The organism is Mesorhizobium sp. AR10 (assembly GCF_024746795.1).
GTDB lineage: Bacteria > Pseudomonadota > Alphaproteobacteria > Rhizobiales > Rhizobiaceae > Mesorhizobium.
The window spans coordinates 4323708-4434745 of record NZ_CP080524.1 but is presented as its reverse complement, the minus strand read 5'-3'; the positions used below and the strand labels follow the sequence as shown (position 1 = coordinate 4434745).

The following is a 111038-nucleotide window of genomic DNA, read 5'->3' as shown; positions in this document are numbered from 1 at the left end:
ACATAGAACTCCACCGTCCGCTCGATATTCTCGACAAGCAGGCAGACGTCCGAAATCCGGTAAGCGGTGCCGATCGACATGGCTATTTGCCTCCGCCGGTGCGCGACGCTGGCAGCTTGACGCCGACACGGTTGGCGGCGCCGATGATGTGCGCGCGCATCGCCGCCTCGGCGGCTGCCGGGTCGCCGGCCACCAGCGCCTCGTAGATGCGCACATGTTCGCCGACATTGACTTCCACGAGGTCGTGCAAGGGGTTGGTGAGCCGCGCGTAGTGGATCGAGCGGCGGATCTGTTCGCAGACGAAGGAAATGAAGGTGTGGATATAGCTGTTGCCTGTCGCCCGGGCGATTTCGCGGTGAAACAGAAGATCGGCGTCTATGCTGCCGTCCTGCCAGCGCTCCTCGCCACTCATGCGGTCGAGGGCCGCCTTGATTGCGTCGAGGTGCTCCTGCTCGCGCCGTTCGGCGGCGAGTGCCGCCGACTCGGCCTCGAGGATGCAGCGCAGCTCGAAGAGCCGCTCCATGTTCTGCCCTTCCTTCAGCGTCTCGCGGTCGATGCGGATCGTCGCGCGCTGCTCCGGCGCCAGGACGAAGGAACCGATGCCTTGCCGCGCCTCCACCATGCCGTCGGCGCGCAATTGCGCGATCGCCTCGCGCACCACGTTTCGGCTGACGCCGAATTTTTCGGAGAGCTGTTGCTCCGTCGGCAGCAGGCTGCCGGGATTGAGATCGCCGGACTCGATCTCGCGGCTGAGAAACGCGGCGACCCGGTGCGGTAGCGCCTCGACAGTGCCGATGGCAGCCAGTCGTTGTTTCATGAAACGGTCTCCGTCGAAGGAAAGAGGCAGCCGGGATTCATCAATCCATCCGGGTCGATGGCATTTTTCAACGCGCTGACGAGTTTGCGGTGAACCGGGCTCATCCCGGCCCAGTAGGCGCGCTGGCGGGTGCGGCCGATGCCGTGCTCGGCGCTGATCGAGCCGCCAAGTGCGTTGACGATGTCGTACAGCCTGGCCGTAATGTCGACGCCTCTGGCACGGGCGTCTGGCTCGGCAAGATCGAGCGGCGGCAGCACGTTGAAATGGATGTTGCCGTCGCCCGCATGGCCGTAGGCCTGGGGAATCCAGCCGGGGTGCTCCAGCGTGACAAAATCGCGGGCCTGAGCGATCAGGACGGGAATGTCGGAGATGCGCACCGAAAGATCGGTGCGCACGTGGTAGCCGCGTTTGGCCTGGCCCTCGACCAATCCTTCGCGAATGGCCCAGAAAGCCTTGGCCTGTGCGCCGCTCTCGGCCAGAACGGCGTCGGCGACGAGATGCTTTTCCATTGCGCCGGCAAGGAAATCGACCAGCAGGGTGCGCAGGTCGATGGTCGCGCTCGATGACAGCTCGATCAGCACATGAACAGGAGCGGCCACCGGCTCGACGATGTCTGGATCGATCAAACGCGCAAGCTCCATGCATTCCGAGCCGATGATCTCGAAGGCGGATATCAGGTCCGAGCATTCGCGTCGGGCTTCCCTGAACAGCGCTATCGCCGCTTCGAATGAAGGAAGACCCAGATACGCCGTCTCGATCTGGCTCGGTTTTGGAAAGAGTTTGACCTCGACGCCGGTGATGATGCCCAGCGTTCCTTCCGCGCCGATGAAGAGCTGCTTCAGATCGTAGCCGCGGTTGTCCTTGCGCAGGCCGGAAAAGCCGCTCCACAAATCACCGTCCGGCAGCACCACCTCGAGGCCAAGGATGAGGTCGCGCGCCATGCCGTAGCGCAGAACGTTGATGCCGCCGGCGTTGCTGGCCGCATTGCCGCCGATCTGGCAGCTGCCCTGTGCCCCGAGCGCCAGCGGAAACAGGCAATCATGCGCCTCGCTTGCGTCCTTGATGGCCTGCAGGATGCAGCCGGCATCGGCCTGCAGGAGGAAATTGTCGGCGTCGACGAGGCGGATGGCGTTCAGCCGTTCCAGGCTGACGATCACCGCGCCACGGGTCTCGATGTCGATCGCTCCCGCCACCAGGCCAGTGTTGCCGCCTTGCGGGATGATGCCCAGTCGCAGCGCGCCGCACAGGCGCACCACCGCCTGAACCTCGGTGACCGAAGCCGGCTTCAGCACGACAAGGGCGCTGCCATGGTGATCGCCCGACCAGTCGCCAAGGTATTTCGCCATATCGGCGGCATCGATGGCGACACCACCTTGCCCGACAGCGCCTTCCATGGCGCTGAGGATTTTTGGCGAAAGGCGGTGAACGGTCATGTAGGGGCCGGCAACGATGTTTGGATATAGGGTTATACATATCATCCTACAACTTGGCTTGAGTCAACGGCTCGTCAAGGAAAAGCGGGCCAATCACCGACGCCGCTTGGGATGAGATGTCGAGAGCTGTCTATGCCGCCGGCAAAGGGCGGGTCGTGTTGCACGTATCGGGTTCAGGACCTGCTTATGCGCCGCCTTGGCCGATTGCCGCCAAGTCGAAAGCATTTCAATGGTGAGCGGCGGGTCGCCCGCGACCGTTGATCCAGCAAGGCATGGGGACAAGATGATCGAATTGCCGTTTACGCCCGAGGAATACCAGCAGCGGCTTCGAAAGATCCGCGCCGAGATGGCAAAGCGCGGCATCGAACTTCTGATCGTGAACGATGTTGCCAATCAGCATTACATCACCGGCTATGATGGCTGGTCATTCTACACCCCCCAAATGGTGCTCGTTCCGATCGAAGAGGTCGAGCCGGTCTGGATCGGCCGCGCCATGGATGCAGCCGGCGGTCTCCTCACAGCCTGGATGAAACCCGAGAACGTGGTCGGCTTCCCGGAAGATTATGTTCAACGCGCCGATCGCCATCCTATGGACTGGATAGCAGCCTGGATCGTCGCGAAGGGCTGGGGGAATCGTCACATCGGCATCGAGCTCGAAGCCTACTATTTCTCACCGAAAGGGCATGCCCGGCTTGTCGCTGGATTGCCCAATGCCAAACTGCATGACGCCGATCTTCTGGTGAACTGGATACGTGCGATCAAATCGGCACCCGAGATCGATTACTTGCGCAAGGCATCGTCACTGGCTGAAGCGGCGGTCGCGCGGGCCTTCGAGGTCATTGCACCGGGCGTTCGCGAATGTGATGCGATAGCCTCCATCCAGGCGGCGCAAATCGCCGGCAGCCCGGACTTCGCCGGCGATATCACCGCCCTGCCTCCGACAATTCTCGGTGGCGAGAATGCCTCAGCTCCGCACATCATGTGGAGCGACAGGCGGTTCGGGGAGAACGAGACGATTGCCCTGGAACTCGCCGGGGTCTGCCGTCGCTACGCCGCCGGGCTCGCAAGAACGCTGCAGCTCGGCAAAACGCCGACCAATGTATCGGACACGGCAAACGCGGTGATCGAGGGCATGGACGCAGTGCTCGATGCGGTCAGGCCAGGAACGACCGCCGAGGCGGTCGAAGCTGCGTGGCGCAAGGTCATTCAACGCTACGGGCTGAAGAAGGAGTCGCGTATCGGCTATTCCATCGGCGTCGCGTACCCGCCGGATTGGGGCGAGCACACGATCAGCCTCAGGCCGGGCGATAAGACGGTGCTTGCGTCCGGCAACGTCGTGCATTCCATTCTTGGCATGTGGATGGACGGCTGGGGCATCGAGATCAGCGAGACCATCCTGGTGACCGAAACAGGCAATGAGACCCTGACCAAGTTCCCGCGAGACATCCATGTCAAATCCTGACGATCCGACGGCGGTGGGGGGTCCTTCGGCTCCCGTCCCAACCAATATCGAAGCCGGGATTCTCGATCGGATGATCGAGATTCGTCGGCATCTGCATCGCAATCCGGAGCTTTCGAACCAGGAAGTGAACACGCAGCGTTACTTGCGGGACATGCTGGCTGCTCAGGGGATTGCCGACATTCGCGACATCGCAGGCTTCGGTCTGGCCGTCGATATTGTCGGCACCGGAAAGCCTTCAAATCGCAAGCTGGTCATTCGGGCAGACATCGATGCCTTGCCGATCGAGGAGGAGTCCGGTGTCGACTATGCCTCGATAAATCCAGGCGTGATGCACGCATGCGGTCACGATGCCCATGCATCGATGGGCTATGCGGTTGCCGCGCATCTTCATCAGTCGCGGGATGATTTTGGCGGAACCGTCCGCCTCATCTTCCAGCCCGCCGAGGAAGACGAACCGTCGGGCGGGAGACGGGTGGTGGAAGAGGGGCTACTCGACGATGTCGACGCCGCCATCTGCGTTCATGTCGATCCGTACACGCAGTCCGGCAAGATCGCCGTCCGCTCTGGTCCGTACACACTGGCTTGCGATACGTTCGATGTTCTCGTCACAGGCTCCGCCGCACATGCCGCAAAACCGTATGAAGGTGTCGATGCGATAGCCGTGGCATGCTCGATGGTCACGGAACTGCAGAAGATCGTCTCGCGCGAGAGTGACCCGTACGACCCGTTGGTCATATCCGTCACCACCATCAACGGCGGCAGCGCCTACAACGTGATCGCCGGCAAGGTCGCGCTGAAAGGGACCATCCGCAGTGGCAACGACGCCACCCGCGAGCGGGCCTGGCGCCGCGTTCGCGAGATACTCGAGGGGATGGCGACGAGTCACGGAGCAAGTGTTGAGGTCGACATCCACAAGGGTGAGCCGGGGGTCGTCAACGATGTCGAGATGACTGAGCTGGTTGTCGCCAGCGCCAAGGCCTGCATCGGGGCCGACAATGTTCTCAATACGCCCGGATGGACCATCGCCGACGACTTTGGCTACTACAGCGAGAAGCGCCCGTCGGTCTATTTCCGGCTCGGAATCCGCAATGAAGCGGTCGGATCGGTCTTTCCGCTCCACCATGCCAGGTTTCGTGTCGATGAGGCTGCCTTGAAAGTCGGCGCGGCCACTCTGGCTTCGGCAGCGACGATGTTTCTGTCGACGCAGCCGGAAAGTCTCGATGCATAAGTGAAATCGCGGGGCAGGGTGGCCTAGAGGTACTGGGCGACCTTCTTGCCGACTGTCAGGAAGCGCAGCGGGTCGATGGCTTCGCCATTGTGGCGAACTTCGTAATGCAGGTGCGGGCCGGTCGAGCGGCCGCTGCTGCCGGTTTTGCCGATGACGGCGCCGGCATCGAGCTTCTCACCCACGGTCACGTCGATTTCGCTGAGGTGTCCATAGCGTGTCGAAAAGCCATTGCCATGGTCGACCTCGACCATGCGGCCATAGCCGCCGTTCCAGCCGGCCTTGACGACGACGCCTGCTGCCGTGACCTTTGCGGCCATGCCCAGCGGCGCCCGGAAATCCATCCCTGAGTGGAGTGCTGCGGTGCCGAGGATCGGGTCGGTGCGCACGCCGAACGGGCTGGTCACAGAGCGGCCGGGGGCCGGGTTGGCGAGCGGCAGCCGCCGCGCTTCGGTTTTCAGGTGGTCGAGCGCATCCAGCGCTTCGTCGAGTTCCTTGACCTTGCTGTCGAACATCATCGAATTGTCGACCGGTACCAGCGGGCCGCCGGCATCGCTCTTGCCGAAGTCGCTGTCGACCGGCAGGCCGGCCGTCTCGAGCGCTTGTGAAATCGCGTCCGCGCTCTTGTAGGCGTTGTCGGCAAGCGTGGCGATGCGGGTGAGTTGCTGGCTCTCGATGCTCTTGAGCGATTCGTTGATCGAAACGAACAGCTTGTCGGCACGGTCGGCCGCCGTATCGCTCGGCAGCGGATCGGAGCGGGTCGACCACATGGAGAACGGTCTGGTGTCGTCGGCGCCAAGGCTGGCAACGGAATAGGCCATCGGCTGGGAAATGCTGCCGGTCACGTCCGCGCGTTCGTCAGGTTTGACGGCAGCTCCGGCGATAGGCGGCGTCCCGACTTCGCTTTCGGCGCGCTCCAGGATCGGATCGAGGCGGCCATGGCGCTGGCTGAGCTGGCTCTGTCGTTCCAGCAACTCGCTCACCTTGGTTTCCATGACCTGCTGGTCGAGAAGCTGGCGGCTGGTGATGCGGTCGACCTGTGCGCGAAGCGCCGAGATGCGATCCTCGTAGGCCTGCTGCATGCGCGCTTGCCGCGCCGTTGTGGCGCCGATGAGATCGTCGCGCAGCACGAGGTAGGACGTCGCCAGCAGGTAGCCTATGGCGACCGCCGCCAGCGCCGAGCCGAGAAAGGCGGCAACCCAGGGGCGGATGGTGAAATGCCTTATCTGATCGCCCCGGGCGATGATGACCGTGTGGGGCTCTTTGCGTCTGCCGAAGACCGCTGACTGACCGGTTACGTTCACGGGACCAAGCTTTCATTACGACACCACGACAGCCTGATTACACATTATTAGGGTTAACAAAGCTTTGCCGGATCGAACGGCCGTTAAGGGTTGCACGCAAGACGGGTATTAAGGGGGCGTAGGACTACAGAGGGCAAACGTCAAAGCGCGCGCACGGCCTCCAGCACCTCTTCGGCATGCCCCTTGACCCGGACCTTTCGCCAGATTCTGGCGATCCGGCCGTCCTTGCCGATCAGGAACGTTGCGCGCTCGACGCCCATGTAATTGCGGCCATACATCGTCTTCTCGACCCATAGATGATAAGCCTCGATCACCTTGCGCTCCTCGTCGGCAACCAGGTCGATGGTGAGATCGTATTTCGATTTGAACTTGTCGTGCTTCTTCACGCTGTCAGGCGACAGGCCGATCACAACGGCGCCGGCCTTCTCGAATTCCGGTTTCAGCTGCGAAAAGCTGATCGCCTCGGTTGTGCAGCTCGTGGTGTCGTCCTGCGGATAGAAATAAAGTACAACAGGCTTTCCAGGGAATGCGGCGAGGTTGAGCGACCCGCCACCGTCGCGCGGAAGGTCGAATTTCGGCGCAAGATCGCCCACGTCGAGGTCAGCCATATCGATGCCCTTGTTTGAGGTTACGCGCCAGGCCGCATCGATATAGTGTCGGACGGGGATTCGTCCACGATCGAGTTCGTACAACGGAAAATTGCGTGGATCAGGAGCAACCGCAGCACGAGAAGATAAAGTTCAGGCGTGATGAGATCACCGACCTGGGCACGTTCCCGTCTGCGTGCCGCGTACCGCCGCTCGGTCAGGCCAGGATCGGTCGTGGCTTTCGCATTCTTGCGCGGTTGTTTGCAGGTCTCTCTGCGCTCGTGCTGTTGGCCGCCGTCGCCGTGTATGCGATCGGCGCATCCGGCATCGGCACCGAGCGGCTTCGGGCGGAAGCCGAAATTGCCATCGAGAAACTGGTCGGCGTCGATGTCAACGTTGCGGTCGGGCCCGCCCGCCTCACGCTTGACGGGTCGAGCTTCATTGCGCTGCAGGTGAGCGATGTCAGCCTCAAGACCGCCGACGGCAAGCCGATCGCAGACGCCGGGCGGATCCGCTTTGGCATCCGGCTGATACCGCTGCTTTCGGGCGAGGTTCGGCTCACCAGCGCCAGGATTTCCGACGCCCACATCGTGACCGCGTCGCTGCCGTCCAGTGACTGGACGGCAGCGCTGCGCAATGAAGACGGCCTCATCGATCCGGAAAAACTGGCCGCTGCCATGTTCGCCAACGTCAACCGCGCGCTCGATGCCGTGCGCGAGGAGTCGATGCGCCGGATCGACTTGATGAACGTCGAGTTCGAACTGCCCGAGGCCGGATCGGTCAAATTGGTCAGGATCACCGATGCCACCGTTCTGCAGTCGGGGCCGGGCGGCATGGAATTCTCATCCGATGCCGAAGTCGACGGCCGGGCGGTCACCATCGCTGCCTCAGCCACCCGAGATACCACGACACGACGCGTCACCGGCCTGGACGCCAGCGCGGAGATAGCTGGCGCCAACGACACTGCGGCGGCGGGTGGCAAACTGGGCGCAGTTGCGTTGAAGCTGACCGGATCGGAAGGATTTGGCGAGGACAATTCGCGGCTGACGGGCTCATTGTCGCTCACCGGCTCGGTGCTCGATCTTGGCACGCGCGGGCTGCTGCCGGCCGATGTCGACGTCAATGCCACGCTTGTCGCCGGTTCCAACAAGATCCAGGTCGACAGACTGCTCGTGAAGACCGGCCGCTCGACGTTCGACTTCGCCGGTTCGATCGGGCCGAAGCCTGCGGCCGGTGCGGCCGGCGAGGAGCCATCCTATCGCTACGACCTGACCAGCGATGGCTCGTCTCTGGCGCCTTCGGAATCGCCCGAGCCGGCGCTGAATTTCATCGCCCGCATCGCCGGTGTCTACCAGACCAGAAGCCACAAGCTTGTCGCCGAGCAGATCGGCATCAGGTCCGGGTCCGCGAGCGAGGCGCTGGGCACCGCTTCGGTCGCCTTCGTCGAGGGACAGGCGCCGGGGATATCGGTTGCGTTCAATGTCCACGACATGCCGGTCTCGCATGTCAAACAGTTGTGGCCCTGGTTTTCGGCGCGCAACGCGCGCCTGTGGGTGCTGAAGAACCTGTTCGGCGGCCGTGTCGTCGATGCCAATCTTCAGTTCCAGGTCGTGCCGGGGCGTCTCGGCAACGGGGTGCCGCTTTCCGCCGATGAAGTGTTCGGCCGTTTCCAGGTCGAAGGCTCGCGCTTCGATACGGCCGGCCGCATTCCGCCGATACGCGATGCCGTAGGCGTTGTCTCCTTTCACGGCAACGATGTCGACATCGCGCTGTCCTCGGGCAGCGTCTATATGCCGAGCGGCCGCACCGTGGCGGCAAGCAATGGCACGCTGACGGTCAAGGCGGCGAACCGCCCGCCGGTGATCGGCGCGCTCGAGATCGATGTCGCCGGTGAGGCGCCCGCAATCGCCGAACTCGCCTCCTACGAGCCGATCAACGCCATGCGCCATGTCGGCCTGTTGCCGGAAGACCTGTCCGGTACGGTGACCGGCCACGTCAAGGCGGACATTCCGCTGCAATCGGGTGTCGATACCTCTAAACTCGATTGGCTGGTCTCGCTCGACTACAAGGACCTGTCGCTCGCCAAGCAGTTCGAGGACCAGACGGTGACCGAGGCCGACGGTTCGATCACGGTCGGGCCCGATCAGGCGGTGATCTCAGCCAAGGCGCTGCTGAACGGTATTCCGGCCGAACTCGACCTGGTCGAGCCGCTCAATGACGCTGGACCGCCGCGCAGCCGCAAGGTCGCGCTGGTGCTCGACGACAAGACGCGCGCGAGCGCCATGCCTGGCCTGTCGCCGCTGCTTTCCGGAACCATAAAGGTGGCGATCGACAAGAGCGGCGACGGCAATCAGAGTGTCTCGGCCGACCTGACCAATGCCAGGCTGGACATACCCTGGGCGGGGTGGAGCAAGGGACCTGGCATTCCCGCCAACGTCACATTCGTCATGACGAAGTCCGACAGCACCACGACGCTGTCCGATTTCAACCTCGACGGAAAGAGCTTCTCCATCGACGGCGACGTGGTGCTGGTCAACGGTGCCCTGTCGACGGCCCGTTTCAGCAAGGTCACGTTGAACCGCGGCGATGACGTTGCCGTGTCGGTCAAGCGATCGGGCAAGGGCTATGCGGTCGATGTCAGCGGCAACGCTTTGGACGCCCGTTCGCTGATCAAGCAGTTCACCTCCGATGTCGACACCGCCACCAAGACCACCGGGTCCAACGCGATTTCCGTCAGCGCCGATGTCAATTCCCTGACCGGTTTCCACGACGAGGTCCTGTCGAACCTGAAGCTCGACTACAGCGCCGCCGGTTCCAGGGTGAACGGGCTCAAGGTGAACGCCACGGCAAGTTCGGGTGCTGCCATAGCCATCAGCAATACCACCGGCGACGGCAGGCGGGCGCTCAACATGAAGTCGGCCGACGCCGGCGCCGTCCTGCGCTTCCTCAACATCTACGAACACATGGAAGGCGGGTCGATCACGCTGGCCCTGGCGGGAGCGGGCGACGGCCCGATGAAGGGCCAGATCGACACCAGCAACTTCTTTGTCGTCAACGAGCCGAAACTCGCCTCGATCGTATCGACCACCCCGGCTGGTGACAGCCGCAGCCTGAACGAAGCGGTCAAGGCCGACATCGACACGTCACGGGTAAAATTCGAGCGAGGCTTTGCCGAGATCGTCAAGGGCGCCGGTTATCTGAAGCTGGCCAATGGTGTGCTGCGCGGCCCACGCATCGGCACCACCTTCCAGGGCACTCTTTACGATCAGGACAACAATATGGACATGACCGGCACATTCATGCCGGTCTACGGCCTCAACCGCATCTTCGGTGAACTGCCGCTTGTCGGCGTGTTGCTCGGCAATGGCCGCGACCGTGGCCTGATCGGCGTCACCTACCGGCTCAAGGGTAACGCCAACAAGCCAGTGCTGGACGTCAATCCGCTGTCGGTGATCGCACCTGGAATCTTCCGGTCAATCTTCGAATACCGATGAGAAACAAGCTGAAGCGGTCGGATCAGACCGGCCGCACCAGGATGTGTTTTTTCTTGCCCAGCGATAGCTTTACGACATTTTCCGGACTCAAATCCTGAAGTGTCACCACCCGGCGATCGTCGGACACGGTTTGGTCGTTCAGGCGCACGGCGCCGCCCTGGATGTGCCGTCGCGCCTCGCCGTTGGACCCGGCGAGCCCTGCGGTGACGAACAGCGACAATATGCCGACACCCGTTTCCAGCTCGGCCTTGCCCACCTCGACGGTCGGCAGCGTTTCGGCCGTCACGCCTTCCTCGAATGTCTTGCGCGCGGTTTCGCTGGCATTTTCCGCCGCCTCGCGGCCATGCAGCATGGCCGTGATCTCGGTGGCGAGCACTTTCTTGGCGTCGTTGATCTCGGAACCACCCAATGCTGCCAGGCGCGCGACTTCGTCCAAGGCCAGCGTCGTATAGAGCTTGAGGAAGCGGCCGACATCGGCGTCCTCCGTGTTGCGCCAGTACTGCCAGAACTCGTATGGCGACAGCATCTCCGCATCGAGCCAGACCGCGCCTGATGCCGACTTGCCCATCTTGGCGCCGGACGAGGTGGTGAGCAGCGGCGTGGTCAGCGCGTAGAGCTGCGCGCCTTCCATGCGATGGCCAAGATCGATGCCGTTGACGATGTTGCCCCACTGGTCGGAGCCGCCCATCTGCAGCCGGCAGCCCTGACGCTTGTAGAGCTCGACGAAATCGTAGGCCTGCAGGATCATGTAGTTGAATTCGAGGAACGACAGCGATTGCTCGCGATCGAGCCTGAGCTTGACCGAATCGAAGGCGAGCATGCGGTTGACGGAAAAATGCCGGCCGACATCGCGCAGGAAGTTGATGTAGTTGATCTCCATCAGCCAGTCGGCGTTGTTGACCATGATGGCGTCGTTCCGGCCGCTGCCGAATTTGAGGTAGGGCATGAAGTTGCGGCGGATGCCGGCCAGATTGTCCTCGATATCTCCAGGCGTCAGCAGCTTGCGGGCCTCGTCCTTGAAGGACGGATCGCCGATCATCGAGGTGCCGCCGCCCATCAGCGCGATCGGCCGATGGCCGGTCTGTTGCAGCCAGTGCAGCATCATGATCTGGATAAGCGACCCGGCATGCAGGCTCTTGGCGGTTGCGTCGAAGCCGATATAGGCGCTCACCGTTTCCTTGGCGAAAAGCTGGTCGAGGCCGGCATCATCCGAAGTCTGGTGGATGAAACCGCGCTCGCTCATCGTGCGCAGGAAATCGGATTTGAAGGCGGACATTTTATCTTTCCCGAAAGCGCCCGGCCGCTGCGGCTCGGGCGTGCATGAACGCGGGCGTTTAGCATCCGCGCGCGATCAGCAAAAGTGGAATCCGGTTTTGCGTGTGATCGCGCGCCAGATAAAGGTTTTGCGCGATCAGCAAAAAGTGGAATCCGGTTTTGCGAGCGGATGGTGCGGCGCCGCGTATGCTTGCGTCATCGTTTCGGCTGGCGTAATGAGGCGCCGCGCCTCCGGGTCCTTCGATCCGCTGGAACGGCACCGCACGGCATCCATCAAAATGCCATATCCATGACAGAGCCCGACGCGATATGCCGGACGCATTGATATCCATCGTCATTCCTTGCCGCAACGAAGCGGCAAACCTGCCGCTTCTGCTCGACGAGATCGCAGCCGCGATGGCCGGGCGCGACTTCGAGGTGATCGTCGTCAATGACGGCTCGACCGACGAAACACCCGCGGTGCTTGCCGCGCAGGCGGCGCTGCGCCCGTTTCCGCTGCGCCAGCTCCGGCATCAGAAATCGGCGGGTCAGTCTCTCTCGGTGCGTTCGGGCGTATGGGCGGCGCGCGGCGTTATCGTCGCCACGATCGACGGCGACGGCCAGAACGACCCCAAATACATTCCGGTGCTGGTCGACGCGCTGCGCCAGGCCGGTCCCGATGTCGGTGCCGCGCAAGGACAGCGCCTGAAGCGTCGCGACAGCAAGATCAAGCAACTGGCTTCCCGTTTTGCCAACTGGCTGAGAAGCGCCATCCTGCATGACGAAACCCGTGACACCGGCTGCGGCCTGAAGGCTGTCCATACGGATATCTTCAGGAGATTGCCGTTCTTCGACGGCACCCACCGCTTCGTTCCGGCGCTGGTCATCCAGGAGGGGTACCATGTCGTTCACTGCGACGTCGTCGACCGCTCTCGCCGCCACGGCAAGTCGAATTACGGGATTTTCGATCGCGGCCTGCAAGGCGCCCTTGATCTTGGCGGCGTCTGGTGGCTTCGGCGGCGGCGCCGCAGAATGCCAAAAGTAGAGGAAATCAGGCATGGCTAACGTGCTTCAGGAGCTGGCGACCTGGCTTCACCAGGTTTTCGTCAAACAGTTCGATGCGTGGGTTTTGCTCGGCTTCGTAGCCCAGTTTTTTTTCAGCATGCGTTTCGTCGTGCAGTGGCTCGCGTCGGAAAAGGCCAAGCGCAGCGTCGTGCCGGTCGCCTTCTGGTTCTTTTCGCTGTTTGGCGGCGGCCTGCTGCTGCTCTATGCCATTCAGCGGCAGGATCCGGTGTTCATCGCCGGCCAGTCCCTGGGCATGTTCATCTACATCCGCAATCTCTGGCTCATCGCCAATGAGCGCAAAGCGGCAATGACCAAGGTCGATTGAGCAATCTGCCGGATCAATGCAAGCGTCGGAAAGGCTGGTGTGGCGATGAACAGGAACTATCTCTTTCTCTTCCTGTTCAGCGTGCTGATGACGATTTCGGGGCTGGCTTCCATGCCGCCGCTCGACCGCGATGAGCCACGCTTCGTCCAGGCCACCAAGCAGATGGCCGAGACCGGCGACTATGTCGATATCCGCTTCCAGAATGCCTCGCGCTATCAGAAGCCGATCGGCATCTACTGGCTGCAATCGGCGGCCGTCGCGCTGAGCGGCGAGGGAGCGGAAGCGCCGATCTGGGTGTACCGCCTGGTCTCGGCGCTGGGCATCGCCATCGCCGTCGTGGCGATAGCCTGGACAGGAACCAACCTTTTCGGAGCCAATGCCGGTCTGGCCGCCGGTCTGGTAATGGCGGCGATATTCGCGACGGCTTTCGAAGGCCGCGACGCCAAGACCGACGCGATGCTGCTCGCCTGCTGCATCCTGGCGCAAGGCGCGCTGGCGCAGATCTATACGGCGTCGCGCAAGAACGAGGCCGTCGCCGGCCACCTGCCGTGGATTTTCTGGACAGCACAAGGCGCTGCAATCCTCATCAAAGGGCCGATCGCGCCGCTTTTGTCGGCGCTCACGATCGCTGTGCTGTTCGCGTTCGAGCGGGACTGGCGCTGGCTGTCGAAGCTGAAGGCCGCGCGTGGTTTGGCTCTGGTGGTCCTCATCGTGCTGCCCTGGCTTGCCCTCATCACCTGGAAGAGCGGTGGCGCGTTCCTGCAGCAGGCGGTCGGCAAGGATATGCTCAGCAAGGTCGCGCAGGGCGAGGAATCACACGGTCTTCCACCCGGCTTCTATATGTTGACCTATTCGCTGTTCATGTGGCCCTTCGGCCTGATCGCGGTTGGCGCCGGCCTCCAGGCCCTCAATCGCCTGCGCGACGATCCTCGGCTGCGCTTCTGCCTCGCCTGGTACATCCCGTTCTGGCTTTTGTTCGAGCTGATCCCGACGAAGCTGCCGCACTATGTCATGCCGGCCTATCCCGGCATGGCGCTGCTGATCGGCTGGCTCCTGACATTGCAGCCACAGGACGCGAATGCACCGCTCAGGCGCTGGCAGGTGTGGCTGTGGTGGTCGACCGCCTTCGGCCTCGCTGTGGTGACAGTCGGCCTTGTCGTGGTCTGCATCGCCGCGCCGATCTATCTTGCGGCCACCTTCCTGTGGTGGAGCATTCCGGCCGCCGCCGCCGCACTCGCGGCCGGCTATCTGGCCTTTTCGCGTCAGTTGCAGGTGTCCCTTGGCCGTATTGGCGCCATCGCGGTTTGCGCCGGCGTAACCTATGGCCTGCTGTTCGGCGTCATCGCGCCGTCTTTGCAGCCGCTTTGGCTGAGCCCTCGGATCGAGGCTGCGGTTCTTGCGAACCGCCCCTGCGAGACGACGGTGCTTGCCTCGGCGGAGTATCACGAACCGAGCCTGGTGTTCCTGGTGGGCACCAAGACTGTTCTGACGGATGTCGATGGCGTCGCCAGGCATCTGCTGGAAGACCCGGCCTGCGCGCTGGCGCTGGCGCCGGTCGGGGACGAGAAAAAACTGGCTGATCTGTTGGCGGGGCAAGGCAAGGTGGCGAACCGCGTCGCCGAGATCGACGGCATCAACTATTCGTCGGGAGACAAACTGTCGCTCGGCCTTTACCGTGTGGCCCGGTGACGGCTCTTCGATGACAGGGTCGAGTTTCAGATGCTGGTGAAATCGCGCCCTACCGTGTCCGTCGCACTGCTTGCGGTGTTCGGTCGATCCTTCGGCAATTTTCGCGATACGATCCAGATCGCGAGAAGGCGCTTTGGCGCTCGTCCCGCCTTCTATCCGAAACTCCAATGGCAGATCTGGCTGCTGATTTGGGCCTTTCTGACGGCCGCAGCCTTTGTTTGCCTCGACACCCCGGCGGGGATGCTTCGGGGACAATGGTCGCCCGGTTTCGTCCAGCTTGCCGACTTCTTCACCCAGTTCGGCCTTGGCGGCTGGTACCTCATTCCATCAGCGCTTTTGCTTGTCATCGCTAACCTGATCGATTGGCGAAGCCTTTCCAGGCGGTCGCTGATGCTTGTCTACAACTGGACCTGCCTCGCTTTTCTGGTGTTGAGCGCCGTTGGTCTGTCCGGCCTGGCCGTGAATGTGCTGAAGTATGCGATCGGCCGGGCGCGTCCGATGTATTTCAACGATTTCGGTGTGTTGTCGCTGCATCCGTTCGCTTTTGATGCGCGCTTTGCCGGTTTCCCATCCGGCCATGCCACCACGATGGGCGCCGTGTTCGGGGTCGCGCTGCTGCTGTTTCCGAAACGCTGGTACATCGCCCTCCCGATTACCGCGTGCATCGCGTCGACCAGGGTTTTCGTCGGCGCGCACTACCCGAGCGACACGGTCGCCGGCTTCGGCCTTGGATGCGCCTTTGCGTTGGCCTGCGGGCTGATCTTTGCCCGGCTTGGTTTCATGTTCCGTTCGACGCGCTCGGGGTTGCCGGTGCGCAAGGAGACGTTTCGACTGGCATGATACGCAGTCGAGGCGCGTGTCTCAGCTGTTGTCCAGCCCGCCATACGATCTTACCAGCCGGGCCATGTCGGGCGCGCCGGCAGCTTCGTTCTCCAGCCCTTCGGCGACGCCAACGCGGTCGGCGGTGGGGCGGTTCTGGCTGACCTTCCACTTGCCGCTGATGTCGGTGATCTCGATTTCCAGCCCGATGATGCCCTTGATTTGCGACTGGATGAAGGGGGGTGGCGCATCGGTCACCGCCCAGGGCGCCTCGCGACTGCCTTCCTGCGACAGGGTGAGATCGGCAATCTGCTGCGCGATCCAGTCCCGGTCCTCGATCACCTTGACCGTGCCGCGCACCTGGACGATGGCGTAGTTCCAGGTCGGCACGACCTTGCCGGTCTCGCGCTTGGTCTCGTACCAGGACGGCGTCACATAGGCATCGGCGCCCTGGAAGACGACGAGGACGGGGGACGCTGGAGCGTCGGCCAGCAGACGCCATTGCGGATTGGCCTTCGCCAGATGCGCACGCAGCCTGCCGTTCGGCGGCACGTCCGCGTCGATCAGGAAGGGGATCGCGTTCGCGACCGGTCCCTCGGCTCCATTGGAAATCAGCAGGCCAAGCGGATGCGTCCGTATCAGCCCGTGCAGGACGTCCTGCCGCGTTTCCTGGAAATGTGGGGGCTGGTACATCGCCGTTCGACGCTCCGTCTATCTCAGCCGCTTGGGCCGAGGATCGGACAATTCGCCGGCGAGCCGCCGATCGAGATAGTCCGCGCATTCCTCGAGCAACAGGTCGGCGTCATTCGAGAAGAAATGGTTGGCGCCGGGCAAGGTCTTCTGGGTGATGGTGATGCCCTTTTGTGTGTGCAGCTTGTCGACCAGGCCCTGCACGTCCTTGGGCGGCGCCACCTTGTCGGCGTCGCCGTGGATGATCAGGCCGGACGACGGGCAGGGCGCCAGGAACGAGAAATCATAGGTGTTGGGCTGCGGCGCGATCGAAATGAAGCCTTCGATCTCCGGCCGGCGCATCAGAAGCTGCATTCCGATCCAGGAGCCGAACGAATAGCCGGCGACCCAGCAGCTCTTGGAGTCCGGATGCAGCGACTGCACCCAGTCGAGGGCGGCGGCTGCATCCGACAGCTCGCCGGTGCCGTGGTCGAATTCGCCCTGGCTGCGGCCGATGCCGCGGAAATTGAAGCGGAGCGTGGTGAAATCGCGCTTCTGGAACATGTAGAAGAGGTCGTAGACGATCTTGTTGTTCATCGTGCCGCCGAACTGGGGGTGCGGGTGCAGGACGATGGCAATCGGCGCGCTCTTTTCCTTGGAAGGCTGGTAGCGGCCCTCCAGGCGGCCGGCCGGACCGGTGAAAATGACCTCAGGCATAAAATACTCCACTTCGCATATGAGAGCGCGGCGACCGGAACAACTCTTCCTCTGGCCCCAGCCTTCCCCAGGCCTTGACGCAGGGCGAGCGTCTTCTTAGAAGCTAGTTTAGAATTGTTCAAAACTGGGTGGCCAAAACGTAGTGGCTCGGCCGCCCGCGCCGCAAGCCGCGTAAATAGGACGGCTCGCCTTGCAATTTCAAGGAAATAACGCGCTACGTCAGCGGAATGGCTTTTAACGGGACCGATTGAACGAAAATGGCCGCAACACGCGCCTACCTCGACTACAATGCCAGCGCGCCGCTCACTGCTGCGGCGCGTGACGCAATGGTCGCTGCGCTCGATGTCGCCGCCAATCCGTCGTCGGTCCATGCCGAGGGGCGTGCGGCGCGACGCCTGATCGAGGACGCAAGGCGCGATGTGGCCGCTCTGGTCAACGCCAAACCCGAGCATGTGGTTTTCACATCAGGCGCGACGGAAGCCGCCTCGACGCTGCTGACGCCCGACTGGCAGATGGGGCGCGGTGCGGTCCGCATGAGCCGGCTCTATGTATCGGAGGCCGACCACCCTTGCCTGTTGAATGGCGGGCGGTTCCCGGCGGCTCAGGTGACGCGGATCGGCGTCGACGCCAATGGCATCGCCGATCTCGACGCCTTGACGGCGGCACTCGGCCGTCACGACAAGGCAGACGGTCTGCCGCTGGTGGCGATCCATGCCGCCAACAACGAGACCGGCGTCATCCAGCCGGTCGAGGCCATCGCCGCTATCGTCAAGGCGGCGGGCGGCATCCTGGTCGTCGACGCGGTGCAGGCGGCCGGGCGTATTCCGCTCGATATGTCAGCGGGTTACGCCGATTACTTGATTCTGTCTTCGCACAAGATAGGTGGTCCCAAGGGCGTCGGCGCCATCGTCGCCGCCGCGGACCTGATGATGCCGAAGCCCCTGATCAATGGCGGCGGCCAGGAAAAGGGCCGTCGCGGCGGCACCGAAAACCTGGCGGCAATTGCCGGTTTTGGCGCGGCAGCGCGTGATGTCCTGACCGGATTGAAGAGCATCGAGGCGGTCGGTCGCCGTCGCGATGAGGTCGAGACCATCTTGAAAATGCTGGCGCCGGATGCGGAAATCTTCGGAACCGGCGCGCCGAGGCTTGCCAACACGACATTCTTCGCTATTGCGGGCATCAAGGCCGAAACGGCGCAGATCGCCTTCGATCTGGCCGGCGTGGCGCTGTCGGCCGGATCAGCTTGCTCGTCAGGCAAGGTCGGCCCCAGCCATGTGCTGAAGGCCATGGGCTACGGTGACAGCCTTGGCGCTTTGCGCGTGTCCATCGGCCACGCAACGAGTGCTGGGGACATCGAACTGTTCCGCACGGCGCTGGCAGGGATCGCCTCGCGCCGGGCGAACAGGGAAAAAGCCGCCTGAGCGTGGCCTAAATGAATACGGGCCATGTGGCCTGGTAGAGCCGTGCGTTTCATGTTGGCCGGGTGAATTTCCGGTCGGAACGCACTATATGGAACTTACGCCGTCCGGGCTGCCTCAATGGGGGCTCTGGCGATGCCATAGTTTGAAAACTGTCGGGCCTTGACCCCGGCGTGGATGGAGAACGCATATGCCTGCTGTGCAGGATACGATCGATCGGGTTCGAAAGATCGACGTCGACCAGTATAAATACGGATTCCAGACCGAAATCGCGATGGACAAGGCCCCCAAGGGCCTGAGCGAAGACATCATCCGTTTTATTTCGGCCAAGAAGGACGAGCCGTCCTGGATGCTCGAATGGCGTCTGGAAGCCTATCGCCGCTGGCTGACGCTGGACGAGCCGACCTGGGCGCGCGTGCACTACCCGAAGATCGATTTCCAAGAGATCTACTTCTACGCGGCGCCCAAGAGCACGCCCGGACCGACCTCGCTCAGCGACGTCGATCCTGAACTCTTGAAGGTCTACGAGAAGCTCGGCATTCCGCTGAGGGAGCAGGAAATCCTCGCCGGCGTGCAGAAGACCGACGTGGCCGAATTGGAGGAAGCCAGCGACAATGTCTACAAGTCGGGCCGCGTCGCCGTCGATGCGGTGTTCGATTCCGTCTCCGTCGTCACCACTTTCAAGAAGGAGTTGGCGCAGGCCGGCGTCATCTTCTGCTCGATCTCGGAAGCGATCCGCGAGCATCCGGAGCTGGTGAAGAAGTATCTCGGCTCGGTCGTGCCGACCTCCGACAATTACTACGCCACGCTGAACTCCGCCGTGTTCACCGACGGCTCCTTCGTCTTCGTGCCCAAGGGGGTGCGCTGCCCGATGGAACTGTCGACCTATTTCCGCATGAACGAGAAGAACACCGGCCAGTTCGAACGTACGCTGATCATCGCCGAGGAGGGGGCCTACGTCTCCTATCTCGAAGGCTGCACGGCGCCGCAGCGCGACGAGAACCAGCTTCATGCCGCGGTTGTCGAACTGGTGGCGCTCGACGATGCCGAGATCAAATATTCGACGGTGCAGAACTGGTACCCCGGCGACGCCGAGGGCAAGGGCGGCATCTACAACTTCGTCACCAAGCGCGGCGACTGCCGTGGCGACCGTTCGAAGATTTCGTGGACGCAGGTCGAGACCGGCTCGGCCATTACCTGGAAATATCCGAGCTGCATCCTGCGCGGCGACGATTCCAGCGGCGAGTTCTATTCGATCGCGGTGTCGAACGGCTACCAGCAGGTCGACAGCGGCACCAAGATGATCCATCTCGGCAAGAACACGTCGAGCCGCATCATCTCCAAGGGCATCGCCGCCGGCTACTCGCAGAACACCTATCGTGGCCAGGTCTCGGCGCACCGCAAGGCGACCAACGCCCGCAACTTCACCAACTGCGATTCGCTGCTGATCGGCGACCAGTGCGGCGCGCACACCGTGCCCTACATGGAAGCCAAGAACTCGACGGCGCAGTTCGAGCATGAGGCGACGACGTCGAAGATCTCCGAGGACCAGAAATTCTACGTCATGCAGCGTGGGATCCCCGAGGAGGAGGCGATCGCGCTGATCGTCAACGGCTTCGTCAAGGACGTCATCCAGCAACTGCCGATGGAGTTCGCGGTCGAGGCGCAGAAGCTGATCGGCATCTCGCTCGAGGGCTCGGTCGGCTGACCGGACAGATATTCAGGAAACAAAAGAATGCTTGAGATCAAGAATTTGCACGCCCGCATCGTCGATGACGGCACCGAAATCATCCGCGGTCTGAACCTCACGGTGAAAGCCGGCGAGGTCGCCGCCATCATGGGCCCGAACGGCTCGGGCAAATCGACGCTGTCCTACATCCTCGCCGGCCGCGAGGACTATGAGGTCACCGAAGGCGACATCCTCTACAACGGCCATTCGATCCTCGAAATGGATCCGGCCGAGCGCGCCACCGCCGGCATCTTCCTGGCGTTCCAGTATCCGATGGAGATACCGGGCGTGGCGACGATGGAATTCTTGAAAGTGGCGATGAACGAGCAGCGCAAGGCGCGCGGCGAGGAGCCGCTGAAGATCCCGGAATTTTTGAAGCGGGTGAAGGAAGCTGCCGCCTCGCTCAACATGGACATGGCGATGCTGAAGCGCCCGCTCAATGTCGGCTTCTCCGGCGGCGAGAAGAAGCGCGCCGAGATCCTGCAGATGAAGCTGCTGGAGCCGAAGCTTTGCGTGCTCGACGAGACCGATTCGGGTCTCGACATCGATGCGCTGAAGATCGTCTCTGACGGCGTCAATGCGCTGCGTTCGCCCGACCGCGCCATCGTCGTCATCACCCACTACCAGCGCCTGCTCGAACACATCGTGCCGGACAGTGTGCACGTGCTCTACAGGGGCCAGGTCATCAAATCGGGCGACAAATCGCTGGCGCTCGACCTCGAAGCCAATGGCTACGCCGGTGTGATCGGCGAAGCCGCGTGAGATGCCACAAGGCAAGGCGAAACTGATGAATATGCATACACAACCCCAGCGAACCCAAGCCGAAACGGCGCTGATTGACGCCTTTGGCGAGCGGCTGTCGCTGTTGCCCGGCGACGGCGCGGTGATGCTGAAGCGCGATGACGCCATCGAGGCGATCAAGCACGGCCTGCCGACGCGGCGCATCGAATCCTGGCACTACACGGACCTGCGCCGCCTGCTGACCTCGGTGCCGGACTTCGATCCCACAGCCGCCACCAAGGCCATCGCGCCGATTGTGGAAGGCTCTGCCATCCTGCCGGTCTTGAACGGCGTTTCGAGCACCAAGACACCGGCGATCGAGGGCGTCACCGTGCAGCGCCTGTCGGAAAAGCTGACCGACGGCAGCATCGCGCCGGGGCTCGATCCCTATGGCAGCGACGACGCCATCGGTGCGCTGAATACCGCCTTTGTAGCCGACGGCTATTTCGTCGACATCGCCGACGGCGCCCAATTGGAAAAACCAATCGAGTTGCAGAACCTGCAGGCCGGGGGCCAGACCCATGTGCGCCTGGCCGTCCGCGTCGGCACTGGTGCCAAGGCAAGCGTCGTCGAGCGCCAGACCGGCGATGGCGCGGCATTGGCCAGCTCCGTCAGCCAGCTCGTGCTTGGCGAGGGCGCCGACGTTACATGGCTGATAGTGCAGGAGCAGCCGGAAACGGCCACGCATCTTGCCCAGTTCAAGGCGCATCTCGGCAAGAATTCGAAGCTGACGGTGTTCTTCATGAATGCCGGCGGCAAGCTTGTACGCCAGGAGATCGTGGTCAGGACGACAGGCGAAGGCGCCGACTTCACGCTGCGCGGCATCAACCTGCTTGCCGGCGACACTCATACGGACGTCACCATGGTGCTCGACCATGCCGTGCCGCACACGACGTCGACGGAAGTGATCCGCAATGTGGTGACCGGCAAGGCACGTGGCGTTTTCCAGGGTCGCATCAACGTCCACCAATACGCCCAGAAGACCAACGCCAAGATGGCCTGCAACACGCTGCTGCTGTCGGATGATGGCGAGTTCTCGACCAAGCCGGAGCTCGAAATCTTCGCCGACGATGTCGTCTGCGGCCATGGCGCGACCGTCACCGAGATCGACCACAACCATCTGTTCTACCTGATGGCGCGCGGCGTCGACGAGAAGACCGCGCGCGGGCTTCTGGTCAAGGCGTTCGTTGCCGAGGTGATCGAGGAACTGAAGGACGAGGCCATTGTCGATGCGCTGGAAGCACGGCTCGACGGCTGGTTCTTGACGCACGGGTGAACCGATGAACGCACCGGGCAAGATCGGAGATTTCTACGACGTCGAGGCGATCCGCCGCGACTTCCCGATCCTGTCGCGGGAGGTCTACGGCAAGCCGCTGGTCTATCTCGACAATGGCGCTTCCGCACAGAAGCCGCAGGCGGTGCTCGACGCGATCCAGCACGCCTATTCCCAGGAATACGCCAACGTCCATCGCGGCCTGCATTTCCTGTCCAATGCCGCGACCGATGCCTATGAGAAGGCACGTGAGACGGTGCGCCGTTTCCTCAACGCGCCAAGCACCGACAACATCGTTTTCACCTCGAACACCACCGCGGCGATCAACACGGTTGCTTACGGCTACGGCATGCCCAACATCGGCGAGGGCGACGAGATCGTGCTGTCGATCATGGAGCATCACTCCAACATCGTGCCGTGGCATTTCATCCGCGAGCGGCAGGGCGCCAAGCTGGTCTGGGTGCCGGTCGACGATCTCGGCGCCTTCCATATCGAGGAATTCGAAAAGCGGCTGACCGACCGCACCAAGCTGGTCGCCATCACCCAGATGTCGAATGCACTGGGTACGGTGACGCCGATCAAGGAGATCGTACGCATTGCGCATGCACGCGGCATTCCGGTGCTGGTCGACGGCAGCCAGAGCGCCGTGCACATGCCGATCGACGTGCAGGATCTCGACTGCGACTTCTTCGTCTTCACCGGCCACAAGGTCTACGGTCCCTCCGGCATCGGCGTGCTTTACGGCAAGAAGGACATTCTGGGGGGCATGCGCCCCTTCATGGGTGGCGGCGAGATGATCGAGGAGGTGACGGAAGACATCGTCACCTACAACGAGCCACCGCATCGCTTCGAGGCCGGCACGCCGCCGATCGTGCAGGCGATCGGACTGGGTGCGGCGCTCGAGTATATGGAAAAGATCGGCCGCGAGCGCATCGCAGCACACGAGGCCGAGCTGAAGGACTATGCCCACGAGCGGCTGCGCGCCATCAATTCGCTGCGCATCTTCGGCGACGCTCCGGGCAAGGGCGCCATCATCTCCTTCGAGCTGCAAGGCATTCACGCCCATGACGTGTCGATGGTGATCGATCGGCAGGGCGTTGCAGTCCGCGCCGGCACCCATTGCGCCCAGCCGCTGTTGAAACGCTTTGGCGTAACCTCCACATGCAGGGCATCGTTCGGCATGTATAATACCAGGGCTGAAGTCGATGCTTTGGCCGAAGCGCTGGAAAAAGCGCGCAAGTTCTTCGGGTGATGATGATGGAAGACGCTAGCAACACCACCGAGACCGTGCCGGAAACGGCCACCAATCCGCTGGTTTCTGCTTCGGCCATCCCCGCCGACGAACTGGCGAGGCTGACCGACGACATCGTCTCGGCGCTGAAGACGGTCTATGACCCGGAAATCCCGGCCGACATCTACGAGCTCGGCCTCATCTACAAGATCGACATCGAGGACAACCGCGCCGTCAAGATCGACATGACGCTGACCGCGCCGGGCTGCCCGGTGGCCGGCGAAATGCCCGGCTGGGTGGAAAATGCCGTCGGCGCCGTCGAAGGCGTTTCCGGCGTCGAGGTCAACATGACCTTCGATCCGCCCTGGTCGCCCGACCGCATGTCGGAAGAGGCGCAGGTCGCGGTCGGCTGGTATTAGCATCGGTCGGACAAAGGATTGGCGCCCTTGCGTCGGGTAGAAAAGTTCACCATTTTAGGTGAGGAATCATTCGGCAGGCGTTGAACCTGCACGGAATGGAGAGAGAAAAAATGGGACGTTTCGCCGTCATCACGATGACCGAAAAGGCCGCTGACCGGGTGCGCGAGATCGTCGCCACCCGCGACAACGCGCATGGCATCCGCCTCGGCATCAAGAAGGGCGGCTGCGCCGGCATGGAATATACGGTCGACCTGGTCACCGAACCAAACACCCAGGACGACCACATCGAGCGCGATGGCGCCCATGTCTATGTCGCGCCGGAAGCAGCACTCTTCCTGTTCGGAACCGAGATGGATTTCGAGCAGACGACGCTGCGCACCGGCTTCACCTTCCACAACCCGAACCAGAGTTCGGCCTGCGGCTGCGGCGAATCGGTCGAACTGAAGCCGGCCGATTTGAAGGCCTTGGCGGAAGCGCGCGCTTCGGCCTGAGGCCTCTTCCTTCGCCCCGTTTACGGGGAGAAGGACGCTAATCCACCCACATCTTCGTCCGCTTGTGCCAGTCGGCAATCGACTCCTCGGGATAGACCTCGAACGCCTTGTCGCCCTTGTGGATTTCGGGCTCGACCCAGTTCGCCTTGTATTTCAGCATCAGATGGACGCGCTCGGGAGGCTTCGGCAGCTTCGTGTCGATCGCCGAGGCAAAAGGGTGCACCAGTTCCGGCCAGGTTGGATCGTAGAGCCAGAGTGCCGATCCGCATTTCCGGCAGAAATTGCGCTCGCCCGAGGAGATCTCGCACTGCGGATGCTCGTCGTCCTCGATCTCAGCCCGGTAGACGCCGAGATTGCGCTTGCCGGTGATCTTCAGCGTCTCATAGTCGGCGCCGAGATTGATGGCAAAGCCGCCACCGCCTTGCTGCTTGCGGCAGATCGAGCAGTAGCACAGCATGAACGGCACCGGCGTGTGGCTCTCCACCTCGAAGTGCACGGCGTTGCAGCGGCAGGACCCTTTGAGCAGAAGCGGCATGATGGGGACTCCGAGGAATTGTTCTCAACCTGTCAGCATGGTCTTGGTTGCGGCGATGACAAGCCCAGATCACGATGACATGATCGCGGCATGGAAAACGAACGCATTGCCGAACTTTTCGAGGGCCTCGGTCCGGTCAGCATCCGCAGGCTGTTCGGTGGCAAGGGCATCTATTTCGACGGCGTCATCGTTGCGATCGTACTGCGCGGCGAACTGAAGCTGAAGGCCGATGCGGAAAGCGCCCCCGACTTCGAAGCCGCCGGCTGCCAGCAATGGACCTATACTGGCTCGCGGCACGGCAAGCTCGTCTCCATGCCGTACTGGAGCATTCCCGACAGCGCCTTCGACGATCCGGACGAAATGGCGATCTGGGCACGCCGGGCCTACGAGGCCGGGCGGCGAACCGAGAAACAGGCCTAATAGCGACTACAGTGCTTTGGCGATCTTCGCCGCCAGCCGCGCATTGTTCTCCACCAGCGCGATGTTGGTCTTCAGGCTCCGGCCGCCGGTCAGTTCGAGGATTTTCCCCAGCAGGAACGGCGTGACCGCCTTGCCCGTCACGTTCAGCGCCTCGGCGGCTTTTTGCGCGGCGTCGATGTAGCCGGCCATCTCGTCGGCCGGGATTTCGTGGTTCTCGGGCACCGGGTTGGCGATCAGCATGCCGCCCTCCAGGGCGAGCGCCTGCCGGGTCTTGTAGAAATGCGCGATCTCGTCTGGCCCGTGCAAGGTCAGTGGGGCGCGGAAAGGCGAATGCCTGGACCAGAAGGCCGGCATCGTTTCGCAGCCATAGCCGACCACTGGCACGCCGCGTGTTTCCAGCACCTCCAGCGTCTTTTCGATGTCGAGGATCGCCTTGGCGCCGGCCGAGACGACGATGACTGGCGTGCGCGCCAATTCGTCGAGATCGGCGGAAATATCGAAGCTCTTTTCCGCCCCCTTGTGCACGCCGCCGATGCCGCCGGTGGCAAACACCTTTATCCCCACCATATGCGCGGCGATCATCGTGGCGGCGACAGTGGTGCCGCCGGTGCGTTCTTCGGCGACGGCGAAAGCGAAATCGGCGCGCGACAGCTTCATGGCGTCACCCGTCATCGCCAGCGATTCGCGCTCGCCGTCGGAAAGGCCGATCTTGATGCGGCCGGCAACTACGGCGATCGTCGCCGGCACAGCTCCGCCATCGGCGATGATCTTTTCGACATTGGCTGCCATCGCGCCATTGTCGGGATAGGGCATGCCATGGGTGATGATGGTGCTTTCCAGCGCCACCACCGGCAGTCCGGCGGCCAGGGCCTGCGCCACTGGCGGGTGGATGTCGATGAAGGGGCGGGCGGTTTCCGGCGTCATCATGGTCTCCGATCCGGAGCGCCGCGCGTCCACCTGGACTGCGCACTCCAGCAAATGGGATTCGCCGACCTCATGCCATTTCCTGCGCATCCGGCACAAGGGCCAGTGCTTCGGCGAATGTGGCCGCAGTGAAGGCCGGCACCGCATCCGCGCTTTCGATGGCAAGCGTCGCCGCGGCCACGCCTTCCCGCAGAGCTTTGCGCAATGGCAGGCCGCGCAGCAGGGCCGCGAGCGTTGCCCCCGCCAACGCATCGCCGGCGCCGGTGACGTCGGCGACCTTTCTTGGGACAGGCGGCAGGATCGAGAAGGCGCCGGCATTGTCGAAGCCGAGCACCTCGCCACCACCTGCCGTCACCACACCGTTTTTGAGGCCGGTGCACCTCAGCCCGTCGACGATATCTGGTTCCGCGGCATTTGCATTGACGCCGGCCAGCACAATGGCCTCGCGTCGGTTCATGAACACCAGCGCCAGCGCGCCGAGCACCGGTATGAGCCGCACCACCTTGGCCGGCGAGATGGCAATCGCGAACACCGGCTTGCCGGAAGCCAGCGACACCAGCCGTTCGAGTGCCGAAGACGGCAGGTTGGCGTCGCACAGGATAGCATCGACTGAGCCGATGACTTCACGCACCTTGGAGCGGCGGATCTGCTTGGGAAACGCCAGGTCATAGAGCGCCATGTCGGCAAAGCCGACGATCAGTTCGCCGTCGCGGTCGATCAGCGCGGTGTAGCTAGGCGTCGTACGGTCGAGGAACACCGCCGACAGGTCGGTAATGCCGGCCTCGGCTATGGCGCGCGAAACCGTCTCGGCGGCCGCATCGCCGCCGCGCATGGAAAGCAGCGAGGCCGAGACGCCGCGCCGCACGGTGCTGCGCAGCGCGTTGAAGACGCCGCCGCCGACATCCTCGCGCATCGTGCCGGGGTTGGACGCAGCCGGCACGTACGGGCCCGAAACCTGGCCGCGTCGGTCGATATGGGCGCCGCCTACCGCCAGTATGTCAGGGGATTTCACCATGCGGGCGATATGACCTTTGTTAATCGTGCCGCACAAGCGCTAGGCTCTGCGGCGGAGCCTCGCAGGCAAGGCAGCGATTCGGCAGATCGAATCAACCGACCCGTCTGGCCCAATGTGGGATGCGTTGCTGAACGAAATCGTGAAACAAAAAAAGAACAAATCCGGATAATGATTGTTTTTCAGATATTTGCTACCCCTTGCCAAACGAGAACAAAAAAGGTACAAACTAGCAGGGATTACGGATTGTCCGGCCTTCATTGACGACCAAGGGGTGATGTATCATGGCTCAGAATTCTTTGCGGCTTGTAGAGGACAAAGCGGTGGACAAATCAAAGGCTCTGGATGCGGCGCTGTCGCAAATCGAGCGTGCCTTCGGCAAGGGCTCGATCATGCGGCTCGGTGCAAACGAGCAGGTCGTCGAGATCGAAACTGTGCCCACCGGCTCGCTTGGCCTCGATATCGCGCTTGGCGTCGGTGGCCTGCCGCGCGGCCGCATTGTCGAGATCTACGGGCCGGAAAGCTCGGGCAAGACGACGCTGGCGCTGCACACGGTGGCGGAAGCCCAGAAGAAGGGCGGCATCTGCGCCTTCGTCGACGCCGAGCACGCGCTTGATCCGGTCTATGCCCGCAAGCTGGGTGTCGATCTCGAAAACCTTTTGATCTCGCAGCCCGACACCGGCGAGCAGGCATTGGAAATCTGCGACACGCTGGTGCGTTCCGGCGCCATCGACGTGCTGGTGGTCGATTCGGTGGCGGCGTTGACGCCGCGCGCCGAGATCGAGGGTGAGATGGGTGACTCGCTGCCCGGCCTGCAGGCGCGGCTGATGAGCCAGGCGCTGCGCAAGCTGACCGCCTCGATCTCGCGCTCCAACACCATGGTCATCTTCATCAACCAGATCCGCATGAAGATCGGCGTCATGTTCGGTTCGCCCGAAACCACGACCGGCGGCAACGCGCTGAAATTCTATGCCTCGGTTCGACTCGACATCCGCCGCATCGGTTCGGTCAAGGATCGCGACGAGGTCGTCGGCAACCAGACCCGCGTCAAGGTGGTCAAGAACAAGCTGGCGCCGCCCTTCAAGGTGGTGGAATTCGACATCATGTATGGCGAGGGCGTGTCGAAGACCGGCGAGCTGGTCGACCTCGGCGTCAAGGCCGGCGTGGTCGAGAAGTCCGGCGCCTGGTTCTCCTATAATTCGCAGCGTCTCGGCCAGGGCCGCGAGAATGCGAAACTGTTCCTGCGCGACAATCCCGACACGGCCCGCGAGATCGAACTGGCGCTGCGGCAGAATGCCGGGCTGATCGCCGAAAAATTCCTCGAAAATGGCGGCCCCGAGCGCGGCGAGGACGACGGCTTCGAGGAAGAATCCGGCGCCATGTAAGGCAGCGGCCAGAGTTCGGCCATAAATCTTGCCTATAAGCTGATGCTTAAGTAATCGAGTTCTTGGTATCGCGTTCCAAACCGCCGGCCTTCGCGCCGGCGGTTTTCGTTTTTGGGCAGCGTGTAGCGGGCCTGATAGCTCCTTGGTTGGCCCAATTCCGTGTTTCTGGACAGGGTGAAGCGTGCCCGCTAAAAGGCCAAGTCGATCTTCTAAGAAAGCAGAGACCAGTATCCGCCGGCGTGCCGGCGGTTTTCGCGAAAAGGCAGCATTCATGAGTGGCGTGAACGAGATCCGGTCGACTTTTCTCGACTACTTCCGCAAGGAGGGCCACGAGGTCGTCGCGTCGAGCCCACTGGTGCCGCGCAACGACCCGACGCTGATGTTCACCAATGCCGGCATGGTGCAGTTCAAGAACGTCTTCACCGGCCTGGAGAAGCGATCCTATTCGCGCGCCACGACCGCTCAGAAGAGCGTGCGCGCCGGCGGAAAGCACAACGATCTCGACAATGTCGGCTACACCGCACGCCACCTGACCTTCTTCGAGATGCTCGGCAACTTCTCCTTCGGCGACTATTTCAAGGAGCGCGCCATCGAGCTGGCCTGGAACCTGATCATCAAGGAGTTCGGGCTGAACAAGGACAAGCTCCTTGTCACCGTCTATCACACCGATGACGAGGCGGCTGGTTTTTGGAAGAAGATCGCCGGCTTTTCCGACGATCGCATCATCCGCATCCCGACCTCTGACAATTTCTGGGCGATGGGCGACACCGGACCGTGCGGACCATGCTCGGAGATCTTCATCGATCGCGGCGAGCACATCTGGGGCGGTCCTCCCGGCAGCCCCGAGGAGGACGGCGACCGTTTCCTCGAATTCTGGAACCTGGTGTTCATGCAGTATGAACAGGTCACCAAGGACGAGCGGATCGATCTGCCGCGGCCGTCGATCGACACCGGCATGGGCCTGGAGCGCATGGCGTCCATCCTGCAAGGGGTGGAAAGTGTCTTCGAAACCGATCTGTTCCGTCATCTGATCGACGCAGCGTCATCTGCTCTCGGGCAGGGTCCTGACACGGAAACGGTCGCGTCCTACCGCGTCATCGCCGATCATCTGCGTTCGTCCTCGTTCCTGGTGGCTGACGGCGTGCTGCCCTCCAATGAGGGCCGCGGCTACGTGCTGCGCCGTATCATGCGCCGCGCCATGCGCCATGCGCAGTTGCTAGGAGCGAGCGAGCCGCTGATGTGGAAGCTGGTGCCGGCGCTGGTGCGCGAGATGGGCCAGGCCTATCCGGAACTGCAGCGCGGCGAGCAGTTGATCACAGAGACGCTGAAGCTTGAGGAGACCAGGTTTCGCAAGACGCTGGTGCGCGGCCTCGGACTGCTTTCGGAGGCGACGGAAACGCTGCGTGCCGGCGACATGCTGGATGGCGAGACGGCGTTCAAGCTCTACGACACCTACGGCTTCCCGCTCGACCTGACGCAGGACGCCTTGCGCCAGCGCAACATCTCGGTCGATCTTGCCGGCTTCACCAATGCCATGGAGCAGCAGAAGGCCGAGGCGCGCAAGCATTGGACCGGGTCCGGGGACGCTGCCACCGAGACGGTGTGGTTCTCCGTGCGCGAAAAGACCGGTGCCACCGAATTTCTCGGTTACGAGACCGAGCAGGCGGAAGGCCTCATCCAGGCGCTGGTCAGGGACGGCAAGACCGTCGACAGCGCCGGCAAGGGCGACGCCGTTGCCGTGGTCGTCAACCAGACGCCGTTCTATGGCGAGTCCGGCGGCCAGATGGGTGACACCGGCGTCATTTCAGGCGAAGGCTTCTCGATCGAGATCTCCGATACGCAGAAGAAGGCCGACGGGCTGTTCGTTCACCTGGGCAAGGTGGCGAGCGGCACGGTCAAGACGGGCGCTGCTGTCGAGCTGAAGGTCGACCATGCGCGCCGCACCAGGCTGCGTGCCAACCATTCCGCGACGCATCTTATCCATGAGGCCCTGCGCGAGGTGCTGGGCAGCCATGTCGCGCAGAAAGGCTCGCTGGTCGCGCCCGAGCGGCTGCGCTTCGACATCTCGCACAACAAGCCGATTTCTCCCGAAGACCTCGAAGAGGTCGAGCGCATGGCCAACGAGATCGTCGTGCAGAACAGCCCGGTAAGAACGCGGCTGATGTCGGTCGACGACGCCATCGCCGAGGGCGCGATGGCGCTGTTTGGCGAGAAATACGGTGATGAAGTGCGCGTCGTGTCGATGGGCACCGGCTTGCATGGCGCCAAGGCCAACCGGCCCTATTCGGTCGAGCTCTGCGGCGGCACGCATGTCAGGGCGACCGGCGATATCGGTCTGGTGCGTGTCGTGTCGGACAGTGCTGTCGCCGCCGGCGTGCGTCGCATCGAGGCGCTGACCGGCGAGGCCGCGCGCAAGCATCTTGATGAGCAGGATCGCCGGCTGAAGACGGTCGCCGCCACGTTGAAGATTTCGCCGGCCGACGTGCCGGCGCGCGTCGAAGCTCTGCTCGACGAGCGCAAGAAGCTCGAAAAAGAGCTGACCGAGGCGCGCAAGAAACTGGCGCTTGGCGGCGGCGCGGCAGCCGGCGCGCCTGCCGAAAACGAGACCGTCGCCGGTGTCGGCTTCCTCGGCAAGGCTGTGTCGGGCGTCTCGCCGAAGGATTTGAAGCCGCTGGCCGATGCCGGCAAGACGTCGCTCGGCTCCGGCGTCGTGGTCTTCGTCGGTGCTGGCGAGGACAACAAGGCGAGCGTCGTGGTCGCCGTCACCGATGATCTCGTCGGCCGCTTCAGTGCCGTCGATCTGGTGCGCGTGGCCTCCGCCGCATTGGGCGGTCAGGGCGGCGGCGGTCGCCCCGATATGGCCCAAGCCGGCGGTCCCGATGCCTCCAAGGCCGGCGAAGCGATTGCAGCGGTAAGGGCGGCGCTCGAGGCAGCCTGAGGTCTGGGAGGACTGGGCGCCACTCCTGGGATGGCGTGGCGCCACTTACCAAGAAACTAATCTCGATACCCAACGCTATCCCGCGGCAGGTGGGCCGAACCAGGCGGTCAGCGCCTCAGCGGCCTCCTGTCGGGTTGAGCTCCCAACCCAGGCCACATATCCGTCCGGCCGGATCAACACGGCGCTGGGTGCGGCGATCGCGCCAAGGACCGGAAGCTCCCACGCACCGGTATATCGAGCGTCGACCTGCTCGACCCGATCCGCCCACGGCGCGATGTCGAGACTTCCGGGTTTGCCGAGGTTGAGCATGACCGGCCGGGCATTGTGCAGCAGGGTGAAGACCCGCAACGGACCTTTGGCGGTGCGCAGATCGAGATCTGGCATCCGCCGCCCCAGCAAAGGGTGCCCTTCGCCGAGGTTGTAGTGAATGGCAAGTCCGGACATCTCCGCGGCGATTCGCCTGCGCGGCTCGTCCATGCCGAGGAGTTCGGAAACGGTGTCGCCCAGGGCCTTGCTGCGGTCGTCCGTGCGACGAAGCGCCACCTGCGCCATCGTGTTGCGCAAGGTGCGGGCAGCGACCGGATGGCGCTCGGAGTGATAGGTATCGAGGAGGCGATCTGGCGAAGTCCCTTTGACCACTTGAGCCAACTTCCATCCAAGGTTCACTGCATCCTGGACGCCGATGTTGAGGCCCTGTCCACCCACCGGCGGATGCACGTGCGCGGCGTCGCCAGCCAACAGGACGCGTCTGTCGCGGTAAGCGGCAGCCTGACGTGTCATATCGGTGAACCGGGAGATCCATTTGGGATTGTGGATTCCGTAGTCGGTTCCATAGACGGCGATGAGTGCCTCGCTGACATCACTTAGTGTTGGTTCACTTGCGGATTGGAGTTGCTGCTCGGTCAGAACGATCCGCACTGGCCCACCATTCTCCACCTTGCCGATCCCATGGATGCCGCGCGCATCCTGGTGAAAACCCCATTTCGGCTCCTCGGCCATGTCAACCTCGGCGATCAGCCAACTCGTTGTCGGATCCCATCCGGGGAATTCGATGCCCGCGGCTTTGCGAACCAGGCTGCGCCCGCCGTCGCAGCCAACGAGATATTCGGCCCTTAAACGTTGACCGTCGGAGAGCGCGACGTCGACGCCGCTATCGTCCTGCGCAAAGCCTGTCACGTCACGTTGACGATAGATCGTCACCGCCAGCTCTCCGACCCAGTCGGCCAGGATCCGCTCGATATGGTTCTGCCACAGCCCAAGCGTGTGGTTGTGCCGGGTGGGACAGTCGCTGATGTCCAGCGGGATGTGGAAGTGCACGACCGGATGCACCTGTCCCTGCGAGAGGAATCGGTCGGCGATACCGCGCTGATCGAGAACCTCGATGGTGCGTGAGTGCAGGCCCCCGGCGCGCGAGCCGGCGAGCGTCTGGTCAGGGCGCCGCTCGACAATGGCGACATCCACGCCCGCCAGCGCGAGCTCGCCCGCCAACATCAGCCCCGTCGGACCGCCTCCGGCGATCACCACTGCATGATCGGCAATCGGCCTGCCCCGATCCGCGGTTCGACGTTCACGCGCAATCCGTACGTTTGCAACAGCACCCATTTCGCGACTCCCGGTTCCGTGCCTTGGTTTAGGTCGGCGGTTTTACGGCGGGAGCCGGGTCTTGAAGCAAGCCCCTTGTGCGCCATATGTATGAAGTGGAGAGGGTGGGTGCTTTCCCTTCTGATGTCGTCGGCTCCGATCACGGGGCACGTAAAGACCACCACCAAACGGAAATCTATCTTCCCGACTGACGACGCTTCACTCGGCTTTCTCGGTGCGGGTAAAGCTCTGGCGGGCGGCTATGCGCGAATGCCAGTCGCTTAAGTCAGCAAAGCGGGCGAGAAGTTCGCGACCTTCGGCGACCTTGACGAAATAGGCGATGATTGCAGCGGCGTGCAGGTCGGCCAAGGTCAATTCGTCGCCGAGCAGCCACGGCCCTTGCGCCTTCAACGAGGTTAGCGCCGTGAGCACGGTCTCCGCCTGCCGCAGGCCGCCGGCGATCCGGGCTTCGTCGGGCGGCACCTGCTCCAGCCGCTCCACTGCGACATCCCAGACCATGGACCGATAGGCATAGGCATCGAACATGCCGATGATCTGGTTCATCGTTGCGCGCGCACGCGGATCTTTGGGCTGCAGCGCCGGGCCGTCGAACGCCTCGTCGACATAGCGGGCAATCGCACTCGCCTCGAACAGGCGAAACCCGTCATGCTCGAAAGCGGGGATGCGGCCGAACGGGTGATGCTCGAAATACCAGGCGGGAATGCCCTCAGTGGCAAAGACATCGACCGGGACAAGCTCGTAGTCGATGCCTTTTTCCGCGAGCACGAGGCGGACGATGCGCACATAGACGCTGTAGTCCGCCCCGTAGACGATTGGCTTGTTCATGCTGACCGTTTGGTCAGGCCATCGCCTTCTGCAGGTTCTCGTCGATCTTGTCGAGGAAACCGGTGGTCGAAAGCCAGGGCTGGTCGGGGCCGATCAGCAGCGACAGGTCCTTGGTCATGAAACCGGACTCGACCGTCTGGATGCAGACCTTTTCCAGCGTTTCGGAAAACCGCTTCAGTTCGGCATTGTCGTCCAGCTTGGCGCGGTGGGCGAGGCCACGCGTCCAGGCGAAGATCGAGGCGATCGAATTGGTCGAGGTTTCCTCGCCCTTCTGGTGCTGGCGATAGTGGCGGGTGACGGTGCCGTGCGCGGCCTCCGCCTCCACCGTCTTGCCGTCCGGCGTCATCAGCACCGAGGTCATTAGGCCGAGCGACCCAAACCCTTGCGCCACCGTGTCGGACTGCACGTCGCCGTCATAGTTCTTGCAGGCCCAGACATAGCCGCCCGACCATTTCAGGCTGGAGGCCACCATGTCGTCGATAAGGCGGTGCTCGTACCAGAGCTTCTTCGCCTTGAATTCCGCCTCGAATTCCGCCTCGTAGACTTCCTGGAAAATGTCCTTGAAGCGGCCGTCATAGGCCTTGAGGATGGTGTTCTTGGTCGACAAATAGACCGGGTAATTGCGCAGCAGGCCGTAGTTCAGCGAGGCGCGGGCGAATTCGCGGATCGAATCGTCGAGATTGTACATGGCCATGGCGACGCCGGCGCTCGGCGCGTCGTACACGTCGTGCTCGATCACCTTGCCGTCCTCGCCGACGAACTTGATCGTCAGCTTGCCCTTGCCGGGGAAGCGGAAGTCGGTGGCGCGGTACTGGTCGCCGAAGGCGTGACGGCCGACGATGATCGGCTTGGTCCAGCCGGGCACCAGCCGCGGCACGTTCTTCATGATGATCGGCTCGCGGAAGATGGTGCCGCCCAGAATGTTGCGGATGGTGCCGTTCGGCGACTTCCACATCTTCTTCAGCTTGAATTCCTCGACGCGCTGCTCGTCAGGGGTGATCGTCGCGCATTTCACGCCGACGCCATGCTTCTTGATGGCATTGGCCGCATCGATGGTCACCTGGTCGCCGGTGGCGTCGCGATGCTCGACGCCGAGATCGTAATATTCGAGTTTCAGGTCGAGATAGGGGTGGATCAGCTTGTCCTTGATGAACTGCCAGATGATGCGGGTCATCTCGTCGCCGTCGAGTTCGACGACCGGGTTCGCCACCTTGATCTTCGCCATGGAAAGAGTGCCTCGCTTTTGGGGAACGGAACGGCCTTGCCCGCATGGCTTTCGGCCGGGAATGCGGCCCGTATATCAAAGCATTTTTGGCCGCGCAAACGCCGATCTGCCGCGGCTGGCTCGATCGTGGCGCGAGGCGTCCCTTGTGAAAGCTTCATTTTCGCGGCCGAATGTGGCAGGGGACGCTGAAATGCCGCAAACCGCAGTTCATTGACACCATGCCAGCCAACGACGACCCCGACAAAATTCCCGCCGCAGGCCCGGCGATCATCCTGGTCGAGCCGCAGCTTGGCGAGAACATTGGCATGGTCGCCCGCGCCATGGCCAATTTCGGCCTTGCCGAACTGCGTCTCGTCAATCCGCGCGACGGCTGGCCGAGCGAGAAGGCGCGCGCCGCAGCGAGCCGCGCCGACCATGTCATCGATGCCGTCACGGTTTTTGACGATCTGGCCGCGGCGGTCGCCGATCTCAATTTTGTCGTGGCCACGACGGCGCGCGAGCGCGACGGCTTCAAGCCGGTTCGCGGACCGGTCGAGGCGGGCAGGGCGCTGAGGGCACGCCATGCGACGGGCCAGCGCACCGGTATCCTGTTCGGCCGCGAGCGTTTCGGCCTCTACAATGACGAAGTCGGTCTCGCCGACGAGATCGTCACCTTTCCGGTCGATCCCGCCTTCTCCTCGCTGAACATCGCCCAGGCCGCGCTGCTGATGTCGTATGAATGGATGAAATCCGGCCTGGAGGACGAGACGAAAACCAATTTCTCCAGCCCCGACATGCTGCCGGCGACCAAGGAACAGCTGCACGGCCTGTTCGCCTATCTGGAAGGTGCGCTCGAAGCGCGCGGCTATTTCCGCCCGGCGCCGAAGAAGCCGAAGATGGTCGACAATCTGCGCGCGGTGCTGACGCGCGCCGGCTTTGCCGAGCCGGAGTTGAAGGTGCTGCGCGGCATCATCTCGTCGCTGGACAGGTTTTCGCCGGCGATGCCGCGCGGAGACGGGTCGCCTGGAGATGATCCGCGACGGATTCCGGCAGCGGCGGCGCGTGCCGCCAAGGCGGCAGAAAAAGACAAGGCAGACAAAGACTAGGACCAATTCGTCGTACGAATGGCTGCGCTGCGCCAGTAACCGAATGTTATTCGGTATGATCCATGATTTTGAAAACGGTGGATCCTGCGATGTTTACCTCAAAAATCGGTCGCCTTCGCTTCTTCTTCTATTCTGCGGCCCTGCTGGTGGCGGAAATCGTGACGGTTGTGTTGTGCATCGCTTGGACCATCGGCTTCGAGGGCTTGATGAACTCCAGACCTGGTCCGGGCCGGGAGGGGTTGGCCACGGCGATCCTGGTGACGTCTCTGATGCTTGTCCTGTTTCGCGGCAATTTCGCCTGGCGCCGGAGCCGCGACGCGCAAGGATCGATGTGGATCCTGTGGGGCTACATCGTGTTTTCCGCCATCTTCGCGGTTCTGCAAGCCGGCACCATGCTCGTTTATGATTTCGGCGCTGAAGATTTCAATTCCGGCCTGAACTTGCTCGGCTTCGCCCTTCTTGGTCTTTGGGTCACACTTCTGATGGCCAAGCCGGCAGGTGTCGACATAGAGGAGCTGGTGTCGGTTTTTGATTTCGATGAACCTGCCGCGCCGCTCGGCAGCATGAAGTCGAAAATGTATTCGTCGCCGGCCGGCACGACTTCGCAGGCTTCGGCCTCTGCCACAGGGATGGCTCCGGCTCCGTCGAGACCGACAATTCCAGGAAACGGTCGACCCCGGCCAAGCGGCTTCGGCAAACGGGGACTTGCGTGAGCATTTCGCCACTTCAAGACCATGATCGTTCCAGATAGAAGCGCCATTGGCCACATCATCGGCCAGCCCGCCTCTCTTGATCCCCGCCTCTCGTGATCTGACGACGACAATGACCGATCCATCGAACACCCGCCCGATCCTGATGTTCGATTCCGGCATTGGCGGACTGACGGTGCTGCGCGAGGCCCGCGTGCTGATGCCAGACCGCCGCTTCGTCTATGTCGCCGACGACGCTGCCTTCCCTTATGGCGCGTGGGAAGAGCCAGCGCTCAACGCCCACATACTTGGCCTGTTCGGCGCGCTCCTGGAAAGATTCGATCCGGAGATTTCGGTCATTCCATGCAACACCGCTTCGACATTGGTGATCGATGCGCTGCGCGAGAAATTCCCCGGCCATCCCTTTGTCGGCACGGTGCCGGCAATCAAGCCGGCCGCTGAACGGACGCGATCAGGCCTGGTCTCGGTTCTGGCGACGCCGGGCACGGTGAAGCGCCAGTACACGCGCGACCTGATCGGCAAATGGGCGCAGAAATGCCATGTGCGGCTGGTTGGCTCCGACCGCCTGGCGCCGCTGGCTGAAATCTACATGCGCGAGGGATTTGTCGACGAGGAGATCGTCCGCGAGGAGATCGCTCCATGCTTTGTCGAAAGGGATGGCGCGCGCACCGACATCGTCGTGCTGGGCTGCACACATTATCCGTTTCTGGCCAACCGGATGCGCAAGACCGCGCCCTGGCCGGTAGACTGGATCGATCCCGCCGAAGCGATTGCTCGCCGCGCGATGTCGCTGCTCGCGCCGGTCGACGGACCTCTGCCGGTGGGGGAGCCCGACATCGCTGTCTTCACCTCGGGCAAGGTGGATTTCGCCACCAGCCGGCTGATGCAGGGGTTTGGGCTGACGATTCCCTGAAGCAGGGAACATCATCCCGGCCGCTGCGTTTTCTCCCATCGCAAGCGGGAGAACCGATCATGCCAGCCACATCCAAAGCCCAGCAAAAGGCCGCCGGCGCGGCCCTGTCCGCCAAGCGCGGCGAGACGAAGAAGAGCGAGCTTCAAGGCGCGTCTAAGTCGATGTACGAATCCATGAGCGAAAAACAGCTCGAGGAATTTGCCGAGACCAAGCGCAAGGGCCTGCCCGAAAAGAAATCCAAACACTGATGTCTGTTCGCGGCACCGCCTTGCGCGATGCCAGAAGCCACAAGCTTGACACCGGTCAAATCTCCGTTTAACCAGCCCACCAACGCCGGGCCGCAATGCCCGGTGGTTTCTTTTGTATGCGCAAGACACTTGGGTAACTGGTTTGTCGTTCCCTTGTCTTGTTTGAACTGACGTGTCCCGTGGGTTTTCCGCCGCGTTGCGTGGGAAAACCCTGTCAGGTCTCGAAAACGGAGGCCAGAGGAGGGCGCGTTTCCTTCACCCGGACCATGAGGTTCCGGGTGTGTTTGTTTTGAAAGGGAATGCGATGAGCAAGCGCGAATCCGCGAAGTACAAGATCGACCGCCGTCTCGGCGAAAACATCTGGGGCCGCCCGAAGTCCCCGGTCAACAAGCGTGAATATGGTCCCGGCCAGCACGGCCAGCGCCGCAAGGGCAAGCTTTCCGATTTCGGCCTGCAGCTGCGCGCCAAGCAGAAGCTGAAGGGTCACTATGGCGACGTTTCGGAAAAGCAGTTCCGCAAGGTCTATGAAGAGGCCGATCGCCGCAAGGGCGACACCTCGGAGAACCTGATCGGTCTGCTCGAGTCGCGCCTCGACGCGGTCGTCTACCGCGCCAAGTTCGTGCCGACCATCTTCGCTGCCCGTCAGTTCGTCAATCACGGCCACGTCAACGTCAACGGCAAGCGCGTCAACATCGGCTCGTACCGCTGCAAGCCGGGCGACGTCGTCGAAGTGCGCGAGAAGTCGAAGCAGCTGGTCATCGTGCTGGAATCGGTGGGTCTGGCCGAACGCGACGTGCCTGACTACATCGACGCCGATCACAACAAGATGGTCGCGACCTTCGCGCGCATCCCCGGCCTGGCGGACGTCCCCTTCGCCGTGCAGATGGAACCGAACCTGGTCGTCGAATTCTATTCGCGCTGATCGAACGCATTCAGCGACACCATCGAAGGCCGCCCGTCGAGGCGGCCTTTTTCTTTTCCGCGCCGTGCTTTCTGAAATCGATTTGGATTTTCCGGTCGATGCGCTAATGCGGGCGGCAACAGAGACTTCGGGGCCGACGCGCCATGAACATGCTGCCAGACGCCAAATCACTTGAACCGGTCGCCGACGCCGAAGGCGGCTTTCATCCGCTGTTTGCCGATGTGCCGTCCTCCGTCGAGTTCAACAAGCTGCGCAAGCGGCTGCTGCGGCTTACTCGCCAGGCGATCGAGGATTTCGCCATGGTGAGGCCCGGCGACCGCTGGCTGGTAGCCCTGTCCGGCGGCAAGGATTCCTACGGCCTGCTCGCCGTGCTACTCGATCTCAAATGGCGCGGGCTGCTGCCGGTCGAGCTGCTGGCCTGCAATCTCGACCAGGGCCAGCCGAATTTTCCAAAACACATTCTGCCCGATTATCTCGACGGCCACGGCATCCCGCATCGCATCGAATATCAGGACACCTATTCGGTGGTCACCGACAAGCTCCCAGAGGGCAGCACCTATTGTTCGCTGTGCTCGAGGCTCAGGCGCGGCCACCTCTACCGTATCGCGCGCGAGGAAGGTTGCTCGGCACTGGTGCTCGGCCACCACCGCGAGGACATTCTGGAAACCTTCTTCATGAACCTGTTCCATGGCGGCCGACTTGCCGCCATGCCGCCAAAGCTGCTCAACGACGAGGGCGACGTCATGGTGTTGCGGCCACTGGCCTATTGCGCCGAGCCCGATCTCGAAAAATTCGCCGGCGCCATGAAGTTCCCGATCATTCCTTGCGACCTTTGCGGCAGCCAGGAAGGCCTGCAGCGCAATGCCATGAAGGCAATGCTCGACGATTTGGAAAAGCGCATGCCCGGTCGCAAGGACACGATGATCCGCGCCATGGCCAATGTGCGGCCCTCGCATATGCTCGACAGAAAACTGTTCGATTTCGCTGCCCTCAACGAAACCCTCAATGCAAGGCAAGACGCTCCCGATGACATTTGACGACAGCGCGATCGACTGGCTCGCCAACCTTCTGTCCGACGCTGCCGTTGCCGAAATCATGCCGCGCTTTCGCCGGCTGGGTGAGGGCGACATCCGCCAGAAGACCTCTGCCGCCGACCTGGTGACGGAGGCCGACGTCAATGCCGAGCGGCTCATCACCGCCAGGCTGCGTGAGCGCTACCCCTCGGCGATGATCGTCGGCGAGGAAGCCTGCTCCGACAATCCGGCGCTGCTCCACGGCCTCGGCGATGCCGAATTGGCCTTCGTCATCGATCCGGTCGACGGCACGTTCAACTTCGCCTCCGGCGTGCCGCTGTTCGGCGTCATGCTTGGCGTCGTGGTCAAGGGCGAGACCGTCGCCGGCATCATCCACGATCCCGTCGGCAAGGATTGGCTGATCGGCGCCAAGGGGGGCTGGCAGTCACATCAGGCACGCACACGGCAGTCTGGAGAAGGTGCGGGTGACCGAACCCGTGCCGATGTCGCAGATGACCGGTGCCGTGTCCTGGCAGTATATGCCCGAGCCGGAACGGTCGCGGCTGGCGCGTAACCAGACCAAGACCCTGTCGCAATTCGCCTATCGCTGCGCGGCGCACGAATACCGCCTGCTGGCCAGCGGCCACGCTCATTTCGTCGTCTACAACAAGCTGATGCCGTGGGACCATCTGGCCGGTGTGCTGATCCATGCCGAGGCCGGCGGCTACACGCGGCGAATCGACGGCAGCGCCTATCTGCCGTCGCATCTCGACGGCGGCATTCTTGTCGCGCCGGACAAGGAGAGCTGGCAGGAAATCCGCCGCGAACTCTGGGCGGCATAGACCGGCCGGGGATCTGGAGTGGACTAGACCGGCGGGTTGTGCGGCTGGAACAGCTTGCCGCGCTCGGCGATGAAGATCATCAGCAGCGCGGCAACCGAAACGCTGCAGAAGCCGGCGGCCAGCGGCGTCACCGTGCCGTTGAAAGCCTGGCCGATCAGTGTACCGAGTATGCCGCCGAGGAAGGTCTGCATGAAGCCCAGAATGGACGACGCCGTGCCGGCCAGTTGCCCAAGCGGCTCCATGGCGAGTGCGTTGAAGTTCGCACCCAACGCGCCGAACGGCAGCATCGCTAAGGCAAAGAAGGTGATGAAGAGCCAGAGCGGCATCTTCATTTCCAGCGAAACCATCAGCCAGGCAAGGCTGATGGCCAGAAACAACAGCAACGCGCCCTGCGACAGGCGGCGCATGCCGATGCGGCCGACAAGGCGCGCGTTCAAATAGTTGGAGAAGGCGAGCACGCCCGCGACACCCGCGAAGATGACGGGGAACATCTCGCCGACGTTGAACACGTCGACATAGATCTGCTGCGCCGAGGCGATGAAGCCGAACATGGCGCCGAAGACGAAGGTGCTGGCGAAGGCATAGCAGAGCGCAATGCGGTTGGTCAGCACGATGCGGAAACCGCCGACGACGGACGCGACCGTCAGCGGCCGGCGATATTCGGGATGCAGCGTCTCAGGCAGGCGCAGCAGCGACCAGGCCGAGACGACCAGTGCGCCGACGGCCATGGTGATGAAGATCCAATGCCAGGTCGCGAACAGCATGATCAATTGGCCGATGCCGGGGGCAACGACCGGAATTGCCATGAACACCATGAAGATCAGCGACATTACCTCGGCCATGCGCCGGCCGTCGAACGTATCGCGCACGATCGAGACAGCAATCACGCGCGTGGCGGCGGCACCGATACCTTGCACCAGCCTGCACAGGAGAAGCGTGGCGAATGACGGGGCGATTGCCGCCGCACCCGCCGCGGCGACATAGATCACCAGTCCGGCGACCAGCGGCGCGCGGCGCCCAAAACGGTCGGAGATCGGCCCGAAGAAAAGCTGCCCGCCGCCAAAGCCCAGGATGTAGGCGGTGATGACATACTGGCGATGGTTTTCATTTTCCACGCCCAGCGAGGCGCCGATCTGCTGCAGCGCCGGCAGCATGATGTCGATGGCCAGTGAGTTCAGCGCCATCAGCGCTGCGCACAGCGCAATGAATTCCCAGCGCGGAATGGGCAAATTGCTTGCCCGTTGCGGCGCTTCTGATTGCTGGTCCACGGCAAGTCCGATCTTTCAAACGAATATGCGCCGGCAGGCCGGCGCATTTATCCGTCTTGCCCCAAAACTGGGGAGCTAACTGTCTGCCGTGGCGGGGGCTACCCCGGCGTTTTCTTCAGGCGGCGCCTTTGACGCTCACGCCCTTCTCGACGAGGAACGTCTGCAGCTCGCCGGCCTGGAACATCTCGCGGATGATGTCGCAACCGCCAACGAATTCGCCCTTGACGTAGAGCTGCGGGATCGTCGGCCAGTTGGAATATTCCTTGATGCCCTGGCGCAACTCGGCCGAGGTCAGCACGTCGACGCCCTTATAGTCAGCGCCGATGTAATCGAGGATCTGCACGACCTGACCGGAAAATCCGCATTGCGGGAAACCGGGCGTGCCCTTCATGAAAAGGACGACGTCATTGCCCTTCACTTCACTGTCGATGTAGTCGTTGATGCCGCTCATGGAGAATCCTTTCCCGCCTGTGGGAGTCAGGCCTGAAACATAGCCATCAAATAAACCCATAGGTTGACCGAAACAAGATGTTTGCCGCGCCGCCATGCAAATGGCGCAAAGCATGGCGTGATGTTGGGCCAAACGCATTGGCTCCGGGACTGCATGAAAAGACGACATCGTGCGGCAATTGTGATTGGCGTTCTGCTGGTTGCGCTGGCCTTGATCTGGTGGTTCAGGCAGCCGGTTCGCCCACCCATCATCGTCGGTGGCGAACTGCCCGCACCGTGCCGGAGTATCAACTTCGAAGCGGTTCCTTACATCGTCTGCGAGATCGATCTTCGCGCCTATGACATTGGTGTCTTCCACGCCGGCGCCGACGGCAAGGCTTTCGGCTCGTTGGACAAATTCGACAAGGCGCTTGCCAACGAGGGTCGGCCGGTGCTGCTCGCCATGAACGCCGGCATGTATCATCAGGACCTGACGCCGGTCGGTCTTCTCATCGAAGACGGTCACGAAAAGGCGCCACTCAATCGCGCCGACGGCGAAGGCAATTTCTTCCTCAAGCCGAACGGTGAGTTCCTGGTCGGCAAGGACGGCAAGGCCGCGATCCTGGAGACGGACGCCTATGCCGCCGCAAAGCCGGATGCAGCGTTCGCCACGCAGTCCGGCCCGATGCTGGTGATCGACGGCCAGCTTCATCCTCGATTCGAGCCGAACGGCACGTCGCGTTACATCCGCAACGGCGTCGGCGTGCGCGACGAAAACACGGTCGTGCTGGCGATCTCGCGCTCCGAGGTCAGCCTCGGCAGCTTCGCACGCCTGTTCCGCGACGCGCTCAATTGTCCGAACGCGCTTTTCCTCGACGGGGCGGTGTCGGCGTTGTCGAATGGCGAGAGGATGCTCGTCGGTGGCAACTACCCTGCAGGACCGATCATCGCAGTGTCTGCGAAAAGGTGAGGGCGCGTTTAGCTCTGGCGGAAGTTCAGTCCGGCACGCTGGTCTGCAGGGCGAGCGCGTGCAGCACGCCGCCCATATTGCCCTTCAGCGCGTCATAGACCATCTGGTGCTGCTGGACGCGGCTCTTGCCACGAAAGCTTTCGGCCACCACCTCGGCTGCGTAGTGATCGCCGTCGCCGGCCAGATCGCGAATCGTCACCTTGGCGTCTGGAATGCCTTCCTTGATCAGCTTCTCGATGTCGTGGGCATCCATTGCCATGCGTAGTTCCTAACTCAGTTTCCCATGAAGCGAGGAAACCAGGATTCGTGGGCAGCGGTCAATTCACTGACCGGTATCGCACGCGCCTCGCCCAGTTTCAATTCGCGGCCGCCGGTCGAGCCGATCCACGGCGCGAAGATGCCGAGCTTGCTTTGCTGCTCGCGGATGGCGTCCCATTCGTCGCCCTGTGGATCGATCGACAGCGTCAGGAGGTAGCGGCCCTGATCCTCGCCGAACCAGACCGGGATCGGGTCGGCCTCGACGAGGCCGGGGATGGTTGCACCGATGCCGGAGGCCATCGCCATTTCGGCCAGCGCCACCGCGATTCCGCCATCGGAAACGTCATGCGCCGATGTGACGATGCCGGATGCGATCAGCGCGCGCACATGGTCGCCGACGCGTTTTTCATGGTCGAGGTCGACCGGCGGCGGCGGGCCGTCGGTGCGCGCATGGATGTCGCGCATATAGACCGACTGGCCGAGATGCGTTCCCCACATGCGCGGCGCGCCAACCAGCAGGATCATCTGGCCCTCGGCGGCAAAGCCGACCCGCACCATCTTCGACCAGTCGGCAATCAGTCCGACGCCACCGATGGTCGGGGTCGGCAAGATGCCTTGCCCGTTGGTCTCGTTGTAGAGCGAGACGTTGCCGGAGACGATCGGAAAGCCGAGCGTGCGGCAGGCGTCGCCGATGCCTTTTACCGCGCCGACCATCTGGCCCATGATCTCGGGCCGTTCCGGATTGCCGAAATTGAGGTTGTCGGTGGCAGCGAGCGGCAAGGCGCCGGTGGCGGTCAGATTGCGCCAGCATTCGGCCACCGCTTGCTTGCCGCCTTCGTAGGGGTCGGCCTCGCAATAGCGCGGCGTCACGTCGGAGGAGAAGGCCAGCGCCTTGGTCGGATGGCCTTCGATGCGCACCACGCCGGCATCGCCGCCCGGAAGCTGCAGCGAATTGCCCTGGATCAGCGTGTCGTACTGCTCCCACACCCAGCGGCGCGAGGACAGGTCTGGTCCGCCCAGCAGTTTCAACAGCGCATCGGCAACGTCGGCTTGTGGAACGTCGCTTGCAGCGAGCGGCGTCGGCTTCTTCGGCTCGGTCCAGGGGCGGTCATATTCCGGCGCCTTGTCGCCAAGGTCCTTGATCGGCAGATTGGCGACTTCGTCGCCCTGGTGCAGCACGCGAAAGCGCAGATCGTCGGTGGTCTTGCCGACAATGGCGAAGTCGAGGCCCCATTTGTGGAAGATCGCCTCGGCTTCCTTCTCTTTTTCCGGGCGCAGCACCATCAGCATGCGCTCCTGGCTTTCCGACAGCATCATCTCGTAGGCGCTCATGCGCTCCTCGCGCACCGGCACCATGTCGAGATCGAGTTCGATGCCGAGATCGCCCTTGGCGCCCATTTCGACCGCCGAGCAGGTGAGGCCGGCGGCACCCATGTCCTGGATGGCGATGACGGCGCCGGACGCCATCAGTTCGAGGCAGGCCTCCAACAGGCATTTCTCGGTAAAGGGGTCGCCAACCTGGACGGTGGGACGCTTCTCGTCGATCTTGTCGTCGAATTCGGCAGACGCCATGGTAGCGCCGCCGACGCCGTCGCGGCCGGTCTTGGCGCCGAGATAGACGACCGGCAGGCCGACACCCTTGGCTTCCGACAGGAAGATCGCGTCGGTCCTGGCAAGGCCCGCCGCAAAGGCGTTGACCAGGATGTTGCCGTTGTATCGGGCGTCGAAATTGACCTCGCCGCCGACCGTCGGTACGCCGAATGCGTTGCCGTAGCCGCCGACGCCGGAAACGACGCCGGAGACGAGGTGCTTGGTCTTGGGATGGTCAGGCGCGCCGAAGCGCAGCGCGTTCATCGCCGCGATCGGCCGCGCGCCCATGGTGAAGACATCGCGCAGGATGCCGCCGACGCCGGTCGCCGCCCCCTGATAGGGCTCGATGTAGGACGGGTGGTTGTGGCTCTCCATCTTGAAGACGACGCAGTCGCCGTCGCCGATGTCGACCACGCCGGCATTCTCGCCGGGGCCCTGGATGACCTGCGGCCCGGTTGTGGGCAGCGTGCGCAGCCACTTTTTCGAGGATTTGTAGGAACAGTGCTCGTTCCACATCGCCGAGAAGATGCCGAGTTCGGTAAAGCTCGGCTCGCGCCCGACCAGGTCGAGGATGCGCTGGTATTCGTCGGGCTTCAGCCCGTGCGCGGCAATGAGTTCCGGGGTGATCGGCACGGAATTGGAAATGGTCATGGGCAGCGATTTGTATCCGTGGGAGCGGGGATTTTGAGTCCCCTCTTATCGCAAGCTTGACGCGGTTACACCCCATCGATTGGCGAAAAACGCCGGAAAACCACAGGCGGTGCCTGGCTGCCAGGCTTGACGAAGCGCGGGGCTGAAAATCAGGAAAAACTGTCGTAGCCGGCGCGGCCTTCATCGAGCAGCCGCCGGATCACCGCAACGCCGCCGGCGACATCCTTGCTGTGTCTTGGCTGCGAAACGCCGAAACGGACGCCGTGAAAGACCTGCTCGGAACGGCCGGCCTTGAACTCATCCTCGTCGTCGATGAGCACGCCATGTTCGAGGCAGGCATTCTTGAAGGTGCCGGAGAGCCAGGGATCGGGCAGGGTGAGCCAGACGAACGGTACGTTGTCCTGTGCCTTGAAGTCGAAGCCGGCCAGCATCTCGCGCACGATGGCGATGCGGGCGTTGATCTCGACGATGCAGCGCTTGCGGATCTCGCTGGCATGGCCGGACAGCACCAGCCGGGCGTTAACTTCGGCCAGGAGGAAGGGCATGCCGCCGGTCATCATCTTGTGCGCAACGCGGATGCGGTGGCGATAGGCCGGCGGGCAAGAGAGCCAGCCGCCGCGAACGCCCGCCGCGACCGACTTCGACAGCCCGCCGGCAACGATGGTGCGTTCGGGGGCATATTCGGCGAGCAGGGGTGTCGGGTCGTCGGTCAGGTCGCCATAGAGATCGTCCTCGATCAGGACGACATTGTATTCACGCGCGACGCGCGCGATCGCCTCGCGCCGTGCCGCCGACAGCGTCACCAGTGTCGGGTTCTGGGCCGTCGGCATCAGGAACATCATCTTCGGGTGCTTCTGCGCACAGACGCGCTCGAAATCCTGGGGATCGATGCCTTCCTCGTCCGACGCCACCAGCGCCGTCCGCCGGCCGATCAGCCCGGCGCTGCGGGAAATCTGCGAGTAGGTCAGATGCTCGAAGGCGACATAGTCGCCGGGCGTGGTCAGCGCCGCGATGGCTGCCATCACCGCGGCATGGGTGCCCAGCGTCGGAACGATCGCGTCGGCGGTCGGGCGAAAGGAATTTCGCGAAAGCCAGCGCGCGCCGGCCTCGAACCAGTGGCCCGGGAATTCCCTGACATAGCTTGAAATCTCGTGCGGATGATCCTGCACCGTGCGCGACAGCACATCGGCGACAATGGCGCCCTGGCCGATGTCGGGCGCCGCCGTGCTGTCGAAGCGCAGCTTGCCGGGCGGCGCATCGACATAGCGCGTGCCTTGCGTGCCGGGCTCGAGGAATTCGGGCTTTACCGCCTCCGACTGCTGGGCCAGAACATAGGTTCCGCGTCCAACCTCGCCACTGACCAGCCCACGCTCGCGCAGCAACTGATACGCCCTGCCGACCGTGCCTACGGTGGTGCCGATGTCGTAGGCCAGGTCCCGCTGCGGCGGCAGTTTTGCCCCGGCGTCGATCACGCCCCGGTCGATATCTGACTCAATGCTGTCAGCAAGGCGCTGATAGAGGGGACCGGAACCGGCGGTGAGATCGGGAAGCCAATTTGTCATGGTGACAATTCTCTATATTGCACCGAATTGAGAGTCAATACATATCAGCGGTGTACCAAATGGGGTACAATTCCGATTTTGGCAGAAAGACAATGGATACAATCGAGACAATCAGCTATGCCCGGCTTGGAGCCCGCACGTCCGGCCAGCGAACCTATGTCAGCCGCCTTGTGCTTGTGGTCAGCTCACTCGCGAGCCGGATTGGCAACCTGCTGGAGCGCCGGCGCAGCCGTCTGGCCTTGCTGGAGATGACCGACGATCAGCTGAAGGATATCGGCGTCTCGCGTTGCGACGCCCACCGTGAAGGTCTCAGGCCTTTCTGGGACTGAGAGCCAGGGCATGATCCCGAAAAGTGGAGTCCGGTTTTCGAAAAAGATCATGCTCAAACAAAGAGATAGAGCCTCATCCTGATTCCATCGGGATGAAACTGCCTCTAGCGCACGCTCGACGCCCTGATGCGTGAAACGCCGCGGTCCACAAGGACTGCGATGATGCACAGCAGGAGAAAAAGCCCGGTGACGGCCAGCGCTGAGACAGCGACGCTGACCGCGCCGTTCTTGGCGACATCGAGGAACGGGTAGGGCACTTCGCCTGATAGTGGCGCCCGCACCAGCACGTAGATCAGGTAGGCGATCGGATAGATCATCCACCAGGAAATGTCGCGCCACCGCGTTCTGCCGTCGGCGCCGGCCACCAGCCACCACAGCACAAACAGCACCGGCGTCACATAGTGCAGGAGGACGTCGCAAAACAGGAACAGCCCTTGTGGCTGCCAGAGCTGCGCCAGAACCGTGGCATAAACAATGAATACCAGCGCGATTGAAACCGCGACGCCCGCCCGCATTCGTCGCCCGGCAAAGGCCGGCAGCCAGGCATAGCCGCTGGAGGACAGAAGAGAGGTGTGGACCAGCACTGCGCCGATATTGGTCAGGATGGTGAAGAAGCTGAACAGGTAGACGATGGAGCCGAGCAGACTGCGGCCGGCTTCCATCGACGCTGGAACAGTAATGCAGAATTGCAGGACAAGCCCGGCCAGACCGATGACCAGACCCGCAATCTGCAGGAACCGGCCCATCGCGCTATGCCGCCGCGCCGCAGGCCGGATTGCCTGCCTGCCAGCGGGCAATGTCGGAGCCGATGCGCGCGCCGAGCGGGTCGGCCATCAGCGGGCCGAACACGTCGACGCGGCTTGAATTGCCTTGCGCCTGCACGACCAGCAACGGTTTGCCGCCATAATGCTTGGCCGGGACCAGCAGGAAGCGCGGCGTGCCGCTGAACGAATTCAACTCGTTGGCCATCTGATACGGTTTGAAGGCCGGGTCCTTGCTGGCGATCCAGCATTTGTGGGCGGCGATCGCCACCTGTTCCATGGCGAGCAGCGAAGCACTCTTGCCCGCAGGCACCGGCGCGCTCTTCGGGGTCGACTGACAGGAGGCAAGCACAAAACCGGCGGTGACGACGAGACAGAGGCGGGCGATCGTCAAGCCCATGATCACGCTGCACCCATTTCGAGTTCGGAAAGGAAGATTTTCAGTCCGTCCGTCATCTCGCCCCAGACCCGCGAAAGCGCCGGGTGCTGCAGGGCGATCTGCTCATATGCGTCGAACTTCGGATAGGCGTCGAGCAGGTCATGATGCCCGGTCGTAGCCCGGAAATTGTTGAAGATGAAACGAGTCGGCGTCAGCCAGGCGTCGGCGAAGGTGATGTCGTCGCCGAGCGCGAAGGGCCCTTGCGCCATCCGGACCTCGATCGCCGCCAGTCCGTGATGCAGCCGGGCGAATTGTGCCTTGATTTCCGCCTCGTTGCGCTTCGGCACGAAATGCAGTTCGAACAGCTTCATCATCGGGGCGAGCACGTCGAGGTCGGTGATGCGGGCGAACATGCGCACCAGCGCGCGGTCTTTCGAATCTTGCGGCAGCAGCGCCGGCTCGGGAAACCGCTCTTCCAGATATTCCGCGATGACCACCGATTCGACGATCGTTTCACCGGAGCCGGTGATGAGCACCGGAATCCGGTTGAGTGGCGAAACGGCGCGGAATTCTTCGGGAATGGGGAAGCCCGGCGGCGGCGCAATGACCTTGAGCGGCACGTTCTTGATGTAGGCAAGCGCCCGCACGATCGACGAGTAGGGCGACAACGGCCGCGAATAGAGTTTCATGACCGTCTCTCCCTGATGTGGTGGATTTGCCCGCTTTTTGCGGTGCTCGCGTCGAGGAAATTCAAGCGGCGATGCCGAGGGCACCTTCGAACAAAGCCCGGCCATCGCTGCCGCCATGGGCCGCTTCGATCAGGTTTTCTGGATGCGGCATCAGGCCGAGCACATTGCCCTGGCTGTTGATGATACCGGCAATGTCGTTGATCGAGCCGTTGGGATTGGTGTTTTCGGCATAGCGAAACACCACCTGTCCCTCGCCTTCGAGACGGGCGAGCGTTTCAGCATCGGCAAAGTAATTGCCGTCGTGATGCGCCACCGGCGAGCGGATGATCTGGCCCGGCTGGTAGCGGCGGGTGAACATCGTGTTGGCATTGGCGATCTGCAGTTTCACCTCACGGCAGACGAATTTCAGCGAACTGTTGCGCATCAGCGCACCCAGCAGCAGCCCAGCCTCGACCAGGATCTGAAAACCGTTGCAGACGCCGATGACCATGACGCCCTTGGCCGCCTGTTCGGCAACCGCCCGCATCACCGGCATCCGCGCGGCAATCGCGCCGCAGCGCAGATAGTCGCCGAACGAAAAACCGCCGGGAATGGCGATCAGGTCGACGTCAGGGATTTCGGTGTCGGTCTGCCACACCGTGACCGGTGGTTTTCCGGAAATCTTGGTCAGCGCCGCGATCATGTCGCGGTCGCGGTTGAGGCCAGGGAGAAGGACGACTGCTGATTTCATTTTGGTTCGTAAGGCCCTTGGGCTTCGGCGAGTTCGCGCAGGTCGAGGCGGCGTTCTATGCGTTCAAGGCGATCATCCTGGCGAGCCAGCACACCGTAGATATTCTTTACGTCGCTCTCTGTGGCTATGAGGTGGCCGCGGATGGAGCCTAGCTCGGACTTTACCTCTCCGAGCGTCGAATCCATTCTATCCAGTCGCGGCTGAATGGACTTGAGCACTTCAAATATCAAGCTTCCATCAGTCTCGGCCATCTGCCCTCCGGCACAACCTCAGGTAATCGCCACACTATAATTCTCGATGACCGTATTCGCCAGCAGCTTGTCGCACATGGCTTTCAGGTCGGCCTCGGCCTTGGCCTTGTCGGTCTCCGAAAGCTCGACATCGAACACCTTGCCCTGGCGCACCGCGCCGACGCCGCCAAAACCCAGGCCGGACAGAGCATGTTCGATCGCCTTGCCTTGCGGGTCGAGCACGCCGTTCTTGAGGGTGACGGTAACGCGGGCCTTGATCACGCTGGACATGCTCCTGTTCTATGTGTTGAGCGGAAAAAAATCAGTGCGGCTTACCTTTGACGCCATCGGTCGAGGCGACGAGCACCGGTCCGGCGGGACGCGGCGGCTCGTTCTCGTTCATGATGCCGAGGCGGCGGGCAACTTCCTGATAGGCTTCGACCAACCCGCCCATGTCGCGGCGGAAACGGTCCTTGTCGAGCTTGTCCTGCGTCGCCACGTCCCACAGGCGGCAGGAATCCGGCGAGATCTCGTCGGCAACGACGATGCGCATCATGTCGCCCTCGAACAGGCGGCCGCATTCGATCTTGAAGTCGACGAGCTGGATGCCGACGCCCATGAACAGGCCGGAGAGGAAGTCGTTGACGCGGATGGCCAGCGCCATGACGTCGTCGATCTCCTGCGGGCTCGCCCAGCCGAACGCGGTGATGTGCTCTTCCGACACCATCGGGTCGTCGAGCGCGTCGGCCTTGTAATAGAATTCGATGATCGAGCGCGGCAGCACGGTGCCTTCCTCGATACCGAGGCGCTTGGCCAGCGAGCCGGCGGCGACATTGCGCACCACCACTTCGAGCGGGATGATCTCGACTTCCTTGATCAGCTGCTCGCGCATATTGAGCCGGCGGATGAAGTGGGTCGGAATGCCCATCCGGTTGAGATGGTTGAAGATGTGCTCGGAAATGCGGTTGTTGAGCACGCCCTTGCCGTCGATGACTTCGTGTTTTTTCTTGTTGAACGCGGTGGCGTCATCCTTGAAAAACTGGATCAGCGTTCCCGGCTCAGGTCCCTCATAGAGGATCTTGGCCTTGCCTTCATAAATGCGGCGGCGATTTTTCATCTGATTTTTTCTCTGGATTTCCGGGCAGGCGGCAAGCGACCAATTCCTGTCCGTCTGCCTAAATTAGTGCGGCGACGGTGGGGTTCAATGCCGGTGTCTATCCCAATCGCACTGTTTGCTCAATCGGCAAATCCTTTCAATCAACCGCTTTCGGGAATGAAATGCCGCAGCGCAGCAAGTGATGTAGCATATTGACCGACCCGCGACCTTTTGGTTTGTGCTTCGGCAACACATATTCACTGTCAAACGAATCGTATTCCACCGGAGGGATGCCATGAGCAGCATGAAAGACCGCGAAGAGGGCTTCGAGCGCAAATTCGCCTTCGACGAGGAACTTCGGTTCAAGGCCGCGGCGCGCCGCAACAAGACGCTAGGCCTGTGGGCCGCCGAAAAGCTCGGCAAGTCCGGCGCCGATGCCGAGGCCTATGCCAAGCAGGTGGTTGTCTCCGACATCGAGGAAGCCGGCGATCACGACGTTTTCCGCAAGATCCGCAAGGATTTCGATGAGGCCGGCGTCGACCAATCGGACCATCAGATCCGTCGCACCATGGATGAAATGATGGCGCAAGCGATCGAGCAGATCAAGAACACCTGATCCAGCCTGGACCAATCGACCGCCCGGTTAAGCCGCGCGGTTTTTCTTTGCCTTTGCCGCCGTTTCCGGCTGAAACTGCGCCTTGTCAGCAAGGAAAGAGTCGATGTCCCTGAAGTCACGCCTGGCGGCCGATGAAACGCTGTTCACCGCATGGTCCGGCGTGCCGGACGCACTCACGGTGGAAATCATCGCCAAACAGGGTTTCGACGCCGTCACGCTCGACATGCAGCATGGCGGGCACCACGAAGACAGCGTGCTGCGCGGCCTCGTGCCGGTGCTGGCCGCCAACAAGCCGGCGCTTGTGCGCATTCCGGTCGGCCGCTTCGACATGGCCAGCCGCGCGCTTGATTTCGGCGCCGAGGCGGTGATTGCGCCTATGGTCAATTCGGTGGCGGATGCCAAGCTGTTTGCCGCCGCCATGAAATATCCGCCGCTTGGCGAGCGTTCCTGGGGCCCGACTTACGCTTTCCCGCGCCACGGCAAGGGCGATCAGGCCGAATGGCTGCGCGACACCAACCAGCGTACCATGGCTTTCGCCATGGTCGAAACACGCGCCGCGCTGGATGCGCTCGATGGCATCCTCGACACGCCTGGCATTGACGGCATCTTCCTCGGCCCGTCGGATTTCTCGATCGCCTGGTCGAACGGCGCCACCGTCAATTCGACGCTGGAAAGCATGATGGAGACCGTGGCTTTGATCGCCGAGCGGACGCGCAAGGCCGGCAAGCATGCCGCGATCTACGTCATCGAGCCCGCCATTGCCGGTCGCGTCGTCTCGATGGGCTACCGGCTGCTGGCCATGGGCTCGGACCACACCCTGATTTCGCTTGGTGCCAAAACCCTGCTGAAGAGCATGCGGGATTCGATCGGCTCCTAGGCCTCAGCCTGGACCATTTTGACGGATCTATGAGTTCACGCCTTTGAGATCCGTCAGGAACTTGGCGAAGGACATCGATCCCTCGGGCCACGGGCCGAAGCCGGAATCCGCGTTGAGATGACCGGCCTCGCCGGCGTCGATGAACAACGAGCCCCAGGCGCCGGCAATGTCTTCAGCTACATCGAACGCGCAGAACGGGTCGTTGCGGCTGGCGATCACCACCGAGGGAAAGGCCAGCGGCTCGCGCGGGTAGGGGCCGAAGGTCATCAAATGCTTCGGCTTTATCTTGGGATTGGCGACGTCGGGCGGCGCCACGAAGAAGGCGCCGGCGACCGGCCGCTCGAACTGCGGCATGGCCTGGACTGCAGCCGCGACACCAAGCGAATGCGCGACGAGGACGACCGGCCGCTCGGCCTCGTTGACGGCCCTCGCCACGCTCGCCGTCCAGTCGTCGCGCACCGGCTTCGACCATTCCGCCTGCTCGACGCGGCGCGCCGTCGACAGCTTCGACTGCCAGCGGGTCTGCCAGTGGTCGGGGCCGGAATTGGTGTAGCCCGGCACGATCAGAATATCTGCTTCCCTGACTTTCATGGCGCTGAAATAGCGAGCGTCGCTGCGTCGTGCAACCGGGATGAAGAGCCTAATTGATCACAATAGTGAACACCATGTTCGCTTCTTGCCATCTTGTGTGAACGATGGTGATCAACGATCTGTCGTCAGGAAGAAACACGTCGTACAGTGATCGCTGGCGCCGGGCTCCCGGCAATGGGAGCCTCATCGGACAGCGGCCGAACGGAGAATTTGATGAGCGAACTGCCTTTTGCCGCCACAACCCCGGTCAGCGTTGCCCGTGTCGGGTTGAAGGCGCGCGACGCCGAAAATCTCGCCGCCTATTATCGCAGGGTTGTCGGGCTGCAGGAATTGAGCCGCGCCGACGGCGCGATCACGTTGGGCGCCGCTAGTCGCCCGCTGCTCGTCATCGAGCCGGATCCGGCCGCGAAGCCCGACGATCCGCGCAGCGCCGGCCTTTTCCACACCGCTTTCCTGCTGCCGAGCAGGGCCGATCTCGGCCGCTGGATCAACCATGCCATCGCCAGCAAGATCGCCATCGAGGGCGCCTCCGACCATCTGGTCAGCGAAGCGCTCTACCTGACCGACCCCGAGGGCAACGGCATCGAGATCTATGCCGACCGCCGTCCGCAGGACTGGAAGTGGAACGGCGACAAGATCGCGATGGCGACCGAGCGGCTGAACATCCCGTCCGTCGTCGCCGATGTGCCGGCCGGTGATGCCGGCTGGCAGGGCGCGCCGGAAAACAGCATCGTCGGCCACGTCCACCTGCGCGTTGGCAGGCCGGAAGACGCCGAAGCCTGGTGGAACCAAGAGTTCGGCTTCGACACGGTGGCGAAATATGGCGGCCAGGCTGTGTTCCTGTCTTCCGGCGGCTATCACCACCACGTCGGTGCCAATGCCTGGCAGAGTTCCGGTGCTGGTCGTCGCGATCCTGCCCGTTCGGGTCTGGCCTGGGTCGAAATGCGCTCGGACAAGGTGACGAGCGAAACGACCCGCGAAGATCCGTGGGGGACGGTCATTCGCACCGTGCCCGGCGCAGCCGGCTGAAGCTTGATTGCCAGACGCCGTTCGGGTTTTACGGGGACCCGGCGGCGTAACCGGTCATCAACCCGTGTTCCCAACGGGCGAACCCGGCAGCCTTCGCGCGCCCTGCAGCCTCGGCCCAGTCGTAGCCGATCGCATGCAGGCTGAACGACCATTCTCCGTCCTTGCGCGTAGCGATCGCGTAGCGTGCATGTGGGCTGCCTGTCACGGTGAAGCTGGGGAAAGCCTGGACACCAACGCTGCCCGCGTTGAGTGCCACCCGCCCGTCGGAAAGATGCACGACGCGGGGCGTATGTGTGTGACCACACAAGATCAGCCTCGCCTCGGTTCTGCCGAGCTTGCGCCTGATCTGGCTTTCGTTGGACAGAAAGAAGTGGTCACCGCCATCTTCTTCGAGCAGGAACACTTCGTCGTCGCTGGGGCTGCCATGACACAACAGGATTTCGGCTGCGAGGGACAGGGTGAGCGGCAGTGCCGAAAGCCAAGCCAAGGACGCCTGAGAGAGGCATTGCTGGGCAAACGCGTCAACCTCTTCCAACCTGGAAGCCGGGGGCTCGACCAGCACGCGGTCATGGTTGCCGCGCACGGTCGGCCAGTTTTCGGCAATCAGATATTGTGCGGTTTCCTCCGGCCATAACGGACCCGAGACACAGTCACCCAGATTGACGATGATGTCCGGAGAACTTTCCTTGATGCGCGCATGAACCGCCTCCAGCGCGCGGAGATTTCCGTGGATGTCAGAGACGACAGCCAGTCTCATCTTATTCAAACACCCGCTTGAAGATCGTGTCGACATGTTTGGTGTGATAGCCAAGGTCGAACTTTTCGCGGATCTCGGCCTCGGGCAGAGCTGCGGTCACTTCCTTATCGGCCAGAAGTTCCTCAAGGAAATCAGCGCCTTGTTCCCACACCCTCATGGCGTTGCGCTGCACCAGCCGATAGGAATCTTCGCGCGACAGGCCGGCCTGCGTCAGCGCCAGCATCACCCGCTGTGAATGCACGAGGCCGCGGAACTTGTTCATGTTCTTGAGCATGTTGTCGGGGTAGACGAGCAGCTTGTCGACGACACTGGTCAGCCGCGACAGCGCGAAATCGAGCGTCACCGTCGCGTCAGGCCCGATCATGCGCTCGACCGACGAATGCGAAATGTCGCGTTCGTGCCAGAGCGCCACATTCTCCATCGCCGGCAGTGCGAAGGAACGCACCATCCGGGCAAGGCCGGTGAGGTTTTCGGTCAGCACCGGATTGCGCTTGTGCGGCATTGCCGACGAGCCCTTTTGGCCCGGCGAAAAATACTCTTCCGCCTCAAGCACTTCGGTGCGCTGCAGATGGCGGATTTCGATCGACAGTCGCTCGATGGACGAGGCGATGACGCCGAGCGTGGCGAAGAACATGGCGTGCCGGTCGCGCGGGATCACCTGAGTCGACACCGGCTCCGGCTTCAGCCCGAGTTTTTTCGCCACATGTTCTTCGACATAGGGGTCGATGTTGGCGAAGGTGCCGACCGCGCCTGAGATGGCGCAGGTCGCAATGTCCTCGCGCGCATGCACCAGCCGCTCGCGGCAACGCGAGAATTCGGCATAGGCCTGCGCCAGCTTGATGCCGAATGTGGTCGGCTCGGCATGGATGCCGTGGCTGCGGCCGATGGTGACGGTGTCCTTGTGCTCGAAAGCGCGGCGCTTGAGCGCGGCGAGCAGGCCGTCAATGTCGGCGAGAAGGATGTCGCTGGCGCGGGTGAGCTGCACGGCAAAGCAGGTGTCGAGAACATCCGAGGAGGTCATACCCTGGTGGATGAAGCGAGCGTCCGGTCCGACGAATTCGCCAAGATGAGTGAGGAAGGCGATGACGTCGTGCTTAGTGACGCGCTCGATCTCGTCGATCGCCTCGACGTCGAATTTCGCCGCGCTGCCCTTTTCCCAGATGGTTTTCGCCGCTTCCTTGGGGATCACGCCGAGTTCGGCCAGTGCGTCGCACGCATAGGCTTCGATCTCGAACCAGATGCGGAACCGGGTTTCCGGCGACCAGATAGCGACCATTTCCGGCCGGGAATAGCGAGGGATCATCAGTCAGTCCTGACCTTTGGGAGTGTTTGCCCGCGTCCTAACAGAGGCAGACAAAATGCTCAACGCTGCTGCCGCGCAAACCAGACGCTGGCGACAGCCAATGCGATGAAACCGAGCGGAAAATAAAGCCGGATGCCCAGGACGACGAATTGGTAGAGCGCCGTCAAGCTGGTGTACACGAACTCGAAGACCCAGGTGATGGTGAAGGCGGGTGCGTGCCATTCGGCATAGTAGGAGCGGTATTGCAGCGCAAACAGCCCGCCGGTGAAGGCGATGGTCGCGACAAGAAGGCAGATAAAGGCGGCTGCAAGAGCGACTTCCCAGTGTCGCCCGAGCGAGACGAGCCGAGCCGCAAACAGGCCGACCGGAAAGGCGAGCGCACCGCCGGCGGCAAACAGCAACGAAACGAAGCGGACTTTCGCAGGGGTCTCCCAATCACCCAGCAACAGATTGACCAGCGCGCTGGCGCCCATCGCCACACCCCACAGCAAGGCGCCGAAAAGGGCGGTGCCCGGCGATGGCAGAGCGCGGCGGACATAATCCCGGGCGCGGTTGCGCGTGGTGGGTTGAGGAGGCGGCGTCACAGGCGGCCGGTCACCGCGATCCAGCGAAAGTCCGGCCCTTCGAAGCCGTATTGGCGCACCGCGACCAGCACCGCATGAGCGCTGACGCTGTCCATCGAGAACGTCTGCACCGCGCCTAGCCGGTAGCCATTCGGACAGCCACGGCTTTGCGGGATCGATTTGTCCTCATGCAGCAGATGGGTCTGGCCGCCATCCCTGGCCTCGATGCGCAGCAGCCGAAAGCCGTTGATCTCGCCCTGGCTCTGGCAGCGCTCGGTGTCGTTCCTGGCGATCTCGTCGAGCCGGAACTCGAGCGGGGGGTCGACCGGCGAAAAGATCGGGCGCGGATTGACCACCATGCGGAAAGGATCGGCCGAAAGTTCGGTCACCGGGTTGAAGCCGGCGGTGATGCCACGGTTCGCAGCGAGTTCGGCCTGGCTGACGATCGCTTCACCTTTTTGGCGTGCCTGGAGGCGTGCCGCGTCGAGCGTGGCGTTCTCGTCGTCGAGCCGGACCCTGATCGGCGTGCCCTGCAGAAAACTGTCGTTGCTGGTGTCGATGTAATAGCAGTTGGCATAGGGGAAGCCTGAGCCGTCCTGGACGCCATATTCCTCGAAGGCGAACACGCCACCATCCCTGGTAAAGCCAAGGATTTCAAGCTCAGCGACATCGCCCGCATGGGCGGCAAGCGAGGTAGCAAGCTGGGCAAGCAGGGAGATGGCAATCAGGACAAGTATTCGCATCGGGTTTCGCTCCGGCAGCCCATGTTGACCAATCACCTATCACGACGCGGTCAAAACGTCGTGCTGTCTAAAACACAAGTCCGATGCATCCAATCCCGCCGTCATTGGTTGTTGTCGGCAGCCTCAACGGAGACCCACCATGACCGACACCAGCAAAATACGCGAGCATATGGAAGTCATCGGCGCCGACGGCGTCCATGTCGGCACTGTCGACAAGATCGAGGGAGAAAGAATCAAGCTGACCAAACAGGACAGCGGCGCCGGCTCCCACAAGGGGCACCACCACTATATCCCGTCGAGCCTGATCGCCGAGGTCGAGGGCAACAAAGTGCGCCTGTCGGCAAACTCCGATGTCGCCGTCACTTTCGAAGAAGAACGATCCGACCCGGTTTGATCCTATCGTCGCCTTCAGCGCGACGACCAGACCGGAAACAGATCGCCGTCGGCCGGCGACGCGGCATGGACGCCGCGGCTGATGGCGCGCGCCATGGTGGCGCCGGCTGCGGCATAGAGGTCGATGGCAGCGTCGGCCGCGAGCTCAATGCCGCTCTTGCCTGTAGCCAGCGCAAAGACCAGGTCGCCATCGGCCGGCGTGTGCGTCGGCCATATGGCACGAACGAAACCGTCATGCGCCGATATGGCCAGCCGCTTGGCGCCGGCCTTGGTGAGGACGGCGTCGGTGGCGATGACGGCGATCGTGGTGTTGCCGCCGGCCTCCGTTTTTCCCCCGAAGCGCTTGTCGCGGAATTTCAACAGGATCCTTTTCGCATCGTCCGGCATCGGCGAGGGATATCCTAGCCCGCCGAACTCGTCGCCGATTTCGAACGGTGCCGCCCAGAAATGCCGGCTGCGGCCAACCGTCACCGAGCCGGTCGGATTGACGGCGGCAAGGGCGCCGATGGTGACACCACTGTCCAACACGGTCGAGGCTGAGCCGAGGCCACCCTTCAGGCCGGCACTCAGCGCGCCGGTGCCAGCGCCGACCGTGCCAATCGGAAAGTCGATGCCAGCTGTCTGTGCCGCCTCGTAGCCAAGGTCGCGATAGGGCGGATACCGGCCCCAATCCTTGTCGCCACCATTGCGCAGGTCGAACAGGATTGCCGCAGGCACGATCGGCACGCGAAAACCGCCGACTTCGACGCCGATGCCCAGCCCACGCAAAGCCGCCTGCACACCTGAGGCGGCATCGAGGCCAAAGGCCGAGCCGCCCGAAAGCACCACGGCATGGATGGTCTCGATCGAATTGTGCGGCTCGAGCAGGTCGGTTTCGCGGGTGCCTGGCGCACCGCCCAGAATCTGCACACCGGCGACCGCCGGCTCGTCGCACAGCACGGTGGTCACACCGGACTTCAGCCTGGCATCGGTGGCATTGCCGACACGCAGGCCGGCGACGTCGGTGATGAGATTGCGCGGACCCGTGCGAAACATCAATGGCCCTCGAGAGGCACGAAATGCGCGCCATCGTAGCGGTAGGCGCGAAAGGGGTTTTGGCTGAGGTCGCCTTTTTCATCGAAGCGTATCGGCCCGATCGCGGTGGTGAAACCATGCGCGGTGAGCGCCTCGGTGAACGGCGTGCCGGAAGCTACCGTCAGGGCCGAGGCCGCCTTGGCGATCTCGACCGCCGCGTAAGCCGGCAACGTGTAGCCATCCGGCTCGATCTTCTGTGCGGCAAAGGCCTCCAGCACCTTGGGCTCGGCGACACCGGCCCATTCGGGCGGCGCGATCATCAGCGTGCCCGCGGCATAAGGCACATCGCCGGGCGGCGTGCGCAAATTCTCGCCGCCGGCAAAGACCATGCCGGCATCGAGCTGGCCGGAATCGCGGGTCATGATGGCGATGTCATCGCCGTCGCCGCCGGCGAACACATGCGTCGCGCCGGCCTTCTTCAGCCGCCCGATCAGCCCGATCTGGTTGTCGAGCTGCGGCCGGAAAGTATCGACAAACACCGGCTTCAGCGCCGCCTGCTCGGCAGCGGCCCGCAACGTCTCGGCGATTTCGCGGCCATAGATCGTGCCATCGTCGACGATGGCGAACAGCTCGTTCTTCCATAGCTCTGTGAGGATGGCGGCGACGGCGTTGCGCTCATCGTCGCCGCGCGGTCCGAGACGATAGATTGGCCAGCCGGTCTTGGCGCGCCTATCGGTCAGGCTTTCCGTGCGCACGCCCACGGTGATGACCGCTATGTTGGCGTCCTTCAGGATCGGCAGCGCCGCCTCGATCGCGTCGGTGCAGAGAAAACCGACGACGACGCTGACCTTGGCCGCGGCGAATTCCCTGGCGGCGGCAGCACCACCATCGGCAGTGCAGGCGTCGTCGATAGTTCTGAGCTCGACACCGTTCACTTCCGCCGCCAGGCCTGCGCCGGCCTCGATCTGCTTGCCGAGAATCGCCGATGGTCCGGACAAGGGAGCGGCGACGCCGACCAGCAGCGTTTGAGCGCCCGCACTGCCGGCAAGAGACAGCCAGGTCAGCACCACTATTGTCGTTGTCCCGGGTCGCATGCGAGCGAAGAATTCCTCCGTGCCGGTTCGTGGGTTTCCCGGCATCATTCCTGCCAAGACCTAAAGGCTGCCCGGCCTTGGCGCAACACGCTAATTCTGGGATACACTTCAACCACTTCGCTTGTGGCATGCCGTATGCCGCCATATATAACGGTTGGGTTCTGGTTCTGGAAAATCATCAGTGCTGAAGAAGAACGACATTGGGCCGCAGGCCTATCGCGACGCGATGAGCCATTTTGCCGGCCACGTCCATGTGGTCACAACAGACGGGCCTGCCGGCAGGCGCGGCGCAACTGTCATAGCTGCCTGTTCAGTGTCGGACACGCCGCCGACCATCCTGGTCTGCCTCAACCGCGAAAATCCCAAGAACGAACCGTTCGTGAAAAACGGCAAATTCGCCTTGAACGCGCTGGCTTCGGACCAGGAGCCGCTGGCAATCGGTTTTTCCGGCATCACCGGCTTGCCTGTCGAGGAGCGCTTTGCGCTCGGCGAGTGGGATATGATCTCGACCGGCGCGCCGGCGCTGAAAGGCGCGCTCGCCGTCTTCGACTGCGAACTGATCGACACCAAGGATCTGGCCACCCATCGTGTGCTTTTTGGCAAGGTGACAGGCCTGCGCATCGGCGATAATTTGCGGCCGCTGATCTACCATGATCGCGGCTACCACTTTCTGTGAAAAGAGTGGCGGCACTCACGGAGAAAGAATGACCGAGTTGAAACCGCGCCCCGCGCCGCGGACGATCGACGAGACGCTCGATCTCCTGACCGGCGCGGACTATGTTGCGGACCGGTCGCTGGCGACCGTGCTGTTTTTGTCGCTGCGCATGAAACGGCCGCTGTTCCTGGAGGGAGAGGCCGGCGTCGGCAAGACCGAGATCGCCAAGGTGCTCGCCCAGGCACTCGGCCGCCGGCTTATCCGTCTGCAATGCTATGAAGGCCTCGATGTCTCGTCGGCCGTGTATGAGTGGAATTACGCCGCGCAGATGATCGAGATCCGCATGGAGGAGGCGGCCGGCAAGGTCGATCGCTCCGACATGGAGCGTAACGTCTTCTCCGAAAAATACCTGATCCGCCGCCCGGTGCTCGACGCACTGACCGGCAAGGCGGGTGCTGCGCCGGTCTTCCTGATCGACGAGCTTGACCGCACTGACGAGGCGTTCGAGGCGTTCCTGCTCGAAATCCTCTCCGACTTCCAGGTGACGGTGCCCGAACTCGGCACGATCAAGGCCGAGGAGCCGCCGATCGTCATCATCACCACCAACCGAACCCGCGAGATCCACGACGCGCTGAAGCGGCGCTGCCTCTATCATTGGGTCGATTATCCCAATGCCGAGCGCGAACTGGAAATCGTGCGCCGAAAGGTGCCGCAGGCCAACCAGCGGCTTTCGGCGGAAGTGGTTTCGTTCATCCAGAAGCTGCGCCAGATCGAGTTGTTCAAGGTGCCCGGCGTCGCCGAGACCATCGACTGGGCCGGCGCGCTGACCGAACTCGACAAGGTGGCGCTCGATCCCGAAACCGTGTCCGACACGATCGGAGTGTTGTTGAAATACCAGGACGACATTGCCCGCATCGAACAGGGCGAAGGCCGGCGCATCCTCAACGAGGTGAAGGCCGAGCTTTCGGCGGCGGAGTAGGGCGATGGCGCGTCCCGAGCCGAAAGAGGCCACCCCCGACGGGCGCATCGCCGACAACATCGTCTATTTCGCCCGCACCTTGCGCAAGGCCGGCATGCGGGTCGGGCCGGCTTCGGTCAAGGATGCCATCGAGGCGGTGTTGGCCGCCGGCATCGGTTCACGCGACGATTTCTACTGGACGCTGCATGCGGTGCTGGTGTCACGGCACGAGGATCATCCCACCTTCGACGAAGCCTTCCGGCTGTTCTGGAAATCGCACGAACTGATCGAAAAGATGCTGGCGATGTTTTCGCCGGTGGCGCCCGACAACAGAGAGAAGCAGAAGCCGCGCGCGGCCGAAAACCGCGTCAGCCAGGCGATGTTCGAGGGTCACCAGAAGAACCAGCCGGTACAGGAAATTCCCGAGATCGAGGTCGACGCCCGCTTCACCTTCTCCGGCAACGAGGTGCTGCGGGGCAAGGATTTTGCCCAGATGAACGCCGCCGAGATGGCAGACGCCAAGAAGGCGATCGCTCGGTTGCGCCTGCCATTTGACATGGTCAGGACACGGCGCTTCAAAGCCGATGCGCATGGCCGCCGCATCGATCCGCGCGCCATGATGCGCTCGGCCGCGCGCACCGGCGGTGAATTGATCCTGCCGAAATTCCGCTCAGCCCGTGAGGTTCATCCGCCGCTGGTGGTGCTCGCCGACATTTCCGGCTCGATGAGCCAGTACACGCGCATCTTCCTGCATTTCCTGCATGCGCTGACCGAAAAGCGCCGGCGCGTGCATGCCTTCGTCTTCGGCACCAGACTCACCAATCTGACACGGCAGATGCGCCATCGCGACCCAGATGAGGCACTTGCCGACTGCTCGGCAGCGGTGAAGGACTGGTCGGGTGGCACCCGCATCGGCGACACGCTGGCCGAGTTCAATCGGCTGTGGTCGCGGCGTGTGCTGGGGCAGGGCGCAGTGGTGCTGCTGATCACCGACGGGTTGGAGCGCGACGACGTCGCCGGCCTGTCGGAGGAGATGGAGCGCCTGCACAAATCCTGCCGGCGGCTGATCTGGCTGAACCCGTTGCTGCGCTTCGATGGCTTCGAGGCTCGAGCCCGAGGCGTCAAGGCGATGCTGCCGCATGTTGACGAGTTCCGCTCTGTGCACAATCTCGATGCGCTCGCCGATCTCTGCGCCTCGCTGGACAAGAAATCGCTGCGGTCGGTCGATCCGCGCCGGTGGCTGGAAGCTGGCGCGAGGCGCGCCGCATAACCATATGTTTGCCCGGGAAAAACAGACTCTCTGAAAAAAGCAGACGCCAAGAGAAATGGTCATGGAAAATAACATCTATCTCGACGAGGCCCGCGACCCGCTGATCATAGCGGAAGGCTGGATGAAGGAGGGCAAGGATGTCGCCATTGCCACCGTGGTCGAAACCTGGGGCTCGGCACCGCGTCCCGTCGGCAGCCATCTGGTTATCGATGCGGAAGGCAATTTCCACGGCTCCGTTTCGGGCGGCTGCGTCGAGGGCGCTGTCGTCACAGAGGCGATCGATGTAATCGACAGCGGCAAGGCCAAAATGCTGGAGTTCGGCGTCGCCGATGAAACCGCCTGGCAGGTCGGCCTGTCCTGTGGCGGCCGCATCAAGGTCTATGTCGAGCGGCTGGGCTAGAAGCATGACCCCGAAAAGTGGGAACCGGTTTTCGGACAAGATCATGCTCAAACAAGAGATCTTTTGATGGATCCATACGCCTTAAAGACCTTGAACGCCGAACGCCGCTCCCGCCGTGCGGCGATCCTGGTCACCGACCTCGGCGATGGCCGCGATCGCGTCGTGCGCGAGGGCGATCAGGTCGCTGGCGACTTGGGGGCTGCGATCGCCAAGGCGTTTCGCACCGGCAATTCGGGTTCGGTCGAGGCGGAAGGGCGAACCTTCTTCCTCAACGCGCATCTGCCGCAGCCGCGTCTGGTGGTGATCGGCGCCGTCCATATCAGCCAGGCGCTGGCGCCGATGGCCAAAATCGCCGGCTTTCCCGTCGAGATCGTCGACCCACGCACGGCCTTTGCCACGCCGGACCGCTTTCCCGATGTCGCGCTGCATGCCGAATGGCCCGAAGATGTCCTGAAGCGTCAGCCGCTCGACAGCTACACTGCGCTGGCCGCTGTCACCCATGACCCGAAGATCGATGATTTCGCGCTGAAGGCGGCGCTCGACGCCAATTGCTTCTACGTCGGGGCGCTTGGCAGCCGCAAGACCCATGCGAAGCGCATCGAGCGCCTACTGGCATTGGGCGCAACCGCCGACCAGATCGCCCGCATCCACGCGCCGATCGGCCTCGATATCGGCGCTGCCAGCCCGGCCGAGATCGCCGTCGCGGTGCTGGCGCAGGCGATCCACGCTTTTCGCTCGCGCGGCCTGGACGTAAAAGGCGCTGCGGCGTGAAATTCGGTCCGATCCCGATCGATCAGGCTGAGGGGGCGGTGCTGGCGCACGCCACCACGGCCGGAGAGCGACGCTTGCGCAAGGCGCACAGGCTGAGCGCCGACGATGTGTCGCTGCTAAAGGCTTCAGGTATTTCGGAGGTGGTCGCGGCGGTCCTGGCTGCCGATGATCTCAGCGAGGACGCAGCCGCCGAGAAGATCGCCGCGAGCATGGCCCACAGGAACATCGAGACCAAACCGGCTGCAACCGGCCGCGTCAATCTTCATGCAGAGGCCGCCGGCATCTTCACCGTCGATGCGGCAATGATCGACGCCATCAACGCCATCGACCCGACCATCACCATCGCCACGCTGGCGCAGCACGCGCCGGTCGAAAAAGGCCAGATGGTCGCTACGGTGAAGATCATACCGTTCGCGGTCGCCTCGGCTTTGGTCGATGCGGTGACAAAAATCTGCGCCGGCGGCGAGATCTTTGTCGTCAACGCTTATCAGCCGGTGCGTGTCGGCGTCATCCAGACTGTCCTGCCCGGCATCAAGCCGAGTGTGCTCGACAAAACGCTGCGGGTCACCGAAGCGCGGCTGGCGCGTTCCGGCGGCAGGCTGACAGCGGAGCGCCGCACGCCGCACGAAATCACCCCCGTGGCCGAGGCGGTAGCCTCGCTGACGCGCGACAACGACATGGTGGTGATCTTCGGCGCTTCGGCGATGAGCGATTTCGGCGACGTCGTTCCGGCGGCTATCGAGCGCGCAGGAGGTAGCGTCGTCCGCGCGGGCATGCCGGTCGATCCCGGCAATCTGCTGGTGCTCGGCACGCTCGGCGGCAAGCGCGTCATTGGTGCGCCGGGCTGCGCCCGCAGTCCCAAGGAGAATGGCTTCGACTGGGTGCTGGACCGGCTGATCGCTGGTCTCGACGTGACGGCCAAGGACATCGCCGGCATGGGCGTCGGCGGTCTGTTGATGGAAATCCCGACACGGCCGCAGCCGCGCGAGCCGCTGCCGGCCAAGGCGGAGCTGATGATCGATATCGTGCTTTTGGCTGCCGGCCGCTCCAGCCGCATGGGCGGGCCGAACAAGCTGCTGGCGCTGTTCGACGGCAAGCCGCTGGTGCGCCGCACCGCCGAGCGCGCGCTTGCCTCGAAAGCCTCCGATACAATCGTCGTCACCGGCCATCAGCGCGAGCGGGTACGGGAGTCCTTGTCGGGCCTCGACGTCACGTTCGCCGACAATCCGGATTTTGCTGAGGGCCTGTCTTCGTCACTGAAAGCCGGCATTGCTCGGGTTGCCGAAGATGCCGCCGGCGCCATGATCGTTCTCGGCGACATGCCGGGCGTCTCGACGGCCGACCTCGACAGGCTGATCGACGCATTCCGCAAATCCGAAGGCCTGTCTGTCGTACGCGCTTCGCACCAGGGAAAGCGCGGCAATCCGGTGCTTTTGCCACGCGTGCTGTTTCCCGCGATCTCTCATCTGGAAGGCGACACCGGCGCGCGCCATCTGGTCGAAGCCGAGGGGCTCGACGTCATTGACATCGAGATCGGCGAAGGAGCGGCGGTCGATGTCGACACCCGCGAAGCGCTGGAAGGCGCTGGCGGCGTGCTGCAGGATTGACAAACCGAAGCCGAAAAACGCATGCCTTCGGCATGGCTTTCAGATTCCGCTTCGCCCTTTTGGCCTCAGTGCTCGTCCTGTTTCCCGGTGCCGTCGCTGCTCACGCCGACGCCCTGAAACCCTTCAAGGACGATCTCTTCGCTTATCCGGCCACGCTGTCGTCCGCGAACAACGGCGCCTATACGGTGATCGACTATCGCGAGCTGCGCGACATCAACGACCGCGACCAGGTGCCGGAGCGCCGGGTGCACGCGCAGTATGTCGATATCAGCGTGCGCAAGGTGCAGCAGGATCTGCTGCTGAAGACCGATGCCGGCGATATCAGGCACATCGCCGTCGGCAAGACAGAGGGCGCCGGCATTATCGTGCTCTACCTGCACGGGCAGGGCGGCAGCCGCAAGCAGGGCGTCGACGACTTCACCTTCGGTGGCAATTTCAACCGCCTCAAGAACCTGATGGCCGGTAATGGCGGGCTCTATCTTTCGCCGGATTTTACCGATTTCGGTGACACCGGCGCGGCCCAGGTCGCGGCCCTGATCGGCCACTATGTCGAGCAGTCGCCGGCCGCAAAAATCTTCGTCGCTTGCGGCTCGATGGGCGGCGCGCTGTGCTGGAAGCTTGCCGCCCGCAACGACACGGGCCGGCGCATCGACGGGCTGCTGCTGCTCGGCTCGTTGTGGGACGAGAGTTTCTTCTCCAGCCCGGCCTTCAGGCGCCATGTGCCGGTCTTCTTCGGCCAAGGCAGCAAGGACCCGGTATTTCCCGTGGAAAAGCAGGAGGCCTTCTTCCGCTCCATCATCGCCAAATCGAAAGCCTACCCGTATCCGACCCGCTTCGTCCGCTTCGAGACCGGCACGCATGGGACGCCGATACGCATGACCGACTGGCGCGACACGCTCAACTGGATGCTGTCGAAGGCGCCGTAGAATCTTCCGGCTCGCGGCTCTACGGCGCGGTGTTGTAATCCACCACCGTCTGCGGGTTTTCCTCACCGTCATAGGACGCGTCCACATCATATTGAACCAGGGAAAAATCACCGTTGCGGAACAGGTAGGTCCCTGAGTCCGATGCATCGCCGACGCCGCGCCATTTGTTGAACGTGCTGATCGTCCTGGTGTCTTCGTCAAAATCGGAATTGACCGCCCAGCCGCTCGTCTTGAAGCCGATGATGGTCATGCCCAGCAGCTTGCCGTTGCTGTCGCTGTTCTCGTAGCGGATATCCATCTCAGGTTCGGTGAACTGCAACTGCCGGACGCCCGACACCTCGTCGCTCATGTAATAGATGGAGCTTTCGTTGTAGGCCGCGGCCGAGCAGGAAAAATGGAAAAGCCGCGTTTCCCTGTCGGGATCGCCGGCAGCCGCATCCTTGTCCTTGTATTTGATCGAAAAAAGCTCCGGCTCCTGCGCCAGAAGTTCCTTGTCGCACTTGTCGCCATAGGTGGCGGCGAAGGCCTTCTTGGCTTGCTCCAGTGCCGTGTCCTTCTTCGGTGGAAGCGGGCCATCGCCGCAGCTTGCCGGCAGCGCCTCCTCGAAATCGGCTGTCGACGGTTTCAGCGCACCCTTGTCGATGAAGATAGGGCTGAACGGTGGTTCCTGGATCTGGGCGCTGACCTGGCGCAGCGTGTAGCAGCCGGCAAAGACCGCTTGCTTGCCGTCCTTGTCGGTCGCGCGGATGGCGACCGGAACATTGTAGAAAATGCTCCCGGCGGCACCCTCGTCGGACACGGCGCCGGTTTCGACCTCGACCTTGTCGGTGCCGTCGTAGCCCTTGACGAAGGCATCGAAATCCTTGGCTGGCTTGGTGTCGCCGTAGTAGCCCCAGGCACGCGCGAATTCGTGCCGGTTGATGGCGCTGTACAGCGAGCGGACGACCGCGGCGGAGTCCGACCGGTCATCGACATAGGGCGCATCGTCGGCAAATGCTGTTTGGCTGGCGAGGGAGAAAAAAGCGGTCGCAGCGAAAAGGGCGCTTCTCATCGGGAATCTCCAGTCGATGCGGAAATTCTAGCATACCGATTGCGGCGGCGCGGTGACGCTTGAAAAGTCAGCGGCGAAGGCGCTACGTGCCGCCGTCGGCGTTCCGCCGCATGGAGATTTGAAGTGACGATATCGATGTATGAAGCGTCCGTGCCGGTGTTTTCGGCCAGGTTGAAGGCGCTGTCCAATGTGCTGTCGGCAGCCGAACAGAATGCGCTCGACCGCAAGATTGACCCGCAGGTGTTTCTGACCTCAAGGCTGGCGCCCGACATGTATGCGCTGACCAGGCAGGTGCAGATCGCCACCGACCATGCCAAGGGCGCACCGTCGCGGCTTGCCGGTCGCGAGGTGCCGAAATACGAAGACAACGAGGCGAGCTTTGCCGATCTCCAGGCGCGCATCACCAAGACGCTCGACCTTTTGGCGACGTTCTCGGCGGCCGAATTCGATGGCTCTGATGACAAGATGATCGAGCTGAAGTTTGGCCAGCGCGAAGTCTCGCTGGCCGGCATGCAATATCTGCTGCATGTGGCCATGCCGAACTTCTATTTCCACGTCACCACTGCCTACGACATCCTGCGCCACAATGGCGTGCCGCTGAGCAAGGCGATGTTTGTGGGATCTCGTTGACGAGTTGGGCTTGGAGGTTTCCCGGTGCTGCCGGGAAACCTCACGCTCCAATTTCAGCGCAGGGACATTTCTCGGGCGATGCGCGGGAAATCGGCGGGTTTGATGCCGATGTCGGCGCGGTCGGCACTGCTCATCGAATGGAGCAGCGCCAGTGCTGCGCGATAGCGCAGATGTTCCTGCGGACGCGGACGGGCGAACATTTCAGTGAAGAACCCCATGAATCAGGCCCCTTGTTGATCCTCCACATCGAGCAATATAAGCAAATCATGACAATTGTGCACTGCAGCATTTGCATGGCTGCCATGTCGAATCGATTTTTTTGCCAAAAATCGATTTTTTCGTGAAACTTCCGAGGCGGCCCGACCGTTGCTTGAACGCTGGCTCATGGCCGGCTTTTCCTCGCCACTCCTGGCGAAATTCCGGGCTGTATGAAAAGTGCAGTCCGGCTTTTTTTTGCATGGGTGCGCCTTTGGGCTGACGGCCCGGCGAGCGCCCTGAAACAACGGCTAAATTGGTTAAGATCGGTCGCATGCAATTTTAACGAGCCGGTTCTATGTTGGCGCCTGGATAAGTACTTACGATAGGGGAGGCTGAGATCGGCACCGGGAGCAAGCGGGATTTCGCTTCGTTGCTCGACGACCTCTTCGTCGCCCCCGACAAGGGCGAGGAGGCTGGTGCACGGCCGTCGATCCCGTTCGATTATCTCTCGGTGGCAGACGAGCTTCATTCCGGCCGCATAAAGGTTTCCGGTGACACATTTGCCGCCGAATACCGCGAGGGCGCCGATCTGGCGAGCGAGTTCGCCGCTTTGCTCGACCAGGCCAAGATCGCGCTTGCCGGCGAACAGCCACTGGCCGAGGAACCACTGCCACCGATCGATCCCGAATCCATCGCCGTCGAACTTGGCCTCAATCAGCCGAAGGACGTCGCCGACTTCGGCCGCATGCGCCGCAGCTTTGCCTTTGCCAACCACCCCGACCGTGTCGCCCCGCATCTGCGCCAGCGCGCCATGATCCGCATGCAGGTTGCCAACATGCTGATCGATGAAGCTAAGCGGCGCGCTTTGGCCGGCGCGCGGCGTTAGGAACTCTCCTTACTTGCGAAATCCTGCTGCCACCGGGCCTCGATACGGTCCGGGCTTTCCGAGCAGGGATGGTTCAATTCGGCCATCCTTTGCTCTATGCTTGGTCTTCCTCCCCGCGCAACCGCGCAGAAATTCCCGCCGGAGAAAATTCCATGCACAAACGCCGTCTCGGTCGGACCGATCTTCTTGTTACTCAGATCTGCCTGGGCTCGATGACCTGGGGCCAGCAGAACACCGAGGCGGAAGGCCATGCCCAGATGGACCTGGCCTTTGCACGCGGCGTCAATTTCATCGACACCGCCGAGCTCTATCCGATCCCGCCCAAGGCGGAGACACAAGGGCGCACCGAAAAGATCATCGGCAGCTGGATGAAGGCGAAGGGCAACCGCGACCAGGTCATCCTTGCCTCGAAAGTGGTTGGCCGCACCTCCAACACCTGGTTTCGCGGCGACCGTCCATCGAAGCTGGTGCGCGCCGACATCTTCGACGCCATCGAAAAATCGCTGACCAAGCTCGGCACCGATTATCTCGATCTCTATCAGATCCATTGGCCGGAACGTGACATACCGTGGGGTGCCAACCCGAACCGTGTCGGCGCCGTAGCGCCGCGCGCCGATTCCGTCGGCGCTCCGGCCGGCGAAACGCCGATTGCCGAAACACTTGCCGTCTTCGACGAGTTGGTGAAGGCCGGCAAGATCCGCCATTTCGGCCTGTCGAACGAAAATTCCTGGGGCGTCATGCGGTTCATCGCTGAAGCCGACAAGGGTGTCGGTCCGCGCGTCGCCTCGGTCCAGAACGCCTACAATCTCGTCAACCGCACCTTCGAGGTGAACCTGGCCGAAGTCTGCGATCGCGAGCAGGTGTCGCTGCTTGCCTATTCGCCGTTGGCGCAGGGCTATTTGAGCGGAAAGTACGACCATGGCGCGCGACCGCAGGGCTCGCGCTCGCAACTGTTCAACCGCGGCCAGCGCTACGAGACGCCGAATGCGGCAGAGGCGCAGCTCGAGTACAATGAGCTGGCGCGCACCTTCGGCATGGAGCCGGCTTTGTTCGCCAATGCCTATGTGTCGAGCCGGCCTTTCGTCACCTCGAACATCATTGGCGCCACGACCCTCTGGCAACTCGAAATGGCACTGTCTTCGGTCGATGTGGTCTGGACCAACGAGATGCAGACGGCGGTGGATGCGATCCATCAGCGCGTCGGCAATCCTTGTCCTTGAAACGGGCAGGCGAAGGCGAATATCCGAATAATTACATGGGACGGGGACAGAAATGAATTTTCCGATCGAGGCTGTCCGAGAAAGATTTCCGGCGCTGTCGCTGACCGACAAAGGCCGCCGCCGGATCTATCTCGACAACCCTGCCGGCACGCAGGTGCCGCAGGCGGTCGCCGATGCGGTGTCGCGCTGCCTGCTGACCACCAACGCCAATCTCGGCGGCTTCTTCGAAACCACGGTGGCGGCGCAACAGGTCGTCGACGACGCGCATGCGGCGATGGCCGATTTCCTGGGTGCTGCGTCTCAGCAGGAAATCGTCATCGGCGCCAACATGACGACACTGACCTACCACATGTCGCGCACGCTCGGCCGCACGATGAAGCCCGGCGACGAGATCATCCTCACCCGCATGGACCATGAGGGCAACGTGTCGCCTTGGCTGCAACTGGCCGAGGACCTTGGCCTCGTCGTGCGCTGGCTGCCGTTCGATGAGCACAGCTGGCAAGTCGAGGAGGCAGCACTGGCCGCACTGCTCTCGGAGAAGACGCGGCTCGTCGCCCTGAATTATGCCTCGAACTTGACCGGTTCCATCAATCGCGTGAAGGCGCTGACCAGCCTCGCCAGGCAGGCCGGTGCGCTGGTCTATGTCGACGCCGTGCAATTCGCGCCGCATGGCCTGATCGACGTCAGGGATCTCGGCTGCGATTTCCTGATCTGCTCGGCCTACAAATTCTTCGGCCCGCATATGGGCATATTGTGGGGCAGGCTGGATGTCATCGACGCGCTGAAGCCTTACAAATGCCGCTGTTCGTCCGACGCTTTGCCTGAGCGGTTCGAACTCGGCACGCCGCAGGTCGAGCTGATGGCCGGCCTGTCGGCCGCGGTCGATTATTTTGCAGAACTGGGTGCTGCGGCAGGCGAGAATGGTTCGCGGCGGCGGCAGATCGCTAGGGCGTTCGAAGCGTCCATCGCCTACGAAAACCCGCTGGCGCAAAGACTGATCGACGGGCTGTCGGACATTTCAGGCCTTACGATCCACGGCATCACAGACCCGAAGCGGGTCGCCGAACGCGTGCCGACGGTTTCCTTCACAGTGGAGGGCATGGTGCCGGAAACGATCGTGCGGCAGATGAATGCCGAAAACATCTTCCTTTGGTCCGGCCACAACTACGCCTGGGAGATCGTCCACCAGCTCGGCATTCCAGCCGAGCACGGCGTCGTGCGCATCGGTATCGCCCACTACAACACAGCAGCCGAGATCGACGAAACGCTGGAAAGCGTGCACCGGGTCATCGCCATGCTCAGGCAGCAGCGATCCTGAACCTCGGCTGCCTCATCTCTTCTTGCCGCCGAACCCAGTCAGGAAGGCCGTGAGATTGTCACCGAGTTCGTCGCAGAGATAGCCGCCCTCCTGGACGATCACCGTCGGCAGGCCCAGCCCGGCAATGGCCTCGCCGATAAGCGAGAAGCCCGGCGTCGTCATCGAAAGCCCGCCGAACGGATCGCCCTCGAAGGCGTCGAGGCCAAGCGCCACCACAAGCGTGTCCGGCGCAAATGCGCGGATGCGTTGGAAGGCGACAGCCAGGGCTTCGAGAAACGCAGCGTCGCCGGACTTGCGTGGCAGTGGCAGGTTGAGATTGTAACCGAGACCGGGTCCTTCGCCGCGCTCGTCGGCATGGCCCCAGAAGAAGGGATAGAAGCGCACCGGATCGGCATGCAGCGAGACGGTCAGCACGTCCGGCCGCGCATAGAATATGCCTTGCGTGCCGTTGCCGTGATGCAGGTCGACATCGAGGATCGCGACCCGCGCAGCGTTCTTGCGCAAGGTCTGCGCGGCGACTGCCGAATTGTTGATGAAGCAGAAGCCGCCGGCGACATCGGCAAACGCATGATGGCCCGGCGGGCGGCAGAGCGCATAGGCGGCCGATGCGCCCGACATCACCGCTTCCGCGGCCTCGACCGCGCTCCAGGCGCTCCACAGCGCGCTAGCCCAAGTCTCGCCGGAGATCGGGCAAGCTGTGTCGGCCATGTGGTAGCCGGCCTGACCGACCGCCGAGGCCGGATAGGAGCCCCCGCGCGCGATCGGGTGGATGTTCGGAATCACTTCCGCCGAAGCGCCTTCAATGCGCTGCCAGCGTACGAAGATATGTGCGAGGAAATCGAGATATTCCGGCGTATGCACGGCCGCAACCGGGCCGAGCCCGTGATCCCTTGAGCGCTCGATCGTGCAGCCGGCGGCCTTCGCCCCGGCCAACAGGCGCTCCACCCGCTCCGGCTTCTCCGGATTGGGCTGCGGCGCGCCGCTCGAGAGAAAAGCCTTGGGATCGTGGCGCTTCTGTTCCTCGGCATAAAAGGCTTTCATCTCGGCTCCCCATCCTCGGGCGCATCGGCAAAGGCGAAGAAGGCGTCGCCGACGATCTTCTGTGTTTGCTCGTAGCTCGACCAGGCAATGCCCAGCCTTTCATAAAAGGCCTTGGCGGTTTCATTGTCGGTGTCAACGGACAGCCTGAGATAGACACCGCCGTCCTTCCGGCACTCTCGCGCGACACGGCGCAGAAGTCGCTCGCCGATCCTGCGGCCGCGAAACCGGTCCTCGATATAGAGGTCCTGCACATAGACGCCGGGCCGCCCCATCCATGTCGAGAAGATCGGGAAATGCAGGCACAGACCAGCAAACTCGCCGCCGACCTCAGCGATCAGGGTCGCGAAGGCGGGTTTTGCGCCAAAGCCGTAGGTGCGGAGGTCATCGGCTGTCGAGATGATTTCCTCAGGCGCGCCGATATGCGTGCCGAGTCGCAGGATTGCGGCATGGATCGTTTCGACGTCCTCGATCCGGCCAGGTCGGATGAGAACATCTGACGTTGGACTGGTCACGACAGGCGAAGCGCCAAGGCACCCCCCTCTGGCCTGCCGGCCATCTCCCCCTCAAGGGGGGAGATTGGATTTCACCACGGCTTTCGCTAACCGCCAACGTTGCAGGATGGGCGCAGAGATCGAAGCTGCCAATCTCCCCCCTTGAGGGGGAGATGGCCGGCAGGCCAGAGGGGGGTGGGACGGAACGCAAGCATCTCAGGCGTAGCCATCTCAGAACGCCACCCGGTCGCCGCCCTTGAGCGCCAGCATCGCGCGCGCCTCGGCCGGTGTGGCGACCTCCAGCGACAGCCCGTCGAGTACGCCGCGGATGCGCCGCACCTGGTCGGCATTGGATTTGGCCAACTGGCGGCCATCGTAAAGGCTATCCTCCAACCCGACGCGGACATTGCCGCCCATCGCCGCTGCGATCGAGATCATCGGCATCTGGTGTCGGCCGGCAGCCAATACCGAGAACTGATAGCTGTCGCCAAACAGCTTGTCGGCAATGCGCTTCATATGGACGAGGTTGTCGGGGTCGGCGCCGATACCGCCGAGGATGCCGAACACGAACTGGATGAACAACGGGCCCGACACCAGTCCGCGGTCGCGGAAATGCGCCAGCGAATAGAGATGGCCGACATCGTAGCATTCGAACTCGAAGCGCGTGCCGCAACCCTTGCCCAGTCTTTCCAGCACGGTTTCCATGTCGGCAAAGGTGTTCTTGAAGATCGTGTCGCGCGTCGCTTCGAGCAGCTTCGGCTCCCACTCGTGCTGCCATTCCCTCGGCCTGTCGAGCATCGGGAACAGGGCGAAGTTCATCGAGCCCATGTTGAGCGAGCACATTTCGGGCTCGGCCCGCAAGGGAGCAGCCAGCCGCTGGTCGAGCGTCATCAGCGACGAACCGCCGGTGGTGATGTTGATCACAGCGTCCGTGGCCTGCTTGATGCGCGGCAGGAACTGCATGAACACATCAGGATCGGCTGTTGGCCGGCCGTCCTTGGGGTCGCGGGCGTGAAGATGCAGGATCGAGGCGCCGGCTTCGGCGGCGGCGATCGCCTCAGCGGCGATTTGGTCCGGCGTCACCGGTAGATGCGGCGACATCGACGGCGTATGCACCGAACCGGTGACGGCGCAGGTGATGATGACTTTTCGCGGCGCCATCTTTTTGCCCCTCAGCCTTCGACCGGGAGGTCGAGTTCGCCGGCCAGCACTTGCAGCGAGTCGCCGATAATGGCGGTGATCTCGCCGATCTGCTCAGCCGTGACGATCATCGGCGGCGCGACCATGAAATTGTCGCCGTCGACACCGCCCTTGACCCGCCTGCCATAGATGATCAGCCCACGCTCATAGGCGAGGTCGAGCAGGCGCTGCGTGGCCTTCTTCGCCGGCACGATCGGCTTCAGCGTCTCGGGATCGGCGACCATTTCGGCGCCGGTAAGCAGACCTTTGCCGCGAACGTCGGCGATGAACGGAAAGCGTCTTGCCAGCCCCTTCAATTCGCCCATCAGCAGATCGCCCATGGCAGCCGCGTTGGCGATGAGGTCGAGGCGGTCCATTTCGCCGAGCACCGCGAGGCCTGCGGCGCAGGCCAGCGGATTGCCGGCATAGGTGTGGCCGTGCTGGAAGCCGGCGGAGGCGAGCAGCGGCTGCACCAGCCGCATCGGTGCCGCCAGCGCGCCGAGCGGCGCATAGCCCGAGCCCAGCCCCTTCGACAGCGCGACAATGTCGGGCTTGCAGTTCCAGTGGTCGCCACCGAGGAATTTGCCGGTGCGGCCGGCGCCGCTCATCACTTCGTCATGAATGAGCAGGATGCCGTAGCGGTCGCAGATCTCGCGGATGCGCGGATAGTAGCTGTCCGGCGCCACCAAAGCGGCGGTAGCGGCGCCGCCGACCGGCTCCATGATGAAAGCGAGCACGCTCTCCGGCCCTTCGGCGAGGATCTTCTCCTCCAGCATGTCGGCGTAGCGGATGCCGCGCTGTTCCATCGAAAGATTGTCGCGGTCGCGCCACGCGGCCGGCGCGGGCACCGTCGGCATCACCTGCATCATCGGCGTGAAAGTCTCGGCCAGCGCATCGTCGCCGGTGACGGATAGCGAACCCAGCGTGCCGCCATGATAGGAAGGGAAGCGCGTGATCACCTTCCAGCGGCTGGCCTGGCCGGTGGCGACAGCCCACTGCCGCGCCAGCTTGATGCAGGATTCCGTCGCTTCCGAGCCGCCCGAGACGAAGAAGATGCGGTCCATGCCCTCCGGCAGTTTGCTGGCCAGTTCACGCGCCAGCTCCTCGGCCGGCTCGTTCTCGAAATGCAGCCGGTAGGCGAAGGTGGCGCGGTCCATCTGCCGCTTCATGGCATCGAGCACGTTGCGGTTGGAATGGCCGATATTGGCGACCATCGGTCCGCTCGATCCGTCGATGAAGCGGCGGCCATCTTGAGTCCACATGTAGATGCCCTCGGCGCGATCGATGAGCGGCCGGCGCAGGCTGGACAGGTAGAACAGGTGCGACGGCGACCGCGCTTCGGCTTCGGGGGCAGAGGTCTGGGATTTCGGCATGTCAGGGCTTTCCGAGATAGCGGTCGAGAACATTCTTGGTGACGCGTTCGACCATCGCATCCTGCCTTAGCAGGCCGGCAACCCATTCGCAGCTTCCGGCGTGGAAAACCTCGCCCTTGCCGCGCGGGAAATTGACGATCATGCCATTGCCGCGTTTGACTTTTTCCAGATTGGCGTCGCTCGCCTCGCCGAACAGCGTCTCGGCGGTAAAGCGGCCGTCCTCGTCGCCGAGGAACTGGTCTTTGAGCGGGATGTCGGCGCTTTCCTCGACTTGGGCCGCCATTCCGACTGCCAGCACCTGGAGACCATCTGGCGCGCCACTGTCTGATGTGGGGTAGGGCAGGCCGCCACGGATTTCGAAGTCGAGCCCGTCGACCTCATAGCCATAGACATGGCTGTCGGCGCCAAGCAGGTCGCCATAGTAGATACCGGTGCCGGCGAACGCCCAATGCTCCGGCCTGTAGACAGGAAAACCGCGCACGCCGCGCGGCGCGCAGCCGCCCCAGCCGGCATAGACGCCGCGCGTGGCGTTGAGCCCGAAAGTCGCCGACCCCGGCCGGCCGATCTCCGGCGCCTCCCAGGAATTGGTGGCGCGGGTGACGTCGCCGCCGCGATAGGCGGGATCCTCGGCGCGGGCCTTGTACTTGTAGCAGACCTGCCGGCGGCCCTTGTCCTCCAGCCGCGTCTGCCACATGAAGTTGCCGGCAAAGCGCGCCGCATGGCCACCGCGTGTCACATAGGCGTCGACGGCGTCGCGCATTTCCCAGGTCCAGTATTCGTCATGGCCGACGAAGGCGACGCAGTCATAGCCGTCGAGAATCTCCGGCGAAAAATGCAGATCGTGCTGGCTGGCGAGGTCGACGCCATAGCCGGCACGCTCGGCAAAGCGAAAGAAGTGGCTGTCGTAGCTTGCCCAGCCAGACGAGGCGTATTTCTTCGAATGTCCCGTGGCGAACGCCCATTCCATGTGGGGATAGCGCGGCACGGTCTTTGGCGGCACGGCGACTTCGAGCGGCACGCGCGGCGCCTCCTTCGGCAGCACGACGAAACCCCGGCACCACGGGCGCTGCGTCGAGACCATGCGCGCATACTGGTCGCGGTTTGCGCCGGTGATGCCCTCATAATGGTTCGAGCCGCCCCAGGTGTTGTAGGCGAGCCAAGTGCCCGTCGCAGCCACCTGCAGCACGCGGCCCGATTTCTTGCCGGGCAGGGGTGCGACGATGAACAGATGATGGCAGCGGATCGGCTCGTCGTCGTGGCCATTGGCCGTCAGCGTCACGCGATAGGCACCGGAAGGCCAGTCGTCGCCGACGCGGAATTCAAACGATACGTCCCAGCCGCAGCCTTCGACCGAACACTGGTCGGGCGTGTCTTGCCAGCGCGCCGCGATGCCGGCCTTCTTAAACATTTTGGTTTCGCTGCCGCCGTCGCGGATGATCGCGATGCTGAACCTGGCTGCCGTCGAACTGACATGCAGCGCAACGGTCTCGCCCGGTCGGTACGAAAACCGGTTGGAGTAACACCAGATCTCGCCGCGCTCGCCGTCCATCCCCGGCCATTCCCAGTAGTGGCTGCGCACCGCTTGCCGGCGCTGGTCGGGCGTCAGCCCGAAATCGGGAAATTCGGTCGGGAGATGGGTCATGAACGCCTGTGAGGGTCGAAGGCCGCCATTTCGGCTATCTGCCGGCCAAGCGTCAAATGGAAACGATCGGGCCAGCATTCGTCCGCTGCGCCCTTGGCCCTCTTCGACAAACAGACTATCTCAAGAGAGGTGGCATTTCTGCCGCGGGAGCCGACATGCTGAGAGTGCAGAAGGTCAAGGTCGACGACATCTATGTGCCGACCGCACGCAAGAAGACGCTGCACCCCGAGACCGTCCGGCATCTGGCTGAGGACATTCTGGAAAACGGCATGAAGACGCCGATCCAGGTGCGTCATGACGGCAAGCGCCATATCCTCGTCGAGGGCCTGCACCGGCTGGAAGCGGCCAAGTGGCTCGGCGAAACCGAGATCGACGCCTATCTCGTGCAGGCCAAGCGTCACTAGGCTTCCGGGTCTCCTCTCCACCGGTCCATTGAAATTTTCCGCCCGACGTGTCGGCTGGCGTTCTGCCCGCTCGTCCTTGGGGCGGAAACCAGATCAAACCGAGGAGACCTTCATGACCACCAAGCTCGACATCGCGCCCGCCAATGACCGCGAACTGGTTCTCGCCCGCATCATCGATGCGCCGCGCGAGAACGTCTATCGCTGCTGGAGCGAACCAAAGCTCGTGACGCAATGGTTCGCGCCGAAGCCATGGACGACGCCTCGCGCCGAAATGGATGTGCGCACCGGAGGCTCCAGCCTGGTCGTCATGGCCGGTCCCGACGGCAACGAATTCCCCAACCCCGGCGTCTTTCTGGAAGTGATCCCCGGCAGGAAGATCGTCTTCACCGACGCCTACACCAGCGCATGGGAGCCGTCCGAAAAGCCGTTCATGACCGGCGTGCTGACCTTCGAGGACGAAGGCGAGGGCAAGACCCGCTACATCGCGCGGGTCCGACACTGGAATGTCGCCGACCGCGAGCAGCACGAGAATATGGGTTTTCACGAGGGCTGGGGTCAGTGCACCGAGCAGCTCGAAGAGCTCGCCAAGACGCTTTGATGCCAGCACGACAGGAGGAGGCTGACATGCCCAGATCGATGCTTTTCACCATTCTCGCCTCGGCCGCTGCCCTGTTCGCCGCGCCGTGCCAAGCCAAAGCAGAGGAGACAAAGCCTGCCATGACGAGCGAAACGAAAGCGCTGCCAAAGCCAGCGAAATCCGGCCTGCTGCCGGTCAACGGCCTGAACTACTACTACGCCGTCTACGGCAAGGGCGAACCACTGCTTCTGCTGCATGGCGGTTTGGGCACGACCGACATGTTCGCGCCGATCCTGCCGAAGCTTGCCGAGAACCGCACCGTCATCGGCGTCGATCTGCAGGGGCATGGTCGCACGGCTCTCGGCGACCGGCCGTTCAGCGTGGAGGCGATTGGCGACGACATGGCTGATATCGTCAAGGCGCTCGGCTACGACAAGGTCGACGTCATGGGCTATTCGCTTGGCGGCGGCGTCGCCTTTCGCATGGCTGTCCAGCATCCCGAAGCGGTGCGCCGGCTTGTCCTGGTCTCGACCGGCTACGCCACGGACGGCTTCTATGACGAGATGCGCCCGCAGCAGGCTCAGGTGAGCGCCGCCGCCGCCCCGTTCATGAAGGACACGCCGATGTACAAATCCTATGTCGCGGTCGCGCCGCGTCCCGAGGACTTCCCGAAACTGCTCGACGCGCTCGGCAATTTCATGCGCCAGAACCGAGACTACTCGGCCGATGTTCCCAAGCTGAAGATGCCCGTCATGCTGGTCTATGGCGACAGCGACATGTACAAGCCCGAGCACGAGATCAAGTTCTACCAGATGCTCGGTGGCGGTCTGAAAGATGCCGGATGGATGCGCGAGAACCTGTCGCAGAACCGCCTCGCGATCCTGCCCAACCGCACCCACTACGACGCCTTCTTCGCCCCCGAACTGACGGCTGCGGCGCTGCCGTTCCTCAATGGCGAGACCAAGGTGAAGACCTGGGACGAAGTCGTCAGCGGAACGGAATAACCGCCCGACAACCGCTGCCGGCCGTCTCCTGGGAGATGACCGGCAGCGCTGTCGCAGCATCTGCTGCATCACCGCAAAAGATATTGTCATCAAAGCTTTTCATTTGACGGTGCCGGAGCTGCCGCTACCGTGCCGCCATTCTCGAGCAAGGGCTTCGACAAATGGCAAAATATCAGGGCGGGTGTCTGTGCGGGGCGGTGCGCTACCGCGCAGACGTCACGCCGGTCAACGAGCGTGTCTGTCATTGCCGGCTTTGCCAGAAGGCGCTGGGCGCCGCGTTCAATGCCCGCGTGCTGTTCCGCATCGACGATGTGACGATCGACGGGCCGGTGGCGACGGTGAATTCCTCGCCCGACCTCAAGCGCGGCTTTTGCCCAAGCTGCGGCACGACGATGTTTTCCCGGCGCGATTCCGCCGGCATCATCGGCATCACCACCGGCTCGCTCGACGATCCCTCGCTGTTCAGGCCGCAAATGCACATGTGGACCGGCTCGAAACAGCCCTGGGTGCAGCTCGACGACGGCCTGCCGCAATATGAAGGCGCGCCACCGCCGAACTGAGTACTTCCCTTCTCCCGCGGGAGAAGGCGCAGCGCAGTTCTGGCCAAAATTTAATCCAAAGAGACACGAGATAGCCGGCAAAGCGTCATTGGCGAGCCATCATTGTCCCCCTATCTATCAACCGCGGGTTGGGTATTCGAGGAGGCGACGAATGAGCGACAGCATCAACACCCTGGACGAGCTTTTGAGCGATCCGATGGTCTTGCTGGTGATGGAGCGCGACCGCGTGCAACCGGAACAGGTGCGCATATTGCTCGAACGCGCCCGTCGCCCCGCTGTCTACGGGCCGCTCGTGCCGCCGGCGCACGTCGTGGCCAAGACCTGCCTGCAGCAATGGCTGGGCAGATAGGCTTCTTTCAAATCCGTCTCGGCGCTGCGCGCCGAGCCACCTTCTCCCACAAGGGAGAAGGGACTGCCGCGACTGGTCGCCTGCTTATGGCTAATATTTGATTCAAACTTTGTTGGTAATTTCTCGTTAGTAATCGAGGCCAGTTTTGTCCGGCGGCGATTGTTGGCCATCGGTCTGTTGTGTTCTGCGTACAGGTCCAGATGCGGTTATCAGGCGTCGTCATTTTCTCGGTCGCGGCTTTGTGCCTTGCCGGCTGTTCGTCGACGTCAGGCGTTGACGCCTTGCAGATGCCGTCGAATGAGACCACCAGCTCGGTGATGCGGCCGAGCGCGCCCGTCGAAGCAGCTCCGGAAACCGCCGAGCTCGCGCCGATGAGGTCCGACGCAGCGGCCGACAATGCGCCGCCCTTTTCCATGGTAGAGGAAGAAGAGGCCCTGTTGGCGTCTTCGCCGGCGCCGCAAGAGAGCATCGAGCCGCCGGCCGAGCCGATCGCCCTGATGTCGCCGCCGAAGCGGCTGAGCCGTGCCGCGCCGGCGATGCTTGCCTCGCCGGTCACGCGCTATGGCTTTCGCGATGCCAAGCCGATCAATTTCGGCAAGGTATCGCCAAGGCGCCTGGCCGTTCACGGCGTCGATATCTCGCGCTGGCAGGGCAACATCAACTGGGACAAGTTGCGCGCGCAGGGCGCCAACTTCGCCTACATTAAAGCGACCGATGGCGGCGACCACCTCGATCCGATGTTCATGAAAAACTGGCGCAATGCCGACGCCGCCGGGCTGAAGCGCGGCGCCTATCATTTCTTCTACTGGTGCCGCACCGCGGGCGAGCAGGCCGACTGGTTCATCCGCAACGTGCCCAGGGTCGAAGGTGCGCTGCCGCCGGTGATCGATGTCGAGTGGAACGGCGAATCCAGCTGCAAGCGGCGGCCGTCGCGGCAAAAGGTGCTGGAGAAAATGCAGGTGTTTATGGACAAGCTGGAGCGCCACTATGGCCAGCGGCCCATCATCTACACCGCGCCTGACTTCTACCGAGACAATCTGCGCGGCGCCTTCCCCGACTATCCGTTCTGGCTGCGAGCCGTGGCGGCGCACCCGTCAAAGGTCTATCCCGGCCGCAAATGGGTGTTCTGGCAATATTCCGGCTCCGGCCTGTCGCACGGGGTGAGGGGCCGCATCGACCTCAACGTCTTCCACGGCGACGAGCGTGCCTGGCGGGCATGGGCCGGCGGACAAACGACCGTCGCCGACGCCGACTGAAACGCCCCCGCACGTTGCGGCGTCCCGACTGCAATTTTCAGAATTTTGCTAACAATCCGCTCACGCTGTTTTTTAGCTGGATCGCAACGCCCGGTTGGTAACTTGCGCATGACAATGCATGTCGCCCAAAAGTGCGTAGCGGTTTTGGGACAACGACATGCATGAAAACAAAGGGGTGCATGGAGGGGTCGGTGCGCAATCCAGTTCTGGCATTCGCTTTGGTGGCCGCTGTCGGCTACGGGTTTTTCAACACGCTCGGGCACATGCCGAGCGACAAGCCGGTCGCCATCCCGGAGGCTGCACCCGGTGCCTCGCAGACGGCGCCGCGCCCGATCAAGGAAAACGTCGTCGCCTATCATACGGGTGACGAGGCCATGCAGGCCGCCAAGCAGAGAGGTCGCGCGACGCTCCCGCGTTTCCGCGAACTGATCGCCGGCGGCGCGCCCGGCACCTACACGGTGAAATTCCCGCTGACGCAGAACGGCGCCACCGAGCACATCTGGTTGCAGCTAACCGGCATTGGCGACGGCACCTTCATCGGCCTGCTCGCCGACGTCCCGGTCAACGGCAACAAATACAAGCTTGGCGACCGGATGACGGTGGCCGAGGCCGATGTCGAGGACTGGATGATCAGGAACGGCGGCGAGATCTATGGCGGCTACACCACACGCCAGGCGTTCGCCGACATGCCCAAGGAACAGGCCGACAAGTACGGGCTGACGTTCAAGGATTGACGGCGGGCCGGCGCCTCTTTCCTTCTTCCACAAGGGGAGAAGGGAAGGCGTGCGTCATGCCTCGTTGATCATAGCCTCGATGTTGTAGCCATCGGGATCAAGCACAAAGCAGGCATAGTAATGCTCGGCATAGTCCGGACGCGGACCGGGTGCGCCATTGTCTGCGGCGCCCGCCTCGAGAGCAGCCCGATAGAACGCGTCGACCTCTGCCTTGCTGTTCACCCGGAAGGCGATGTGCACACGTGTCAGCGGCGGTTCGCTGTCCGGCCGCTGGATCTCGAACAGGCAGCCATTGCCGACGTCAAAAGCCCAAAACACATCCTCCTTGCCGAAGGAAAGGCGGTACCCCAGAGGTTCGAGGGTTCTTTCATAGAAGAGTTTGCTCTTCGGCAGATCGCCCACCGCAATGGTTATGTGGTCAATCATACTGTGTCCCGGAGAAGCCTGTCTGGAAAGCAGAATGAGGGTGGCCGAGGCCGATGTCGAGGACTGACGGCCAGGGCAGCCCCTTGGACTTAGCTCCAATGTTGTACTTCAAAGTAGCCGCTGCACGTGTTCAAATTCCAGGCTCACCAGCCGTTGCGGCCGGTGCTTGGACTCTGGAAAGGAGCATGCGCGATGGCAGGCCTCTGGCAGTTCGCATCGGCAGCGCTTGTTGCATCGGCGCTCATGAGCTCGACGGCGCAGGCAGCGCCGGTTTCGCCGCAAGCGCCGGCAAATCTCTTCGCGGGCGAGGGTGATATCATCCTCGTCGGAACGAAATCCGTATCGACGTCGAAATCGTACAGTTCGTCGAAATCGACGTCGAAGAGCTGCTCCGGCGGGTCCTGCAGCAGTGACAGGGATCGCGACCGCGACAGAAGCACGAACGGCAGCACGTCGACCAGCACCAGCACCTCGACGAGCTCGTCCAGCAACTCGAATTCCAATACGAACTCGAACTCGAACTGATCGAACCCGTCTCGTCGCTCCAGAGGAGAGCGCGCTGGCCTATCAGGCCTCGCGCATCTCGCGCTCCCTTGTGTCCGCCGTCTGGGCCAGCACCCAGTCCCGGAACACCTTGATCTTGGGTGTGTTGCGGCGGCTTTCCAGGTGCACCAGCCAATAGCCGTCGCCATCAGATCCAAGGACTTCAAATGGCTGTATCAACTGGCCCTTTGCCAGCAAGGCGCTGTAGATGTTGCGGGTGAGGATCGCGGCGCCCCGATCGGTCAGCGCCGCCATTGCATCATAAGCCTGCGAACCCAGCGTCGGGCCAGCGATGACGCGATCGGGATCGAAGGGCACACCGGCTGCTTCGAACCAGATCTTCCACCAGGGATCGGCGGCACAGCATAGCGCCACCTTGTAGAGATCCTCCGGGTGGCGGATGCCGCCGACGCTCTCGGCGAGTTTTGGGCTGAGCATCGGCGTGTAGTCTGCCTTGAACAGATAGTGAGCCGTCAGGCCGGGCCAGTTTCCACTGCCTGTTCGTATCCCGATATCCATGTCCTCGCGGGTGAAGTCGACCAGCCGCGACGACGTATTCACCTTCACGGCAAGATCGGGATGCATCAGCTGGAATGTTCCAAGCCATACGGCCAGCCAGTTCGATGCAAATGTTTCCATGGTTGTCACGGACAGCACGCCGGTCGCTCCACCCTTCGTGGCGACCCACGCGTCCGCCAAGGCCGAGAACGCGCCGGATGCGTGCGGCGCCAACTGCTGCCCAGCCTCGGTCAGAGCGATCTGCCTTGTTTTTCTTATGAAAAGCGGCGTTCCGGCGCGTTCTTCCAGCACCTTGATCTGATAGCTGGCCGCCGACTGGGTCATGCCGAGTTCTTCGGCCGCCTTGGTGAAGCTACCCAGCCGCGCTGCGGCTTCAAACACCCTGATGGCGCCTAACGGCGGTAGCTCCCAACCCATGATGCATCAATCCTACTGATGCATGGTACTCGACGTTCGATTGGAAACCAAGGCCTGAAGACGGCATGCTTTGTCCATCAGATCGAACCCGAAAGGACACGGCAATGACCACCACCACTCTTTACAACACGCTTCGTCGTCCGCTCCTCGACGTCTTCGTCGCTCCGTTCAGACGCCGCTCGCGCGGCCTGCTCGACCACCGTTCGCTGCCTGACCATCTCAAGCGCGATATCGGTATGCTCGACGGACACGTTCCCAACGGCAGCATCCGCTGAGGGCAAATCAGGCTCTTTGACCGACGTAGATGAAAAGGGAGGGAAAGATGAGCGTGTCATCGGAGGATCTGGCGAAGAGCCGTCAAACGATCGACGCCTATGAAGACTATGCGGAACGCTACGATGCAATCGTAAGGCATGTTCCGAACCGAAGAGAGCAGGCATGGCTAAAGCGCCTTGTGGCGATCGCCGGCGCAAGTGGCCAGATTCTGGAAGTCGGGTCCGGACCGGGATACGATGCGGACTTTCTGGAGAGTTTGGGCGTCAAGGTTCGGCGCACCGATGCAACAAAACGGTTTCTCGAGCTGCAGGCCGCGCGCGGCAAGCACGGCGAGCTTCTCGATCTCATCACCGACGACCTCGGCGGCCCCTACGACGCAGTCGTGGCCCTGTGCGTCCTGATCCATATACCGCGCGACCAGACCGACCAGGTCCTTGCCAAGATAGCCGGGTCGCTGCGGCCAGGCGGCGCCTTCCTCGTATCGATGCGCAATGGCGACGGCGAGACGGGCGGCGAATATCATACGGTCTTCTGGCGCAGGGACGACTTCGCGGCCCGTCTCGAAGCCGCCGGGCTCGTCCTTATCAGGGACGATTTCAACGTGGGCCGCGATCGTGAAGAATGGAACACGTTCCTGGCTGTGAGGCCGGCATGACGCGCCGCGGGCTGTTGCTTCTGAGCCGCGCAGCGCCATCGGTGCTCGTCGGCCGGATTGCAGTGGCACTTCGCAAATAAACGAGACTTCGCCGTTGCCTTGATGTCTATTTGCAGGCTCCTGCACCCTTGGGCATCGGAGGCGAGTTGGAGATCAAATTTCTGCTGGTCGGGTTTGCCTGCGTGGTGGCCGGCGCGCTGTCGCTCATCACTTTCGTGAAATGGCGAGAGGTGCGGGCACTCAGCCACTGGCTGCCAACGCCAGGAAAGATCATCTCGTCGCGCGTCGAGGCGCGCAAGGTGAGGGTCTCGGGCGTTGGCGTCGACAGCAACGATGCCACCGAAATTCGCAATTTTCCGGCGATCACCTTCGAATACAAGGTGGGCAAAAAGACCTTCCGAGGCTCGCGCTACAGCGTGAAGGAGAATCTGGGGAATTTCGAAGTCGCGGAGACGCTTGCGCAGTTTCCCACTGGCGCCGACGTGACCGTCTTCTACAATCCGGCCGATCCGAGCAAAGCCGTTATCGAGCGCACCCTGCCGGAAGGCGCCTTCAAGTTCATGGTCAAGCTTTCGGCCGGGCTGGTCATCGCAGCGGTGGTGCTGGTGTTTTCCGTCGGCGGCGTGCTGGAGGCGATCGGGCCGCATTTGGCCAAGCCGCAGAATCTCGGCGCAGCAGTGATGCTGCTGTTCATCGGCCTGTTTATCCTGCTCATGGGTTTCGCCCAGAAATCACTTGCCGAGCAGGCGGCAAGATGGCCGGTCGCTGCCGGCCGCATCGATGCTTCAGGCCTGGAGGCGATCCGAACCCATGCAGGCTATCGACGCTGGCGCACTGTTTTCAGGTCCCGCATCGTCTACAGCTATGTCGTCGCCGGCCAGAGTTACAGCGCCGACCGCGTCACCTTCGGCGCCGGCGTGACGGCTTCACTGCCCGGTCTCGTCAGCGGTCAGGCGCAACGCTATGTCGAGGGCAGCAAGGTTGACGTCCACTATGACCCCACCAACCCGGCCTCGGCGGTGCTCGAATGCCGGGCGCGCGGGCTCTGGCTGCTGTGGGTCTGTTCCCTTGGTTTTATCGGTGGCGCTGCTTTTCTGGTCGGGCTGGTCTGAGGTGTCCTGCCCCCAACCACTTCGCGTCCGCCGATCCAATATTTCGAAGTGCCATCGGGTGAGGGCGGAAGGTGTATCGTCCGCATCGGCCAAGATGAGCCGCTGTTCGATGAGCAGATGCTGCGAGTTTTGCCGCCGGGGTAGGTCGGCGACGCGGTATGACGCCGCTGCTCGGCCCGATCGTGCGACCGGGCCGAAGCCTGCCGAAGCTGCTATTTTCTTTTCCCGCCCTTGTTCGGTGCTTGGGTAAGCGCCGATGCGGCAACGGATTTGACGGTTTTGGAAGTACTGGGGTTGCTCAAGAGCTTGGAAGCTTTAGAGGCAACCGATTGCGAGGTACGTTCGTTACGAGCCATTTTGATCTCCGATCATTGGCTATATGTCCTCAGCTACCTCGACTTAGAGCCCCGACTCCCAATATGATGTCCCTGCAACAGGAGAGGTCGTCAGGTCTCTTCGCCCCGCGTAGGCTTAGGCGTTTTCGCGGTATCCAAAGCCGATCCGAGAGGGTCGGCTTTGGTGTTTTTGGCGTGCGCTTTTTAAATCTTTTAGATGCGTTTCAGGTTTTGTTCCCTTTGCCATTTCGGCCCGATCTTGCGACCGGGCCGATGATGTTACGGTTTAGTGGATCAATTTTCCTCAGCTACACCCGCTCGTCGAGCCGCAGGTGTCGCACTTCTCGCAGGTGCCGTTCCGCACCATGGTGAAGTTATGGCATTCCGAGCATTCGTTGCCTGTATAGCCCTGCATCAATGATTGTTGACGCCGGGTGGCGGCTAGTGCCTTTGCCTCAGCGGCTTCTTTCGTGGCTTCGTCGGTGAACAGCCCGGTTGGGTCGGCTGCCTCCTCGGAAACGATATCCTCGACCAACTCCCTGGCCCGCTCTTCATAGTCTCGTTTGTAGGCGATGGCTTCGTCGCTGGCTGGTTTGAGCGCCAGCACATTGGAGCCTGAGAACGCAGTCGGCGCGATACGGGCAGGGGCCGCGGCTGGTGATCCGGCAAAGCCCTTGGGTTCGGCACCCGATACCAGCTTCACCGGTGAGGCGCCGCGGGTAAGACCCTTCGAGAACGGCGTCGCCTTGCCTTCGTTGATGCCGCGTCCGAGCGCCGTCTTGTCGAAGTCCGACTGATCGACATGGGCGAGGTCGTGGCGGCCGAGATAGGACACGGCGAGTTCGCGGAACACGTAGTCGAGGATCGACGTCGCGTTCTTGATGGCGTCGTTGCCCTGCACCATGCCGGCCGGCTCGAACTTGGTGAAGGTGAAGGCCTCGACATATTCGTCGAGCGGCACGCCATATTGCAGGCCGAGCGAGATGGCGATGGCGAAGTTGTTCATCATCGCCCGGAAGGCGGCACCTTCCTTATGCATGTCGATGAAGATCTCGCCGATGCGGCCGTCGTCGAATTCGCCGGTGCGCAGGTAGACCTTGTGGCCGCCGACGACGGCCTTCTGGGTGTAGCCCTTGCGGCGGTTCGGCAGTTTCTCGCGGTCGCGGTAGAGGCGTTCGATGACGCGCTCGACGATCTTCTCGGTGACCTGCACGGCGCGCTGTGCCGCCGGTGCGGCGATCAGCTGCTCGACCGCATCGTCCTCGTCGTCCTCACCATCGGCAAGCAGCGAGGAATTGAGCGGCTGCGACAGCTTCGAGCCATCGCGATAGAGCGCGTTGGCCTTCAGCGCCAGCTTCCACGACAGCATGTAGGCGCCCTTGGCGTCTTCCACCGTCGCATCGTTGGGCATGTTGATGGTCTTGGAAATGGCGCCGGAGATGAAGGGCTGTGCCGCCGCCATCATCTGGATGTGGCTGTTGATCGACAGCGAACGCTTGCCGATCTTGCCGCACGGGCTGGCGCAGTCGAACACCGCCAGGTGTTCGGGCTTCAGGAACGGCGCACCTTCCAGCGTCATGGCACCGCAGACATGGATGTTGGCGGCTTCGATCTCCTTCTTGGAGAAGCCCAGCGCCGGCAGCATCTCGAACGAGAAGTCGTTGAGCTGCTCGTCGGTGAACCCAAACGTCTCCTTCACCCAGTCGGCGCCCAGCGTCCACTGGTTGAAGACGAACTTGATGTCGAAGGCCGACTTCAGCGCCGCGTTGAGCGCGGCGATCTTCTCATCGGTGAAGCCCTTTGCCTTGAGCGAGCCGGGGTTGACCGCCGGCGCCTGGTTCATGTTGCCGTGGCCGACCGCATAGGCCTCGATCTCGGCAAGCTGGGCTTCCGAATAGCCGAGCGTGCGCAGCGCCTCGGGCACGGCGCGGTTGATGATCTTGAAATAGCCGCCACCGGCCAACTTCTTGAACTTGACCAGCGCGAAGTCGGGCTCGATGCCGGTGGTGTCGCAATCCATCACCAGGCCGATCGTGCCGGTTGGCGCGATCACGGTCGCCTGCGCGTTGCGGTAGCCATGCTCCTCGCCGAGCTCGATGGCGCGGTCCCAGGCAGCCTTGGCATGGACGACAAGATCCTGCTGCTTGAGGTCGGAGGCGACCAGCGGCACCGGATTGACGGCCAGCTTCTCATAGCCCTGCTTCTCGCCATAGGCGGCACGGCGATGGTTGCGCATGACGCGCAGCATGTTCTGCGCATTGCGGTCGTAGTCGGCGAAGGCGCCCAGCTCCGAGGCCATCTCGGCCGAGGTGGCATAGGCGATGCCGGTCATGATTGCGGTGAGTGCGGCGCAGATGGCGCGGCCCTCGTCGGAATCATAGGGAATGCCCGAGGTCATCAGCAGGCCGCCGATATTGGCGTAGCCGAGGCCGAGCGTGCGGTATTCGTAGGACTGCTTGGCGATCTCCTTCGACGGGAACTGCGCCATCATGACAGAGATTTCGAGAACGATGGTCCACAGCCGAACCGTGTGCTCGTAGGCAGCGATGTCGATGGTGCCGTCGGCGTTGCGATAGGGCAGGAGGTTGATCGAAGCCAAGTTGCAGGCCGTGTCGTCGAGGAACATGTATTCCGAGCACGGGTTGGAGGCGCGGATCGCACCGGCCGAAGCGCAGGTGTGCCAGTCGTTCATCGTCGTGTTGAAATGCAGGCCCGGATCAGCCGACGCCCAGGCGGCGTAGCCGATCTTTTCCCAGAGATCGCGTGCCTTCAGCGTCTTCAGTACCTTGCCGTCCTTGCGGGCGGTCAGGTGCCAGTCGGAGTCGGTTTCGACTGCGCGCAGGAAATTGTCCTTCAGCGACACCGAATTGTTGGAGTTCTGGCCCGAAACGGTGAGGTAGGCATCCGAATCCCAGTCGGTGTCGTAGGTCTTGAACGACATCGAGGTGTAGCCCTGCTTGGCGAACTGGATGACCCGGTAGATGTAATTCTCCGGCACCGCGTTCTTCTTGGCCGCCTTGATCTCGCGCTTCAGCGCGGTGTTGATCAAAGGATCGAAGCAATCGTCGTCTTGGCCTTCGCAGTTGATGCAGGCCTTCATGATCGCTTCGAGGTGCTTCTTGACGATCTTGGAGCCGGTGACCAGCGAGGCGACCTTCTGCTCTTCATTGACCTTCCAGTCGATGAATTCCTCGATATCGGGGTGGTCGGCGTCGACAATGACCATTTTCGCCGCACGGCGCGTCGTGCCGCCCGACTTGATGGCGCCCGCCGCGCGGTCGCCGATCTTGAGGAAGCTCATCAGGCCGGACGAGCGGCCGCCGCCGGACAGCTTTTCGCCTTCGCCGCGCAGCATGGAGAAATTGGAGCCGGTGCCGGAGCCGTATTTGAACAGGCGCGCTTCACGCACCCACAGGTCCATGATGCCGCCCTCGTTGACGAGGTCGTCCTGCACGCCCTGGATGAAGCAGGCATGCGGCTGCGGATGCTCGTAGGACGACTTCGACTTGGTGAGCTTGCCGGTGAACGGGTCGACATAGAAATGGCCCTGGCTGGGGCCGTCGATGCCATAGGCCCAATGCAGGCCGGTGTTGAACCATTGCGGCGAGTTCGGCGCGACGCGCTGCGTGGCCAGCATATAGGCGAGCTCGTCGCGGAAGGCGCTCGCGTCTTCCTCGGACTTGAAGTAGCCGCCCTTGTAGCCCCAATAGGTCCAGGTGCCGGCAAGCCGGTCAAAGACCTGGCGGGCGTCGATCTCGGAACCGTAGCGCTCGGCCTCGGGCAGCTTGGCCAGTTCCGCCTCGTCGGCGACGGAGCGCCACAGGAAGGAGGGGACGTCGTTCTCCTCAACCTTCTTCAGCCGTGCGGGAACGCCGGCCTTGCGGAAATACTTCTGCGCCAGGATGTCGGCTGCAACCTGGGAGAATTGCGCCGGCACATCGATATTGTCGAGACGGAACACCACCGAGCCATCCGGATTCTTGATCTCCGAAAGCGCCTTGCGGAATTCGATCTCCGCGTAAGCCGATTGCCCTTGCTTGGTGAAACGACGCTCGATGCGCATTGGTCCGGTCCTTTTGTCTATATATAGCGCTTTTCCCCAGGGATTTCTGCCCCCAATAGCGAAACGCGCAGTCCGCCGTTTGCCGGCGTTCGAAAACGGCCGGCTCTCCATTTCACAGTCTTCGCCGTCCTGCTGGTCAAACTCCTTGCGAAGCGCCTGTCCAACTCTGCGGCGAACCCTGCGGGTCCTCAAAACTGAAACTTTTTTTGCGATTCCCTCGGTGAGGGAAATTCACACTATCTAGCGTCGAACCTACCTGCAAACACTAAATATAGTGTTAACAGACAATTTATTCCAGTCCGACAATTTTCCCTAATCATCCCCAGGCCCCCACAATCCCAACGCTTCCGCCGGCCTCGTAAACAGGCGGAAATGCGGGCAAAAAACGCACATAATCCGGGAAAAAGACCGGGCTCAAAACTTTCCGGTCGCGCTCTCAACAGGAACGCATGGCCTATAAAAGGCGACTCGTTTTGCGTCGTCAAGGATTCGTTTCTAAAGCTTTTATGACCCCAACATCTTGTGTGTCACATATGTGGATAACGGGGATAGAATGCCACTTTTGGGAAAGCCGGGTTCTGCCGGCGTGCCACCGCTGGTGAACGTCTGTCCGGAGCCGGCATGGCTGGTTTTGGCCGCACCTTTTCATTTCGCCTGGCATGTTCTATGTCTGGCGGCTCGCGCGGGGGCGTGTCTTGTCAACCATAAAAGCATCCGCTACGCCCCGCCCATGACAGTTACCGTCCGTTTCGCTCCATCACCAACTGGCCGCATTCATATCGGCAATGCGCGCACCGCTTTGTTCAACTGGCTGTTTGCCATGAACAACAAGGGCCGCTTCATCCAGCGCTTCGACGACACCGACATTGCGCGCTCGACGCAGGAATTCTCCGACGCCATCCTCTACGATTTGCATTGGCTGGGGATTTTTCCGGACGCCACCGAATACCAGTCGCGGCGCTTCGAGGTTTACGATGCGGCGGTGGAGCGACTGAAGGCGGCGCGCGTCCTCTATGCCTGCTACGAGACGCCGGAAGAACTCGATCTGCGGCGAAAAGTGCGCCGCACGCGCGGCCTGCCGCCGGTCTATGGCCGCGAGGCGCTGACGCTGACGCCGCAGCAGATCGCCGAATACCAGTCCGATGGCCGCCGGCCGCACTGGCGCTTTCTCCTGCCCAATTTCACCAGCGATCCGCTTGAGCCGGAACGCACCGAGATCCATTGGAACGACCTGGTGCGCGGCGAAGAGACCGTCGACCTCGCCTCGCTTTCCGATCCGGTCCTGCTGCGCGAGGACGGCACCTATCTCTATACGCTGCCCTCGGTCGTCGACGACATCGAGATGGGCGTCAGCCATGTCATCCGCGGCGACGACCACGTCACCAACACCGGTGTACAATTGGCCCTGTTCAAGGCACTGGGCGCCGAGCCGCCGGTGTTCGGCCACCACAATCTCTTGACCACGGCGTCGGGCGAGGGCCTGTCGAAGCGGACGGGCGCGCTGTCTATCGAAAGCCTGCGTGAGGACGGCATCGAGCCGATGGCGGTCGCCTCGCTGGCCGTGCTCGTCGGCACCTCGGAAAATGTCGTGGCGATGCCGCATATGGCCGAGCTTGCCGAACGCTTCGATCCGGCCGCCACATCGAAATCCGCCGCCAAGTTCGATCCCGACGAGCTTTTCGTGCTCAACCGCGCGCTGCTGCACCAAATGCCGTTTTCTGAAGCGCGCGACCGGCTGATAGTGCTCGGTGTCTCCGGCGACAAGGCCGAGCCATTCTGGCTGGCGGTGCGCGGCAACCTCGACAGGCTGCCGGACGCGGTAAACTGGTGGCGCATCCTTGGCGAGGGCCCGCAGGAGCCACCGGAGTTTTCCGGCGAAGATCGAGAGTTCCTGGACCAGGCGTTCGAATTGCTCCCGCAAGAGCCGTGGGATGGCACCGTCTGGAAGGATTGGACCGGCAAGGTCAGAGAAGCGACTGGCCGCAAGGGCAAGGCCCTGTTCATGCCGCTCAGGCTGGCGCTTACCGGACTGCCTTCGGGTCCGGAGCTTGCAGATTTATTGCCGCTCCTGGGTCGGGAAGGAACGCTGGCCCGACGACCCTGACCTTGCGCTGATCCGGCGGCAGGGCCGACGCCGGCGACGGCACAGGCTTGGCGGATAGACGCTTGATCGCCTCGCGATCGAGCCCGCCTTCGACATTGGCCAATGTCTCCGGGTCGGCGCCCGGATCGGGCCTGGCGCCCGGCATCGGAATGAACGGTGTGGTCTGCGTATCGGCCTGCGATTGGTCCGGGTTTGGCGGAGTGCCGGCGATGACCTCGAAATTCTGCGCCGCATTGCAGCCGCAGGCCGGCGGGCGCGGCACATTGGTTTGTTTGTAGAGATAGGCCCTCGGCAACTCGCTATAGGGCCTGCCGGTCACCGACGACGTCATGTTGGCCGAATCGTCGTCCATGCCGCGCGAATAGAAAACCTGCATCTCGGTGCCGGGGCAGCTCGATTCGCAGTTCTTCTGGTCGCGTTCGAAATCGCCCAGCGAAGCGGCGTTCGACATCGGGAAGAAATAGCCGTCGCAGGTGCGCACGCATGTCGTGCGGAATTCGCCACCAACGCTGGGAAAGTCCGGTACGCCGGGCCGGTTAAGCAGCCGGCGGATGTTGCGCTCTTCGCCGGGATCGTCAGGCTGGTCGAGCGTGTCGAGTTGCCGGCTGCCGCCGAAAAGCTGGTCGAACAGATTTCCGTTGCCGCGGTTCGCTTCCCGCACGGGCGCGCGCCGCAAAGGCGCCGGCTCGTCACGGCAGCCATTGGCGTCGAGCGACGCCAATATGCGTCCGCGGTCGCGGCGCGAACCGCCGCCGGCGAGCTGCGCGCGCTTGGCTTGCAAGGCGTCGAGGTTGGCACTCATCCGATCGATGGTGTCGTTGAGCGCCGCACAAGCGCGGACGTTGCGGCCGAACAGCGAAAAGCCGCAGCCCGCGTCGCTGGACTGGTCGCGGACCCTTGACAGCTGTTGGCGCTGCCGGATGATCGCGTTGTCGTATTTTCTGATCATTGTCGGGCTACCGCTGCCGCCTTTCGAGGCAGCTGCGAGATCGGCTTCCAATTGCCGGCAAACCCGTGAGGCGGCCTGCGGCTGGGTGACGGCAATGGCCGACACCGCCAGCGCGCCGAGCAGCGCAGCAAGGTGCGTCAGCCTCCACCCTCCGCCCGTCATCCGCCCGCAACTCCGCTTGATGCCGCCGCCAAAACTACCGTGTCCGCGGTTAACCGTTTGCTTAGACCATGATCCCGAAAAGTGGCATCCGGTTTTCGCTGGAGATCATGTTCAAACAAAAAATAGAGCCCCATCCCGATTCCATGGGGATGGAACTGGCTGCAGTTTAGCGCATGACCCCGCAAACCGGAATCGGTTTTGCTGTGCTGATCTTCGGTTCCCAGGGATCGGCCGACGGTCCTAGCCGAGCTTTGCTATAGCCTGCGCCTTTTGTGCCGCTTCAGCCACGGCCAGCGCCGTCATGTTGACCACGCCGCGCGAGGTTACCGATGGCGTCAATATATGCGCCGGTTTGTCGGTGCCGAGCAGAATCGGACCGACATGCAGTGCATCCATCATCGTTCGCAGCGCGGTGAGCGTGATGTTGGCGGCGTCGAGATTGGGGAACACCAGCAGATTGGCTTCGCCTTTCAATCGCGAATGCGGATAGACGCGCTGGCGCAGATGTTCGGACAAAGCCGAGTCGGCATGCATCTCGCCGTCACATTCCAGCTCAGGTGCGATGCGCGCCAGGATCGCCGCCGCCTGCCGCATCTTCAGCGCGCTCGGCGCATCGCGCGAGCCGAAATCCGAAAACGACAGCAGGGCGGCCTTCGGCTCGATGCCGAAGCGCTGGATCTCCTCGGCCGCCAGAATGGTCATTTCTGCGATCTCGTCTGCCGTCGGATCGATAGAGACATAGGTGTCGGTCAGGAAAACGATGCCACGTTGCGAAATCAGCATGGAAAGCGTCGACAGGTCGTGATCCCTCACGCCGGCGCGCGGCCCGATGATCAGAGTGACATTGCGAAGATGACGGGCAAAGCGGCCCTCCAGGCCGCATATCATGGCGTCGGCGTCGCCGCGTTTGAGCGCAAGCGCTGCAATCACCGTGTTGTCGGTGCGCACCATGGTGCGCGCGGCTTCCGTCGTCACGCCGCGCCGGCCGGCGAGCTCGATCAAAAGGTCGACATAGTGGCGATAGCGCGGATCGTCTTCCGGATTGATGAGGCCGAAATCGACGCCCGGTTTGATGCGCAGCCCGTAGCGCTTCAGCCTGACTTCGATGACATGCGGGCGGCCGATCAGGATTGGCTCGGCGATGCCTTCCTCCAGCACCACTTGAGCGGCGCGCAGCACGCGCTCGTCCTCGCCGTCGGCGTAGATGACGCGCTTGGCGCTCGACGCCTTGGCCGACGAGAACACCGGCTTCATCACCAGGCCGGAGCGGAAGACGAAGCGGTTGAGCTTGTCGATATAGGCGGCGAAATCGGTGATCGGCCGAGTCGCAACTCCGGTTTCACACGCAGCCTTGGCGACAGCAGGGGCAATGCGCAGGATCAGGCGCGGATCGAAGGGCGAGGGGATCAGGAACTCGGGGCCGAAGATCGGCGTCTCGCCGGAATAGGCCCGCGCCGCGACATCGGACGGTTCTTCGCGGGCGAGCGCCGCGATGGCCCGCACCGCCGCCATCTTCATCTCTTCGTTGATGGCGCTGGCGCCGCAGTCCAGCGCGCCACGAAATATGTAAGGAAAACAGAGTACGTTGTTGACCTGATTGGGAAAATCGGAGCGGCCGGTGCAGATCATCGCGTCGGGCCGGGCGGCCCGCGCCGTCTCCGGCATGATCTCGGGATTGGGATTGGCCAGCGCCAGGATCAGGGGCTTTGGCGCCATGTGCTGGAGCAATTCCGGTTTCAGCACGCCGGCGGCCGACAGGCCGAGGAACACGTCGGCACCCGGCAGCACATCGGCCAGCGTGCGCGCCTCGGTGTCCTTCACATAGGGGTCTTTCCAGCGGTCCATCTCGTCGACGCGGCCCTTGTAGGCGACGCCGAAACGGTCGGTGACCCAGATGTTTTCGACGCGCGCGCCGAGCGAGACCAAGAGGTTAAGACAGGCAAGGGCGGCGGCTCCGGCGCCTGAGGTGACGATCTTGATGTCCGAAATGGTCTTGCCGGCGAATTCCAGCCCGTTGAGCACGGCAGCCGCGACGATGATGGCTGTGCCGTGCTGATCGTCGTGGAAGACCGGAATGCCCATGCGAGCCTTCAACTGCTCCTCGACCTCGAAGCACTCGGGCGCCTTGATGTCCTCGAGGTTGATGCCTCCGAAGGTCGGCTCCAGCGCCGAGATCGTCTCGACCATGCGCTCGATCCCCGGCGCATCGATCTCGATGTCGAACACGTCGATTCCGGCGAATTTCTTGAACAGCACCGCCTTGCCTTCCATCACCGGCTTGGAGGCCAGCGGGCCGATATTGCCGAGACCCAGCACCGCCGAACCGTTGGAGACGACGCCGACCAGATTGGCCCGCGCCGTGTAGTCGGCGGCGGTCGCCGGATTGTCGCGGATTTCGAGGCAAGGGGCCGCGACACCCGGCGAATAGGCGAGCGCCAGGTCGCGCTGGTTGCCTAGCGGCTTCGTCGACTGGATTTCCAGCTTTCCCGGCGTTGGGTACTTGTGGAAGTAGAGCGCGGCTTCGTCGAGATCCGACATTGCCGTCTTCTTGCTTTCGCCTTCCATGCCGGGCCTCCCTGCGATCCTGCTTTGAAGCCTTTTAGCATGCAGCGACGGATTTTCGCGACGCCAAATGACGCAACCGCCGATTAGATTGGCGGGACGCGAAAAGTCAATTTATCTCAATCGCTTGTGCCGGAATCCTGCTGGGTGGACCGGACCGTGCCTTGGGCGGCGCGATCAGAACGCACTGACATAAAGCCCGCCATCCACCGGTATGTTCTGACCGGTCAGATAGCCGGCATGGACCGAGCACAGGAAGGCGCAGATCTGCCCGAATTCCTCCGGCGTGCCGAGCCGCTTGGCTGGAACGTCGGCGCTGATGCGGGTCTTGCGCTCAGCTGCCTCCGCCGGATCTTCAACGGTGCCGGCTTCATGCGGGCCGCGCAGCCTGTCGGTGTCGAGCTTGCCAGGCAGCATGCTGTTGATCGTCACGTTGCGGTCCACCACCGTCCGCGCGACACCGGCCAGGAACGAGGTCAGCCCGGCGCGCGCGCCGGACGACAGGTCAAGGCCGGGTATCGGAACATAAACCGACAGCGAGGTGATGTTGACGATGCGGCCGAAGCCGCGCGCCGCCATGCCGTCGATTACGGCTTGGACCAGTTCGATCGGCGTCACCATGTTCTGGGTGACGCCTTCGAGGATCTTTTCCCGGTCAAGTGTGCGGAAATCGCGCAGCGGCGGGCCGCCATTGTTGTTGACGAGGATGTCGGGGTCGGGGCAGGCGGCAAGCAGCGCCTTCTGCACGTCGGGCTTCGACACGTCGCCGACGATCTCCGTCACCTTCACCCCAAACATTTCGCGCAGCTCAGCGGCGGTCTTGGCCAGCAGCTCGGCGTTGCGCCCGTTGACGACCAGATCGCAGCCGGCCTCGGCCAGCGCCATGGCGCAACCGCGCCCCAGGCCCTTGCTCGAAGCGCAAACGATGGCTTTCCTGCCGCGAATGCCGAGATCCATGACGAATTCCTCCAATTGATCGGCGGCAAGCTAGTCCTTTGGCTGGACCAATCGCAACCGTCATACGGTTGTTGCATGAATCGGGGCATAGCCTGCGCGAAAGCAACGGTGACAAACTTATGTCTGGCGCAGAGCCCCGCACTTTCCGCAGCATGTTCATCTCCGACATCCATCTCGGGTCGAAGGCGGCCAAGGCCGAGTTCCTGATCGATTTCCTGCGCCATCACGACGCCGATATCATCTATCTCGTCGGCGACATCGTCGACGGCTGGCGCTTGCGGAGAAGCTGGCACTGGCCGCAGAGCCACAACGACGTCGTCCAGAAACTGCTGCGCAAGGCGCGCAAGGGTGCCAGCATCACCTACATAGCCGGCAACCACGACGAGTTCGCCCGCCAGTTCCAGGGCGTGCATTTCGGCGGCATCGTCGTTGCCGACCGCGCCATCCACGAGACCGCTGACGGCAGGCGTCTGCTGGTCATCCATGGCGATCAGTTCGACACCGTCGTCCACAATGCGCGCTGGCTCGCCTATCTCGGCGACTACGCCTATGACGCGGCCATGCTCGTCAACCGGGTGGTGACGCGGCTTCGCCAGTTGCTTGGCCTGCCTTACTGGTCGTTTTCGTCCTGGGCCAAGGTCAACGTCAAGAAGGCGGTGAATTTCATCGGCTCGTTCCAGACCATGCTGACGGAGGAAGCGCGTCGCTCGCATGTCGACGGTGTCATTTGCGGCCATATCCACCATGCTGCGATCGAAAACTACGAGGACGTGCAATACATCAACACCGGCGACTGGGTGGAAAGCTGCACGGCGGTGGTCGAGCATTTTGACGGCCAATTGGAGATCATCCACTGGGCGCAGGTGCTGCCTGAAGCTCCGGACGAGCCGTTCATCCCGATGCTCATCGAGGACAGGGTGGTCGAGGCGGCGTGACGCGGAACTCGCTGCAGGTTTCGGGACCAATCGGTTAGTCCAGCCGGTTTCGTCCGGTTTTTCTCCATGTTAAGGGGTCGATATACGTTGCTGGCCGGCCGGTCGAACGCGGCGTAATTGGATCGATTCATGTCCCTGCCGCCGCTCTCCCCCGAACAACTCGTCAAGCCGCGCCATTTCGCACTGCGCATGAGCTTGATCTTCTTCACGCTGTTCATCTCGCTTGGCACGCATCTGCCCTACTTTCCGCTGTGGCTGCAGGCCAAGGGTTTCCATGCCGAGCAGATTGCCGTCATTTTAGCCGCCCCGATGTTCCTGCGCGTGGTGACGACGCCTCTGCTCACCGCGCTGGCGGACCGGGCCAAGGACAGGGCCAATGTCTATGTCGCGCTGGTCGCCGCGACCATGGCCATCTCCGCCGGCTATTTCCTCACCGCCACCTACGCCGTGGTGCTGGTCGTCTCGCTGGCGCTGACCGTCGTCTGGACGCCGCATTCGCCGATCGCCGATTCGCTGGCGCTTTCGGGCGTGCGCCGTTTCGGCTCCAATTACACCAGCATGCGAAAATGGGGCTCAATCTCCTATCTCGGCGCCAATGTCGCCGGCGGCTTCATCCTGGCGTGGACTGGCCCGCAGGCAGTGCCGGCGATCATTTTCGTCGCTCTTGCCGCGGCCCTTGTCGCCGGATTGCTGGCGCCGCGCCTCGGCCGCCCACGCCGCGCCTCGCCGCTTTCGTGCCACCGACATCCAGCATTCGGCGCCAAAGCTGGTCAACGCCTATTTCCTCTATTTCACCCTCGGCGTTGGCATCATCACCGCCAGCCACGCCTTTCTCTACGGTTTCGTCTCCATCTACTGGAAATCGATCGGCATCAGCGATTCGGTGGTCGGGCTCCTGTGGGCCTGGGGCGTCGTCGCCGAAGTCTGCATGTTTTTGTTTTTCAACCGCATTTTCGCCTCCGTATCCGTCGTCAGGGTGATGCTGATCGCCGGAGTTGGCTCAGTCGTGCGCTGGATCGCCTTTCCGCTGATCTGGCCGTTTGGACTTGGCGTCGCCGGCTTCTTCGGCGTCCAGACACTCCATGCGGTGTCTGTGGCGATGGTGCTGATCGGCCTGCAGAAGATGATTGGCGAAACCGTCTCGGAAGAGCGAACGGGTGCTGCGCAAGGCATCGCCTATTTCTTCAACGGCTTCTTCATGGCCGTGGTGACGCTGGCCTCCGGCCCACTCTACGACCGCTTTGGCGTCGACGGCTTTCTTGCCATGATCCCGATCGCGCTGATCGGACTGGCGCTGATCGGACTTGCCGCGCGCTCAGCCCCACAGCGCCGAATTGGGGGGTGACACCAGCGATCCCCGGTAGACGAGACCAGGCTCGCGGTCCTTGGCCAGGAGCAGCGGCCCGTCGAGGTCAACGAAATCCGCATCCTGCGCCAGCAGTACAGCCGGCGCCATCGCCAGCGACGTGCCGACCATACAGCCGATCATCACGCCGAAACCAAGGTCACGGGCGCGGTTGCGAAGGACGAGCGCGGCGGTCAGGCCGCCCGATTTGTCGAGCTTGATGTTGACGGCATCGTAAAGGCCGACAAGCGCTGCGAGGTTGTCGGCTTCATGCACGCTTTCATCCGCGCAGATTGGCACGGGATGCGCGATATGGCGCAGGATCTCGTCATGGCCGGCCGGCAGCGGCTGTTCGATCAGCGCAATGCGGTGTTCGGAGGCAAAGGCGAGGTTTGCGACGATGTTCTCGTTCGTCCAGCCCTCATTGGCGTCGAGGATGATGCGGCTGTTTGGCGCTGCGTCCCTGACTGCGCGGATGCGGGCAACGTCGTTGTCGCCGCCGATCTTGACCTTGAGCAGCGGCCGCGCGGCGTTGGCGCGGGCCTGCGCCGCCATCGCCTCTGGTTCGCCCAGCGACACCGTGAAGGCCGTTTCGAGCGCCCGCGGCGCGGCGGTGCAGATTTCGGCGGCCACCGGCTTGCCGCTGATCTTCGCCTCCAGGTCCCACAGCGCGCAGTCGATGGCGTTGCGCGCAGCCCCCGCCGGCATGGCATCGAGCAAGACGGCCCGGCTGATGCCGCCCGCGATCTGCTCGCGCATCGCCTCGATCGCGTCACGCACGCCATCCAGGCTCTCGCCATAGCGCTTGTAGGGAACGCATTCGCCACGCCCGCTATGATCACCCTCGCTGACCGTGCAGACAATGACTTCGGCCTCGGTCTTGGAACCGCGTGAAATGGTGAAGGCTCCGGCGATGGGAAAGCGCTCGGCCTCAACCGAAATGACACGCGCCATATTTTTCTGCTCCGGCTGTGCGACAAGGGTTGTCGGCAAATCGACAGGTCGGACCCGTCAGGCTAAACAGGACGCCATGTTGACCATCGGCAAACGCGACGCAAGCGGCACGGCCGCCAAGGAGGCCAACCACGAGCCCCGCGTCGCGGTCGGCGAGGAGGGCGGCGTTCTCGGCTGTGCTTTCTCCGGCATCTGGACGACGCGGACCGTTGCCCTGGTCGACGCCGAGATGCGCAAGATCGAAAAGCGAAACGGTTTCAAGACCTTGGCGCTCGATCTTTCCAACATTGAAAAGATGGATACCGCCGGCGCCTGGCTGATCGACCGCCTGGTCAGCGCCTTCGAAAAGCAGGGCATCGCGGTAACAATGCAGGGGCAAAGCGAGATTGCCTCGATCCTGCTCGGTGCCGTCGGCGACGCCGTGCGGCGCGAGCCCGAATCGGATGGCACGCGGCCGCCCAACATCATCATTCGTGCCCTGGAATTGGTCGGTCGGCGTGTCTATGAGATGCGCGACGATTTCCTTTCATCGATGAACATCCTTGGCGCCACGATCCGCGGCGCGCAGGAGAAGCTCGGCCGCGGCCATGCCGTCAATCCGGCGGCGATCTTCAATCAGATCGATCGCATGGGCGTCGGGGCCATACCGGTGGTCGTGCTGATGTCGGCCATCGTCGGCGCCATCGTCGCCCAGCAAGGCGCCTATCAGCTGAGCTATTTCGGCGCCGATATCTTCGTCGTCGATCTCGTCGGCGTGCTGATCCTTCGCGAACTCGGCGTGCTAATGACGGCGATCATGATCGCCGGCCGCTCCGGCAGTGCGATCACCGCCGAAATCGGCTCGATGAAAATGCGCGAGGAAGTCGATGCGCTGAAGGTCATCGGGCTCAATCCGATCGGCGTGCTGGTCTTTCCGCGGCTGGTGGCGCTGGTGATCGCCTTGCCTTGCCTGACGATCATCGCCAATTTTGCAGCACTGGGCGGCGGCATCGCGGCCGCGTGGCTCTACTCCGACATCGCGCCGGCCGCCTTCATCGACCGGCTGCGCGTCGCCATCGATCTCAGCACCATTTTTGCCGGCCTGATCAAGGCGCCGTTCATGGCCATGATCATCGGCACCATCGCCTCGGTCGAAGGCATGAAGGTTGGCGGCAGCGCCGAATCGCTCGGGCAACATGTGACCGCTTCGGTGGTGAAGTCGATCTTCGTCGTCATCATCCTCGATGGGCTTTTCGCCATCTTCTACGCAGCGATTGAGTTCTGACATGGCGATGCGGGACGGCCCAAAGGCGATCACGGTTGCTGCCGACGAAAGCGAGATCGTGCTTTCCGCGCACGACATCACCGTGTCCTTTGGTGACAAGGTCATTCTCGACAAACTGTCGCTCGACATCAGGCGCGGCGAGATTCTCGGCTTTGTCGGCGCCTCCGGTGCCGGCAAGTCCGTGCTTTTGCGCACCATCCTTGGCCTCACGCGCAAGCAGTCGGGAACGATCAAGCTGTTCGGCGTCGATGTCGAGAAGGCGAGCGACATCGAGCGCCTTCGCATCGACATGCGTCTCGGCGTTCTCTTCCAGCATGGCGCGCTGTTTTCGGCGCTGACGGTTCTGGAGAACGTGCAAGTGCCGATGCGCGAATATCTCGACCTGCCGAAAAAGCTGATGGACGAACTGGCGATGCTCAAGGTCGAACTGGTCGGGCTACCGCCGGACGCGGCGCAGAAATTTCCCTCCGAGCTTTCCGGCGGCATGATCAAGCGCGCAGCACTGGCGCGCGCCTTGGCGCTCGATCCGGACATCGTGTTCCTCGACGAGCCGACATCGGGCCTTGATCCGATCAGCGCAGCGGAATTCGACGAACTGGTCGTCAAGCTGCGCGACACGATGGATCTGACCGTCTACATGGTCACGCACGATCTGGACACGCTGTTCACGGCCTGTGACCGGGTAGCGGTGCTCGGCAACAAGAAAATCCTGGTCGAGGGCACGATCGACGACATGCTGAAGAGCGAAGAGCCGTGGGTAAAATCCTATTTCCGCGGAAAACGCGCACGGCAACTTGATCTTGCCGCGCGCGCATAGCCATAAGTGAGGCAATGGAAACCAGAGCCAACTACGTCATTGTCGGCATTTTCACGTTGGCCGCGATCCTGGCGGCCTTCGCTTTCGTCTACTGGACGGCGGCGATCGGCGACAAGGGCGAGACGGCGGTGCTGCGCGTGCGCATCCCGGGCTCGGCGTCCGGCCTCGGCCGTGGCAGTTTCGTGCTGTTCAACGGGGTCAAGGTTGGTGACGTCAGGCGCGTCTATATCGACGTCGACAATCCGACTGTCGCCATTGCCGACACCGAAATCGACCGGATGACGCCGATCACCAAGTCGACGCAGGCCGATATCGGGCTTGCCGGCCTCACCGGCCAGGCCAATATCGAGCTCAAGGGCGCCGATCCCAAGGAGGTCAAGCTCCTCGACCAGGCCGAGAAAGAAGGCCGCGTTGCCGAGATCGTCGCCAACCCGTCGGCGGTCACCAATCTCTTGCAGACGGCGCAGGATATCTTCACCCGCGCCGACAAGGTGCTTTCCGACCTCGAAGGCTTCACCAAGGATGTGCGCGGACCGCTGACCCAGACCGTCAAGAACGTGCAGACCTTCTCCGATGCGCTGGCCAAGAATTCCGACGGCATCGACAAATTCCTCGCCAGTGTCAGTTCGCTGGCGGACGAATTGAAAGGCGTTTCGGGCAAGCTCGATGGTACGCTGAAGGCCGCGGAAGGCTTGCTCAACGCCGTCGACAAGGATCAGATCAAGAGCATCGTCGCCAACGTCGATACGGTGACCGCGAACCTGAAGGAAACCTCGAAGCAGTTCGACGCCGTGATCAAGAATGTCGACACGGCGGTGGGGTCGGTCAATGATTTTGCCAAACAGACGCAAGGCACACTGGCCAAGGTCGATGGCGTTCTCGACGGCATCGATCCGGCGCAGGTTCGCACTGCGCTGGCCAACATCCAGAAAGCCAGCGAAAACGCCGACCAGGCCGCGGCAGACATCGCCAAGGTAACCGGCAAGTTTGCCGATCGGGCCGACGATATCGACGAGACGATCAAGGATGCCAAGCAACTGGCGCAGCGCCTCAACGACGCCTCGGTGCGCGTCGACGGCATCCTTGCCAGGGTCGATACATTGTTGGGCTCGGGTCAGGCCGACGGTGTGATGGCCGATGCCAGGAATACGCTGAAGTCGTTCAAGCAGGTCGCCGACACGCTGAACGCCCGCCTCGGCGTCATCACTGACAATCTGGCGCGGTTCTCTGGTCAGGGCCTTTCGAATGTCGAAGCGCTGGTTCAGGACAGCCGTCGTTCGATCAGCCGCATCGAGGAGGCGGTGACCGACCTCAGCCGCAATCCGCAGCGGATCCTGTCCGGCGGCGACGGCGAGGTTCGGCAATATGACGGCAGGGTGCGGCGTTGACTTCGGCCTCCGCCCGCCCCAAGAACATAAGTCGCAATTGCGGGTTGATCTTACGATCCGGGGACAACGGGGATCACACGTGAAGTCAATCGGGATTAAAACGGGCGGGTTTAGATCGCGCGGGCTCAAAGCTTGTGTGACATTGCTTGCGGTGACGCTTGCCGGTTGTGCGGCGCTGCCGGGCGGCGGGCCGGCTCCTCTGGATACGTTCGAACTTTCGGCGCCGTCGATCGATGCGCGGGGCCACAGCCGTCGCCAGATCCTGATTGCCCAGCCGTCGGCGCTCAAGGCGCTGGACAGCCAGAACATCGTCATCAAGCCCTCCGATCGGTCGATTCAGTACCTCAAGGGCGCCCAATGGGCCGACCGGCTGCCGCTGATCGTGCAGGCGCGGCTGGCCGAGACATTCCAGCGTTCGGGCAGCTTCTCCGGCGTCGGCAAGCCGGGCGAGGGGCTGGCGATCGACTATCAGGTGATCGTCGAGATACGTTCCTTCGAAGTCCGGGTCGACGGCGGTGAACACGCCGAGGTCGACCTGTTCGTGCGGATACTGAACGACCGCAACGGCGAGGTCCGCGCTTCGAAGAGTTTCACCGCGAGCGCGCCGGTTTCGGGCAGCGGCAATCCGGCGTATGTCGATGCGCTCAACAGCACGTTCGGCGATGCGGCCAAACAAATTGTCCGCTGGACCGATTCGGTGATCTGAGACCAATTGCCCATGAAATGAAAAAAAGGCGGGCCTTGGCCCGCCTTTTTGTTTCGCCTGTTGCCTGCTCAGTGCAGGCGGCCGCTGGCATGGGCGAGCATCGTGTAGACCTTGCCGGTGTCCGACGTCAGGTAGGTCTGCGCCATGATGTTGTCGCGGTCGTTGCGCGACACGTCCTTGAGCAGCTTCTCGAAATCATCGCAGTAGCGATCGACGGCGGCGCGGAACTCCGCCTCGGACTGGTACTTGCGGCGGATTTCGTCAAATGTCTGCTGGCCCTTCAACGTGTAGAGGCGCCGCGTGAACACGTCGCGCTCGCCGCGCCGGTAGCGGTTCCACAGCTCGATCGAGGCATCGTGATCGATGGCCCGCGCAATATCGACGGAGAGCGAGTTGAGCGACTCCACGACGTGAAGCGGCGAGCGCTGGGCGGGAGTCGAGCGCGATGCTTCCGCAGGCGTTGCCGGCATGGCGTCATCCTCGCGCGATGCTCCGGTCAGGAGATCGCGCACCCAGCCGCCCTGCGGCGTGCGGGCGTTTGGATCGCGCTGGCGGGAGGCCGCGTCAACCGGGCGTTCGAGGTCGAGCGTGCCGCGCAATGCGGTCTCGCCCAACGGTGCCTGGGGCGCACGACGCTCCGGCTGCTGCGGCGCCGGGGGACGGCGCTGCGGCTCGGCGGGGCGCTGAACAGGCGCTTGCGGCGCAGGCCGCAGGTTGCGTTGCTCCGAAACGTCTCCGTTCCGGCCCGATTTCGCAACGATATCCGACAGTTCCTTGAGCGCGTTGATCTGCTCGGAAACGGCACGGCGGATGGCGGAGGTCGATTCCTTGGCCTCTTCCGGCATCTCGATGACGCCCTTCTTGAGTTCGGCGCGGGTGAGGTCGAGCTCGCTCTTGATCGAGCCGGCCGTGCGCCGAATCTCCTCGGTGGCGTCGGCGAAGCGCTTGGTAGCCGAATCGACGACCTCGGAAATGGCGGTACGAATCTTTTCCGCCGATTCCATTGTTCTGCCTTCGGCGTTCTGCATCGTCTGGCCGACCAGGCTCTCGAAGGAACGCATGACCTTTTCGAGGTCCTCCGACTTCTTGACCAGGCCGACGGCGAGGTCCTCCAGCGACGACTGCCGCTCAAGCGTATGTTCGAGGTTGGCCTGGGCCGAGCTCAACAGGTCCGAAGCGCTCGACAGCAACCGGCTGTGCTCATCGAACTTGGTGGCGATCGAGGCGACCTCGCGCAACGTCGAAGACGACAATTCGGTAAGCCGTGTCGTGTTCGAATCGACCAGGCGCGCCGAACTGGCGAAGGTCTGCGCGGCTTTTTCCGTCGTTGCCGCAAAGCTTTGCGTGCTGCCGCTCAGACGTTCGTCGACATGGCTCAGATTGACTGCCGCCTGCTCGATGAGCTCACCGAGCTGCGAACTGGACGTGGACATGCGGCCGATGAGATCGGCGACACTGTCGGCGAGCGACGAGCGCGCGCCTTCGACGGCCGACAGCGTTTCGGCTGTTCGACTGGCGAGCGCGTTGACGAGGGCGGCGTTTTCGCTGCGCAGCTTCTCGGTCGCGCGCTCGGTGACTTCTTCCATGCTCTTTTGCAGTTCCGAGCCACCCTGGGCAAAACGTTCGACCAGCGGCCGCGCCGTTTCGTCGAGGAGTTTCGCCAATTCGGCCGAGCGTGACGCGAGCATGGTGTTGAGTTCGCGGGTGTTGGTGCCGATGGTCTTGGCTGCGTCGTTGGTACTCTGGCCGATATGCTGGCCGACCGCGGTGAAGGTTTCCGCAATCACATTGGCGCGCGAAACGAGCTGAGCCTCGGCACTCGATACTTGCTCGTTGAGCCTCTGACCCAATGTCTCGGTGGTGTAGGCGAGGCGGTTTTCGACGCCGGCGATCTGTTCCTCGACACGGGCAGCCGCCGCTGCAGCGCTCGTGACAAGGCGTTCGTCGGCGATGGCAAGCGCCTGCTCCATCTCACGGGCGTGGACTGCAAGCTCCTGACCGGTCTGGCGGGCGCGTTCGGCAACCCTTTGCTCGGTGCTTGCGAAGGCCCCGATGATATTGTCGGTATGCTCTCCGATCGTGGTGCTGCTGTCGGCGATGCGCGACACCAGGCGCTGGTCGGCATCGTCGAAGATGCGGGTGATCTCGGATGCACGCGACGAAAGCGCTTCCGAACCTTCGGCGATACGCGAGATCAGATGCTGGTCGGCGGCATCGAAGATGCGGCCGAGGTCCGAGGCTCGGGCCGCCAGCGCTTCGGCGGACTCGCCGATACGCATGCTCAGCCGTTCGTCCGCACCTTCGAAGTTGCGCAGGATGTCGCCGGCGCGTGCGGCCAGCGACTGGGCTGTCTCGACCGCACGGGCAACCAGCTTCTGGTCCGCCACATCGAATGTGCCGGCAATCTCGCTGGCACGAGCGGCCAGTTGATCGGCCGTCGCCTCGGCGCGGGCGAGCAACGAGTTGGACGCGTCGTCGGCGCGGGCGATGAGCGCGCTCGACGTGTCTTCGGCGCGCGCCGCGAGGCGGCGATCGGCCTCCTCGAAGGTACGGGCAATGTCCTCGGCCCTGGCGAGCAGGGCGGACGAGGTCTGTTCTGCGCGTTCGGCGATCTTGCGGTCGGCATCGCTGAACGCCAGACCCGCCTGCTCATGTAGTGCGCTGCTGACTTCCATGACCTTCTCGCGCAGCGCGCCGGCGACGAAGACGGCACTTTTCTCGAGCACGCTGCGGACGTTGTCGACACCCACCGACAGCGCGCGCTCCATGGTTCCGGCACGCTCCTCGATGATGCCGGTCTGCCTGCTGAATGCCTGCTCGATCTTCTCGACATCGGCAGCGATTGCCGCCGAGATGTCGGTGCTTCTGGCGGCGATCTGGTCGATATGGCCGGAGAGGGACCGGTCGACGTCCTGGCGCGTATCGGCCAGCTTGACGAGATCGTCTTCCAGCGCCCGGGTCAGCATGTCGCGGCCTTCGGCCAGCTTGCCGACATGCCCGGCGATGATGTCGTCGACCTCGCTGCGGCTTGCCGCAAGCTTCTGCAGGTCTGCTTCCAGCGCCCGCCTGAGGATGTCGCGGCCTTCGGCCAGCTTCTCGACCTGGCCGGCAACCAGTCCGTCGATGCTCGACCGGCCTTCCGCCAGCTTGGCAAGGTCGTCTTCGAGTGCCCTGGACAGTGTCGAGCGGTCCTGCGCGAGCCGTTCGGTGTGGCCCTGGACGAGGCCGTTGACGCTGACGAGATCGGCTTCCAGCGCACGCGCGAACTCTGTGCGATTTTCGGTCAGCTTCTGCGACTGGTCAGCGATGGTGCCCTGGATCATGCCCAGGTCGGCTTCCAGCGCCCGCCGGAGAATATCCCGGCCTTCGGCCAGCTTCTCGACCTGGCCTGCGACCAGTCCATCAATGCTTGAGCGGCTTTCCGCCAATTTGGCGAGATCGTCCTCGAGCGCCTTCGACAGCGTCGAGCGGTCCTGAACGAGCCTGTTCATGTGATCGGAAACGACACCATTCACATTCTGCAGGTCAGCTTCCAGCGCCCGTGAGAGCTGATTGCGATCCTCAGCCAGTTTTTCGGACTGGCCGGCGATTACGCCCTTGATCGTGTTGAGATCGGCTTCTAGCGCGCGCTTGAGGATGTCACGGCCTTCAGCCAGCTTCTCTACCTGGCCGGCAACCAGCCCGTCGATGCTCGACCGGCCTTCGGCCAGCTTGGCGAGGTCGGCCTCGAGCGTCTGCGCCAGCAGGTTGCGATCGTCGGCGAGCCTGGTCGAATGACCTTCGATCAGGTTCCTTATGCCAGATAGATCTCCTTCGAGCGAACGGCTGAGCTCGCTCCTGTCTTCGGCCAGTTTCGCCGAATGGTTCTCGATCAGGCTCTTGATACCGACAATGTCGGTTTCCAGAGCCTTGGCCAGAATGTTGCGGCCTTCGGCGATCTTTTCGACCTGGCCGGCGACCAGTCCGTCGACACTGGCACGGGTCTCGGCGAGCTTGCCGAGATCGGCCTCCAGGGCGCGTGAAAGAATGTTGCGGCCTTCGGCGAGTTTGCCGACATGCCCAGCAACCATTTCATCAATAATCGTACGGGTTTGGACAAGTTTTCCGGAGTCTTCATTCAGGGCATAGGCAAGCCTGTTGCGGCCGTCTTCAAGCCGCTCGAGATGGCTGCCGAGAGAAGCGTCGATCGCGGCGCGCGACTCATTGACCTTGCGCAGATCCTCTTCGAGCGCGCGCGAGATCAGACTGCGGCCTTCGGCAAGTTTCTGAACCTGGTTGGTCACGGCGGCATCGATGCCTGCGCGACCTTCCTCGAATTTCTCCAGGTCGGCCTGCATTGCCGCCGTCATGCGCTCACGGCTTTCGGAAAGCTTGCGGCTATGGTTTTCGACGGCGTCCTCGATGCCGGCGCGGGCGTCGGCAAGACGCTGGATGTCGCTGTCGAAGGAACGGGATACGACATGACGTGCAGCTTCCATGCGCCCGGCGAAATCGCCGGCGCGCGCTTCGAGCATGGACGATGTCGACGAAACGATGTCGGCCATGTCGGCGCCGATCTGGGTCTTGCCCTGATCGATCATCGCCGACAGCGTGTCCTTGCTCTCTGCAAAGGTGTGCGCGATCTCCCGCGCGCGCTCGACCAGCGTCTCGTTGATCTGGCGTGCACGGGCTTCGAGAGCCGCATTGAGTTTCTGCGTGCCGGTGTCAAGCGCTTCGGCGCGGGTCTGGAATTCGCTGATCAGCGCCTGGCCGCGCTCGGCCAGCGTCCGTTCGATGCCGTTGAGGCTGGCTTCGAATTCTGAATTGAGCGTGCGCGCGGCGCCGCCGAGCAGCGACACCATGCCGGTGGTGCGGTCGTCGAGCAGGTCGGTCAGCGACCGGGTCAGACCGTCGGTGGTGTCCGTCAGCTTGGCGATGCGCGTATCGAGAAGGCTGGCGAAGGCTTCGCCTGAGGTCGACAGCCGGTCGGTGATCGAATCGAGCCGGCCCTCCACCGAATCGAAGATCGACATCGAGCTTTCGTTGATCCGGTCGATCAGCGTGTCGCCGGAATTGGTGATCGTCATCGACAATTTGGTCGAGGCGTTGAGGATGCTGTCGCGAATGATGTCGCTGGCAGCACCGATTTCGTCCTTCAGCGTCTCGTGAGCGCCGGTGATCGACGCGCGCACCCGCTCGGCATGGGTGACGACCGCTTCGCGCTCGCTGCCGAGACCGTCGACCAGCGAACGGATACGGGATTCGTTCTCCGAATAGGAGCGTTCGATCTGGTTGACCTCGCTGTGGACCAGCGTTTCGAGCTCGACGGCACGCGCAAGCGTACGTTC

At 62.8% G+C, this 111038-nt stretch carries 108 protein-coding genes and 2 pseudogenes (2 of these 110 cut by a window edge); 59 read left to right on the top strand and 51 right to left on the bottom strand.

Annotated elements, in window-relative coordinates; all coding sequences use genetic code 11:
- The 3 genes in view from LHFGNBLO_RS25065 to LHFGNBLO_RS25055 are tightly spaced (at most 2 nt apart) and all read right to left on the bottom strand, a layout consistent with a single transcriptional unit that may run on beyond the window.
- Positions 1-80 carry the start of a VOC family protein gene (locus LHFGNBLO_RS25065; protein WP_258601985.1) on the bottom strand. The gene continues 358 nt to the left of window position 1, outside the view, so the window shows 80 of its 438 coding nt (coding positions 1-80); its start codon is at positions 78-80; the stop codon falls past the left edge of the window.
- Between the two features lie 2 nt (positions 81-82).
- Positions 83-817, bottom strand: coding sequence for a FadR/GntR family transcriptional regulator (locus tag LHFGNBLO_RS25060; protein WP_258601984.1), 735 nt, complete (start codon positions 815-817; stop codon positions 83-85).
- The gene (locus tag LHFGNBLO_RS25055) at positions 814-2250 is read right to left on the bottom strand and encodes an FAD-binding oxidoreductase (RefSeq protein WP_258601983.1); all 1437 of its coding nucleotides are present in this window, start codon (positions 2248-2250) and stop codon (positions 814-816) included. Before LHFGNBLO_RS25055 ends, LHFGNBLO_RS25060 begins: the two co-directional genes overlap by 4 nt.
- 283 nt (positions 2251-2533) lie before the next feature.
- Between LHFGNBLO_RS25055 and LHFGNBLO_RS25050 the strand changes: the two genes are divergently transcribed.
- Both LHFGNBLO_RS25050 and LHFGNBLO_RS25045 read left to right on the top strand, forming a co-directional pair.
- On the top strand, positions 2534-3712 hold the full coding sequence (locus tag LHFGNBLO_RS25050) for a M24 family metallopeptidase (RefSeq protein ID WP_258601982.1): 1179 nt from the start codon (positions 2534-2536) through the stop codon (positions 3710-3712).
- Positions 3699-4940, top strand: coding sequence for a M20 metallopeptidase family protein (locus tag LHFGNBLO_RS25045; RefSeq protein ID WP_258601981.1), 1242 nt, complete (start codon positions 3699-3701; stop codon positions 4938-4940). Before LHFGNBLO_RS25050 ends, LHFGNBLO_RS25045 begins: the two co-directional genes overlap by 14 nt.
- 23 nt (positions 4941-4963) lie before the next feature.
- Here LHFGNBLO_RS25045 and LHFGNBLO_RS25040 read toward each other — a convergent pair whose 3' ends face one another.
- Both LHFGNBLO_RS25040 and LHFGNBLO_RS25035 read right to left on the bottom strand, forming a co-directional pair.
- Positions 4964-6241, bottom strand: a complete 1278-nt coding sequence (locus tag LHFGNBLO_RS25040; RefSeq protein ID WP_258601980.1) for a peptidoglycan DD-metalloendopeptidase family protein — start codon at positions 6239-6241, stop codon at positions 4964-4966.
- Between the two features lie 140 nt (positions 6242-6381).
- The gene (locus LHFGNBLO_RS25035; protein WP_258601979.1) at positions 6382-6849 is read right to left on the bottom strand and encodes a peroxiredoxin; all 468 of its coding nucleotides are present in this window, start codon (positions 6847-6849) and stop codon (positions 6382-6384) included.
- 95 nt (positions 6850-6944) lie between these two features.
- On the opposite strand from LHFGNBLO_RS25035, the gene LHFGNBLO_RS25030 reads away from it, so the two are divergent.
- Entirely contained in the window at positions 6945-10322 is a 3378-nt protein-coding gene (locus tag LHFGNBLO_RS25030; protein ID WP_258601978.1) for a DUF3971 domain-containing protein, read from the top strand.
- Between the two features lie 22 nt (positions 10323-10344).
- On the opposite strand, the gene tyrS is transcribed toward LHFGNBLO_RS25030, so the two are convergent.
- Complete coding sequence (gene tyrS / locus LHFGNBLO_RS25025) at positions 10345-11598, bottom strand: tyrosine--tRNA ligase (RefSeq protein ID WP_258601977.1); 1254 nt, start codon at positions 11596-11598, stop codon at positions 10345-10347.
- Here tyrS and LHFGNBLO_RS25020 point away from each other — a divergent pair.
- From LHFGNBLO_RS25020 to LHFGNBLO_RS25000, 5 genes are read left to right on the top strand one after another with little or no spacing between them, the layout of a single operon-like run.
- Entirely contained in the window at positions 11585-11890 is a 306-nt protein-coding gene (locus LHFGNBLO_RS25020; RefSeq protein ID WP_258601976.1) for a hypothetical protein, read from the top strand. The two genes, tyrS and LHFGNBLO_RS25020, sit on opposite strands and share 14 nt — an antisense overlap.
- Before the next feature lie 16 nt (positions 11891-11906).
- Positions 11907-12641, top strand: coding sequence for a glycosyltransferase family 2 protein (locus LHFGNBLO_RS25015; protein WP_258601975.1), 735 nt, complete (start codon positions 11907-11909; stop codon positions 12639-12641).
- Positions 12634-12966 carry a lipid-A-disaccharide synthase N-terminal domain-containing protein gene (locus tag LHFGNBLO_RS25010; RefSeq protein ID WP_258601974.1) on the top strand — a complete coding sequence of 111 codons (333 nt, stop codon included), beginning with the start codon at positions 12634-12636 and terminating at the stop codon, positions 12964-12966. The genes LHFGNBLO_RS25015 and LHFGNBLO_RS25010 overlap by 8 nt, the downstream gene beginning before the upstream one ends.
- Before the next feature lie 45 nt (positions 12967-13011).
- Positions 13012-14655, top strand: coding sequence for an ArnT family glycosyltransferase (locus LHFGNBLO_RS25005; RefSeq protein ID WP_258601973.1), 1644 nt, complete (start codon positions 13012-13014; stop codon positions 14653-14655).
- 30 nt (positions 14656-14685) lie between these two features.
- Positions 14686-15495, top strand: a complete 810-nt coding sequence (locus tag LHFGNBLO_RS25000; protein WP_258601972.1) for a phosphatase PAP2 family protein — start codon at positions 14686-14688, stop codon at positions 15493-15495.
- Between the two features lie 21 nt (positions 15496-15516).
- On the opposite strand, the gene LHFGNBLO_RS24995 is transcribed toward LHFGNBLO_RS25000, so the two are convergent.
- Both LHFGNBLO_RS24995 and LHFGNBLO_RS24990 read right to left on the bottom strand, forming a co-directional pair.
- A complete protein-coding gene (locus LHFGNBLO_RS24995; protein WP_258601971.1) occupies positions 15517-16167 on the bottom strand; it encodes an FMN-binding negative transcriptional regulator in 651 nt (216 codons plus the stop codon).
- Positions 16168-16185: 18 nt separating this feature from the next.
- Positions 16186-16860 (bottom strand): alpha/beta hydrolase, encoded by a 675-nt coding sequence (locus LHFGNBLO_RS24990; protein WP_013532163.1) that lies wholly within the window; start codon positions 16858-16860, stop codon positions 16186-16188.
- Between the two features lie 257 nt (positions 16861-17117).
- Between LHFGNBLO_RS24990 and LHFGNBLO_RS24985 the strand changes: the two genes are divergently transcribed.
- The 7 genes from LHFGNBLO_RS24985 (at position 17118) to sufA (ending at position 24201) form a co-directional block, all read left to right on the top strand.
- Positions 17118-18281, top strand: coding sequence for a cysteine desulfurase family protein (locus tag LHFGNBLO_RS24985; RefSeq protein WP_258601970.1), 1164 nt, complete (start codon positions 17118-17120; stop codon positions 18279-18281).
- A gap of 187 nt (positions 18282-18468) precedes the next feature.
- Entirely contained in the window at positions 18469-19986 is a 1518-nt protein-coding gene (sufB, locus tag LHFGNBLO_RS24980) for a Fe-S cluster assembly protein SufB (protein WP_258601969.1), read from the top strand.
- A gap of 27 nt (positions 19987-20013) precedes the next feature.
- Positions 20014-20769, top strand: a complete 756-nt coding sequence (gene sufC, locus LHFGNBLO_RS24975; RefSeq protein WP_258601968.1) for a Fe-S cluster assembly ATPase SufC — start codon at positions 20014-20016, stop codon at positions 20767-20769.
- Between the two features lie 25 nt (positions 20770-20794).
- The gene (sufD, locus tag LHFGNBLO_RS24970; protein ID WP_258601967.1) at positions 20795-22063 is read left to right on the top strand and encodes a Fe-S cluster assembly protein SufD; all 1269 of its coding nucleotides are present in this window, start codon (positions 20795-20797) and stop codon (positions 22061-22063) included.
- Positions 22064-22067: 4 nt separating this feature from the next.
- Positions 22068-23312 carry a cysteine desulfurase gene (locus LHFGNBLO_RS24965; protein WP_258601966.1) on the top strand — a complete coding sequence of 415 codons (1245 nt, stop codon included), beginning with the start codon at positions 22068-22070 and terminating at the stop codon, positions 23310-23312.
- Between the two features lie 5 nt (positions 23313-23317).
- On the top strand, positions 23318-23710 hold the full coding sequence (locus tag LHFGNBLO_RS24960; protein WP_258601965.1) for an SUF system Fe-S cluster assembly protein: 393 nt from the start codon (positions 23318-23320) through the stop codon (positions 23708-23710).
- A gap of 110 nt (positions 23711-23820) precedes the next feature.
- Positions 23821-24201, top strand: coding sequence for a Fe-S cluster assembly scaffold SufA (gene sufA, locus LHFGNBLO_RS24955; RefSeq protein WP_258601964.1), 381 nt, complete (start codon positions 23821-23823; stop codon positions 24199-24201).
- Positions 24202-24238: 37 nt separating this feature from the next.
- On the opposite strand, the gene LHFGNBLO_RS24950 is transcribed toward sufA, so the two are convergent.
- A complete protein-coding gene (locus LHFGNBLO_RS24950; protein ID WP_258601963.1) occupies positions 24239-24736 on the bottom strand; it encodes a GFA family protein in 498 nt (165 codons plus the stop codon).
- A 90-nt stretch (positions 24737-24826) separates the two neighbouring features.
- Here LHFGNBLO_RS24950 and LHFGNBLO_RS24945 point away from each other — a divergent pair, with 90 nt between their 5' ends.
- The gene (locus LHFGNBLO_RS24945; protein WP_258601962.1) at positions 24827-25156 is read left to right on the top strand and encodes a TfoX/Sxy family protein; all 330 of its coding nucleotides are present in this window, start codon (positions 24827-24829) and stop codon (positions 25154-25156) included.
- Between the two features lie 6 nt (positions 25157-25162).
- On the opposite strand, the gene LHFGNBLO_RS24940 is transcribed toward LHFGNBLO_RS24945, so the two are convergent.
- Positions 25163-26080, bottom strand: a complete 918-nt coding sequence (locus LHFGNBLO_RS24940) for a pseudouridine-5'-phosphate glycosidase (protein WP_258609882.1) — start codon at positions 26078-26080, stop codon at positions 25163-25165.
- Between the two features lie 70 nt (positions 26081-26150).
- Positions 26151-27095 carry a carbohydrate kinase family protein gene (locus LHFGNBLO_RS24935; protein WP_258601961.1) on the bottom strand — a complete coding sequence of 315 codons (945 nt, stop codon included), beginning with the start codon at positions 27093-27095 and terminating at the stop codon, positions 26151-26153.
- 281 nt (positions 27096-27376) lie between these two features.
- On the opposite strand from LHFGNBLO_RS24935, the gene recA reads away from it, so the two are divergent.
- Together recA and alaS are read left to right on the top strand one after the other, a co-directional pair.
- Positions 27377-28477, top strand: a complete 1101-nt coding sequence (gene recA, locus LHFGNBLO_RS24930; protein WP_112561417.1) for a recombinase RecA — start codon at positions 27377-27379, stop codon at positions 28475-28477.
- 271 nt (positions 28478-28748) lie between these two features.
- Positions 28749-31415: an alanine--tRNA ligase gene (gene alaS / locus LHFGNBLO_RS24925; protein ID WP_258601960.1), complete on the top strand. Its 2667-nt coding sequence runs from the start codon at positions 28749-28751 to the stop codon at positions 31413-31415.
- 75 nt (positions 31416-31490) lie between these two features.
- On the opposite strand, the gene LHFGNBLO_RS24920 is transcribed toward alaS, so the two are convergent.
- From LHFGNBLO_RS24920 to LHFGNBLO_RS24910, 3 genes are all read right to left on the bottom strand, one after another.
- Entirely contained in the window at positions 31491-32906 is a 1416-nt protein-coding gene (locus LHFGNBLO_RS24920) for an FAD-dependent monooxygenase (RefSeq protein ID WP_413774731.1), read from the bottom strand.
- 309 nt (positions 32907-33215) lie between these two features.
- Positions 33216-33842: a glutathione S-transferase family protein gene (locus tag LHFGNBLO_RS24915; RefSeq protein WP_258601959.1), complete on the bottom strand. Its 627-nt coding sequence runs from the start codon at positions 33840-33842 to the stop codon at positions 33216-33218.
- A gap of 13 nt (positions 33843-33855) precedes the next feature.
- Positions 33856-35067: an NADP-dependent isocitrate dehydrogenase gene (locus tag LHFGNBLO_RS24910; protein WP_258601958.1), complete on the bottom strand. Its 1212-nt coding sequence runs from the start codon at positions 35065-35067 to the stop codon at positions 33856-33858.
- A gap of 218 nt (positions 35068-35285) precedes the next feature.
- On the opposite strand from LHFGNBLO_RS24910, the gene LHFGNBLO_RS24905 reads away from it, so the two are divergent.
- From LHFGNBLO_RS24905 to LHFGNBLO_RS24875, 7 genes and pseudogenes are all read left to right on the top strand, one after another.
- Positions 35286-36152 carry an RNA methyltransferase gene (locus LHFGNBLO_RS24905; RefSeq protein ID WP_258601957.1) on the top strand — a complete coding sequence of 289 codons (867 nt, stop codon included), beginning with the start codon at positions 35286-35288 and terminating at the stop codon, positions 36150-36152.
- Positions 36153-36241: 89 nt separating this feature from the next.
- Entirely contained in the window at positions 36242-36865 is a 624-nt protein-coding gene (locus tag LHFGNBLO_RS24900; protein ID WP_258601956.1) for a hypothetical protein, read from the top strand.
- 109 nt (positions 36866-36974) lie between these two features.
- Complete coding sequence (gene murI, locus LHFGNBLO_RS24895) at positions 36975-37775, top strand: glutamate racemase (protein ID WP_258601955.1); 801 nt, start codon at positions 36975-36977, stop codon at positions 37773-37775.
- A 59-nt stretch (positions 37776-37834) separates the two neighbouring features.
- Positions 37835-38023 carry a DUF3008 family protein gene (locus LHFGNBLO_RS24890; RefSeq protein ID WP_258601954.1) on the top strand — a complete coding sequence of 63 codons (189 nt, stop codon included), beginning with the start codon at positions 37835-37837 and terminating at the stop codon, positions 38021-38023.
- Positions 38024-38327: 304 nt separating this feature from the next.
- Positions 38328-38945: a 30S ribosomal protein S4 gene (gene rpsD, locus LHFGNBLO_RS24885; protein ID WP_006332867.1), complete on the top strand. Its 618-nt coding sequence runs from the start codon at positions 38328-38330 to the stop codon at positions 38943-38945.
- Positions 38946-39088: 143 nt separating this feature from the next.
- Positions 39089-39982: a tRNA 2-thiocytidine(32) synthetase TtcA gene (ttcA, locus tag LHFGNBLO_RS24880; protein WP_258601953.1), complete on the top strand. Its 894-nt coding sequence runs from the start codon at positions 39089-39091 to the stop codon at positions 39980-39982.
- Positions 39972-40800, top strand: a pseudogene (locus tag LHFGNBLO_RS24875) (inositol monophosphatase family protein). Before ttcA ends, LHFGNBLO_RS24875 begins: the two are co-directional and overlap by 11 nt.
- A 23-nt stretch (positions 40801-40823) precedes the next feature.
- On the opposite strand, the gene LHFGNBLO_RS24870 reads toward LHFGNBLO_RS24875, so the two are convergent.
- Positions 40824-42068: a multidrug effflux MFS transporter gene (locus tag LHFGNBLO_RS24870; RefSeq protein ID WP_258601952.1), complete on the bottom strand. Its 1245-nt coding sequence runs from the start codon at positions 42066-42068 to the stop codon at positions 40824-40826.
- Between the two features lie 115 nt (positions 42069-42183).
- A complete protein-coding gene (gene grxD, locus LHFGNBLO_RS24865) occupies positions 42184-42519 on the bottom strand; it encodes a Grx4 family monothiol glutaredoxin (protein WP_029353656.1) in 336 nt (111 codons plus the stop codon).
- A 153-nt stretch (positions 42520-42672) separates the two neighbouring features.
- Between grxD and LHFGNBLO_RS24860 the strand changes: the two genes are divergently transcribed.
- Positions 42673-43467, top strand: a complete 795-nt coding sequence (locus LHFGNBLO_RS24860; RefSeq protein ID WP_258601951.1) for a phosphodiester glycosidase family protein — start codon at positions 42673-42675, stop codon at positions 43465-43467.
- Between the two features lie 25 nt (positions 43468-43492).
- Here the strand turns inward: LHFGNBLO_RS24860 and LHFGNBLO_RS24855 are convergent, their stop codons facing one another.
- From LHFGNBLO_RS24855 to LHFGNBLO_RS24845, 3 genes are all read right to left on the bottom strand, one after another.
- Positions 43493-43726, bottom strand: a complete 234-nt coding sequence (locus LHFGNBLO_RS24855) for a BolA/IbaG family iron-sulfur metabolism protein (protein WP_006206026.1) — start codon at positions 43724-43726, stop codon at positions 43493-43495.
- A gap of 14 nt (positions 43727-43740) precedes the next feature.
- Positions 43741-45966, bottom strand: coding sequence for a phosphoribosylformylglycinamidine synthase subunit PurL (purL, locus tag LHFGNBLO_RS24850; RefSeq protein ID WP_258601950.1), 2226 nt, complete (start codon positions 45964-45966; stop codon positions 43741-43743).
- A 149-nt stretch (positions 45967-46115) separates the two neighbouring features.
- Positions 46116-47528, bottom strand: a complete 1413-nt coding sequence (locus LHFGNBLO_RS24845; protein WP_258601949.1) for a PLP-dependent aminotransferase family protein — start codon at positions 47526-47528, stop codon at positions 46116-46118.
- A gap of 92 nt (positions 47529-47620) precedes the next feature.
- Here LHFGNBLO_RS24845 and LHFGNBLO_RS24840 point away from each other — a divergent pair, with 92 nt between their 5' ends.
- On the top strand, positions 47621-47857 hold the full coding sequence (locus LHFGNBLO_RS24840) for a DUF1127 domain-containing protein (RefSeq protein WP_258601948.1): 237 nt from the start codon (positions 47621-47623) through the stop codon (positions 47855-47857).
- Between the two features lie 104 nt (positions 47858-47961).
- Here LHFGNBLO_RS24840 and LHFGNBLO_RS24835 read toward each other — a convergent pair whose 3' ends face one another.
- The 7 genes from LHFGNBLO_RS24835 to purC all read right to left on the bottom strand — a co-directional run bounded on the left by LHFGNBLO_RS24835 (position 47962) and on the right by purC (position 51763).
- Entirely contained in the window at positions 47962-48603 is a 642-nt protein-coding gene (locus LHFGNBLO_RS24835) for a Pr6Pr family membrane protein (RefSeq protein WP_258601947.1), read from the bottom strand.
- A 4-nt stretch (positions 48604-48607) separates the two neighbouring features.
- Complete coding sequence (locus tag LHFGNBLO_RS24830) at positions 48608-49018, bottom strand: hypothetical protein (protein WP_258601946.1); 411 nt, start codon at positions 49016-49018, stop codon at positions 48608-48610.
- A gap of 2 nt (positions 49019-49020) precedes the next feature.
- A complete protein-coding gene (locus tag LHFGNBLO_RS24825) occupies positions 49021-49686 on the bottom strand; it encodes a glutathione S-transferase family protein (RefSeq protein WP_258601945.1) in 666 nt (221 codons plus the stop codon).
- A gap of 61 nt (positions 49687-49747) precedes the next feature.
- Positions 49748-50416, bottom strand: a complete 669-nt coding sequence (gene purQ / locus LHFGNBLO_RS24820; RefSeq protein WP_258601944.1) for a phosphoribosylformylglycinamidine synthase subunit PurQ — start codon at positions 50414-50416, stop codon at positions 49748-49750.
- The gene (locus LHFGNBLO_RS24815) at positions 50413-50667 is read right to left on the bottom strand and encodes a hypothetical protein (RefSeq protein WP_258601943.1); all 255 of its coding nucleotides are present in this window, start codon (positions 50665-50667) and stop codon (positions 50413-50415) included. The genes purQ and LHFGNBLO_RS24815 overlap by 4 nt, the downstream gene beginning before the upstream one ends.
- 18 nt (positions 50668-50685) lie before the next feature.
- Positions 50686-50928 (bottom strand): phosphoribosylformylglycinamidine synthase subunit PurS, encoded by a 243-nt coding sequence (purS, locus tag LHFGNBLO_RS24810; RefSeq protein WP_258609879.1) that lies wholly within the window; start codon positions 50926-50928, stop codon positions 50686-50688.
- Between the two features lie 40 nt (positions 50929-50968).
- On the bottom strand, positions 50969-51763 hold the full coding sequence (gene purC, locus LHFGNBLO_RS24805; protein ID WP_258601942.1) for a phosphoribosylaminoimidazolesuccinocarboxamide synthase: 795 nt from the start codon (positions 51761-51763) through the stop codon (positions 50969-50971).
- A 274-nt stretch (positions 51764-52037) separates the two neighbouring features.
- On the opposite strand from purC, the gene LHFGNBLO_RS24800 reads away from it, so the two are divergent.
- Together LHFGNBLO_RS24800 and LHFGNBLO_RS24795 are read left to right on the top strand one after the other, a co-directional pair.
- Positions 52038-52358, top strand: a complete 321-nt coding sequence (locus LHFGNBLO_RS24800) for a DUF1476 domain-containing protein (protein WP_258601941.1) — start codon at positions 52038-52040, stop codon at positions 52356-52358.
- 103 nt (positions 52359-52461) lie between these two features.
- Entirely contained in the window at positions 52462-53235 is a 774-nt protein-coding gene (locus LHFGNBLO_RS24795) for an HpcH/HpaI aldolase family protein (protein ID WP_258601940.1), read from the top strand.
- A 27-nt stretch (positions 53236-53262) separates the two neighbouring features.
- On the opposite strand, the gene LHFGNBLO_RS24790 is transcribed toward LHFGNBLO_RS24795, so the two are convergent.
- Positions 53263-53826: an RBBP9/YdeN family alpha/beta hydrolase gene (locus tag LHFGNBLO_RS24790; RefSeq protein WP_258601939.1), complete on the bottom strand. Its 564-nt coding sequence runs from the start codon at positions 53824-53826 to the stop codon at positions 53263-53265.
- Positions 53827-54039: 213 nt separating this feature from the next.
- Between LHFGNBLO_RS24790 and LHFGNBLO_RS24785 the strand changes: the two genes are divergently transcribed.
- On the top strand, positions 54040-54855 hold the full coding sequence (locus LHFGNBLO_RS24785) for a VOC family protein (protein ID WP_258601938.1): 816 nt from the start codon (positions 54040-54042) through the stop codon (positions 54853-54855).
- A gap of 28 nt (positions 54856-54883) precedes the next feature.
- Here LHFGNBLO_RS24785 and LHFGNBLO_RS24780 read toward each other — a convergent pair whose 3' ends face one another.
- Genes LHFGNBLO_RS24780 through LHFGNBLO_RS24765 form a run of 4 tightly spaced genes read right to left on the bottom strand, consistent with a single transcriptional unit; the run spans position 54884 to position 58221 of the window.
- A complete protein-coding gene (locus tag LHFGNBLO_RS24780; RefSeq protein ID WP_258601937.1) occupies positions 54884-55648 on the bottom strand; it encodes a metallophosphoesterase family protein in 765 nt (254 codons plus the stop codon).
- Complete coding sequence (purB, locus tag LHFGNBLO_RS24775) at positions 55614-56915, bottom strand: adenylosuccinate lyase (protein WP_258601936.1); 1302 nt, start codon at positions 56913-56915, stop codon at positions 55614-55616. Before purB ends, LHFGNBLO_RS24780 begins: the two co-directional genes overlap by 35 nt.
- Before the next feature lie 59 nt (positions 56916-56974).
- On the bottom strand, positions 56975-57499 hold the full coding sequence (locus LHFGNBLO_RS24770) for a hypothetical protein (protein WP_413774644.1): 525 nt from the start codon (positions 57497-57499) through the stop codon (positions 56975-56977).
- Positions 57496-58221, bottom strand: a complete 726-nt coding sequence (locus tag LHFGNBLO_RS24765) for a DUF2259 domain-containing protein (RefSeq protein ID WP_258601935.1) — start codon at positions 58219-58221, stop codon at positions 57496-57498. The genes LHFGNBLO_RS24770 and LHFGNBLO_RS24765 overlap by 4 nt, the downstream gene beginning before the upstream one ends.
- Positions 58222-58360: 139 nt before the next feature.
- On the opposite strand from LHFGNBLO_RS24765, the gene LHFGNBLO_RS24760 reads away from it, so the two are divergent.
- Complete coding sequence (locus tag LHFGNBLO_RS24760) at positions 58361-58615, top strand: DUF2171 domain-containing protein (RefSeq protein ID WP_258601934.1); 255 nt, start codon at positions 58361-58363, stop codon at positions 58613-58615.
- 14 nt (positions 58616-58629) lie between these two features.
- Here the strand turns inward: LHFGNBLO_RS24760 and LHFGNBLO_RS24755 are convergent, their stop codons facing one another.
- Positions 58630-59649 (bottom strand): P1 family peptidase, encoded by a 1020-nt coding sequence (locus LHFGNBLO_RS24755; RefSeq protein ID WP_258601933.1) that lies wholly within the window; start codon positions 59647-59649, stop codon positions 58630-58632.
- Entirely contained in the window at positions 59649-60722 is a 1074-nt protein-coding gene (locus LHFGNBLO_RS24750) for a branched-chain amino acid ABC transporter substrate-binding protein (protein WP_258601932.1), read from the bottom strand. Before LHFGNBLO_RS24750 ends, LHFGNBLO_RS24755 begins: the two co-directional genes overlap by 1 nt.
- A gap of 181 nt (positions 60723-60903) precedes the next feature.
- Here LHFGNBLO_RS24750 and LHFGNBLO_RS24745 point away from each other — a divergent pair, with 181 nt between their 5' ends.
- The 7 genes from LHFGNBLO_RS24745 to LHFGNBLO_RS24715 all read left to right on the top strand — a co-directional run bounded on the left by LHFGNBLO_RS24745 (position 60904) and on the right by LHFGNBLO_RS24715 (position 67309).
- On the top strand, positions 60904-61398 hold the full coding sequence (locus LHFGNBLO_RS24745; protein ID WP_258601931.1) for a flavin reductase: 495 nt from the start codon (positions 60904-60906) through the stop codon (positions 61396-61398).
- Between the two features lie 28 nt (positions 61399-61426).
- Positions 61427-62356, top strand: coding sequence for an AAA family ATPase (locus LHFGNBLO_RS24740; protein ID WP_258601930.1), 930 nt, complete (start codon positions 61427-61429; stop codon positions 62354-62356).
- Positions 62357-62360: 4 nt separating this feature from the next.
- Positions 62361-63605 carry a vWA domain-containing protein gene (locus tag LHFGNBLO_RS24735; protein WP_258601929.1) on the top strand — a complete coding sequence of 415 codons (1245 nt, stop codon included), beginning with the start codon at positions 62361-62363 and terminating at the stop codon, positions 63603-63605.
- 61 nt (positions 63606-63666) lie between these two features.
- The gene (locus tag LHFGNBLO_RS24730) at positions 63667-64005 is read left to right on the top strand and encodes an XdhC family protein (RefSeq protein ID WP_258601928.1); all 339 of its coding nucleotides are present in this window, start codon (positions 63667-63669) and stop codon (positions 64003-64005) included.
- Positions 64006-64071: 66 nt separating this feature from the next.
- The gene (locus tag LHFGNBLO_RS24725; RefSeq protein ID WP_258601927.1) at positions 64072-64776 is read left to right on the top strand and encodes an XdhC family protein; all 705 of its coding nucleotides are present in this window, start codon (positions 64072-64074) and stop codon (positions 64774-64776) included.
- Positions 64773-66383: a molybdopterin-binding/glycosyltransferase family 2 protein gene (locus LHFGNBLO_RS24720; protein WP_258601926.1), complete on the top strand. Its 1611-nt coding sequence runs from the start codon at positions 64773-64775 to the stop codon at positions 66381-66383. The genes LHFGNBLO_RS24725 and LHFGNBLO_RS24720 overlap by 4 nt, the downstream gene beginning before the upstream one ends.
- Before the next feature lie 32 nt (positions 66384-66415).
- Positions 66416-67309: an alpha/beta hydrolase gene (locus LHFGNBLO_RS24715; protein ID WP_258601925.1), complete on the top strand. Its 894-nt coding sequence runs from the start codon at positions 66416-66418 to the stop codon at positions 67307-67309.
- Positions 67310-67328: 19 nt separating this feature from the next.
- Here LHFGNBLO_RS24715 and LHFGNBLO_RS24710 read toward each other — a convergent pair whose 3' ends face one another.
- Complete coding sequence (locus tag LHFGNBLO_RS24710; RefSeq protein WP_258601924.1) at positions 67329-68360, bottom strand: DUF1176 domain-containing protein; 1032 nt, start codon at positions 68358-68360, stop codon at positions 67329-67331.
- 123 nt (positions 68361-68483) lie between these two features.
- On the opposite strand from LHFGNBLO_RS24710, the gene LHFGNBLO_RS24705 reads away from it, so the two are divergent.
- Complete coding sequence (locus tag LHFGNBLO_RS24705) at positions 68484-68990, top strand: DUF1993 family protein (RefSeq protein WP_258601923.1); 507 nt, start codon at positions 68484-68486, stop codon at positions 68988-68990.
- A 53-nt stretch (positions 68991-69043) separates the two neighbouring features.
- Here LHFGNBLO_RS24705 and LHFGNBLO_RS24700 read toward each other — a convergent pair whose 3' ends face one another.
- A complete protein-coding gene (locus LHFGNBLO_RS24700) occupies positions 69044-69208 on the bottom strand; it encodes a hypothetical protein (RefSeq protein ID WP_258601922.1) in 165 nt (54 codons plus the stop codon).
- Between the two features lie 3 nt (positions 69209-69211).
- A complete protein-coding gene (locus LHFGNBLO_RS24695) occupies positions 69212-69376 on the bottom strand; it encodes a hypothetical protein (RefSeq protein WP_258601921.1) in 165 nt (54 codons plus the stop codon).
- Positions 69377-69618: 242 nt separating this feature from the next.
- Here LHFGNBLO_RS24695 and LHFGNBLO_RS24690 point away from each other — a divergent pair, with 242 nt between their 5' ends.
- From LHFGNBLO_RS24690 to LHFGNBLO_RS24680, 3 genes are all read left to right on the top strand, one after another.
- Positions 69619-70074 (top strand): hypothetical protein, encoded by a 456-nt coding sequence (locus tag LHFGNBLO_RS24690; protein ID WP_258601920.1) that lies wholly within the window; start codon positions 69619-69621, stop codon positions 70072-70074.
- A 152-nt stretch (positions 70075-70226) separates the two neighbouring features.
- The gene (locus LHFGNBLO_RS24685) at positions 70227-71294 is read left to right on the top strand and encodes an aldo/keto reductase (protein WP_258601919.1); all 1068 of its coding nucleotides are present in this window, start codon (positions 70227-70229) and stop codon (positions 71292-71294) included.
- 52 nt (positions 71295-71346) lie between these two features.
- Entirely contained in the window at positions 71347-72612 is a 1266-nt protein-coding gene (locus LHFGNBLO_RS24680) for a cysteine desulfurase-like protein (protein WP_258601918.1), read from the top strand.
- 12 nt (positions 72613-72624) lie between these two features.
- Here LHFGNBLO_RS24680 and LHFGNBLO_RS24675 read toward each other — a convergent pair whose 3' ends face one another.
- The 5 genes from LHFGNBLO_RS24675 to LHFGNBLO_RS24655 form a co-directional block, all read right to left on the bottom strand.
- The gene (locus LHFGNBLO_RS24675) at positions 72625-73653 is read right to left on the bottom strand and encodes a histone deacetylase family protein (RefSeq protein ID WP_258601917.1); all 1029 of its coding nucleotides are present in this window, start codon (positions 73651-73653) and stop codon (positions 72625-72627) included.
- Positions 73650-74165: a GNAT family N-acetyltransferase gene (locus LHFGNBLO_RS24670; RefSeq protein WP_258601916.1), complete on the bottom strand. Its 516-nt coding sequence runs from the start codon at positions 74163-74165 to the stop codon at positions 73650-73652. The genes LHFGNBLO_RS24675 and LHFGNBLO_RS24670 overlap by 4 nt, the downstream gene beginning before the upstream one ends.
- Before the next feature lie 210 nt (positions 74166-74375).
- Positions 74376-75305, bottom strand: a complete 930-nt coding sequence (locus LHFGNBLO_RS24665) for a 3-keto-5-aminohexanoate cleavage protein (protein ID WP_258601915.1) — start codon at positions 75303-75305, stop codon at positions 74376-74378.
- 11 nt (positions 75306-75316) lie between these two features.
- Entirely contained in the window at positions 75317-76696 is a 1380-nt protein-coding gene (locus tag LHFGNBLO_RS24660) for an aspartate aminotransferase family protein (RefSeq protein ID WP_258601914.1), read from the bottom strand.
- Position 76697: 1 nt separating this feature from the next.
- On the bottom strand, positions 76698-78338 hold the full coding sequence (locus tag LHFGNBLO_RS24655) for a N,N-dimethylformamidase beta subunit family domain-containing protein (protein WP_258601913.1): 1641 nt from the start codon (positions 78336-78338) through the stop codon (positions 76698-76700).
- Positions 78339-78493: 155 nt separating this feature from the next.
- Between LHFGNBLO_RS24655 and LHFGNBLO_RS24650 the strand changes: the two genes are divergently transcribed.
- The 7 genes from LHFGNBLO_RS24650 to LHFGNBLO_RS24620 all read left to right on the top strand — a co-directional run bounded on the left by LHFGNBLO_RS24650 (position 78494) and on the right by LHFGNBLO_RS24620 (position 83222).
- Positions 78494-78742, top strand: coding sequence for a ParB N-terminal domain-containing protein (locus LHFGNBLO_RS24650; protein ID WP_008875526.1), 249 nt, complete (start codon positions 78494-78496; stop codon positions 78740-78742).
- Between the two features lie 112 nt (positions 78743-78854).
- On the top strand, positions 78855-79340 hold the full coding sequence (locus tag LHFGNBLO_RS24645; RefSeq protein ID WP_258601912.1) for an SRPBCC family protein: 486 nt from the start codon (positions 78855-78857) through the stop codon (positions 79338-79340).
- A gap of 26 nt (positions 79341-79366) precedes the next feature.
- The gene (locus LHFGNBLO_RS24640) at positions 79367-80323 is read left to right on the top strand and encodes an alpha/beta fold hydrolase (protein WP_258601911.1); all 957 of its coding nucleotides are present in this window, start codon (positions 79367-79369) and stop codon (positions 80321-80323) included.
- A gap of 161 nt (positions 80324-80484) precedes the next feature.
- Complete coding sequence (locus LHFGNBLO_RS24635) at positions 80485-80883, top strand: GFA family protein (protein WP_258601910.1); 399 nt, start codon at positions 80485-80487, stop codon at positions 80881-80883.
- 151 nt (positions 80884-81034) lie between these two features.
- Positions 81035-81232 carry a hypothetical protein gene (locus LHFGNBLO_RS24630; protein ID WP_258601909.1) on the top strand — a complete coding sequence of 66 codons (198 nt, stop codon included), beginning with the start codon at positions 81035-81037 and terminating at the stop codon, positions 81230-81232.
- A 200-nt stretch (positions 81233-81432) separates the two neighbouring features.
- Positions 81433-82488 carry a GH25 family lysozyme gene (locus LHFGNBLO_RS24625; RefSeq protein ID WP_258601908.1) on the top strand — a complete coding sequence of 352 codons (1056 nt, stop codon included), beginning with the start codon at positions 81433-81435 and terminating at the stop codon, positions 82486-82488.
- Positions 82489-82679: 191 nt separating this feature from the next.
- On the top strand, positions 82680-83222 hold the full coding sequence (locus tag LHFGNBLO_RS24620) for a DUF2314 domain-containing protein (protein ID WP_258601907.1): 543 nt from the start codon (positions 82680-82682) through the stop codon (positions 83220-83222).
- A 54-nt stretch (positions 83223-83276) separates the two neighbouring features.
- Here LHFGNBLO_RS24620 and LHFGNBLO_RS24615 read toward each other — a convergent pair whose 3' ends face one another.
- The 3 genes from LHFGNBLO_RS24615 to LHFGNBLO_RS24605 form a co-directional block, all read right to left on the bottom strand.
- Positions 83277-83648 (bottom strand): VOC family protein, encoded by a 372-nt coding sequence (locus LHFGNBLO_RS24615; RefSeq protein WP_258601906.1) that lies wholly within the window; start codon positions 83646-83648, stop codon positions 83277-83279.
- 143 nt (positions 83649-83791) lie between these two features.
- Positions 83792-84151 carry a hypothetical protein gene (locus LHFGNBLO_RS24610; RefSeq protein WP_258601905.1) on the bottom strand — a complete coding sequence of 120 codons (360 nt, stop codon included), beginning with the start codon at positions 84149-84151 and terminating at the stop codon, positions 83792-83794.
- A gap of 64 nt (positions 84152-84215) precedes the next feature.
- The gene (locus tag LHFGNBLO_RS24605) at positions 84216-85127 is read right to left on the bottom strand and encodes a LysR family transcriptional regulator (protein WP_258601904.1); all 912 of its coding nucleotides are present in this window, start codon (positions 85125-85127) and stop codon (positions 84216-84218) included.
- 104 nt (positions 85128-85231) lie between these two features.
- On the opposite strand from LHFGNBLO_RS24605, the gene LHFGNBLO_RS24600 reads away from it, so the two are divergent.
- The 3 genes from LHFGNBLO_RS24600 (at position 85232) to LHFGNBLO_RS24590 (ending at position 87170) form a co-directional block, all read left to right on the top strand.
- A complete protein-coding gene (locus LHFGNBLO_RS24600; RefSeq protein ID WP_258601903.1) occupies positions 85232-85402 on the top strand; it encodes a hypothetical protein in 171 nt (56 codons plus the stop codon).
- A 47-nt stretch (positions 85403-85449) separates the two neighbouring features.
- Entirely contained in the window at positions 85450-86058 is a 609-nt protein-coding gene (locus tag LHFGNBLO_RS24595; RefSeq protein ID WP_258601902.1) for a class I SAM-dependent DNA methyltransferase, read from the top strand.
- Between the two features lie 146 nt (positions 86059-86204).
- A complete protein-coding gene (locus LHFGNBLO_RS24590) occupies positions 86205-87170 on the top strand; it encodes a DUF3592 domain-containing protein (RefSeq protein ID WP_258601901.1) in 966 nt (321 codons plus the stop codon).
- Between the two features lie 212 nt (positions 87171-87382).
- On the opposite strand, the gene LHFGNBLO_RS24585 is transcribed toward LHFGNBLO_RS24590, so the two are convergent.
- Positions 87383-87526 carry a hypothetical protein gene (locus tag LHFGNBLO_RS24585; protein ID WP_258601900.1) on the bottom strand — a complete coding sequence of 48 codons (144 nt, stop codon included), beginning with the start codon at positions 87524-87526 and terminating at the stop codon, positions 87383-87385.
- 283 nt (positions 87527-87809) lie between these two features.
- Complete coding sequence (locus LHFGNBLO_RS24580; protein WP_258601899.1) at positions 87810-91568, bottom strand: vitamin B12-dependent ribonucleotide reductase; 3759 nt, start codon at positions 91566-91568, stop codon at positions 87810-87812.
- A 730-nt stretch (positions 91569-92298) separates the two neighbouring features.
- On the opposite strand from LHFGNBLO_RS24580, the gene gltX reads away from it, so the two are divergent.
- Positions 92299-93672, top strand: coding sequence for a glutamate--tRNA ligase (gene gltX, locus LHFGNBLO_RS24575; RefSeq protein ID WP_258601898.1), 1374 nt, complete (start codon positions 92299-92301; stop codon positions 93670-93672).
- Here the strand turns inward: gltX and LHFGNBLO_RS24570 are convergent.
- The 3 genes from LHFGNBLO_RS24570 to LHFGNBLO_RS24560 all read right to left on the bottom strand — a co-directional run bounded on the left by LHFGNBLO_RS24570 (position 93590) and on the right by LHFGNBLO_RS24560 (position 98302).
- The gene (locus LHFGNBLO_RS24570; protein ID WP_258601897.1) at positions 93590-94783 is read right to left on the bottom strand and encodes a DUF2865 domain-containing protein; all 1194 of its coding nucleotides are present in this window, start codon (positions 94781-94783) and stop codon (positions 93590-93592) included. The genes gltX and LHFGNBLO_RS24570 overlap by 83 nt on opposite strands.
- Before the next feature lie 240 nt (positions 94784-95023).
- Positions 95024-97348: an NADP-dependent malic enzyme gene (locus LHFGNBLO_RS24565; RefSeq protein ID WP_258601896.1), complete on the bottom strand. Its 2325-nt coding sequence runs from the start codon at positions 97346-97348 to the stop codon at positions 95024-95026.
- Positions 97349-97522: 174 nt separating this feature from the next.
- A complete protein-coding gene (locus LHFGNBLO_RS24560) occupies positions 97523-98302 on the bottom strand; it encodes an SDR family oxidoreductase (protein WP_258601895.1) in 780 nt (259 codons plus the stop codon).
- 119 nt (positions 98303-98421) lie between these two features.
- On the opposite strand from LHFGNBLO_RS24560, the gene LHFGNBLO_RS24555 reads away from it, so the two are divergent.
- The gene (locus tag LHFGNBLO_RS24555) at positions 98422-99237 is read left to right on the top strand and encodes a UDP-2,3-diacylglucosamine diphosphatase (protein ID WP_258601894.1); all 816 of its coding nucleotides are present in this window, start codon (positions 98422-98424) and stop codon (positions 99235-99237) included.
- Positions 99238-99366: 129 nt separating this feature from the next.
- A pseudogene (locus LHFGNBLO_RS24550) lies at positions 99367-100582 on the top strand (MFS transporter).
- On the opposite strand, the gene dgcA reads toward LHFGNBLO_RS24550, so the two are convergent.
- Positions 100553-101536 (bottom strand): N-acetyl-D-Glu racemase DgcA, encoded by a 984-nt coding sequence (gene dgcA, locus LHFGNBLO_RS24545; RefSeq protein WP_258601893.1) that lies wholly within the window; start codon positions 101534-101536, stop codon positions 100553-100555. The pseudogene LHFGNBLO_RS24550 and the gene dgcA sit on opposite strands and share 30 nt — an antisense overlap.
- 76 nt (positions 101537-101612) lie before the next feature.
- Here dgcA and LHFGNBLO_RS24540 point away from each other — a divergent pair, with 76 nt between their 5' ends.
- The 4 genes from LHFGNBLO_RS24540 to LHFGNBLO_RS24525 all read left to right on the top strand — a co-directional run bounded on the left by LHFGNBLO_RS24540 (position 101613) and on the right by LHFGNBLO_RS24525 (position 105711).
- A complete protein-coding gene (locus LHFGNBLO_RS24540; RefSeq protein ID WP_258601892.1) occupies positions 101613-102800 on the top strand; it encodes an ABC transporter permease in 1188 nt (395 codons plus the stop codon).
- A gap of 7 nt (positions 102801-102807) precedes the next feature.
- A complete protein-coding gene (locus LHFGNBLO_RS24535; protein ID WP_413774730.1) occupies positions 102808-103617 on the top strand; it encodes an ABC transporter ATP-binding protein in 810 nt (269 codons plus the stop codon).
- A gap of 14 nt (positions 103618-103631) precedes the next feature.
- Positions 103632-105005: an MCE family protein gene (locus LHFGNBLO_RS24530; protein ID WP_258601890.1), complete on the top strand. Its 1374-nt coding sequence runs from the start codon at positions 103632-103634 to the stop codon at positions 105003-105005.
- 94 nt (positions 105006-105099) lie between these two features.
- Positions 105100-105711 (top strand): ABC-type transport auxiliary lipoprotein family protein, encoded by a 612-nt coding sequence (locus tag LHFGNBLO_RS24525; protein WP_258609875.1) that lies wholly within the window; start codon positions 105100-105102, stop codon positions 105709-105711.
- Positions 105712-105779: 68 nt separating this feature from the next.
- Here the strand turns inward: LHFGNBLO_RS24525 and LHFGNBLO_RS24520 are convergent, their stop codons facing one another.
- Positions 105780-111038, bottom strand: the 3' portion of a protein-coding gene (locus tag LHFGNBLO_RS24520; protein WP_258601889.1) for a kinesin. Its footprint extends 711 nt past the window's final position; only the last 5259 of its 5970 coding nucleotides appear in the window; the start codon falls outside the window, past its right edge; its stop codon occupies positions 105780-105782.

What these genes read in the sequence shown, in the direction of transcription:
- LHFGNBLO_RS24905 (WP_258601957.1), top strand. Translation starts at nt 35,286, where the DNA reads ATGCCAGCCAACGACGACCCCGACAAAATTCCCGCCGCAGGCCCGGCG.
- LHFGNBLO_RS24860 (WP_258601951.1), top strand. Translation starts at nt 42,673, where the DNA reads ATGAAAAGACGACATCGTGCGGCAATTGTGATTGGCGTTCTGCTGGTT.
- LHFGNBLO_RS24625 (WP_258601908.1), top strand. Translation starts at nt 81,433, where the DNA reads ATGCGGTTATCAGGCGTCGTCATTTTCTCGGTCGCGGCTTTGTGCCTT.
- LHFGNBLO_RS24915 (WP_258601959.1), bottom strand. Translation starts at nt 33,842, where the DNA reads ATGAACAAGCCAATCGTCTACGGGGCGGACTACAGCGTCTATGTGCGC.
- LHFGNBLO_RS24640 (WP_258601911.1), top strand. Translation starts at nt 79,367, where the DNA reads ATGCCCAGATCGATGCTTTTCACCATTCTCGCCTCGGCCGCTGCCCTG.
- LHFGNBLO_RS24695 (WP_258601921.1), bottom strand. Translation starts at nt 69,376, where the DNA reads ATGAGCCAGCGTTCAAGCAACGGTCGGGCCGCCTCGGAAGTTTCACGA.
- LHFGNBLO_RS24630 (WP_258601909.1), top strand. Translation starts at nt 81,035, where the DNA reads ATGAGCGACAGCATCAACACCCTGGACGAGCTTTTGAGCGATCCGATG.
- dgcA (WP_258601893.1), bottom strand. Translation starts at nt 101,536, where the DNA reads ATGGCGCGTGTCATTTCGGTTGAGGCCGAGCGCTTTCCCATCGCCGGA.
- LHFGNBLO_RS24615 (WP_258601906.1), bottom strand. Translation starts at nt 83,648, where the DNA reads ATGATTGACCACATAACCATTGCGGTGGGCGATCTGCCGAAGAGCAAA.
- LHFGNBLO_RS24605 (WP_258601904.1), bottom strand. Translation starts at nt 85,127, where the DNA reads ATGGGTTGGGAGCTACCGCCGTTAGGCGCCATCAGGGTGTTTGAAGCC.
- LHFGNBLO_RS24535 (WP_413774730.1), top strand. Translation starts at nt 102,808, where the DNA reads ATGCGGGACGGCCCAAAGGCGATCACGGTTGCTGCCGACGAAAGCGAG.
- LHFGNBLO_RS24815 (WP_258601943.1), bottom strand. Translation starts at nt 50,667, where the DNA reads ATGGCCGAGACTGATGGAAGCTTGATATTTGAAGTGCTCAAGTCCATT.
- LHFGNBLO_RS24780 (WP_258601937.1), bottom strand. Translation starts at nt 55,648, where the DNA reads ATGTCGACACGATCTTCAAGCGGGTGTTTGAATAAGATGAGACTGGCT.
- LHFGNBLO_RS24985 (WP_258601970.1), top strand. Translation starts at nt 17,118, where the DNA reads ATGGCCGCAACACGCGCCTACCTCGACTACAATGCCAGCGCGCCGCTC.
- purC (WP_258601942.1), bottom strand. Translation starts at nt 51,763, where the DNA reads ATGAAAAATCGCCGCCGCATTTATGAAGGCAAGGCCAAGATCCTCTAT.
- LHFGNBLO_RS24725 (WP_258601927.1), top strand. Translation starts at nt 64,072, where the DNA reads ATGGATCCATACGCCTTAAAGACCTTGAACGCCGAACGCCGCTCCCGC.
- LHFGNBLO_RS24755 (WP_258601933.1), bottom strand. Translation starts at nt 59,649, where the DNA reads ATGTTTCGCACGGGTCCGCGCAATCTCATCACCGACGTCGCCGGCCTG.
- LHFGNBLO_RS24965 (WP_258601966.1), top strand. Translation starts at nt 22,068, where the DNA reads ATGAACGCACCGGGCAAGATCGGAGATTTCTACGACGTCGAGGCGATC.
- LHFGNBLO_RS24665 (WP_258601915.1), bottom strand. Translation starts at nt 75,305, where the DNA reads ATGGCGCCGCGAAAAGTCATCATCACCTGCGCCGTCACCGGTTCGGTG.
- LHFGNBLO_RS24835 (WP_258601947.1), bottom strand. Translation starts at nt 48,603, where the DNA reads ATGGGCCGGTTCCTGCAGATTGCGGGTCTGGTCATCGGTCTGGCCGGG.
- rpsD (WP_006332867.1), top strand. Translation starts at nt 38,328, where the DNA reads ATGAGCAAGCGCGAATCCGCGAAGTACAAGATCGACCGCCGTCTCGGC.
- recA (WP_112561417.1), top strand. Translation starts at nt 27,377, where the DNA reads ATGGCTCAGAATTCTTTGCGGCTTGTAGAGGACAAAGCGGTGGACAAA.
- LHFGNBLO_RS24825 (WP_258601945.1), bottom strand. Translation starts at nt 49,686, where the DNA reads ATGAAACTCTATTCGCGGCCGTTGTCGCCCTACTCGTCGATCGTGCGG.
- purL (WP_258601950.1), bottom strand. Translation starts at nt 45,966, where the DNA reads ATGACCATTTCCAATTCCGTGCCGATCACCCCGGAACTCATTGCCGCG.
- LHFGNBLO_RS24580 (WP_258601899.1), bottom strand. Translation starts at nt 91,568, where the DNA reads ATGCGCATCGAGCGTCGTTTCACCAAGCAAGGGCAATCGGCTTACGCG.
- LHFGNBLO_RS24635 (WP_258601910.1), top strand. Translation starts at nt 80,485, where the DNA reads ATGGCAAAATATCAGGGCGGGTGTCTGTGCGGGGCGGTGCGCTACCGC.
- LHFGNBLO_RS24890 (WP_258601954.1), top strand. Translation starts at nt 37,835, where the DNA reads ATGCCAGCCACATCCAAAGCCCAGCAAAAGGCCGCCGGCGCGGCCCTG.
- LHFGNBLO_RS24935 (WP_258601961.1), bottom strand. Translation starts at nt 27,095, where the DNA reads ATGGTGAAATCCCCTGACATACTGGCGGTAGGCGGCGCCCATATCGAC.
- sufB (WP_258601969.1), top strand. Translation starts at nt 18,469, where the DNA reads ATGCCTGCTGTGCAGGATACGATCGATCGGGTTCGAAAGATCGACGTC.
- LHFGNBLO_RS24570 (WP_258601897.1), bottom strand. Translation starts at nt 94,783, where the DNA reads ATGACGGGCGGAGGGTGGAGGCTGACGCACCTTGCTGCGCTGCTCGGC.
- LHFGNBLO_RS24595 (WP_258601902.1), top strand. Translation starts at nt 85,450, where the DNA reads ATGAGCGTGTCATCGGAGGATCTGGCGAAGAGCCGTCAAACGATCGAC.
- LHFGNBLO_RS24950 (WP_258601963.1), bottom strand. Translation starts at nt 24,736, where the DNA reads ATGCCGCTTCTGCTCAAAGGGTCCTGCCGCTGCAACGCCGTGCACTTC.
- sufC (WP_258601968.1), top strand. Translation starts at nt 20,014, where the DNA reads ATGCTTGAGATCAAGAATTTGCACGCCCGCATCGTCGATGACGGCACC.
- LHFGNBLO_RS24685 (WP_258601919.1), top strand. Translation starts at nt 70,227, where the DNA reads ATGCACAAACGCCGTCTCGGTCGGACCGATCTTCTTGTTACTCAGATC.
- LHFGNBLO_RS24900 (WP_258601956.1), top strand. Translation starts at nt 36,242, where the DNA reads ATGTTTACCTCAAAAATCGGTCGCCTTCGCTTCTTCTTCTATTCTGCG.
- LHFGNBLO_RS24945 (WP_258601962.1), top strand. Translation starts at nt 24,827, where the DNA reads ATGGAAAACGAACGCATTGCCGAACTTTTCGAGGGCCTCGGTCCGGTC.
- LHFGNBLO_RS24715 (WP_258601925.1), top strand. Translation starts at nt 66,416, where the DNA reads ATGGCTTTCAGATTCCGCTTCGCCCTTTTGGCCTCAGTGCTCGTCCTG.
- LHFGNBLO_RS24795 (WP_258601940.1), top strand. Translation starts at nt 52,462, where the DNA reads ATGTCCCTGAAGTCACGCCTGGCGGCCGATGAAACGCTGTTCACCGCA.
- LHFGNBLO_RS24655 (WP_258601913.1), bottom strand. Translation starts at nt 78,338, where the DNA reads ATGACCCATCTCCCGACCGAATTTCCCGATTTCGGGCTGACGCCCGAC.
- LHFGNBLO_RS25060 (WP_258601984.1), bottom strand. Translation starts at nt 817, where the DNA reads ATGAAACAACGACTGGCTGCCATCGGCACTGTCGAGGCGCTACCGCAC.
- LHFGNBLO_RS24790 (WP_258601939.1), bottom strand. Translation starts at nt 53,826, where the DNA reads ATGAAAGTCAGGGAAGCAGATATTCTGATCGTGCCGGGCTACACCAAT.
- alaS (WP_258601960.1), top strand. Translation starts at nt 28,749, where the DNA reads ATGAGTGGCGTGAACGAGATCCGGTCGACTTTTCTCGACTACTTCCGC.
- LHFGNBLO_RS24730 (WP_258601928.1), top strand. Translation starts at nt 63,667, where the DNA reads ATGGAAAATAACATCTATCTCGACGAGGCCCGCGACCCGCTGATCATA.
- LHFGNBLO_RS24660 (WP_258601914.1), bottom strand. Translation starts at nt 76,696, where the DNA reads ATGCCGAAATCCCAGACCTCTGCCCCCGAAGCCGAAGCGCGGTCGCCG.
- LHFGNBLO_RS25045 (WP_258601981.1), top strand. Translation starts at nt 3,699, where the DNA reads ATGTCAAATCCTGACGATCCGACGGCGGTGGGGGGTCCTTCGGCTCCC.
- LHFGNBLO_RS24990 (WP_013532163.1), bottom strand. Translation starts at nt 16,860, where the DNA reads ATGCCTGAGGTCATTTTCACCGGTCCGGCCGGCCGCCTGGAGGGCCGC.
- tyrS (WP_258601977.1), bottom strand. Translation starts at nt 11,598, where the DNA reads ATGTCCGCCTTCAAATCCGATTTCCTGCGCACGATGAGCGAGCGCGGT.
- LHFGNBLO_RS24735 (WP_258601929.1), top strand. Translation starts at nt 62,361, where the DNA reads ATGGCGCGTCCCGAGCCGAAAGAGGCCACCCCCGACGGGCGCATCGCC.
- sufD (WP_258601967.1), top strand. Translation starts at nt 20,795, where the DNA reads ATGAATATGCATACACAACCCCAGCGAACCCAAGCCGAAACGGCGCTG.
- LHFGNBLO_RS24840 (WP_258601948.1), top strand. Translation starts at nt 47,621, where the DNA reads ATGGATACAATCGAGACAATCAGCTATGCCCGGCTTGGAGCCCGCACG.
- LHFGNBLO_RS24830 (WP_258601946.1), bottom strand. Translation starts at nt 49,018, where the DNA reads ATGGGCTTGACGATCGCCCGCCTCTGTCTCGTCGTCACCGCCGGTTTT.
- LHFGNBLO_RS25050 (WP_258601982.1), top strand. Translation starts at nt 2,534, where the DNA reads ATGATCGAATTGCCGTTTACGCCCGAGGAATACCAGCAGCGGCTTCGA.
- LHFGNBLO_RS24760 (WP_258601934.1), top strand. Translation starts at nt 58,361, where the DNA reads ATGACCGACACCAGCAAAATACGCGAGCATATGGAAGTCATCGGCGCC.
- LHFGNBLO_RS25055 (WP_258601983.1), bottom strand. Translation starts at nt 2,250, where the DNA reads ATGACCGTTCACCGCCTTTCGCCAAAAATCCTCAGCGCCATGGAAGGC.
- LHFGNBLO_RS24920 (WP_413774731.1), bottom strand. Translation starts at nt 32,906, where the DNA reads ATGTTGGCGGGCGAGCTCGCGCTGGCGGGCGTGGATGTCGCCATTGTC.
- LHFGNBLO_RS24645 (WP_258601912.1), top strand. Translation starts at nt 78,855, where the DNA reads ATGACCACCAAGCTCGACATCGCGCCCGCCAATGACCGCGAACTGGTT.
- LHFGNBLO_RS24940 (WP_258609882.1), bottom strand. Translation starts at nt 26,080, where the DNA reads ATGACGCCGGAAACCGCCCGCCCCTTCATCGACATCCACCCGCCAGTG.
- LHFGNBLO_RS24600 (WP_258601903.1), top strand. Translation starts at nt 85,232, where the DNA reads ATGACCACCACCACTCTTTACAACACGCTTCGTCGTCCGCTCCTCGAC.
- LHFGNBLO_RS24845 (WP_258601949.1), bottom strand. Translation starts at nt 47,528, where the DNA reads ATGACAAATTGGCTTCCCGATCTCACCGCCGGTTCCGGTCCCCTCTAT.
- LHFGNBLO_RS24710 (WP_258601924.1), bottom strand. Translation starts at nt 68,360, where the DNA reads ATGAGAAGCGCCCTTTTCGCTGCGACCGCTTTTTTCTCCCTCGCCAGC.
- LHFGNBLO_RS24750 (WP_258601932.1), bottom strand. Translation starts at nt 60,722, where the DNA reads ATGCGACCCGGGACAACGACAATAGTGGTGCTGACCTGGCTGTCTCTT.
- purQ (WP_258601944.1), bottom strand. Translation starts at nt 50,416, where the DNA reads ATGAAATCAGCAGTCGTCCTTCTCCCTGGCCTCAACCGCGACCGCGAC.
- LHFGNBLO_RS25000 (WP_258601972.1), top strand. Translation starts at nt 14,686, where the DNA reads ATGCTGGTGAAATCGCGCCCTACCGTGTCCGTCGCACTGCTTGCGGTG.
- LHFGNBLO_RS24765 (WP_258601935.1), bottom strand. Translation starts at nt 58,221, where the DNA reads ATGCGAATACTTGTCCTGATTGCCATCTCCCTGCTTGCCCAGCTTGCT.
- LHFGNBLO_RS24680 (WP_258601918.1), top strand. Translation starts at nt 71,347, where the DNA reads ATGAATTTTCCGATCGAGGCTGTCCGAGAAAGATTTCCGGCGCTGTCG.
- gltX (WP_258601898.1), top strand. Translation starts at nt 92,299, where the DNA reads ATGACAGTTACCGTCCGTTTCGCTCCATCACCAACTGGCCGCATTCAT.
- murI (WP_258601955.1), top strand. Translation starts at nt 36,975, where the DNA reads ATGACCGATCCATCGAACACCCGCCCGATCCTGATGTTCGATTCCGGC.
- LHFGNBLO_RS24560 (WP_258601895.1), bottom strand. Translation starts at nt 98,302, where the DNA reads ATGGATCTCGGCATTCGCGGCAGGAAAGCCATCGTTTGCGCTTCGAGC.
- LHFGNBLO_RS24785 (WP_258601938.1), top strand. Translation starts at nt 54,040, where the DNA reads ATGAGCGAACTGCCTTTTGCCGCCACAACCCCGGTCAGCGTTGCCCGT.
- grxD (WP_029353656.1), bottom strand. Translation starts at nt 42,519, where the DNA reads ATGAGCGGCATCAACGACTACATCGACAGTGAAGTGAAGGGCAATGAC.
- LHFGNBLO_RS24555 (WP_258601894.1), top strand. Translation starts at nt 98,422, where the DNA reads ATGTCTGGCGCAGAGCCCCGCACTTTCCGCAGCATGTTCATCTCCGAC.
- LHFGNBLO_RS24800 (WP_258601941.1), top strand. Translation starts at nt 52,038, where the DNA reads ATGAGCAGCATGAAAGACCGCGAAGAGGGCTTCGAGCGCAAATTCGCC.
- LHFGNBLO_RS24700 (WP_258601922.1), bottom strand. Translation starts at nt 69,208, where the DNA reads ATGGGGTTCTTCACTGAAATGTTCGCCCGTCCGCGTCCGCAGGAACAT.
- LHFGNBLO_RS24650 (WP_008875526.1), top strand. Translation starts at nt 78,494, where the DNA reads ATGCTGAGAGTGCAGAAGGTCAAGGTCGACGACATCTATGTGCCGACC.
- LHFGNBLO_RS24565 (WP_258601896.1), bottom strand. Translation starts at nt 97,348, where the DNA reads ATGGAAGGCGAAAGCAAGAAGACGGCAATGTCGGATCTCGACGAAGCC.
- LHFGNBLO_RS24855 (WP_006206026.1), bottom strand. Translation starts at nt 43,726, where the DNA reads ATGGCAATGGATGCCCACGACATCGAGAAGCTGATCAAGGAAGGCATT.
- LHFGNBLO_RS24995 (WP_258601971.1), bottom strand. Translation starts at nt 16,167, where the DNA reads ATGTACCAGCCCCCACATTTCCAGGAAACGCGGCAGGACGTCCTGCAC.
- LHFGNBLO_RS24675 (WP_258601917.1), bottom strand. Translation starts at nt 73,653, where the DNA reads ATGAAAGCCTTTTATGCCGAGGAACAGAAGCGCCACGATCCCAAGGCT.
- LHFGNBLO_RS25010 (WP_258601974.1), top strand. Translation starts at nt 12,634, where the DNA reads ATGGCTAACGTGCTTCAGGAGCTGGCGACCTGGCTTCACCAGGTTTTC.
- ttcA (WP_258601953.1), top strand. Translation starts at nt 39,089, where the DNA reads ATGAACATGCTGCCAGACGCCAAATCACTTGAACCGGTCGCCGACGCC.
- purB (WP_258601936.1), bottom strand. Translation starts at nt 56,915, where the DNA reads ATGATCCCTCGCTATTCCCGGCCGGAAATGGTCGCTATCTGGTCGCCG.
- LHFGNBLO_RS24960 (WP_258601965.1), top strand. Translation starts at nt 23,318, where the DNA reads ATGGAAGACGCTAGCAACACCACCGAGACCGTGCCGGAAACGGCCACC.
- sufA (WP_258601964.1), top strand. Translation starts at nt 23,821, where the DNA reads ATGGGACGTTTCGCCGTCATCACGATGACCGAAAAGGCCGCTGACCGG.
- LHFGNBLO_RS25005 (WP_258601973.1), top strand. Translation starts at nt 13,012, where the DNA reads ATGAACAGGAACTATCTCTTTCTCTTCCTGTTCAGCGTGCTGATGACG.
- LHFGNBLO_RS24740 (WP_258601930.1), top strand. Translation starts at nt 61,427, where the DNA reads ATGACCGAGTTGAAACCGCGCCCCGCGCCGCGGACGATCGACGAGACG.
- LHFGNBLO_RS24910 (WP_258601958.1), bottom strand. Translation starts at nt 35,067, where the DNA reads ATGGCGAAGATCAAGGTGGCGAACCCGGTCGTCGAACTCGACGGCGAC.
- LHFGNBLO_RS25035 (WP_258601979.1), bottom strand. Translation starts at nt 6,849, where the DNA reads ATGGCTGACCTCGACGTGGGCGATCTTGCGCCGAAATTCGACCTTCCG.
- LHFGNBLO_RS24585 (WP_258601900.1), bottom strand. Translation starts at nt 87,526, where the DNA reads ATGGCTCGTAACGAACGTACCTCGCAATCGGTTGCCTCTAAAGCTTCC.
- LHFGNBLO_RS24530 (WP_258601890.1), top strand. Translation starts at nt 103,632, where the DNA reads ATGGAAACCAGAGCCAACTACGTCATTGTCGGCATTTTCACGTTGGCC.
- LHFGNBLO_RS24540 (WP_258601892.1), top strand. Translation starts at nt 101,613, where the DNA reads ATGTTGACCATCGGCAAACGCGACGCAAGCGGCACGGCCGCCAAGGAG.
- LHFGNBLO_RS25015 (WP_258601975.1), top strand. Translation starts at nt 11,907, where the DNA reads ATGCCGGACGCATTGATATCCATCGTCATTCCTTGCCGCAACGAAGCG.